This window comes from Microbacterium resistens, from assembly GCF_021172025.1.
Lineage (GTDB): Bacteria > Actinomycetota > Actinomycetes > Actinomycetales > Microbacteriaceae > Microbacterium > Microbacterium resistens.
In genome coordinates, this window is sequence record NZ_CP082781.1 from 2,146,831 (window position 1) to 2,260,056 (window position 113,226).

A 113,226-nucleotide genomic window follows, 5' to 3' on the forward strand; every position below is an offset into this window, starting at 1 on the left:
TCCCGTCCCTCCAGGTAGTCGTCGATCTGCTCGTACGTGAGGCCGAGCTCGTCCTCGTCGGAACGGCCCGGGTTGCCGTCCAGCAGGTCCGCGGTCGGCACCTTGAACGCCAGTCGGTCCGGTGCGCCGAGCTCCTGCAGCAGCGCCCTGCCCTGTCTCTTCGTCAGTCCCGCCAGCGGGGTGAGGTCGGCGGCGCCGTCGCCGAACTTGGTGAAGAAGCCGGTGACGGCCTCCGCGGCGTGGTCGGTCCCGATCACGAGCATGCCGCGGTGCCCGGCGATCGCGTACTGCGTCACCATCCGCAGCCGCGCCTTGATGTTCCCGCGCTGGAAATCGCTGATCTCGCCGACGCCTGCGGCCTCCAGGTCCGTCTCCAGCCCGTCCACGCCGTGTTCGATGTTCACCTCGACGCGCTCGTCGGGGGCGATGAAGTCCAGGGCCGCCGCGGCGTCGTCGGCGTCGTGCTGCACCCGGTAGGGGAGCCGCACGGCGATGAACGCCGCCTCCCCGCCCTGCCCCCGGACGCGCTCGACGGCGAGCTGCGCGAGACGCCCGGCGAGCGTCGAGTCCTGACCGCCGGAGATGCCCAGGACGTAGCCGCGGGCGCCGGTGCGCGCGAGGTAGTCGGCGAGGAACGCCACGCGGCGTTCGATCTCGGCGTGCGGATCGATGTCGGCGCGCACGCCGAGGGCGTCGATGATGTCCTGCTGCAGGGTCACGGCAACTCCGTTCGTCCGGTCCAGTATCCGCCTCGTCACGTTACGACGGTATGAACGACGCCGGGGTGGGATGCCCGGGAGTGGCAGGATGATCCGGTGAGACTTCTCGTCGCCGCCCTCGCCTCCGAACTGTCCGCGTTCCCGGCCGAAGAGGGCTTCAGCGATGCGCTTCCCGGTTTCGAGCGCCTCGTCACCGGCCCCGGCAAGCTCCAGGCCACGTACGCGCTGACCATGGCGCTGTCCCGGCGCACGTACGAGGAGGTCGTCGTCGTGGGGACCGCGGGGGCGATCGATCCGGATCTCGACGCGGACGTGCACGAGGTCGGCACGGCGATCCAGCACGACGTCACCGACATCGACGGCATCGTCGGGCAGCACGTGTCCCTGCCCGCGCGCGTCTCCACCGGACGGGACGGCGTGGTCATCGCCACCGGCGACCACTTCGTCGACGACGCCGAGGCGACGGCGACCATCCGGCCCCTCGGCGCCGTGCTCGTCGACATGGAGACCTACGCGTACATCTGGGTGGCGCAGCGCTTCGGGGTGCCGATCCGCGTGCTGCGCGCCGTCTCGGACCGTGCGGAGGACGGTGCGCTCACCGACTGGAAGGCGGCGCTGGACCGCTGCAGCCGTCAGCTGCGCGAGCGCATCCGCACCGACTACGGCGTCTGACCCGCGCCTTCCCCGGCGCCCGGCCCGACCGACCGGGGAGCGTCGATCACGCTCGGCCCGTCCGGCGTGGCTCGCACCGTCAGCTGCGCGGGGATCTGCTCCTGCATGGCCTCGACGTGGCTGATGACGCCGACGGTCCGGCCTCCCTGGCGCAGCTCGTCCAGGGTGCGCATGGCCACCTCCAGGGTGTCGGCGTCGAGCGATCCGAAGCCCTCGTCGATGAAGAGCGTGTCCAGCCGGATCCCCCCGGCCCGCGCCGTCACGACCTCGGCGAGCCCCAGGGCGAGGGCGAGAGAGCCGAGGAACGTCTCGCCGCCGGAGAGGGATCGGGCCGGCCTCGTCTGACCGGTGAAGGCGTCGAACACGACGATCCCGAGCCCGGAGGCGGCGCCGCGCGCGGCCAGCGCGTCGGAGTGGCGCAACTGGTAGCGCCCGGAGGACATGTCCTGCAGCCGGAGCGTGGCCGCGGCCACGATCTCCTCCAGCTCCGCGGCGAGCACGAACGTCTCGAGGTTCATCTTCCGGGTGTTCTCGCCGCGTCCGGCCAGGGTGTCCGCGAGCCCGCGCAGCACGTCGAACTCCGCCTGCTCCTCGGCTGAGACGGCGTGCTCCGCCTCGGCATCGTCGACGAGTCCCCGCAGCCGCGCCGCGGTCTCCTCCGCCCGCGCCGCGTCCCCCACGGCGAGCTTCCACGCCTCGCGGGCGTCCGCGGCGGCGCGCGTCACCGGATCCAGGTCGATGGGCTCCTCCGGGAGCATCCGCAGCTCGAGGTGCAGAAGGGTGTCGCGCTCCTTCTCGCGCTGCACCGCGTGGGCGGTGAGACGGCTCTCCAGCGCGGCGAGCTCCGTCGGCGCGAGCAGGGCCGCCTCGGCCGCCTCCGCATCGGCGAACGGCGAGTCCTCCAGGGCGCGCCTCTGCGCGGAGAACGCCTCCTCGGCCGCCGCGGTGCGTGACGCCCGCTCCTCGCTCGCCGCGGCCGCGTCGACCGCCGCAGCGATGGCGCGGCGCAGGTCATCGAGGCGCTCCGCGACGCTTTCGTGCTCCCCGCGCGCCCGGGCGATCTCCGCGTCGGCCTCGGCAGCGCGCTGCTCGCATCGAGCGAGCCTTTCCCGAGCCTCCGCCAGTGTCCGGACCGCCTCATCGTGACGCGCCCCGTTCTCTTCCCGGCGACGGTGGGCCGCGGTCAGCGCGCGCTCGTGCTCCTCGGCGCGCGCGGCCGCGGCCTGCGCGGCCTCCCACGCCTCCCGGGCACGGTCGCGCTCGTCCTCCGCCTGGGCGACCGTACGGCCCCCCGCCCGTTCGGTCACCGCCGCCAGCTCCGCCCGGACGGAGGCCTCGCGCTGGACCGCCTCGCGCTCCGCCGACGCCGCCGCGTCCCGGACCGCCTCGGCCTGCGCGACATCCTCGGCCGAGACGGGGTCCGCGTGCTCCGCCGGGGCGGGATGCTCGGTCGAACCGCAGACGGCGCAGGGCTCTCCGGGGACGAGAGCCGACGCCAGCTCCCCCGCGAAGCCGTCCAGACGACGCTGCCGGAGAGCGGCGACGACGCCCTGCGCCCGGGCGCTCTCGCCCGCCGCGGCGGCGCTGCGGCGCTCGGCCTCGGTGCGCTGCTCGTCCAGCCGCTGCACCTCGGACGCGGCGCGGAGGCGCGCGGCCGACTCCTCCTCGGCGCGACGGAGGTCGTCGACCCGGTCGCCCTCACGGCGAGCGGCGTCACGGAGGACCGTCAGCTCGAGGATCTGCGCCGGCAGCTCCTCGCTCTCACGCTCCACAGCGGCCAGCTCCTCCGCGGCCTCCGTCGCCTCCCGCCGTGCCTCGGCGAGCTCACGTTCGCGTTCCGGGTGGCGCTGTTCGAGGTCCGCGGCCCTCTGCCAGGCGCCGCTCTCCCTCGTCCGCTCGGAGGCCCAGGCACGAAGGGCGGCGGCCTCCGCGTCGGGACCGACGGTCTCGTCCGCATACCGCTCCCATGCCGCTCGGGCCGCGTCCTCCGCCTGGACCGCCGCCTTCTCGGCCGCCTGCGCGCGCGAGGCCGCCATGAGCACGGCCCGCAGCGCCTCGGCCGACCGCGCTCGGTCCCGCCGCTCGCGGTCCTCGGCGACGCGCTCCGCCTCGGCGTCCAGCGCGGCGAGCGCCGCGCGCGCACGGTCCCGTTCGGTCTGCGCCTGACGTTCCTCCTTCGCGGTCGCAAGACGCTCATCCGCGGCGGCGAGCGCCGACTCGGCGGCGTCTCGCTCCGCGCGCAGCCTCTCGACGCGGTAGTCGGCGCGCGCGAGCGCCCGCCGCAGCGCGGCGATCCGTTCGGGCGTGCTCCGTGCGCCGACACCGGTCGGGGCAGCCTCGCCTGTCCCCTCGTCCGAATCGGATCGCCGCGGCTCTCCGGCGGGCGTCGGATCTCCGACATCGGCGCCGTCCTCGTCCCCTGCGGCGGTACGACCGTGCAGACCGGCGCCGTCCACGATCCGCTCGGCCTCCGCCAGCCGCGCCTCGACCGTCGCCCGGCGACCGCCCAGCGCCGCCTCCGCGGCACGGCGTCGGTCCTCGAACCGGGTCTGGTAGTCCTCGAACCGCTCGGTGCCGAACAGGCGGCGAAGCAGGGCGAGCCGATCGCGGCTGTCGGAGAGCAGGAAGTCGGCGAACCGGTTCTGCGCGAGAAGGATGACCTGCAGGAACTGCTCCTGGGTGAGTTGAAGGATGTCGGCGAGCTCGTTCGCCACGTCGACCGCCCGAGCGGCGCGGCCGACCCACCCGGCATCGGTGTGCTCCTCCAGGGCGACCGCGGCCGCCTGCTTGGTCAGACCGCCGCCGCGTTTGGCCGGTCGGAGGTACTCCGGCGAGCGCGTGACCCGGAAGCGCCCCGCGACCGTGCTGAACTCGACGACGACCTCCGTCGGGTCCTCCGGCTCGCAATGATCGCTGCGCAGCCGCTTCTCGCCGCCGTCGTACCGCGGGACCCCGCCGTACAGACCGAAGCAGACGGCATCGAGAATGCTCGATTTCCCGGCCCCGGTGCGTCCGGCGATGAGGAAGATGCCGTCGTCCGAGAAGGCGTCGAAGTCGATGACCTGACGGCGCAGGAACGGCCCGAAGCCTTCGATCTCCAGACGATGCAGTCGCACTAGACGAGTGCCTCTGCCCGGACCCGGTCGTCCACGACCTCCTGGATCAGGAGCCGTTCCGCCTCGCTGGGCCCGACGCCCGCGCGCACGTGGGAGAGGAACGCGTCGATCCGGTCCGTGTCGGTGAGGGCGGCCCGCAGCCGCTGCGCGTACGAGCGCTCGTCGCGGGCGTCCGCGCCGGCCGGCTGGTGCTGGACCAGTGCGCAGAAGGGGAAGCGCTCGCGCAGGCGCCGCATCGGCTCGTGCTGAGGCACGGCGTCCGTGTAGACCGCGCAGACCCAGTCGTCCGCGTGCGCCGCCGCGTTCTCCTCGGAGAGGATCTCGTCCAGCGGTCCGGTCAGGGTCACGAGCCGCCGCGGCACCGGCAGGGCGAGCCACGTGACGTCCGCGAGCCCGTCGGCGTCGAGCTCGACCAGCCAGGAACCGCGCTCCTTGTGCTGCTCGCCGAAGCTGTAGTGCAGCGGCGCGCCCGCGTAACGGACGCCTTCGCTCAGCGTCTGCCGCCCGTGGATGTGCCCCAGCGCCACGTAGTCCGCGCCGTCGAACACGGACAGCGGCACCATGTCGATCCCGCCCTGTCGGATCTCCCGCTCCAGCCCGACGGTCGCGTCCACTCCGGCGGCGAAGCAGTGCGCGACGACGACCGATCGCCCGGGGTGCGCGTCCTGCCCCGTCCGCACGAGCGACATCGCGTGCGCCAGGGTCTGCGCCTGCGTGCGCAGCGGGGGCGCCTCGGCGTCCTCGGCCCAGTGCTGACGGACGATCGCCGGCTCGAGGTAGGGCAGCCCGAAGAACCGCACGGGGCCGTGCTCGTCCTCGATCGTGATCGGCGTGGCGATCCCCCGCGGGTCCGTGACGACGTGGATGCCCTCGCGCAGCAGCCGGGACTGGAAGCCGAGCCGGGCGGCGGAGTCGTGGTTGCCGCTGGTCACGATGATCTGCGCTCCGGCGTCGTGCACTGCGGCGAGGGTGTCCGTGAGCAGCGTGTAGGCCGGCGCGGCCGGGGTCGCCGAGTCGAAGACGTCCCCCGCGAGGAGGACGACGTCCACATCGTGCTCCCGCACCTGCGCGACCAGCGCGCCCAGCACCTCGGCCAGCGCCGCGAGCGTCGAGTGCCCGTGGAACGTGCGGCCGATGTGCCAGTCGGAGGTGTGCAGGATCCTCATGCCACCCACGGTACGGAGAGGGTCCGACATCGCCGCTGAGGCGTGCCGCGAACCCGTCCGCCGCCCCGCGGGTCGGGGACGCGGCGCCGCGCCCGCTCCGGGGAACCGGACGGAAGATCCCCTGACCCGCCCTCGTCCGAGGACCGGCACACGGTGGTGCGACCTGCGCGGTGCGCGATCACCTGTGCGGGGTGCGGGGCTGCGCTGTGCGAGACAGGGGCTGCCCTCCGCCCGACAGGGCCGGATTGACCCTCCGGCAGGGTTCGTGCCCGCTTCCTCGGACTACCGACTTCCGTCCGCTCGACCTCACTCCCTCAGATCGTTGGTCCAGTTGGCCTGCTGGATCCGCGTGTCGAGCTCGCGCAGCTCGCGCGCGACATCGTCGGCCCGGGCGCGCAGCTCGGCGACGGGCAGCGCGGGGAACTGGCGCAGCTCGGAGCGCATCTGCCGCATCAGCCCGTTGGAGCCGGACGCGGCGGCGGCCGCCTCCGTGAGAAGGGCGTGCCGCAGGCGCAGCACGTCGCGCGCCGCGAGCGCGTCGGTCATGGTGCCGTCGGCGCCGAGATCGAGGCCTGCATTGGTGGCGTTGATCCGTCGGATGAGGTCGCGGAGGCGTTCCAGCGCCTCCTCCGCCTCCGCCAGCAGCGCGCCGGCGTCCTCCGCGGGCTCCTCCCCCTCCTGGAACCGCGCGTTCGTCGCGATCCGGGATCGGAGCTGCTCGATGCGGCGCTGCAGGTCCGCGCGCGCCGCCAGGGCCTCGGCGAGTCTCATGCCGTCATCCTCGCATCCCGTGGCGCCGCCTGTCTCGGCCGTGCCCCGGCCGGGCGCGCGGCGATCATGACGCTGTGTTACGCACCCCGCCTCGGCCGTGTCCCCGCCGCGCGGCCGTCAGCGGACACGCAGGAGGGAGGCGTGCTCGGGGTGCGCGGCGAACCAGTCCGCGACGTACCAGCACACGGCGTCGACCTTCCGGTCCCCGCGCGCGGCGATGTCCGCCACCGCGCCCGCCACGACCCGTGCCGCATGCCCGGAGCCGCGGAACGTCGGGATGGTGAAGGCGCGGGTGAGCGCGATGGTGCGCCCGTCGTCGCGGAAGTCCAGGACGCTCAGCAGCTCCCCGCCGCGGGTGAGGGTGTACCGCGACGCGTCGTCCTCCTTGGTCACCAGGTACTCGGTGTCATCCGTCTTCGTCACGCCGCCACGCTACGCCCCGCCGCCGGGGTCGGGGGCCGGTTCGCCTCGTATGTGCTCATCTCCGCGGAGAGCCCGTTTTGACACATGCGGACACCGTCGGTAATAATCGGCCCCATGACCACCAACGCACGCCCCATGTCCGCCCAGGAGGCGAACGGGACGACCGGCATGATGATGGCCGGCCGCGTTGGCATGTGTTGCCGAATGTGCTGCTGAACGATTCAGCCACCCGCCCGACTCGCTCTGTCGTGATCTTCGCGAGCTGAGTCACCGAGCACCCACCCGCGTGCTCGCCCCGGCCCTACCGGTCACTTCCGCAACACATCAGACCCGTCAGCGACGCGTCGTCCTCACTCGAACCATCGACGACCGACGTCGCCGGGTCCGTTCCCAAGGACTCATCATCATGTCGAACACCGCCCTCCTCGAGCGTCCCGCCACCGCCCCGACCCGTCTCCACGTCGTGCCGAACACTCAGATCGACGCCCCCGCCGAATCCTCGGCCGCCCAGCTTCCCACCACCCGTGCCCCGCGCGGTTTCGCCCTCTACGTCGGCATCGACGAGCTGAAGGCGGCGACCGCGGGGGTCAGCCTGCCCCTCCTCGTCGACGCCCTGCGCCGCACCCTCGCAGAGCTCGCGCCCGAGGCCGAGACGCACGCCACCGTCGCCCTCGCCCCGCAGACCGCCGGCGGCCGGGATCTCGACGTCGTCCGTCTCGCCCTGCACGAGCCCGGCGCCATCGCGCGCTCCAAGGCCGCCGCCGAGGAGCGCGACGAGGACGAGGGCGGCGTCGTGGTCGACATCTCCCGCAAGCGCGTCCTCATCGACGGAGGGTCCGCCTCTTTCACCTACAAGGAGTTCGAGCTGCTGCAGTACCTGGTTCTCCGCGAGGGCAGCACGATCGAGCGCAGCGAGCTCGTGTCCGCCCTGTGGCAGGCCCCCGAGGACGAGACCCCGGGCGAGCGCACCATCGACGTCCACGTGCGCCGTCTGCGGGCCAAGCTCGGCCGGTACGAGGACATCGTGCGCACGGTGCGCGGGGTCGGATACCGTTTCGACCGTCACGCCGACGTCGTCATCCGCTACGGCCACGGCACCCCTTCGCCCGACCGCTTCTGACCCGCCGGGCCGCTTCTGATCCGCCGGGCCGCGGCGTCCGCGCCGGGTTCCGTGCGATCGCAGTGGTCCCGGCACCGCGCATGGGAGTCGTGCCGGATCGACGGCATGTCGGCTCCCGGACGGCCGACCGCGCCTCGTCCGTGATGCCGGCGAGCCGGCCGAGCGGACGATGTCGCCGCGCCGACGTAGGGTGATCGCATGACGATCGTCCGCACCGCGCGCACCGGGCCCCTCCCGACGCCGCGGCACACGGAGCGTCCGAGCGAGACGGTGTATCGCTCGCGCCACCCGCTCGATCTGCATGCGACGGTGGCGGTGCTCCGTCGCGGCGGGACGGACCCGACGATGGCGGTCGACGGACCGGTGATCTGGCGGGCGTCCCGCACCCCCGCCGGTGTGGCGACCCTGGCGCTGCGCGCCGTCTCGGGCGAGGTGAGGGCGACCGCGTGGGGGCCGGGCGCCGGGCACGCACTCGACCAGGTGCCACGGCTGTGCGGCGCCGCGGACGACGCCGCGGGCTTCGACGCCTCCGCGCACCCGCTCGTCGCTGAGGCGGCCCGACGGAACCCGGGCCTCCGCCTCGCTCGCACGGACCAGGTATTCGACGCCCTGGCGAGCTCCATCCTGGAGCAGAAGGTGACGGCCATGCAGGCCTTCGGCGCCTGGCGCGCCCTGGTGTCCCGCTTCGGCGAGCGCGCCCCTGGCCCCACGCCGCGCCCCCTGTCCGCGCCGCCCGATCCGGCCGGATGGCGGCGCATCCCCTCGTGGGCCTGGCACCGCGCAGGCGTCCAGCCGCCGCAGTCGCGGACCATCGTGCGTGCGGCGGAACGCGGCGAGCGCATCGCCTCCGCCGTGCTGCAGGCGGCGGGCGGCGCCGCGCGGGACGCGGTCCTCACGAGCCTTCCCGGGATCGGCGCCTGGACCTCGGCCGAGACGCGGATCCGCGCGCTCGGCGATCCGGACGCCGTCAGCGTCGGCGACTACCACCTCGCGCACGAGATCGGCTACGCCCTCACCGGCAGCAGGACGGACGACGAGGGGATGATCGCCCTCCTCGCCCCGTGGGCGGGTCAGCGCCAGCGCGCGATCCGGATGATCCTCGCCAGCGGCGTCGTCGAGCCCCGGCGGGGTCCGCGCCTGGCCCCCGAGGACCACCGCGATCGCTGACCGCCGCTTCACCCGAAACCCCCTCTCCTCGCCGACACCCCCGCGTAGATACGCGTTTCAGCGGGGGTCTCGGCGGGCAGAGGGCGTTTCGGCGCCGGACGAGGGTTCGGGCTGGCCGAGGGGGCAGCGGGCAGAGGGGGTTTCGGCGCCGGACGAGGGTTCGGGCTGGCCGAGGGGGCAGCGGGCAGAGGGGGTTTCGGCGCCGGACGAGGCCGTGACGGCGACGCCTAGACTGGCGGGATGCAGACTCCGCGGCGCACCGGCCTCCGGATCCTCGTGACGCTCGGCTTCCTCGTGCTGGGGATCGTCGTGGGACTCATCCTGCAGAACGTCGTCCTCGCGCTCGTCCTCGCCGCCTTCATCTGGACGATCTGGTTCCTCGGATTCGAGACCCGCCGCGGGCGCAACACCGGTGTGAACGACGAGGACAACGGCATCCAGCTCTAGCCGCCCCCTCCCCCGTCGCCGCCCTCCCCGCCGAGTGGTCAGTTTCTGCGGGTTCGCGGGCCGGGAACCCACAGAAACTGACCACTCGACCACCGCGTCGATGCGGACGTCCCGGGTCAGCCGTCGCGGGTCAGTAGTAGACCGCGAGGGGGCCGTGCGGGCCGTCGACGACCCGGACGGGAGTGTCGAAGACCCGCGTCAGCACCTCGTCGGTCATGATCTGCGCGGGCGGGCCGAACTCCACCACGCGCCCGTCCTTCATCGCGCAGATGTGATCGGCGTAGTGCCCGGCGAAGTTGATGTCGTGCAGCACCACCACGATCGTGCGGTCGAGCTCCTCCGCCGCTCGGCGCAGGTGCTTCATCATCTGCACGGCGTGGCGGAGGTCCAGGTTGTTCAGCGGCTCGTCGAGCAGCACCGCCTCGGTCTCCTGGGCGAACACCATCGCCACGTACGCGCGCTGACGCTGGCCCCCGGAGAGCTCGTCGAGGTAGCGCGACTCGAGCGGGCCGAGCTCCAGGAAGTCGATCGCGCGGCTGATGATCTCCTCGTCGACGCGCGTCAGCCGCCCCTTCGAGTACGGGAACCGGCCGAAGCCCACGAGCTGGCGCACGGTCAGCCGGGTGACGAAGTGGTTCTCCTGCCGGAGGATCGAGACGATCTTCGCCAGATCCTTGGACGGCGTGCGCGCCACGTCCATCCCGGCGATCTCGATCGCCCCCGCGTCCATCCCCATCAGCCGGCCGGCCATGGTCAGCAGCGTCGACTTGCCCGCGCCGTTGGGACCGATGAGCGCCGTGACCCCGCCCCGCGGGATCCGCAGGTCGACGGGTCCGATCCCGACCTCGGTGCTGTACTGGCGGCGAACGCCCTCGAGCGTGATCACAGACGCCCCTTTCTGAGGATGACGATGAGGAAGACGAGACCGCCGACGAACTCGATGATGATCGACACCACGCCCTGCGCGGAGAAGACGTTGCGCATCACGAAGTAGGCCCCGGTGAGGATCGTGAACGCGGTCAGCACCGCGATAGGGAAGACCAGGCGGTGGTCATAGGTGTCGGCCAGCTGATAGGCGAGCGTGGCGACGAGGAACCCGAGGAAGGTCATCGGCCCGACCAGCGCCGTCGACGTCGCCATCAGCACCGCGACGAGGAACAGCACCACCATGAGCTCCCGCCGGTGGTTCAGCCCCAGGGACGTCGCGGTGTCCGCCCCCAGCGCCATGACGTTCAGCCGGCGAGCGCGTGCCCACAGCAGCGCCGCCGCCCCCACGCACAGCGGGATGGCGAGGGGCAGGTACGCGGGATCCGCGTTGGAGACGTTCCCGAAGAGCCGCGCCGCCAGCACGTCGAACTCGCTGGGCGTGAGCAGGCGCTGCATGAACGTGGCGACAGCCCCGAGACCGCCGCCGATGACGATCCCGACGAGCAGCATGATCTGCAGGTTCGCGTAGCGACCCGTGAGGAGCCACCCGTAGAGCAGCATCGCCAGCCCGACCATGATCGCGATCTGGAGGGTGAACTGCCACAGCCCCTGGATCGCGACGAGCCCCGCGATCCCGAACAGGTAGACCGAGGTCGTCTGCACCGCGCGGTAGAGCGACTCGAACCCCATGATCGACGGGGTGATGATGCGGTTCGTGGTGACGGTCTGGAACGCGACGGTCGCGACCGCCTGGCAGACGGCGACGATCGCGATGACGATCACGTTGTTCCATCGCCGGTTCGCGATCCGCCAGAACCCCTCCGAGCCGACGGGCATCGGGTTCCCCCACGCCAGCATCCCGAAGGCGAAGCCGAGCGCGAGCACCGCGAGGACCGACACCACGATCACGAAGCGCCGCCGGGTGTGCCGCGCCGGCAGCGCACCGGACGACCGCGCGGGCGCCGGGAGCGCGCGGGTCCGCATCGCCTCAGCCACGGCGACGCTGCCTCAGCAGGAGCAGGACGAAGACGACCGCGCCCACGATCCCGAGCACGAGGGACACCGGGACCTCGAACGGCATGATGATCGTCCGTCCGATCAGATCGCACAGGGTCACCACGCCGATCCCGAGCAGGCAGACCCACGGCAGGTTGCTGCGCAGGTCGTCGCCGCGGATCATCGAGACGAGGTTCGGCACGATGAGGCCCAGGAACGGGAGGTTTCCGACCACGACGGTCACCACGCCGGTGACCACCGCGATCAGGACGGTGCCGAGCAGGATCATCCGGTCGTAGTTCACGCCGACGTTCGTGGCGATCTCCTCGCCGAGCCCGGCCACGGTGAGCCGGTCGGCGACGACGAACACGATGACGCCCACGATCGCGACGATCCACAGCATCTCGTACTGTCCGCGCAGGACGGAGGTGAAGCTGCCGGCGAACCAGACCCCGAGGCTCTGCAGCGTGTCGGTCGAGAGCGCGACGTAGGTGGAGACGGAGCCGATGACGGCGCCCAGCATGATCCCGACGATCGGGACGATGAGGGAGGAGCGGAGCGTCACCCGACGCAGGAACAGGAAGAAGACCATGGTCCCGACGAACGCGGCGAGGATCGCCCCCGCCATCCGCAGCGGGAGCGGGGCGTTGGGCACGAGGATCATCACGGCGAGGAGCCCGAGCCCTGCCCACTCGGTCGTGCCGGTCGTCGTGGGCTCGACGAAGCGGTTCTGGGTGAGCATCTGCATCACGAGCCCGGCCATCGCCATGGAGGCGCCGGCGAGGACGAGCGCGATCGTGCGCGGGATGCGGGTGATCTGGAACATCTCGGCGCCGTCCGAGGAGCCGGCGATGTCGTAGACGCCGACGGCGAGGGAGGCGGCGAGCAGGACGGCGACGACGAGGACGCCGATGAGCAGCCGGACGTCGAAGAGCCGGCCGCGGGAGCGCGTGGGGGAAGCGGTGGCGGAGGTCATGGGGGCGAGTCGGCGGCGGCGTCCGGAGCGGTCCGGACGCCGCCGCCTCAGGCGTTCTTTCGTCCTTACTTCTTCGCGGCCTTCTCGAGCGCGTCCGCGAAGTCGTTGAGGAAGGTCGTGTAGGTCTGGATGCCCTCGTTCAGGTAGGTGTCGGTGGGCATGTAGATGATGTGCCCCTCCTTGACCGCGGTGACGTTCTTCAGCGCCTCCGAGCTCTCCAGGATCTGCGCGGCCTGCTTGTAGTCCGGCTGGTCGGCGGCGAACACGGCGTCGCGGTCCATCACCAGGATCCAGCTCGGGTTCGACTCGGCGATCGCCTCGACCGAGATGTCGTCGCCCTGGTGGTCGGTCGACGAGTCGGCGACCTCGAGGGCCGGGGTCAGGTCGAGGAAGTCGAACACGGGGCCGAGCGTGCGGCCGACGGTCGGGGCGACGTAGCCGATCTCGCCGCCGGAGGTGATGACTCCCATGACGCTCTGGGACGAGTCGTACGCCTTCTTGGCCCGCTCGACGGCCTTGTCGAAGTCCTTGACGAGCGCGTCGGCCTCCTTCTGCTTGCCGAAGACCTCGCCGAGCACGGTGACCTGGCGCTTGAGCTCCTCGTCGAAGGGCTCGCCCTCGCGCGGGTCGAGCTCGAGCACGGTCGCGTCCGGCACGAGCTGGGCGAAGTCGTCGTGGTACTGGCTGAAGCGCTGACCGTTGATGATCAGGTCCGGCTCGACGGCCACGACCGCCTCCAGGTCGGGCTCGTTGTGCGTTCCCAGGTCGATGATCTTGTCGTCCTTGGTGTACGGGTTACCGTCCGACATCAACGAGACCGCGGCGGCGGAGAGCTCGATGCCCCAGTCGTTGAGCGTCTGGAACGTGCGGTTGTCCGTGGCGACGACCGACGAGGGCGGGGTGGCGATGGTGTGCTCGCCGTTGTTGTCCTCGACGGTGACGGTGCTCGACGCGCTGCTCGGGACGGTCGTCGGCTCCGCGGCGGGTGCGGCCGAGCATCCGGCGATCGCGAGGAGGGAGACGAGGCCGACACCGGCGGCGGTGAGCGTTCTGGGCACGGACATGGAAGGACTCCTGTTCTGCTGCTGTGCGAGGGTCGTCGGCAGGCGGCACCGATATGTAGGTAAGCCAACCCTAACCTGACGGATTCAGGCTAACCTACGGATATGACTTCGTCGAACCCGACCCCCTCGTTCACGATCGAGCGGCGCCCGCTCGACCTCCGCTTCCGCACCGTCGCGCTCGCCGAGCGCGAGTGGGTGACCCCGGAGTACGTGCGGGTGCGCCTCCAGGGCGCGGACCTGGCCGGCTTCGACTCCCCCGGTGCCGACGACCACATGCGACTCTTCTTCCCGGACACGATCCCCGACACCGTGGAGGAGCTGCGGGCGTCGCCGAGCCGGGAGTACACGCCGCTCGCCTGGGGCGAGGACTGGCTGGACGTCGAGTTCGCCGTGCACGGCGACGAGGGCGTGGCCGCGCCCTGGGCCGCGACCGCGCCCCTCGGCGCGCGGATCGGCGTGGGCGGACCCCGGGGTTCGGCGGTCCTGACCGGCTCGCCCGAGGGGTGGTTCCTCGCCGGGGACGAGACGGCGATCCCGGCGATCCGCCGCTTCGCCGCGCTCATCCCGGCCTCCGCCCCGGCCCGCATCGTGATCGAGACCCGATCCGCCGAGACCGAACTGGCCGTCGACGCCCCCGTGGCGGTCGAGTGGCTGCACCGCGGCGATGCCCCCGCGGGAACCGCCCTGATCCGGTACCTCGACGGGTTGGCCGAGGACGACGCGGTCGCGGCGGACCCGTTCTGCTTCATCGCCGCCGAGCAGGCCGTCGTCAAGCCCGGCCGTGCGCTGCTGGAGCGCTGGGGCGTCGACACCTCGCGCGCGGTCGTGAAGGGGTACTGGAAGCGCGGCGAGGCCGAGTACCACGCCCCGCACTGAGTCGCCGGCCGCGATCGGCACCCCTGGTCCCGTTCCGCACACGGATTCCGCGGATCGCTGTGGTGATCGGGACGCAGTGTGCAGATCGGGCACGGATCCGCCAGACTGGCGCCCATGCCCGTCTTCGACCACCTCGGCGTCAGCGTCGAGGATCTCGCCCGAGGGATCGCGCAGTTCGATCCCGTTATGACCGCACTGGGGTTCGAGCGCAGCGACATCGAAGGGTCGTCCGCCTGGTGGAAGGAAGGCGAGACGGAGTTCATCGTCTTCGCCGCCCGCGAGCCCGGAAGCGGCCCGCACCGCCACGGCCGCGTCGGCTGGCAGCATCTCGCCTTCGCCGTCGACTCCCGCGAGGAGGTGGACCGTCTGCACGCGATCGCCGTGGAGGCGGGGTGGAACGTCGTCCGCGAACCGAAGCTCTATCCGCGCTTCTCGGACCGGTACTACGCCTCCTTCCTGGAGGACGACAACGGGATCCGGATCGAGTTCATGCACAACCCTCCGCGCGAGACGGTCGACACGGCCGTGCCATGACCGGGCGGTACGTGCAGGACGAGGATCGCGTCGACGCGCGCCCGGCGAGGCCCAACGGCACGGCGGTCCTGATCGTCGCCGGCTCCAGCGGTCGGATGGAGACCGCGCGGGCCGAGCTCCTCGCGAGCCAGGGGGTGCACGCCAGGACCATCCGCTGGTTCGGCGGCGCGGCGCAGCGCCCCGCCCCGCACGAGGTGCCGTTGGAGATCTTCGCGGCAGAGGCCGAGTCCCTGCGCCACCATCACGACCGCGTCGTCCTGATGGGGACGTCGTTCGGCTCCGAGGCGGTGCTCCTGACCGCGTCCGCCGAGCCCGTGGACGCCGTGATCGCCATCGCGCCCAGCTCCGTCGTCTGGCCCGGTCTCCTCGACGGCGGCTGGTCCTCGCACTGGACCCGCGGCGGGCGGGCCCTCGCAGCCGTGCCGTTCGACGGCGACTGGACCCCGGAGACCGACCCTCCCGCCTTCCGCTCGCTGTACGAGCGGAGCCTCGCCGCCCACGAACGGGCCGCCGCCGGTGCGGAGAGCCCGGAGATCCCGGTGGAGAGGATCGACGGCGAGGTGCTCCTCGTCCACGGAGGGGACGACCGGGTGTGGCCGAGCGATGCCTTCGCCCAGCGTATCGTCCGCCGCCGTCGTGCCGCGGGGCTCGACACCGCCGTGATCGCCCACCCGGATGCCGGGCATCGGCTCGTCCTCCCCGGAGAGCGACCGCCCGCCGGCGGGACCCGGATGCAGCGGGGAGGGAACGAGGCCGCGGACCGGGCGCTCGGGCTGCTCGCGTGGCCCCGGATCCGCGACCTGCTGCGCATCCGCGCGCTCTGACGCCCTCCACGACGGCCGTCCGCGGTCGATGCCCGCGGACGCGGCGCACGACGACGGGCGCCGGGACCAGACGTCGTCCGCGCCGCCTGTGCCCGCGCGGTCGCGGCCCGGCGCAGGCATCGCGTACACTCGACGCCATGGGAACTCTGTGCAGCGCTCACGTCGGTGTGCGCTTCTACGGCTACCGCGACCGCCGCGCCTGACGGCGCGTTGACGCTTCGCTAGCCCAGCCTCTCGCGCCGACGCCGGTCGACCTGCACCCGCACGGTCTCACCGGTCCGCGTGCCTCCGCGCGTCCTCTCTGAGACGCCGCACGCCGTCGTCCCGGTGACCCTTCCGGGTGCTCCCCTCAACCCTGGAGAGCGCCATGCGTCGTCATCCCCCGTCCTCTCGTCCCCCTCGCCCGACCCCTTCCCGTCACCGCAGCGGATCGACCCGCGTCCGACCTCCGGCGCCGCCCGAGGTGCCGTCGTCCGACGAGCCGCGCTCCCGTCACGGCGGACGCCACGAGCTCGGGCAGAACTTCCTCGCGCACCCGCCCACGGCCCGGTCGATCGCCGACCTGGTCGCCGCGACCCGTGGCCCGATCCTCGAGATCGGTCCGGGAGACGGCGCGCTCACCGCCCACCTGCTGCGTCTGGGACGCCCCGTCACCGCCGTGGAGATCGACGAGCACCGCGTCCGTCGACTCCGGGAGCGGTTCGCCGGCGCGCCCCTGGCGGTGCATCACGGCGACGCCCTGCGGGCGCGCCTGGACGCGCCGGTGCTCGTGGGCAACATCCCGTTCCACCTGACCACGCCGCTGCTGCGTCGCATCCTCACCTCCGGGCAGTGGCGGCACGCCGTCCTCCTCACCCAGTGGGAGGTCGCCCGCAAGCGCGCGGGCGTGGGAGGGGCGACGATGCTCACGGCGCAGGCGGCACCGTGGTTCACCTTCGCCCTCCACGGACGCGTGCCGCGCGGGCGGTTCCGTCCGGTGCCCTCGGTCGACGGAGGGATCCTCGGGATCGCCCGCCGGCCCGACCCTCTCCTGCCACGCCGGGAGCAGCACGGGTACGAGCGCTTCGTGCGTGCCGCGTTCACCGCACCCGGCCGGGGCCTCGACCGCATCGTCGCGCACGCCGCGGGGCGCCCGCTCGCCGACGCCCGGGGCGCGCTGGGCCGCGCGGGGGTGGGATCGCGCGCTCTGCCGCGCGACCTCGCCGCGGAGGACTGGGCCGTGCTCTGGCAGGCGCTGAGGGCGGGACGGTGAGGCGGAGTCCGCGATGCCGTCCGAGCCTCAGGACTCGTCGACGACGGCGGCCACCGCCTCGATCTCCACGAGCTGGTCGTCGTACCCCAGCACGGTGACGCCCATCAGCGTGCTGGGGACGTCGTGAGCGCCGAACGCGTCGCGCACGACCTCCCAGGCCGCGACGAGGTCGGCCTGGGAGGACGAGGCGACGAGGACGCGTGTGCTGATGACGTCGGTCATCGATGCGCCGGCGTCGGCGAGCGCGCGCCGCAGGGTCTCGACGCATCGCGCCGCCTGCCCCGCATAGTCGCCGACGGCGGCGGTGGAGCCGTCGTCCTCGAGCGGGCAGGCGCCGGCGAGGAAGATCAGCCGCGCGTCCTTCGGCGCGGTGGCGGCGTAGGCGTACTCGGCGACGTCGGAGAGGGTGGCGGAACGGATGAGGGTCACGGCGGTCATGTCCCCACTCTGCCAGGCGCATCGGCCCCGGCGGACCGGCGCTGGCCATGTGCGGACAGCCCATTGCGGTTACCCGGGCCCGGGCGGAGACTGAGCGTGCGCGACGACCGTCGCGTCTGTCGAAGGAGCATCATGGCGAACCTCAACCCGTATCTCTCGTTCCGCGACAACGCCCGCGAGGCGATGGAGTTCTATCAGGGCGCGCTCGGCGGCGAGCTCGACATCTCGACCTTCGAGTCCTTCCCCGACATGGTCCAGGGCCCCGACGAGGCGTCGCTGGTCATGCACGCGCAGCTCACCACGCCGGACGGACTGGTCCTCATGGCCTCCGACACTCCGAGCGCCATGCCGTACGCCGCGCCGCAGGGGGTCGCCGTCTCGTTGAGCGGCCCCGATGCGGACGAGCTGCGCGCCGCGTGGGACCGGCTCACCGACGGCGCCTCGATCACCATGCCGTTCGCCCCGGCGCCCTGGGGCGGCCTGTTCGGGATGTTCACGGACCGGTTCGGGATCGACTGGATGGTCGCGACCACCGAGGACTGACGCGCCGACCGCACGGCCGCGTCCGCGGTCCGTGGGAGACTGCCCCGTATGGCCCGCATCGACCACCTCGGGATCACCGTCGACCACGTCCCTTCCGCGTCCGCACAGTTCGACCCCGTCCTCGCCGCGCTCGGCTACCGCCGCACCCACGACGCGGAGGACCTCGCGTTCTGGACCGGCGTCGTCCCCGAGATCCTGCTCTATCCCGCGCGCGAGGAGGGGACCGCGCCGCACCGGCACGGCCGCGTCGGATGGCAGCACCTCGCCTACCGCGTCGAGTCGCGCGCCGAGGTCGACCGGATCCACGGCGTCGCGCTGTCGGCCGGCTGGTCCGCCGTCCGCGAGCCCAAGGAGTATCCGCGCTTCACTCCGGAGTACTACGCGTCGTTCGTCGAGGACGACAACGGCATCCGCCTCGAGGTCTTCCACGACCCGCAGGGCTGGGAGCATCCGTCGCCCGATGCGGAGGACGCAGACGGCGGCGCTCGATGACACCGCCGGTCACGGTGCGCCGCGTGCCCGCCGACCGATCCGAACAGCTGCGCGCCGTCTGGCGCATCCTGGATGCGGCGTACCGCGAAGGCCGTTCCGACGCGGTGCCCGAACCGGAGCACGCCCTGCTCGCCCGGGCACAGTCCCCGTCGCCGTACGCCGAGCGCCGGTGGTTCCTGGCGGAGATGGGGGGGGTGAGCCGGTGGGGGCGGCCGAGCTCGCCTTCTCCCTCGCCGACAATCCGCACCTGGCGACGCTCGCGCTGGGCGTTCTCCCGCCGGTCTGGCGACGCGGCATCGGCCGCGCGCTCCACGAGCGTCTCGTCGCGGAGTGCCGGGAGGCGGGGCGCCGCACGATCCTGACCGAGGTCTCCCGACCGATGGATGCGAGCGGCACCCGCGCCGTGTTCGCCGAGGCCCTCGGCTACCGGGTGGTCCACACGGAGCACGTGCTGCGTCTCGACGTCCCCGGGGCGGACGGTCCCGCGGCATCGACCGCCCCGTCCCGCCCCGATGGGGCCTACGAGATCCTCGGCTGGACCGACCGCTGCCCCGAGGAGTTCCTCCCGGCGTACCTGGCGATGCGCAACCAGATGAACGCCGACGTCCCCCTGGGCGAGATCAACATCGATCCGATCGTCCTCGACGAGGAGCGCCTGCGGGTCTCCGAGGAGCGCACATCCGCGAGCTGGCGCTCGTTCGTGGCGGCGGCCCGCTCCCGCTCGACCGGCGAGTTCGCGGGGTACTCCGTCCTCATGACCCCGAGGGATGACGCGCGCGTGGCACGTCAGGACGACACGCTCGTGATGCCCGCCCACCGCGGACACGGACTCGGCGGGGCGCTCAAGCGGGACACGCTCGCGCGGCTGCGGAAAGAGGCGCCCGAGTGCCGTGTCGTCTACACCTGGACCGACCCTGCCAACACCGCGATGTACCGCACGAACGAGGCGTTCGGCTACCGTCCCGTCGAGGTCATGCACGAGGTCGAGCTCACGGGGTTCTGATCCCTCCGTCAGGCGCGACGGGGAGGGAACCGACGGGTTCCGCGAGATCGTGGCGGTCCTCGCGCGGGACCAGGGGCAGCGCGACCGCGGGCGCCGCCGCCAGCAGGGCGAAGGCCACCGGCGCCCCCACCAGTCCGATCAGCGCGCCGACCGCCGGACCCACCGCGGATGCGACGAGGAACTGACCGGTGTTCTGCACGCCGAGCGCCCGCCCCGCCCACGACGTGCCCGCCGCCTCGGCCACCGAGGTGAACGCCAAACCGTTGTCGGCCACGCTGACCACCGTCGCCAGGACGAAGACGACGGCGGCCGCCGCGTCGATGCGCAGCGCGCCGGCGGCGCCGACCGCCAGCATCACCGCGACCCCCGCGATCGCCACCCACCGCAACACCCGGACCCGGCTGCCCACGCGGTCGCTGACGCCCCCGATGAGGATCCGGCCCAGTGCGCCGACGAACTGCGCGACGGAGATGAGCAGCCCGGCCATCGTGGCGTCCCACCGCAGATCGGTCACGAGCCAGACGACGCCGAAGATCGACAGGGCGAACTGGGGCACGACGAGCAGCGCCGACACGAGGTGGATGCGCCACAGGAACGACCCGGCGCGGTACGGGTTGGCCGGACGGGCGAGCACGGCCTCCGTCCGCGGGGCCCTGGGCGGGTTGCGGATGCCGATGGCGCACAGCACCGCGAGCGCACCGGTGAGCACGGCGGACAGGAGGAGGGCGGCGCCCACGCCGGCGCCTCCCACGAACGCGGGCACGAGCACGGCGGCGACCGACACGCCTAACGGCTGCGAGATCTGGCGGACCCCCATCGCCAGCCCTCGGCGCTCGCGCGGGAACCACCCGATCACCACGCGTCCGCTCGCCGCGTTCACGCTCGCCGAGGCCGCGCCACCGACGAGCAGCAGCAGCCCCAACAGCGCGCGATCCTCGGCCAGGGCCGCCGCGCCGAGGGCCGCCACCGCGGTGAGCGCGGATCCGCCGGCGATCACGATCCGTTCCCCGTGCCGGTCCGCCAGGGCACCCCAGAGCACCATCGTCAGGACGAGCCCCACCGTCGGCGCGGCGGCGAGGAGCCCTCCCTCGGCGAGCGACATGCCCTGCTCGGCATGCAGATGCGGAATCAGGAAGGCCGGGGTGCTCACGAACACAGTCCCCGCCGCTTGGGCGGCGACGCCGAGGGAGAGCATCATCCACGCTCGACGCGGCGTCGCAGAAGCCATCGCGATCTCCTTCAGGTCGTCCAAGAGGGGTATCGTTACGGTACACCCGATTGGTATCCCACATATTCCGCGCTGAGGAAGAAGGTCGTCGATGAGGAGCACGATGAGCACTGCGCACCGATCCGGGCTCCCGCGGGACACCTCGGTCTACGGCCGCCTGCGACACGGGATCCTCACCCTGGACCACCTGCCGGGTGAGAAGCTCACCGAACGCGGGCTCGAGGATCGCCTCGGCTCGTCGCGCACCCCGATCCGCGCCGCCCTCCTGCGCCTCGAGGCCGATGGCCTCGTCCGCCGCGACGGCCGGGGCTGGACCGTCGCCCCGATCGACCTGGCCGAGATCCGAGCCCTGGCCGAGTACCGCGAGGCGATCGAGGTCGCCGCCGTCCGGATGGCCGCCGACCGCGCCTCGGACGACGACCTCGCCGCGCTCGCCGACGCGATCGCGACGGACGACGACGACCTGCTCCGCCCCGGCGCGGGCTTCCACGAGATCATCGGCCGGCTCTCCGGTAACGTCTTCCTGGCCGAAGGGCTGGCGGGCACGATGACGCGGCTCCTGCGGCCGCGGTGGCTCGAGGTGCGCACGGACGAGGCCAGAGACCGCGCCAGGGACGAGCACCGGGAGATCGCGGACGCCCTCATGGCCCGGGACGCGGAACGAGCCGCGGGGCTCGTCCGCGCGCACGTCCGCAGCGGAGCGCAACGGACGGTCGAGACGCTCGCGCATGAGCGGCGCCGACTCCGCGGGCACGGGCTCGCCGTCGTGGACGAGGGCTGATTAGGCTGGCGTCATGACGACGAGGGACGAGGCCGGGCACGCGGTCATCAGCGGCGGCGGCACGGGGATCGGTCGGGCCACGGCCCTCCGGCTCGCCCGCGACGGTTTCGACGTGACGATCATCGGCCGCCGCCCCGCCGTCCTGGACGAGGCCGCCGAGCAGATCCGCCGGGCCGCCCCCGAGCGCCGGGTGCACATCGTGACGGCGGACCTCGAGGACCCCGCGCAGGTGGAGCGCGCGGCCGCCGAGATCGCGGCGGCCGGGGCGGTCGACGTGCTCGTGAACAATGCGGGCGGGAACCTCCTCGACCGCGGCGAGGGCCTGAGCGGACTGGCGGACTATTACGAGGCCAACTTCCGCCGCAACGTCCTCACGGCCGTGCTCCTCACCGAGGCGCTGCTTCCCCATGTGCGACGACCGGGACGCATCGTGTCGATCAGCTCCATCGCCGGGCTCCGTGGCGCGGACGCCTACGGTGCGGCCAAGGCCGCGATCCACGGATGGAGCATGGGCCTGGCCCTCCAGCTCGCCGACGAGGGTGTGACGGTGAACGCCGTGGCCCCCGGATACGTGCCCGACACCGAGTTCTGGGACGGCCGGCGCACCCCCGAGATCGCCGCCTCGCGCCTCGCCGGGGTCCCGATGAACCGCCCGGGCACGCCCGACGAGGTGGCCGGTGCGGTGTCGTATCTGGCCGGGCCGTCCGCCGCCTGGACAACCGGTCAGATCATCCAGGTCAACGGCGGGGCCCTCCTCGGCCGAGGCTGACGCGTCGATCGACCGCCGACTGTCACACTTCCGGCGTCCGCTCCGACACCATCCATGAGGCCGGTGCACGCCTCCGGCGAGATCCGCCGGAGCGAGCCGGCGGAACGGATGCATCCGCGATGCGAATCGACATGTCCCGGACCAACAAGCTCGGCTACGCCGCCGTGATCGGATTGGAGGCGTACTCCCGGAAGTCCGTCGACACCACCCTGTACGAGCTCCTGAAGCTTCGCGCGTCGATCCTCAACGGCTGCGGGTTCTGCGTCGACATGCACGCCACCGACGGCGCGAAGCACGGCATCCCGCAACGCAAGCTCCACGCCGTGGCGGCCTGGCAGCACTCCCGGAGCCTGTTCGACGAGCGGGAGCTCGCGGTCCTCGCGCTGACCGACGCCGTGACGGAGCTTGGGCCCACGACCGTCACGGACGAGATCTGGAACGCCGCCGCGCAGCACTTCGACGAGGGAGAGCTCGGGGCCCTCGTGCTCGCGATCGCGACGATCAACGTGTGGAACCGGATCGCCATCGCGACCGAGATGGAGCCGCCGGTGGACGACAAGCATCCGGTCGAGTGAACGGATCCCCGGCCCACCCGCCGCACGGGCTAGCGTGGAGGCCATGACCGCCTCCTCCCCCGCCGCGCAGGCGTGGGAGCGGGAACGCGGCCGGCTGCTCGGGATCGCCTATCGCATGCTGGGCGATCTCGGGCACGCCGAGGACGTGGTGTCGGAGGTCGCGATCGACGCCCTGCGCGAGGAGCGGGCCGGGACGCGCGAGGTGCGGTCCTGGCCGGCCCTGCTCACGACCATGTGCGTGCGACGCTCCATCGACCGGCTGCGGGCCGAGATCGCGGTCCGGGAGGACTACGTCGGGCACTGGCTTCCGGAACCGGTGGCGACCGGGCGTCTGCCCGAGGACGCGATCGCGGACCGCGAGCTGCTCTCCCACGCGCTGCTGCACCTCGCCGAGCAGCTCGCCCCCGAGGCCCGCGCCGCGGTGGTGCTGCATCGCGCGTTCGGCATGCCGACGCGGGAGATCGCGGAGATCCTGGAGAAGAGCCCGGCGGCGGTGCGCCAGCTCCTCTCGCGGGCCGAGCGGCGGCTGCGGATCGACGCGACGTCGACGCCGCCGCGCTCCGCGGACCGGGAGGCCCTCGCCCGTCTGGTCGCCGCGATCGAGGAAGGCGAGATCGACGCCGTGGTGACCCTCCTGGAAGACGACGCGATCCTGTGGGCGGACGGCGGGGGCCGGGTCCGCAGCGCGCTCAACCCGGTGTTCGGCGCGGAGAAGGTCGCGCGCTTCCTGCGGGGGATCGTGGAACGCGCCCGCGCGCACGACGCCGTCCATCCGCTCCGGGGCGGTCTGGTGGAGGTCAACGGCGAGACGGCCCTCCTGCTGCACTACTCGGGGCACGACGCGGTCGTGACGATCGAGCTCGGCGATTCGGGTCGGATCCGTGCACTGCGGCAGGTCGCGAACCCGGAGAAGCTCCGCCACGCACGCGCGGCGTGACACCACGCGCCCGGCTCGCCGCGTCGGGCGCGCGCTCCGGGCCGAACTACGATCGATGCATGCGCACCTCCTCCCGTCCCCTGGCCCCCCGTTCCCTGGCCCGCCGTTCCCTGCTCGCGGTGTCGGCCGCGGCCATGCTCGCCCTCGCCGGATGCTCCACGACTCCCGCGGCGCCGACGGACGCCGGATCCGGTGCGCCCAGCGACGCCAGCGCCAGCGCGGAACCGACCACGCCCGCGGGCACCTGCGTCTACGGTGCGGCGGGACCGGCGGCCAAGGACGTGACCACGCCGCCCGCGGAGCCGACCGCGTCGGGCACGGTCCCGGCGACGATCCGCACCAGTGCGGGCGATCTGGCCGTGTCCCTCGACGCGGACGCCGCGCCGTGCACCGTCAACAGCTTCCTGTCGCTCGCGCAACAGGGCTACTTCGACGAGACCCCCTGCCACCGTCTCACCACGTCCGGCATCTTCGTGCTGCAGTGCGGCGACCCCACCGGCACGGGCACCGGCGGGCCGGGGTACGAGTTCCCCGACGAGCTGACCGGTTCGGAGACCTACCCGGCCGGGACCCTCGCGATGGCCAACGCCGGCCCCGACACGAACGGCTCGCAGTTCTTCGTGGTCTACGCCGACACCCAGCTCGCCCCGAGCTACACGGTCTTCGGATCCCTGGACGCGGCGAGCGTCGAGGTCGTCAAGGCCATCGCGGCAAAGGGCACCGACACCGGGGCGGGCGACGGCAAGCCCAAAGAGCCCGTGACGATCGCCGGCGTCACCGCCGGCTGAGCCCCGCGCCCGCCGGCGACGTCCTCACTCCGGCAGGGAGGGGTGCCGTTCGCGTGCGGGCTTCGTCGGGATGATCAGGGCGAGCACGAACGCGACGGCCGCGGCGCCGATGCCGAGCAGGAACGCCAGCTGGAATCCGTCCTCGGTGGGCTGCCCCATCGGGCTCTGGGCGCTGGACGCCGCGAGGACGGCGCCCATCACGGCCGCCGCGGCGCTCGTGCCGAGAGACCGGCACAGCGCGTTGAGCCCATTGGACGCGCCGGTCTCGCTCTGCGGCACGGAGCGCATGATGAGCATCGGCATCGAGGCGTAGCCGAAGCCGATCCCTACGCCGATCAGGAGGTTCGCGACGAGGACGTGCCAGACCTCGCTGTGCAGGAGGATGGTGATCGCGTACGCGGCGATCAGGGCGGCGGCGCCGCCCAGCAGCAGCACCTTGGGGCCGATCGCGTGAGCCACGCGCCCGGCGACCGGGGACAGCAGCATCATCAGGACGCCCGACGGCATCACGACCAGGCTGGCGGCGATCAGGGGCAGACCGAAGCCCACACCGGACTCGGGCGGCAGCTCCAGCAGCTGCGGGTACACCACGTTCGAGGCGAAGAGGGCGAAGCCCATCGCGACCGAGGCCAGGTTCGTGAGGAGCACGGGCCGGCGGGCCGCGACCCGCAGATCCAGGAGCGGCTCCTTCGCCCGCAGCTGATACCAGCCCCACAGCACGAGGAGTGCGAGTCCCCCGAACCCGCTCAGCAGCGTCGCCGGTGACGACCAGCCCCATTGATCGCCGCGCGACACGGCGAGCAGCACGCCGATCAGCGCGATGCTGAGACCCGCGGCGCCGAGGTAGTCGAATCGCCCTTCGGTGCGCAGGACGCTGACCGGCACCACCCAGAGCACGAGCACGAACGCGGCCGCGCACAGCACGGTGGTCACCCAGAACAGCAGATGCCAGTCGGCGTACTCCGTGATGAGAGCGCTGATGGGAAGGCCCAGCGCACCGCCCACGCCGAGCGTCGAGCTCATCATGGCCACGGCGCCGTCCACGCGCTCGGTCGGGAGCACGTCGCGCATGACCGCGATGCCCAGCGGGATCACTCCCGCCATCGCGCCCTGCAGCGTCCTGCCGATGACGACGCCCTGGATCTGCGACGACAGGGCGACGACCACGGACCCGATGAGGGTGATCACCAGCAGCGACAGGATGATGCGGCGCTTGCCGTACATGTCGCCGAGACGTCCCGCGATCGGGGTGACCACCGCCGACGCCAGCAAGGTGGCCGTGACCACCCAGGCGGTGTCCTCGCGGGCGGCGCCGAGCAGATCCGGCAGCTTCGACTGGATCGGGACGACGAGCGTGAACAGGAACGACGCGCAGAGCCCCGTGGCCAGCAGCACCGCGACGATCGCGCGATGCGGTGCCGGCCGCGACAGTCGACGGCGCTCCTCTTCGACTCCCATCAGACGACCCACCCGTTTCGCGACATCGCCTCCGAGTCTAGGGGGAGAACCGAGGGTCGGTCTCCGGATCGCCGCCGCGGCTGGCCCCGGCCGCCCACGGCACGTCAGTCGAGCAGGTGGCGGAGGTAGCGGGACGGATCCCCCAGGAACGAGCGCCAGTGGGCGACGAGCTCCAGCTCATCCCACCCGACGCGACGCAGCCCGTGGTCGCCGACCTCGAGGATCGTCGCTCCCGGGAGGGCGGCGAGCACCGGCGAGTGCGTGGCGCAGAGCACCTGCCCGCCCTCGTCGGCGATGCGGCGCAGCACGGCGATGAGCGAGAGCGTCGAGCCGAAGGACAGCGCTGCCTCCGGCTCGTCGAGACAGTAGAAGCCGGGGTCGTCGAAGCGCGCGTCGAGCAGCGCGAGGAAGGACTCGCCGTGGCTCATCTCGTGGAAGGCCGGCTCCGGACCGGTCCCCGGGTTCTCCTCGAGGTAGGTGTAGAAGGAGTGCATCGTCTCGGCGCGCAGGAAGAACCCCCACCGGTCGGCCCCGACTCCGCGTCGGATCCGCAGCCAGTCCGACAGCGGCGACTCCGTGGCCCGGGTGCGGTGGTTCGCCTGGCGGGATCCCCCCTCCGGGGAGAGTCCGTACGCGATGGCGATCCCCTCCACGAGCGTGGACTTCCCGCTGCCGTTCTCGCCGACGAGGAAGGTCACCCCAGGATCGAGATCCAGCCCGTCCCGCAGCACCTGAGCGACCGCCGGGATGCTCACCGGCCATCGCGGGGAGGCCGGGTCCGGCGCGTCGTCGTTGGCGCTCACCGCGACGACCGGCTGCTGGCGGGTGCGGCGACTGCGCGGATCCCAGAACGACTCCATGCTCCCCCTCCGCTGGTCCGACCGTGCGCCCCATTGTGCCGGGAGCTGCCGACAGTGCGTCCATCCGACCCACAGAGGACGGACATCCGGCGGACAGGATCATCAGATACGTTCCTGGAGTCCGGCGCTCCTGCCGCACCCGACCGGAGGACCCATGACCCAGACGCTTCCTGCGGCCGTGCACGCCCCGCCGCCCCCGCCTCGCGCGCGACCGGTGCGCCGAGGGCGCGCCCTGGCGGCGGCGAGCGTGCTGCTCGCCGTGTGGGTGCTCCTCGGGATGCTCCCGGGGCAGGTCGGCGCGCTGGTCGCCGCGACGCTGCCGTGGGTGGGCGCCGCGATCGCGGTGGCCGTCGTGCTGACGGCGCTCCTCGCGCGGCGGGCCGTCCTCGTCCCGCTCGCCGCGGGCGTCGTCTGGTCTCTCGCGATGATCCCGGCGCTGCCCGCACTCCCCGGGTCCGGCACCGGCGCCCTCACCGTCGCCAGCCAGAACGTGCAGGCGAACTCGGGAGGGGTCGCCGCCTCCGCTCGCACGCTGATGGACACCGGCGCGCAGATCGTGACGCTCACCGAGCTCGACGGCGAGAGCGGCGCGGTGGCGGACGAGCTCCTCGGGCAGCGGTTCGCGTACTCGTACCGGATCGGGACCGTCGGCGTCTGGAGCGCCTACCCGCTGGTCGACACGGAGCCGCTCGATCTCGGGCTCGGCTGGAACCGCGCCCTGCGCGTCGTCGCGGACACGCCGGCAGGCCCCCTGAGCGTCTACCTGATCCATGCCGCCTCCCTGCGGCCGGGCGAGCAGCACGCACGGGACACGATGCTCTCCGCGCTGTCGGACGAGATCGCCGCGGACGACGCCGACCGGGTCCTCGCGGTCGGCGACTTCAACGCGACGCCCACCGACCCGGCCCTGGGACCGCTGCGAGCGAGCGCCGACTGGGTGCGCCCGACGGAGGCGGGCCTCGGCCTGACGTGGCCCGCGGCCTTCCCGCTCGCGCGGATCGACCAGGTCTTCGAGCGCGGCCTGTCCGTCGTCTCCTCGACCGTCGTCCGCGCCGGAGCCAGCGATCACCTCGCCACGCTCACGACCGTGGACTTCTGACGAACGGCGCCCGTGCCCCGGGATGCCGGGAGGATGGGATGACCGGATCTCACAAGGAGGACGCATGCCCGACGAGGCCATCGACTGGGTGGAGATCCCCGCAGGGACGCTCCTGCGCGGCACGCCCGCGGACGACCTCCCCGACATCGCCGAGCGGTTCTCGGACACCGGCGTCCCCATGGCCTGGTACGTGAAGGAGGTCCCGCGCACGCGGATCCGCGTGCCGGCGTTCCGGATCGCGCGGACTCCCGTCACGGTCGGGCAGTGGGAGCCCTTCGCCGCCGAGACCGGTCGCTCGCTGCCGGACGGCCCGGCGGACCACCCGGTGTTCGGCGTCTCCTGGGATGCGGCGGTCGCCTTCTGCGCGTGGACGGCGCGCCGCACCGGCATGGATGTGCGCCTGCCGACCGAGGACGAGTGGGAGCGGGCCGCCCGAGGCGACGACGCGCGCGAGTTCCCCTGGGGCGACGAGTACCGTCGCGGGCTGGCGAACCTCGTGGATCTGGGACTCGGCACGACCACTCCGGTGGGCTCGTTCCCGGGCGGCGCGAGCCCGTTCGGCGTCCTCGACATGGCCGGGAACGTGGATGAGTGGACGTCCACGCTCTACGCTCCCTATCCGGGCGCGCCGCCTGAGCTCGCCGCGACGGAGTCCTGGGCGTTCGACCCGCACATCACGCGCGGCGGCGCGTTCCGCCACGACCGCGATCTCGCCCGGTGCGCACGTCGGCACGGCGCGTACGAGGAGGATCTGCGCGCGATCGGCGTCGGCTTCCGGCTGGCGGCCTCGGCGGCGTGACGCAACCCCGGTCAGGCCGCGTCGCGTCCTGATCCGGCCCGCGAAGCCGCCGGCACGCCGGGCCGAGTCGTCTCGCCGGGTGCGACGGCGACGGCACCGACCGCCTCGAGCACGGTGTCGAGTGTCACGTCCGCCTCGAGGATCCGGGTGTGCCCGAGTCCGGTGCTCTCGGTCACATTCACCCGGCCCGGATGCCGCTCGGCGAGGCGCCGGCTCTCTCCCACCTCGGACCGCCCGTCCCCGGCATCGTGGACGATCTGGATCCGGAGGTCCGCGGGGAGCTCCCGGGCGAGCAGGTCGTAGGACGCCGCGTCGACGCCGTCGCGCCGCAGCCGCCGTGTGAACCATCCCTCCTGCCGGATCCTCGCCTTCTCGCCGAGTCCGGCTCCCCGCGCGAACGCCTCGCTGAGGGCCGAGTACCGGACCACCGGTGCGATCGCGACCATGCGCCGCGAGATCCCCCCGTCGGCGACGGCGGTGAGCGCGGCCAGCGCTCCGGCCGAGTGCGCCACGACCGCGTGGAAGCTCCCGCCGTCCTCCTCCTGCGCCAGGGCGTCGATGATCCGGCGGTACTCGCCGACGTGGGTGCGTCGCCCCGGCGAGTCCCCGGAGGCGGGCGCGTCGAAGGCGACGACGCGGTAGCCCGCGAAGAGCAGCTCACGGATGATCGCTCCGAACTGCGAGGCCCGCCCGCGCCAGCCGTGCACGATGAGCACGGCGCGGGGTCCGGTCCCCCACTCGTACACGATGACGCGGTGCCCGCCGAGGTCGCGGAGCCGACGCCGGGCGTCGTCGTGGGTCGCCCGGTCGCGCGGGCGCACCGGCAGCCGACGGCCGGCGCTGATGTACCCGGGATAGGTCGCTGCGGCGGCCAGGACGGGCGAGAGACGGTCGAGCGAGCGGACGAGGGACCGGACATCCATGGCGACTCCAAACAATACGGACGATCGTTCATATATCTATACGCACGATCGTACTGATACCTTGGGGCGATGACAACAGCGATCGACGGACGCCGGGCGCGGGGAGACCGCTCCCGCCGAGCCGTCTTGTCGGTCGCGACCCAGCTCGCGTCGACGGACGGCCTCACCGGGGTCTCGATCGCCCGGCTCGCGGCCGAGACCGATGCCAGCAAGAGCGGTGTCGCGGCCCTGTTCGGATCCAAGGAGCAGCTCCAGCTCGCCGTCGTCGCCGAGGCTCGCCGCGTGTTCATCGAGGTGGTGGTCGAGCCCGCGCGCGCATACCCGCGGGGCCTTCCGCGCCTGTGCGCCCTGGTGCGCGCCTGGATCGACTACTCGTCCGGGCGCACGTTCACCGGCGGCTGCTTCTTCCTCGCCGTCGCCGCGGAGTACGCGGCGCGCCCGGGCGCCGTGCGCGACGCCGTCTCCGAGGCGATGGAGCTCTGGCGCTCGTACCTGGAGATCTCGATCTCCCGAGCGATGGCAGACGGGGATCTCCCCGGGCTCGACGACGCACGGCAGCTCGTCTTCGAGCTCGAGGCCCTGCTCGCGCATGCGAACGCCGAGTCGGTGCTCCGCGGCGGCGACGCCCCGTACCGCCGTGCCGAGCGCGCTCTCGTCGAGCGCCTGCACGCGCTCGGTGCCGCGGACGCGACGCTCGACGCTCCGCGCGTCTCCCCGCGAGGCCCTCAGAGCGCCGACCTGTGACCGACTCGTCGGCGTCGCGGATCGGCTCCGACCCCTCTCCGGGACCGTACGGGGAACCACATAAGCGACGGCGGCACCGAATGCGCGCTCTTGCAAACTGCTCGTGAGAAGTGCTCAGTCCCTTACGGGTCTGACCCGAGCATCCGCAAAGCCAGGAAGGAAGGAGAGAGCCGTGTCTACGATGACGCCCCCTGTGAAGAGAGCCACCACCTGGATCTGCGTGGTGATGGCGGTGATCTCGGCAGCCGGGGCCGCCATATACCTCCTTGAGATTGTCCTCAAGCCGACTCAGGCCCTGGTCGGGTGGGCCGGCGGGGTCGGCATCGCCGCCGTTCTGGTCCTCATCGGGATCGCCCTGTTCCCGAAGAATCGTGTGCCGTGGCGGTTCCGGTGGCTCTCGATCGGGTTCGGAGCGTTCTTCGCGACGACCGTTGCGGGCCTGAATCCGTGGCAGTCATCCGTGACCGCCCCGTTCGGGGAAGAACTGACGAAACTCGCGATCACCGCGACCCTGCTGTGGATGATCCGGGGCGAGCTGCGGGGCCCGCTCGACGGACTGATCGTCGGGTACTTCACGGGTCTCGGGTTCGAGGCCTTCGAAGACACCACCTACGTCATCAACCTCGACGATGCCAGTCAAGCGTGGACGGTGCTCGCCGAACGCGCTCTGATCGGGTTCGGGCTGCACAACGTGTTCGCCGGCCTCGCGGGGATGGGGATGGCACTCCTGCTGGTCCGTGGGCGCAAGGCCTGGGGAACCCTGCTCGGGTTTCTCGCCGCCGCGATCGCCCTCCATTTCGTATGGGACAACGTTCAACCCGACCTCGGCGTCATTCCGACGCCCCTCGGCTTCGACCTGCCTATCGGGGTTCTGTTGGTCTATCTGCTGTTCCTCGGTGTCTTCGCCGTCGCGCTGATCTGGGCGCGCCGTCATGACGACCCCGCCCAGCGAGGCACGCCCGCCAACGAATCCGGTCCGGCCGTCTCGTCGTCCGCAACCTCGCAGTCCCTGACGCGCCGCGACGACCGGGATTCGGAGGCGTAGGCTGCCAAGGTCCGGCGCTGCGTCTCGGTCAGCGCTTGCGCCGAGCGCGGCACGGTCACCCTCGTTCCGCGCGACGCCGCGTACGGGCGCGAGCGGCGTCATGCGCCTCCTTCAGGAGAGCCAGGACCGTGCCCGTCGTCGCCGCCCCAGGGTTCACGACCGACACCCACCCGGCGTCTCCGTACACGGGGTGCCGGGCGATGACGTCAACGCCCGCCGCGTCCGCGACCGGGTCGGCCACCTCCGCGAGCCGCGTCCGCCCGACGTGGATGTTCACGCGGAAGCGCCCCGCCGAGAGCCTGGAGGTCTCATCCTCGGGATAGTCCTTGGTGATGATCGTCCCGTAGGGCTGGGTCCGTTCCGGCATGACGCCGTCGGGTGCGTAGTAGAAGAAGGCGTCGCCCCACGCGAGTTCCGGGAACGGCGCCGAGTGGGGTTCCATGACAAGGACGCCGTCGAACCCGCGGACGGCGTCGAGGATCTGCTGCATCGTCATGCTTCCATAGTCCGCTTCATGTGCTTATGTGGACTTTGCGACGACAGCGAGCGGATCTCCATGGAAAAGTCTCAAGAGCGGATCTTCACCACCGCGCAGATCGGCCGGATGGTCTCCTACTCGACCCAGCAGGTGCGTGATCTGGAGAGGCTGGGCGTGATCCCGCCCGCGGCACGCGGACCCAACGGGTATCGCCGCTACCGGCAGGAGCATCTCCTCGCGCTCCGCGCCTACCGCGCCCTCGCCGCGGCGGTCGGTCCCGTCCCGGCCCGTCGGCTCCTGCCCGCCCTCCGCACCGCGCCCCTCGATGCGGCGGCCGAGATGCTCGACGACCTCCATGCCGGGATCGCCGAGGAGCGCCGTCGCGTGCGGGAGGCGCTCCGGTCCCTCGACGCGATCCTCCGGGACGACGACGCGCCGTTCGACGACAGGGACGCGATGGGCATCGGCGAGCTCGCCGATGCCCTCGGCGTCCGCACCTCGGCCCTGCGCCACTGGGAGGATCAGGGGCTCGTCCGCCCCGCGCGTGCGGAGCGGACCCGGGTCCGTCGCTTCGCCGCGGACGCGATCCACTCCGCGCGCATCGTCGCGGCGCTCCGTGCCGGAGGCTACCCGATCCCCCCGATCGGGCAGGTGCTCGAGGACCTGCGATCCCACGGGCGTGGACTCCCCGCCCGTGCCCTCCTCGAGCAGCGCCTGGCCGACCTCTCCCGCCGCAGCGTCGCGCTCCTCGCGGCGGCGGGCGACCTCCACCGCCTCCTCGACCGCTGATGCGCGGGCGGCGGGACAGCCGTCGTCCTCCGTCGCGCCAGCCGCCCGGCGGTCAGATCCAGCCGCGCTCCTCGGCGAGGAGCACCGCCTGCTGGCGGGTGGCGGCCCCGAGCTTGGCGAGCACGGCGGAGATGTGGTTGCGCACCGTCCCCGGCGCCAGCGAGAGCGTCCGCGCGATCTGCCCGGTGGTCTCGCCGCGGCGCCCCGCACGCAGCACGTCGAGCTCGCGGTCGGTCAGCGGCGAGCGCTCGTCGCTCAGCGCGTCGGCGGCGACCTCGGGATCGACGTATCGCGAGCCTGCGGCGACCCGGCGGATGACCGCAGCCACTTCGTCGGCTCCTCGGGACTTCGGCAGGAAACCGGCGACGCCGGACGAGAGGGCGCGGCGCAGCACGCCCGGGCGCGCGTGCCTGGTCACCACCACGCAGCGGGTCGCGATCGACCGGCCCAGCTGCGCCGCGACCTCGACGCCGTCTCGGCCCGGCATCTCCAGGTCGAGCAGGCACACGTCTGGCTTCAGACGCAGCGCCTCCGCCAGCGCCTCGTCGCCGTCCGCGCACTCGGCGACGACGTCGATGTCGTCCTCCAGCCGGAGCAGGGCCGCGAGCGCGGAGCGGATCATCCCCTCGTCGTCGGCGAGCAGGACCCGGATCATCGGACGCCCCCGTCCGGCACGAGCACCGAGAGCGCGAACTCGTCCGCCCCGCGGCGCACCCGGATCGTGCCTCCGGCCTCGGTGATCCGCCGCTCGATGCCCTCCAGACCGGATCCGTCCGCGTCTGCGGGGCGGTCCGACGGCGCGTCGTTGACGATCTCGTAGCGCCAGCCGCTCGGCTCGCGACGCAGGGTGAGACGTGCGCGCCGCCCGCCCCCGTGCCGCAGCACGTTGGTCGTCGTCTCTCGGATGACCGGCCCGAGGGCCGCCGTCGGGGCCTCGTCCGCGTCGGCGGCGATGTCGGCCTCCACGGTCAGCCCCGCGGCGGCGAGCAGGTCCCGGGCGTTGGCGAGCTCGTCGCCGAGGGGCACGGACCGGAACCGCAGCGCGAGGTCCCGCGTGCCCTGACGCGCCTCGTCCACGCTGGCGCGGGCCGCGCGGAGCTGTTCCAGCGCCGCGTCCTGGTCCCTCCCCATCAGGCGTTCGGCGAGCTCGAGCTGAAGCGCGATCACCTGCAGGTGGTGCCCCTGCAGGTCGTGGACGTCCGTGGCCACGCGCAGCCGCTCCTGAGTCGCCGCCAGCCGCGCCTCCGACAGTCGCGCCCTGTCCAGGGCGACGAGCACGTCCCACCACCACAGCGACGTCACGCTCATCGACGGCAGCGTCACCGCGAAGAACACCGGAACCCAGCCGACCGGCATCAACCACGCCATGCCCCGCGCCCCGTCGATCACGGCGAGCATGAGGAGGAGGCCGGTGAGCCCGACGACCACCCGGAGCCGGACGCCCTTCGGCCAGTTCCACAGCGTCGCGCACTGCGCCACGGGGGTCGCGAGGACCACCCAGCTCCCCGTGAGGTACCCGGCGAGGACGCCGAACACCACGGCGATCAGGACCGGCACGAGAAGGCGCCACCATGACCGCGGGCGGTCGGCGTCGCCGCGGTGGCGGTAATCCCACAGGAGCAACAGCGTCGATGCCACCCAGAGCGATCCGCCCAAGCCCATCGTCAGAGGGACGGCGGGGCCGGTGCCGTCGGCGGCGACCACGACGGCCCAGAGGAAGAGCACGGCGACCTCGAACCCGATCACGGCGGACACCGTGTACCACCAGGTCGCCGTGATCCCCCTCGCCAGCTGGCGCGCTCCCGGGGACGGATCGGCGGCCGGCACAGGACGGACGGACGCGGTGCTCACCCGCCCCACGATAGGGCCATGACACTTGTCAGGGTCTGCCGACGCGAACCGCACGACCATCGATGACGCGCCGGCACTGCCGCCGCACGACCGGCTCCGGTGGACTGGTCTCTGCCGGCGCACCCGCCCCGGCGGACCGACAGGAGCATCGACATGAACCTCATCGACACCTTCCAGGACCTCGTCGCGAAGGTGCCCGAGATCGTCCAGCCCCTCATCGTCGCGCTGGCCGGTGCCGTGCCCTTCATCGAGGGCGAGGGCGCGGCGGCGATCGGCATCGTCGGCGGCATCGCTCCCGTCGTCGCCGCGATCGCGGGGATCGTCGGCAACTTCCTCTGCGTGACGATCCTGGTGATGCTGAGCTCCGGTGCGCGCAGCGCGATCACCAACCGGCGGCGGTCACGCACGGCGGTCGCTGCGGGCAGCGCGGCGTCGTCTCTGGAGGACGCCCCCGCGGAGCCCGGCAGCGAGCGTCGCGGTGCGCGATGGGAGAAGTTCCAGCGGGCGTTCGAGCGCTACGGGGTCCCCGGCGTGAGCCTGCTGGGCCCGCTGCTGCTCCCGACCCACTTCACCGCGACGATGCTCGCGGCGTCGGGCATCGGCAAGGCGCGCATCCTGTTCTGGCAGGGCGTCGCGATCGTGGGGTGGACGACGGTCGTCACGCTGCTGATCACCGGCGCGATCACCGCGCTGCGCTGAGCCGGCGGCAGCGGCCCGTATCGGGCACCGTCGGACAGGCCTCGTCGGATCGGGCGCCCTCCGCCTCAGACGAATTCGACGAGGCCGACGCGTGCGGCCGTCACGAGGACCTGCACGCGGTCGCGCACCTGCCACTTCGCCATGATGCTGCCGAGGTGCGCCTTCACCGTCCCCTCCGACACGTGGATCGCCACGGCGATCTCGGAGTTCGACATCCCCTCCGCGAGGCGCTGGAGCACCTCCTTCTCCCGATCGGTGAGCGGTTCCAGGCCGTAGGCGCCCGAGGCCTGCTTCGTGTCGCGGACGTGCTGGACGAGCATCGCGGCGATCCTCGGCGAGAGCGAGCTCTCCCCCTGGTACGCCTGCTTGAGCGCACTGACGATCTCGTCGGCGCTCGAGTCCTTGAGCATGTACCCCGAGGCCCCGGCGCTCAGCATCGGGAGCACGGTCTCCCGGGTGTCCAGCGTCGTGACGGCGACCACGCACGCCTCCGGCCAGCGCGACACGATCTCCTCGGTCGCCTCGATCCCGCCCATCCCGGGCATCTGGATGTCCATCATCACGACATCCGGATGGAGCCGCTCGAAGGCCTCGATCGCCTCTGCGCCGTCGGTCGCCTCTCCCACGACGGTGATCTCCGGCGCCCGCGAGACGAAATGCGTCAACGCCACGCGCACCAACGGATCGTCGTCCGTGATGAGTACTCGGATCTCCCCCGTACCGCCCTCTTCCATGGGCCGATCCTACGTCCGTCCGGTCGTTCCGGATACAAACACCCCCTGTCGGGTCTGCCCCGATCTACGACTTTCGGCTATCGAAACCCTGCCTAACAGTCAGATGTGCGCGCCTCTGCTGACCGGAAAGATCAGAGAGGAATCGACTATTAGCCAGTGAGGAGGTGCGAAGATCATGACTTTCTGGGACTACGTTGCTCGACTCATCACGGGCCGATGACACCGAATGGAGCAGACTGTTGACATGTCTGACGATCAGCTCGAGAAGGAAGGTGCGCCGGCCGGCGAGCTTCCTCGCGGAGAGAGCCCTCGTCGCGCTCTGAATCGGTTCCGATTGGAGCATGCCGAGGGCCTCCATCGCGCGGAGCGGGTCGCGCTGATCGCACTGGTATCGGGCAGTGCACTCATCGATCTGGCTCTCTACTTTGCTGCGCCATCCCCCGATCTATTGCGCACAGCGCTCAGCATCGCCACGACTCTGACGTTCTTGCTCCACCTTTGGTCGCCGACCGCCGCCACCATCGCGCTCGGGGCGACGGTCACTGCCTCGATGCTGCTCGTCCGCGGTGACGGCGAGCTCTTCGCCGCCGCCATCGGGGCGCTCCTGGTGACACGCTTGGCGACACCGATCGTGCTCTTCGCCTATATCGCCGGATTCCTCGTTCTCATTGCCCTGTCGTTCTTCGCACAGGGCCGCGACACCGACTCCGTCATCGTGGCCGTCGCCCTCATCATCGCGGTCGCGGCCGGAGCGCTCGGTCTCGGGATCCGCGCCGCGTACGCGCGTCGGCAGCGCCTCGAGCATGAACTGGCCGCGAGCGCGGAGAAGGAGCGTGAGGCCGTGCTCGCCGAGCGGTCCTGGATCGCCGGCGAACTCCACGACAGCATCGCCCACCATCTGACGATCGTCGCCATGCACGCGCAGCTCCTGGACGACGAGGCCACCCGGCCGACTTCGCAAGACGCCATCCGCTCCGCGGCCCGCAAGGCACTCAGCGATCTGCACTTCGTCATCGAGCTCGCCAAGGACGCTCCGCGCGGCACCGAGGTGGGATCCGGCGATCTGTCCGCCGCCGTCGCCGAGGCCCGCGAGGAGTTCGAGGCGGCCGGGCACCCCGTCACGATCGTCGGCGACCCGGCCGACGAGCGCATCCCTCGCGGAGCCGAGATCATCCTCGCGCGCGTGGTGCGGGAGTCCGCCACCAATGTGCTCAAGTACGCGGCGCCGGGCGACGTCCGGCTCGCTATCGTCGTCGGCCAAGACGACGTGCGGATGAGCATCCGCAGCCCGCGTCCGGCCACCCCCCGCCGAGACCTCCCGTCCACCGGGACCGGCCTGAACCGGATGGCCGAGCGCGTTCTCGGCGTGAGCGGCGAGTTCCACGCGGGAGAGGACGGCGAGGACTGGCTGGTCTCCATCCGCCTCCCGCTGGCGGGGACCGCCGTGGCCGCGCCCGCCGAGTGAACGGATGATGGTCGACCAAAGCCTGGCCAAAGGTCCACTAGCCTTTCGACCTTCGTCCCTCTGACGGACGGCGAATCTGCCCTAATCTCGACAGTGGGTCCCCAGCCCACACGTGGAACCCCAGTCCACGACCAGTCAGAGCCTCCCCAGTCTCTGACGCCGCGGGTCTTGCCTGAGGCACATCTTCTGCCGTTCTCAGGCAAGACCGGCGGCCCTCTTCATTGGCCGTACGGCACGTGCCGTCTGAGGCGCCGGGGCGGCTGTCCCGCACGGCGGCCCTCGTCAACCCCGTTCCGCAGAGAGCGGGTCCGCGCCATCCTGGGCGGGCCGACGACGCATCCCGTCGGGTCGAGGAGAGACCGATGCGAGGAGAACCCGCCATGAGCACACCAGCCGACGACACCACCGACACGACCGGCTCCGCCGAGCCGACCGATTCGGATACGGCCAACTCGCCCGACGCGGACGCGACCAACTCCGCCGATGCGGACGCCCAGCGCAACCAGGACGAGATGCCCTCGGACGAGGACCTGCAGGAGCCGAGCGTCGCCAAGGAGCCCGGGGAGGAGCCCAAGGCCGACAAGCCCCTCGACCCCGAACCTGACCACGAGGCCGTCGGCATCGGCGTGATCCCCACGCCGGACGACGAGCAGTAGTCAGGGCCGGGAGCTTCGGTCCGAGGGATCCGCTGAGTTCGTGACCAAACCGTTGCTTTCGTTACCTCGCCGTTATACAGTGTCTGCACGGTGAATGTTTGCTGTGGCATCCACCGCATGTGATTGCAGGAACTCTTGGTGCAAGGGACAAGGGCCGGTCGGGAGCCTCTCCGACCGGCCCTTACTCATGTCCCGCGGACGGGGCCGACGCCGCCCTGATCCCCGGCCCGGCGCGCGTCGGCGGGCGAGGGCAGGCCCCGGAGGGCGCGGCGTCCGAGCTTCGCTATACCCTGAGGGGATGAGCGATCGGAAGCTGGCCGTCGAGGCATGGGAAAGCCTCTTCCGTGCCCAGCACGAGCTCTTCGTCGAGATGTCCGCGGACTTCGAGGGTGCGGGTCTCAGCGCCGCCGAGTACGACGTGCTCCTGACGGTCACGCGCTGCCCCGGCAAGACCGTCCGGCTGCGCGAGCTGACCGCGCGGATGCTCATCAGCCAGCCCAGCGTCTCTCGCCTCGTGGACCGGATGGTCGGGCGCGGACTGGTCACCAAGGAGATCGACCCGCAGGACGGGCGCGGCGCCCTCATCCGCGCGACGGAGGAGGGCAGCCGCGCGTTCCACCGCATCGCCCTCGTGCATGCGCGCACCATCGCGTCGAAGATGTCCGCGCTCACCCCCGAGGAGCAGCGCACGCTGCGCGACCTGACGGCCAAGCTCCGCGGCGACCGCTGACCCGGGCCACGGCCCGCCTGCGCTCCGCCCGGCCCGCCGTCCACGGACCCGAGCCCTGGCATCTGGCAGAGTGAGGGGACGCGCCCGCGCATCCGGCGCCGGTGCCATCGGCTCTCCGACCGGAGAGCCCCGGAGGGGAGGAACACCATGGACCCCGCGTCTCTGATCGGGATCTTGGTCATCGCCGGCATCGCCGTCGTCGGCATCGTCATCGTCCTGCTGATCGCGCTGCTGTTCGCGCGCAGCTGGATCAAGGTCGCTCGCGCCGACGAGGCGCTCGTCATCTCGGGCCGGCGACAGAAGGTGCAGCGGGCCGTGATCGCGGCGGACGGGTCCAGCCAGACCCAGATGGGCGAATCGCCCGTCACCGTGATCGTCAACGGCAAGTCGCTGGTCAACCCGATCACCCAGCGTCACGAGATCATCTCGCTGCGTTCCCGTCAGGTGTCGCTCAACGCCGAGGCCCAGTCCCTGGACAGCGTGACGCTCAACGTCGACGGCGTGGCGATCGTGAAGATCGGATCCGACCCGCTGTACGTGCGTCGGGCCGCCGAGCGCTTCGCCTCGCAGGACAAGGCGATCGAGCAGTTCACCACCGAGCAGCTCGAGGGCGCGCTGCGCGGCATCGTGGCCACGCTGTCGGTCGTCGAGCTCATGCGCGAGCGCAAGAAGTTCTCCGACCAGATCGCCGCGGACGTGTCGCAGGAGCTGGCCGAACAGGGACTCATCCTCGACTCCTTCCAGATCAAGGGCATCACCGACAAGGTCGGGTACATCCAGTCCCTCGGAGCCCCGGAGATCCAGGCCAAACGCCAGGCCGCGGAGATCGCACAGACCAACGCGGACCGTGCGATCAACCAGAAGAACATCGCCAACCAGGAAGCCAACCTGATCGAGCAGACCGCGCTCGACACGAACACCGCCAACGCCGACGCCGGCATCGGCCGGGCGCGTGCCGAGGCCGAGCAGGCCGAGCAGCTCGCCCGCGCGCAGGCGGAGCAGGCCGTTCTCCAGCAGCAGGCGGAGAACAAGCAGGCGCAGCTGGATGCGGACGTCAAGCGCGTCGCCGATGCCCAGCGCTACGAGGCGGAGACGCGGGCGCAGGCGGAGCTCTACACGCGCGAGCGCGCCGCCGAGGCGGCGGCCATCGAACAGGTCAAGCAGGCCGAGGCCCGCACCCGGATCGCCGAGCAGCAGGCACAGGCGGACAAGGCCCGCGCGGACGGTGAAGCCGCCGCCGCCGAAGCCAAGGCCGCCGGTGAGGCGAGCGCGCTCCGTGCCCTCGCCGAGGCCGAGGCGGAGGCGCGCCGCCTCCGGGCGAACGCCGAGGCGGACGCGATCCGCGCCGAGGGTGAGGCGCGCGCCGCCGCGGTGGAGGCGGAGGCCAAGGCCATCGCGTCGAACCAGGAGGCCTTCCTGTCCCAGCGTGTGCTGGAAGTGCTCCCCGCGATCATGGCGGAGTTCGCCAAGGGCTACGCCGCGATCGGGAACGTCTCGATCATCGGCGGATCGGGCGAGGACGGCGCCTCGGACGTCGTCGGCGGCGACAGCGCGAAGGCGATGCGTTCGGTGTTCGACAGCGTCAGCGCCGCGACCGGCCTCGACCTCGCCGCGATCATCCAGGGCCAGGCCATCGGTCGCGGATTCGGCGCCGGTGTGGCCGAGGCGCAGGACACGCCTCGTGCCGCGGCGCCGGCCACGGCGGCCTCGGGATCCGCATCGTCCGTGCGGGAGGCCGCCCCGGAGACGACCGAGTAACACCGTTCCAGGCGCCGACCGAAGGGCCGGAGGGGCATCCGCCGACGATCGTCGCGGACGACGCCGCTCCGGCCCTTCGCCATCCCCGGCGATGTCGGCCGGCTACGGAGTCCGACGACGCAGCGTGAGCGGCGCGAGCACGAGGAACCCGAGGGCGAACGCGGCGACGATCAGCACGGGTCGCCACAGATCCGATCCCTCATCTCCGGCGGCGACGGCCTGGATCGCGTCGATCGCGTGGCTGAGCGGCAGCCAGTCGGAGATCGCGGACAGCACATCCGGCATCTGATCGCGCGGCATGAACAGCCCGCCCAGGATGATCTGCGGGAACACCAGCACGGGCATGAACTGCACCGCCTGGAACTCGGTCTGTGCGAAGGCGCTCGCCAGCAGGCCGAGTGAGGTCCCTAGCAGCGCGTCCACGACCGCCACGACACCGAGCTGCCACAGGGGTCCGTCCACCTCCAGGCCGCACACCCCGACGGCGAACGCGACGGTGATGACCGCCTGGAGGACCGCCATCAGGCCGAACGCGAGCGCGTACCCGAGGATGAAGTCCGCTTTGCCGAGCGGGGTGGTCATGAGCCTCTCGAGCGTGCCGGACCGGCGCTCGCGAAGCGTCGTGATCGAGGTCAGCAGGAACATCAGGATGAAGGGGAACAGAGCGAGGATCGCGCCGCCGAACCGGTCGAACACCCCCTCCTGATCCGCGAACAGCCACGCGAACAGCCCGACGAGCAGGCTCGGAGCCACGAGCATGAGGGCGATGGACCGCGGATCGTGGCGGAGCTGATGCAGCACCCGCCCGGCGGTCGCGAACAGACGTCGGCCGTTCATCTCCCGCCCTCCGTTCCGTTCGGCGCACCCGGAGACGGAGCCTGCTCCGGATCCCCGCCGTGCGGCCCTGCGCCGGGCGGTCGCGAACGGTCCGAGCCGGGTCCCTTCCGCGACGCCCGCTCGCGACCGGGCCGGTGCTCCCGTCGCAGATTCGCGTGGGAGGCCTCGTCCCGAGCGATGAGGGCGAGGAACGCCGCCTCCGCGTCCGTCTCGCCGGTGTCGGCGAGCAGAGCGTCGGGCGTGGTGTCGGCGACGATGCGTCCGGTGCGCATGAGGAGCAGGCGGTCGCAGCGTAGCGCCTCGTCCATGACGTGGCTCGACACGATCACCGTCGTGCCGGAATCGGCGATCCGGCGGAACAGCGTCCACAGTTCGGCGCGCAGGACGGGATCCAGTCCCACCGTGGGCTCGTCCAGCACGATCAGCTCGGGTCCGCCCAGCAGCGCCATGCCGAGGGACACGCGCCCGAGCTGTCCGCCGCTGAGGGATCCGGCGACCTGCCGCGCCTGGTCGGCGAGCCCGACGTCCGCGATCACGCGATCCACCTCGGCGCGGTCGACCCCGAGGAGGGACGCGATGTACTGCAGGTTCTGCCGCACGGTGAGATCCGTGTACACGGCCGCGCCCTGCGTACCGTACGACACGCGACGCCGCAGCCGCGCGGACCCGGCGAGCTCCCCGAGCACCGTCACCGTGCCGCTGCGGATCCGCTGCACTCCGACGATGGATCGCATGAGGGTCGTCTTGCCGCATCCCGACGGTCCGAGCAGCCCCGTGACCTCCCCACGGGGGATGCGGACCGAGAGGCCGTCGAAGACCTCGGTCCGGCCCCGCCGGACCCGCAGGTCGTCGACGTCCACCGCGACGTTATTCATCATGCGATGAATTATCCGCCCGGCGTTCTCGCCCCGTCAAGAACCCCCGCTCCCCTGCCCTGCCCCCGCGGCTGCTCTCCCCGGCACACGGAGACGGCACATAGCGGCGGAGGTTTCACGGTGGAGGATCCGCCGGAGCGCGCGAACTCCGCCGGAGCGCGCGAACTCCGCGGGCGCGGGGAATCCGTGGCGGCTATGCGAAGAGGTAGCGCTGGACCGTCGGGCCGACCCATGCCACGAGGTCGTCGACCGACGCCTCGGCCAGCGGCGCGAGGCGGAGCACGTACCGGCCCATCAGCATCCCCGCCATCTGGGAGGCGACGAGCCCGGCACGAAGCTCGGCGTCGGGCACGTCGAGCTCCGTCGCGACCCGGCCGATCAGCTCGCGGGAGAGGAAGCCCGCCACGAGCGGGGTCATCGCCTTGCTGCCGATCGCCGTCCGCAGCAGCATCACCCCGCGCTTGCGCACCTCCGGACGCTCGAAGGCCTCCAGCACATACCGGACGAGACGCTCGCCGACCCCGTCCCGCGGACCGCGAAGGATCCCCGGGACGTCGTGGTCGGGCCGGACCGGCATCCCGACCGCCTCCGCGAACAGATCGGCCTTGGTGCCGAAGTAGTGGTGCACGAGAGCGGAGTCGACCTCCGCACGTCCGGCGATCGCGCGGATCGTCGCCGCCTCGTATCCGTGCTCGCCGAACTCCTCCACGGCGGCGGACAGGATGCGCTCCCGCGACCCGGATTCCCCGCGCGGCCGTCCGCGGCGGCGAGCACTGACCATGCCCCCACCCTATTCCGCGCAGCCCTGCCGACGCGGGGGACTCCTCCCGCCCGCGCCCACGCCCGCCGCACGCACCCACCCCCACACCCACGTCGCCCTGCGCCCGCTCCTGCGCCTCACCCGTGGTGGGCGGTCTCCTCCGCGGCGAGCGCGCGGGCGGTCGGGGTGTCGCGGATCCCCGGCACCAGGCCTTCGTACAGCACTCGGCCGCCATGGCGCCCCGCGCCGGGTCCGAGGTCGATGAGCCAGTCCGCCCGGCGGATGACGGCGAGGTTGTGCTCGATCACCACCACCGTGTGGCCCCGGTCGCGCAGCGCCGACAGCAGCTCGACGAGGGTCCCGACGTCCGAGGCGTGCAGGCCGGTGGTGGGCTCGTCGAGCACGTACACGGCGGGCTCCTCGGCGTCGCGCAGCTCCGCCGCGATCTTCACACGCTGGCTCTCCCCACCGGACAGCGTGCTCAGAGGCTGGCCGAGCCGGAGGTAGCCGAGCCCGATGCGGGCGAGGTGCGACAGCGCGTCCCGGATCCGCTTCGACGGCAGGCGGGTGACGGCCTCGGCGATCGTCAGCTCGTCCACGTCGGCGATGCTGAGCCCGTCCACCGTGAGCGCGAGCACCTCCGGCCGGAACCGGCGGCCGCCGCACGTCTCGCACGGCGTCTCCTTCCCCTCCATGAAGGCGAGGTCCGTGTAGCGCACGCCCAGGCCGCCGCACGCGGGGCACCCGCCTTCGGAGTTCGCGCTGAACAGCCCCTGCGAGACCCCGTGCGCATCGGCGAAGACCCGACGGATCTGGGTCGCGATGCCCGTGTAGGTGACGGGCGTCGATCGCCGGTTCGCGGCGATCGGTCGCTGGTCGATTACGATCGCCCCGTGCTGTGCGACGAGCTCGGCCGCGAGACTGGACTTGCCGGAGCCCGCCACACCGGTGAGGACGGTGAGCACCCCGCGCGGGATCCCCACCGACACGTCCTGGAGGTTGTTGCGCGTCGCGTGCCGGATCTCCACGACACCGTCCCCCGTCCGCGGCGGACCGGGTTCGGGGAGGGGAGCACGCAGCGCACGCCCGGTCGCGGTGTCCGCGCGCCGCAGGTCCTCGAACGATCCCTGGAACACGAGGCGACCACCGCCCTCTCCCGCGGCCGGCCCGATCTCCACGATCTGGTCGGCGGCGGCCATCACCGCCGGATCGTGCTCGACGACCAGCACGGTGTTGCCCTTGTCGCGCAGATCCCGCAGCAGCGCGATCATCGCGTCGACGTCCTCCGGGTGGAGGCCGACGGTCGGCTCGTCGAAGACGTACAGCATCTCCGTGAGGCTCGATCCCAGATGCCGGACCGTCTTGATGCGCTGGGACTCCCCGCCCGAGAGGGTCGGCGTCGCGCGCCCCAGGCTCAGGTACCCGAGCCCGATGCCGTCGAGCGCCTCCAGCCGCTGCACAAGCGCGGCCAGGACCGGGGCGGTGTCGGCGTCCCGGATCCCCCGCACGAACGGCAGGAGCTCGGCCACCTCCATCCGGGCGAGCTCGACGATCGTCCGCCCGTGCACCGTCGCCGTGCGGGCCGCCTCGTTCAGCCGGTCTCCGCCGCAGTCCGGGCACGTCTCGGACCTCGTGAAGTCGCGGATGACCGCGGCCTTGCGCTCCGAGACGTGGTCGGACGTGTGCAGGTGGATGCGCTCGAAGCGCGGGACGATCCCCTCGTAGTCCTTCGGCGGGCGGCGTCCGAGGCGCGCAGCGGCCTCTCCGCCGTAGAGCAGCGCCTGTCGCTCGTCGGCGGTCCAGTCCTTCAACGGGGTGTCGACGGCGAAGCTGCCGATGTCGGCGTACTGGCGATAGAAGTAGCCGCCGTGCCCGAACCCGGGAACGCGGATCGCACCGTCCTCGAGCGATCTGTCGAGGTCGAGGAACCGCTCGACGGCGCTGGTGACGACCTCGCCGAGCCCCGCGCAGGTCGGGCACATCCCGGACGGGTCGTTGAACGAGAAGGCCGTGGACTCACCGACGTGCGGCTCGCTCAGCCGCGAGTACAGGAGGCGGAGATATGTCCACGTGTCGGTGATGGTCCCGACCGTGGAGCGCGCGTTGCCGCCCAGCCGCCGCTGGTCGATGACGACGACCGGCGAGACGCCGGAGATGGCGTCGACCTCCGGGCGGGTCCACTTCGGCATGCGGTTGCGGGCGAACGGCGGGAACGTCTCGGTGAGCTGATACCCCGCCTCCGCGGCGATCGTGTCGAAGACGAGCGAGGACTTCCCCGCACCGGACAGGCCCGCGAACACGACGAGTCGGCCGCGCGGGATGTCGATGTCGAGGGACCGGAGGTTGTGAGCGCGGGCGCCGCGGATGCGGATCACGGGGGTGGACATGGCGCCCACCGTACGCGCAGATCCGGCCGAATCCTGGCCGGGATTTCCTTTATCCTCGGAGCATGGCCGATGTCACCCGGCGGATGCTGGAACTGCTGTCGGCGCTGCAGACGGGACGGGAGTACGCCGGAGCCGAGCTCGCCGCGCAGGTCGGCGTGAGCGAGCGGACGCTGCGGCGGGACGTCGAGCGTCTGCGCGGGTACGGCTATCCCGTCCGGACCCGCCCCGGCCCCGGCGGTGGATACCGGCTCGTCTCGGGGCGGTCCCTGCCACCGTTGCTGCTCGAGGACGACGAGGCCGTGGCCACCCAGGTCGCCCTGTCCGTGCTCGGCGCCATGGCCGGCGACTCTCCGGGATCGCTCACGGACGCGTCGGCGCGGGTCCAGGGAAAGCTCGACCAGTTCCTGCCGGATCACCTGCGGCCCCGCGCCGCGGCTCTCCGCGAGGGCCTGGACGTGTCCTGGCCGGACTCCCCCGCCGTCGATCCGCGCCTGCTCGCCGACCTCGGCGACGCGATCCGGCGCCGCCTCATCGTCCGGTTCGCCTATCCCGGCGACCGGGAGGAGAGGCGCGCGGAGCCGCACCGCCTGCTGCACCGGCATCTGCGGTGGTACCTCTTGGCCTGGGATCGGGACCGGGAGGACTGGCGGACGTTCCGCCTCGACCGGATGACCGCCGCCGCGGTCTCGACGTTCGGGTTCGCGGCGCGCCCGCTTCCGGAGGACGCCGCCGACGCTCACCTCGCCGCGGGCCTGCGCCGGGATCGGACGCGCGTCGTGCTCGACGTCGACGCCGACGGCGATGCGGTGCGGGACGCGCTGCCCTGGGAGGAGTTGGAGATCGAGGCGCTGCCGGAGGGACGCACCCGCGTGGCGCTGCACCTGGCGGGCTGGCCGTGGCTCGCCCACGCCCTGGCGGTGCTTCCCCCGGCCGTGGTGGTGGAACCGCGGGAGTACGCGCAGGAGCTGCGGGGGTTCGCCGCGCGCCTGCTCAGAGACCGGTGACGACCGCCACGCTCAGCACTCGATGACGTTGACGGCGAGGCCGCCCTCGCTCGTCTCCTTGTACTTCGTCGACATGTCGAGGCCGGTCTGCCGCATGGTCTCCACGACGGCGTCCAGCGAGACGTAGTGCGTGCCGTCGCCGCGCAGCGCGAGCCGGGCCGCGGTGACCGCGGTGGACGCGGCGATCGCGTTTCGCTCGATGCAGGGGATCTGGACGAGCCCGCCGATCGGGTCGCAGGTGAGGCCGAGATGGTGCTCCATCGCGATCTCGGCGGCGTTCTCGATCTGCCGGTTCGTCCCGCCCATCACCGCTGTCAGTCCGCCGGCGGCCATGGCGCACGCGGACCCGACCTCGGCCTGGCAGCCGCCCTCGGCACCGGAGATCGACGCGTTCGCCTTGAACAGCGAGCCCAGTGCGGTCGCGGTGAGGAGGAAGCGCCGGATACCCCGGCGACGGTTCGCCTCGGCGAGCTCATCGGGGTCGTCGATCGCACCGACGGCGACGAGCGAGCGTTCCGGACCGAAACCGAGCAGGGCGCTGCCGACGAGCTCGCCGTAGGGGGTGACCGCGTTGCCCGCGCCGAGCCCAGAGTCCGCGAGGAACCGCCACCAGTACATGGCGACCGCGGGGAGGATTCCCGCGGCCCCGTTGGTCGGGGCGGTCACGACCCGGCCGCCCGCGGCGTTCTCCTCGTTCACCGCCAAGGCGAACGCCCCCAGCCACTCGCCGGGCACCTCGCGATGACCCTCCGCCTCGGTCGCCTCGAGCTGTGCGCGGATCGTCGACGCGCGCCGCTTGACCTTGAGGATCCCGGGCAGCGTGCCCTCGGCGTGCAGCCCTGCCTCGACGCAGCTCGCCATGGCGTCCCAGATCGCGTCGAGGCCCGCGGCGACCTCCTCCTCGCTGCGCACCGCGGTCTCGTTGCGCCGCGCCAGTTCGGCGATCGTCAGCCCGTGCTCGTCGCACAGCTCCAGCAGGGTCGCGGCATCCCCGTAGGAGAAGGGCGTCTCCGGCGTGGAGCCGGATGCGTCCGCGAGCGCCGCGTCCTCTCCATCCCGGCGGATGAACCCGCCACCGATCGAGTAGTACGTCTCCTCCGAGAGGAGCGCGCCGTCCGCGTCGAGCGCGCGGAGGGTCATGGCGTTGGGGTGTCCGGGCAGACGCGTGCGCGGTTCGAACGTCACGTCGTCGCGGTCGAAACGGATCCCGTGCGTGCCGTCCAGGCGCAGCTCTGCGCCGTCCTGCCAGTCCGACCAGGCGCGTCGCACGTCGTCAGGGTCACAGGACTCGGGGGCGAGTCCTTGCAGCCCCGCGACCACGGCATCCGGGGTGCCGTGTCCGAGGCCGGTCGCCCCCAGGGAGCCGTAGAGCGCGCAGGTCACCCGCGCCGTGTCCTCCAGCCGGCCGCTCGCGGTCAGGCGCCGGGCGAAGTCGTACCCCGCACGCATCGGCCCGACGGTGTGCGAGCTCGAGGGTCCCACACCGATGGAGAACAGGTCGAAAGCCGAGACGTACGCAGTCACCCCTCCAGGCTACGCCGCCGCGGACCGCTTGGATGCGAGGGGGAAAGCGACACCCGTGAGCGTCTCGGACACCCGCCAGACCCTCTCCGCGTCCTCGGCCCGACGAAGAGGCCGGTAGAGCCTCTGCCCCGCCGGTCGGCCACCGAGGCGCCCGAGTCCGCGCGGCCCGAACAGGTTCCCCGGGGCCGCCGGATCGGTCGCCGCGAGAAGCGCGGGCTCCGCCGCGCTCTCGGGCGTCCCGAACAGGATCCCTCGACGCGACAGGGCCCCGATGATCCGTCGCCCCGCCGTCTGCTCGGACCGCCCCAGGTCCGGACGGGCCGCCAGCAGGTTGGTCGGGGCAACCCCCGGATGCGACAACGTGCTCGTGATACCCCACTCACCGGCACGACTGCGCCGATCCAGTTCCAGGCCGAACAGTCCGAGGGCGATCTTCGACTGTCGGTACGCCGCCATCGGGTCGTACCGGTGCTCGCTCTGCAGATCCTCCCATGCGATGGAGCCCCGCGCCGCGGCGACGCTGACCTGCGAGACCACCCGTCCTCGTCCGCTCCGCAGGAGAGGAAGGAGGTGGGCCACCAGCGCGACGTGGCCGAGATGATTGGCGCCGAGCTGAAGCTCGAACCCGTCCGCGGTCGTCTGCCGCGCGGGGGGCGTCATGACGCCGGCGTTGTTCACGAGGAGGTGTATCGGATGCCCTTCTGCTCGGAGGACCCGGCCCAGCTCCGCGACGGCGTCGAGCGAGGACAGGTCCAGATCCCGCAGCGTGATCCGGGCCGCCGGGGCGGTGCGACGGATGCGCTCGAGCGCCGCCTCCCCCTTGGACCGGTTGCGCACGGGCAGCACGACCTCGGCTCCCGCCGCAGCGAGGCGGGTCGCGATGCGAAGGCCCACCCCATCGCTGCCGCCGGTGATGACCGCTCGGCGTCCGGAGAGGTCGGAAAGGGAAGGGAGTTGTACGCGCAAGGGGACCTCCTCGGTGATCGGCACCGGAATCGGTGCTCGTTCCCACCGTGACCCGCCGGCCGGAGCGCATCCAGGGACCACTGATCCGTGGATGCGCGCGGTGGTCCGTGATTGTCTCGACGTACACCGTTCGCGACAGGACCGGAGGAACGCATGGACATCGATCGGACGGGCTTGGCGGACTTCCTCCGTCGACGACGGACCGCCCTGCAACCCGAGGATGTCGGCCTCCCCCGGGGAGCGCGCCGGCGCATCGACGGCCTCCGCCGCGAGGAGGTCGCCGCGCTCTGTCACCTCTCGACCGACTACTACACGAGGATCGAGCAGGAACGAGGACCCCGCCCGTCTGCGCAGATGATCGCGTCGATCGCGCAGGGCCTGCATCTGTCGGCGGACGAGCGCGACCATCTGTTCCGTCTCGCCGGTCATCCACCGCCGGCGCGAGGTCAGACGGATCACATCGCGCCGGGCATGCTGCGCATCTTCGACCGACTCCAGGACACGCCCGCCGAGATCGTCACCGAGCTCGGCGAGACGTTGCGGCAGACGCCGTCGAGCGTCGCGCTCGCCGGGAACCTGACAGGGTTCGCCGGACCGGCCCGCAGTATCGGCTATCGGTGGTTTACGGATCCGGAGACACGTGCGCGATACGACCCGGACGAGCATCCCTTCCTCACCCGAATGTTCGCGTCGGGTCTGCGGGATGTGAAGACGCGGCGTGGGCCGCGCTCCCGCGCCGCCGATCTCGCCCGGTTGCTCCTCGAGGAGAGCGAAGAGTTCCGTCGAGTGTGGGACCGGCACGAGATCGGCCTGCGCCCTCGAGACGTCAAGCGGTTCCGGCATCCGGAGGTCGGGGCGCTCGAGCTGACCTGCCAGACCCTGGTGGACCCTTCGACGTCCCACTCATTGCTCGTCTATACGGCGGCCCCCGGCTCGGAGAGCCACGAGCGGCTGCGGCTGCTGTCCGCCCTGGCGGACCACGGAGCGATCTGGGCGGGGAGCGCGGAGGCGGCTGCCCCCTGACGCCGATCCCGGCTTGTTTTCGGTGCACCGAAAACATAGGGTTTCGGTATGCCTAAACCTTGCCTCCGACTGCTCGCCGCGACCGTGCTCGCGTCGCCCCTGGTCCTCTCCGCCTGCGCGGGCCCGAACGCCGCGCCCGCCGACGACCGCCCGCGGGTCCTGACGACGTTCACCGTGCTGGCGGACATCGCCCGCAACGTCGCGGGCGACCATCTCGCCGTGGAGTCGATCACCAAGGCGGGAGCCGAGATCCACGGCTACGAGCCCACCCCCGGCGACATCCGCAGGGCCGCCGACGCCGACCTGATCCTCGACAACGGGCTGAACCTCGAGCTGTGGTTCGCCCAGTTCGTGGAGGAGCTCGACGTGCCGCACGTCGTCGTCTCCGACGGCGTCGAGGTGATGGACATCACCGCCGATGCGTATGCGGGCACACCCAACCCGCACGCGTGGATGAGCCCGCTGAACGTCCAGCTCTACGTGGACAACATGGTGGACGCCTTCCGCGAGCTGGACCCGTCACACGGCGACGACTACGCGGCGAACGGCGAGGCCTACAAGGCGGAGCTCCAGACCGTGCAGGATGAGCTCGTCGCCGAGCTGAGCACCCTGCCGGAGAGCCAGCGCGCGCTCGTCACGTGCGAGGGGGCGTTCTCGTACCTCGCCCGCGACGCCGGTCTGGCCGAGCGCTACATCTGGCCGGTGAACGCCGAACAGCAGGCGACCCCGCAGCAGATCGCGGCGACGATCGAGTTCGTCCAGGCCCACGACGTGCCCGCGGTGTTCTGCGAGTCCACCGTCTCGGATCGACCGATGAAACAGGTGGTGGAGGCGACCGGCGCCGTCTTCGGCGGGACCCTGTACGTCGACTCCCTCTCCGAGGCGGACGGTCCCGTGCCGACCTATCTCGACCTCATCCGCCACGATGCCGACACCATCGCCCGCGCACTGACGGGGCGCGCCCGATGACCGCCGCGATCGACGTCCAGGGCGTCACGGTCCACTACGGCGAGGTGCTCGCGCTCGACGCCGTGACCGCCCGCATCGGTTCCGGCCGCGTGTGCGGTCTGATCGGCATGAACGGATCCGGCAAGTCCACGCTCTTCAAGACGATCATGGGCATGGTCCGCCCCGACCGGGGACGGGTCCTCATCGACGGCGTCGAACCCTCCGCAGCCCGCAAGCGCGGACTCATCGGATACGTGCCGCAGAGCGAGGACGTGGACTGGGCCTTCCCCGTCTCCGTGCGCGACGTCGTGATGATGGGCCGGTACGGACGGCAGGGACTCACCCGGCGAGCGCGGCCCGCCGACCGCGCCGCCGTGGCCGAGGCCCTGGAGCGGGTGGAGCTCACCGAGTACGCCGACCGGCAGATCGGCCAGCTCTCCGGCGGGCAGAAGAAGCGCACGTTCGTCGCCCGCGGGATCGCCCAGGGGGCGCAGATCCTGCTCCTGGACGAGCCGTTCGCCGGCGTCGACAAGCGCTCCGAGGCGACCATCGTGCGCCTGCTGCGCGAGCTGTCCGCCGACGGGAAGACGGTGCTCGTCTCCACGCACGATCTCCAGGCGCTCCCGGAGCTCGCCGACGAGGCGATCCTGCTGATGCGCCGGGTGCTCCTGCACGCGGGGGTCGAGGAGGTGCTCCGCCCGGAACACCTCGCGATGGCCTTCGGGCTCGACGTCCTCGGCCGGGACCGGGGGGACGCGGCATGACCCCGTGGGATCTGATCCTCGAGCCGCTCGCGTACGACTTCATGGTGCGCGCGCTGGTCACGACCGCCATCGCGGCGATCGTCTGCGCTCTCCTGTCGTGCTGGCTGGTGCTGGTCGGCTGGTCGCTCATGGGCGACGCCGTGTCGCACGCGGTGCTCCCCGGCGTCGTCATCGCCTACGTGCTCGGCGCCCCGTTCGCCCTCGGGGCACTGGTCTTCGGGTTCCTCGCCGTCATCCTGATCGGGCTCGTCCGCGGCACCAGTCGTGTGAAGGAGGACGCCGCCATCGGGATCGTGTTCACGACGCTGTTCGCACTCGGGCTGGTCCTGATCTCGGTGACGCCGAGTCAGACCGACCTCAACCACATCATCTTCGGGAACATCCTCGGCGTCTCGACCGGCGACCTGATCCAGATCGGCGTGCTCGGCGCGATCGCTTTCCTCGCCCTCGTCCTGAAACGGCGCGACCTGACGCTCTACGCCTTCGACCCCACACACGCCCACGCGATCGGCTTGAGCCCCCGCCTCCTCGGCGCCCTTCTGCTGGGCCTGCTCGCGCTCACCGCGGTGGTGGCGTTGCAGGTCGTCGGCGTGATCCTCGTCGTCGCGATGCTGATCATCCCGGGTGCCACCGCGTACCTGCTCACCGACCGCTTCGGCCGGATGCTGGTGATCGCGCCGGTGCTGTCCGTGACCTGCTCGGTCCTCGGCATCTACCTGAGCTACTGGCTCGACACGGCCTCCGGCGGCATGGTGGTGCTCGCCCAGGGGGCGGTGTTCGCGGTCGTGTACCTGTTCAGCCCGCGCCATGGACTGCTGCGCCGTCAGCTCGGCCGCGCTCGTCGGCGACGCCTCCTGGCACGCACGGAGGGCTGACCCGGAGGAGGATCCGAGGAACAGCGGTCGGAGACGAGGAAGGCCCCGCCGAAGCGGGGCCTTCCTCTTACTGTCTCAACACAGTGCGCGCCTCGAGGGACTCGAACCCCCAACCTTCTGATCCGTAGTCAGATGCTCTATCCATTGAGCTAGAGGCGCATTCCGGCTTGTTCCGCTCTCGCGGGCCTCGTCAACAATACCTCACGGCGTCGCGCAACGCGAATCGAGCCGGAGCGCCCGTCCGCCGGCCCCGAAAGGTCCCGGATGAGCGCCCCCTCACCCGTTGTGGCGAGCCTTGCGCTCTTCCCGCGCGGCCTCCTTGGCTGCGGCCTTCTCGGCCTTCTCGCGCCGTCTGCGGCGCGCGCGCTGCTCCGACGACAGCGCCTGCAGATCGACGAGGCGCAGCGCCTGCATGCGCGCCTCGCGCATCACCGCGTAGTCGGGGTCCTGGTCCGGCCGCATGGCCTCGACCTGGAACCGGCGCTGCAGGTTGCTGGCCACGTCGCCCCACGCCGCGCGCCGGGCCTGCTCCACCAGCTCACGCAGCGCCTCGTGGTCCTCCGCCATGGCCTCCAGACGCTGGGCCACGCCCGCCGCCTGCTTGGCGCGGCGCTTCAGATTGCGCACGTCGCGGTCGCGGTAGTCGTGGGTGCCGACGGGGTCGGAGTGGCGCCCGTGCGCGCGCTTGCGCAGCCGTGTGGCGAGATCAGCCGCCTCGGCGGACTCGGCGGCGAGACCCCGCAGCGCATCCCGGGCGTCCTGGACGTAGCGCTCCACGTCGAAGGATCCGCCCTGCCCGATCGTCCCGACCAGGATGTGGTTCTTCACGACGAGGCGCGCGGCCGACGTCGCGATGGCGACGCCTTCGGCGATGGCATCCGCAGTCCGTCCCACCGCTACCTCCTCAGGCTTCGAGCGTACCCGCTCCCGGCGACACGGACGGGGCGGATCCGCCCGTCGAGGCGAGGGCGCCCGACGGCGCGGTCATCGCTCGACGGGGAGGGCCTGGAGGCGACGCATCGCCTGCACGCGCCCGCGGCGCAGATGATCGGTGATCCGCTCGCGGACGAGTGCCTCGTCCCTCGCGGCGATCGCCTCGTACAGCGCCTCATGCTCGTCGACCATGCCGCCGAGGTCGTCGTGCTGACCGAAGACCCACCGCAGACGGGTCAGGGTGCCGGAGACGATCTCGTCGAACGCGGAGTTGTTCGCGAGACGGGTGACTGCGAGGTGGAACTCCGCCGCCGCGTCCTGCGCGCCGGCGTGGTCGCCGCGCAGGGCCGCAGCGCGCTCGGCCTCGATGACCGCGCGCAGACGCGCGAGTCCGGGCTCGTCGTGGCGGCGGGCCGCGAGCACGAACAGGAAGCCCTCGAGGGCGTCACGCACCTCTCCGAGCTCCTCGATGTCCCGCTCGGTGAAGATCCGGACCGTCGCCCACGAGCGCGGACGCGAGACGACGATCCCCTCGGCGCCGAGCTTGCGGATCGCTTCGCGCACGGGAAGACGGCTCACCCCCAGCGCCGCGGCGATGTCCCGCTCGATCAGGCGGGACCCCGGCGCCCGGTCGCCGTGCAGGATCTCCTCGCGCAGCACGCGCGCCACGCGTGCCGACTCGAGCTCCTCACCGCCCCCGCCCGCCATGCGCCCATTGTGGCACCGGGGCGTGCGGACGGGGAGTCGGGCGAAGCGCCCCGGCGACGCCGCTGCGCGGCCCCGGCACGCTCGCACCGGGCCCCCGGGGGTCACTCCCCCTGCTGACGCGGGAGCACGGTGAGCACGCGTTCGATGTGCTCGCGGAACTCGGCCATGTAGGCCCTCAGGAACTCCTCCGTGTCGGGCTTCGTGATCGTCCCGTCCTCGAGGAACACTTCGGGGCTGAAGTGGATGTACGCCTCCGGCGCCGTCATCTGCCGGGCGTTGCAGAACGACAGGACGCTGCGCAGCGACTGCTGCGCCAAGGCCGTGCCGATGGCGCCGATCGAGGCGCCGATCACCGCCGCCGGGATGTGATCGAACGAGTTCTGGCCCCAGGGACGGGAGGCCCAGTCGATCGCGTTCTTCAGGGCGCCCGGGATCGAGCGGTTGTACTCCGGCGTCACGAACAGCACGGCATCGCTGGACTCGATCGCCGCCTTGAGCTCGCGACCCTCCGCCGGGTAGTCGGCATCGAAGTCCGAGCTGTACAGCGGCAGGCCGCCGATCCCGATCTCGTGGAACTCCAGGTCGTCCGGCGCCAGCCGGATCAGCGCCCGGGACAGCACGCGGTTGATGGATGTGGAGGACAGGCTCCCCACGAAGTATCCGACTCGGTACGTCATCACAGCTCCTTCGGCTCGGCCGGATCCCCCCGGCATCACCGACAGTGTGCTCCTGCCGCCGCATGCACGCCAGATCAGCGAGCCGACATTTCGGCGGTGTCCTTCCAGGGAAAGCTCAGCGTCCCTCGCGCTGCGGATGAGAGCATCGGAGCTTCCCCCGCGGAGCGGTGGCGCGGGCCTGTCGAGGATCCGCGCCCCGTGCGACGATCACCGACGAACGGCCTGCCGATGAGACGCCCCTCCCTGCCCCAGCCCGCTGCCCCCTCCCCCTCGCCCGAACCCGAGCGGCCGCGGGCATCGCACCGCGATGAGCGTCGTGTGCGTCGGCGTCGTCGTCGGGTGTTGTTGGTCGCGGTGCCGTTGGTGGTGGCGCTGGTCGCGGTGGGTGGTTTTGCGGTGGCGACGGTGCTGCGAGTGTCGGGCAACATCGCGGCGAACGTGGTGGCGCGTCCGGGGGGTGAGGGTGTGGTGGTCCCGGATTGGGAGGGGCCGATCGATCTGCTCATCATCGGGTCGGACGGGCGGGACGGGTTGACGAGCGGGTCGTATGGGGATGACGACATCGCGGGGGATCGGTCGGACACGCTGATGCTGTTGCACGTGAACGCGGCGCATACGGATGCGACGTTGGTGAGTCTGCCGCGGGACACGATGGTGCCGTTTCCGGAGTGCACTACGGCGGATGGGGACGTGGAGCCGGCGGTGGAGGTCGCGCAGATCAATAGTGCGTTCGATACCGGCCCGTATTGCACGTTGGAGGTGGTGCGGGAGTTGACGGGGATCGATGTGGATCATTTCGTGGTGGTGAACTTCGACGGGTTCATCGATATCACCAACGCGGTCGGCGGGGTGGAGGTGTGTCTGGCGGAGGATGTGGATGATCCGGACTCGCAGTTGCATTTGGCGGCGGGGTCGCACACGATCCAGGGGGAGCAGGCGTTGGCGTTCGTGCGGACCCGGTACGGGATCGGTGACGGCAGCGATCTGGGTCGTATCCATACGCAGCAGACGTATTTGTCGGCGTTGGCGCGGAAGGTGAAGAGTGCGCAGACGTTGACGAATCCGGTGGCGTTGTTCTCTCTTGCTGATGCGGCGAGCCGGTCGTTGCGGGTCGATGAGGCGCTCGCGGATCCGGGGGTCCTCGCCGGGCTCGCCGGGGCCCTGTCCGGGGTGGATCTGTCCCGGATGGTGCTCGTGCAGCTTCCCGTGCAGGAATACCCCGATGACCCGAACCGGGTCGAGCCCGTGCCCGACCAGACCGAGGCCCTCTTCGCAGCCCTCCGCGACGACCTGCCCATCACCCTCGCCGGAACCGACGAGATCGCCGCGGTCGACACCGACACCGACACCGAAACCGGCGAGGACACACCCGCCGACGCCGAGCACACCACCGCGGTACCCGTCGACGCCCACGGCCAGACCGCCGCCGACACCACCTGCGCCGGACGATGAGCGCCCTGCCCGTCTAGGGCGCCCGCCGGTGCATCGACAGCACCTGCCGGCTGCGACGGACGTCGTCGACCGCCTGGGCGACGAGCTGGTCCGCGCCCTCGAACTGGAGCGTCGGGCGGAGGAACGCGACGAGGTCCACGACGAGGCGCCGACCGTACAGATCCAGGTCCGCGTCGTGCAGATGGACCTCCAGCCGGCGTCGGCGAGCCCCCGCGAAGGTGGGGTTCGTCCCGACGCTGGCGGTCGCCTCCCACCGCAGGCCCCGCTCGGGCTCGGTGACCCACGCCGCGTAGATCCCGTCCGCCGGGATGACCGCGTCCTCGCAGCAGAGGTTCGCCGTGGGGAACCCCAGGAGTCGACCCCGCCCGTCACCCGGGACGACGACGCCGACGATGGCGGGCGCGGCCTCGGTCACGGGCGGGGCGCGTCGCCGACGATGCTGCGGTAGCGGCTCTGGTGGAAGACGAGCGGCTCGACGTCGTCGAACACCGTCACGTCGACGATCTCGTAGAGCGCGATCTCATGGTCGCCGCCGTCGAATCGGGAGTGCGGACGGCAGGTGAGCCACAGAGCGGCCTCCTCGATGAGCACGGCGCCGCCCTCGGTCTCGCGCAGGGCCTGATCCCCGAACCGGTCGCCCTCACGCGCGGACAGCCGCCGGCTGAACGCCTCCTGATGGGCGGCGAGGACGCTCATGCCGAGCGCGGCGGCGTCCCGCAGCAGCGGCCAGGTCTTGGACGTGCGGGCCGCGCTGATCGCCACGAGCGCCGGGTCGAGCGAGACCGACGTGAACGAGTTCACCGCCATGCCGGTGAGCCGCCCCTCGATGCGGGCTCCCAGGGCGACGACGCCCGTGGGGTAGAGGGAGAAGGCCCGGCGCAGGGCGCGGTCCTGCGAGAGGGTTTCGTGCGCGACGGTCGTCATCTCGACATCCTTTCTTCGTCAAGTTTGACTATACAAGAAGGCGATGTTCTTGACCATACAAAGCTGAACGGATTCGCACCGCCCCGGATAGCATGAGTCCATGTCCACCACGCGCCTCGTCGTCCTCGGAGCGGTCAAGCAGTTCCAGCCGGTGCACGGCTACTTCCTGCGCCGCGAGCTGATGACGTGGCACATCGACGAGTGGGCGCACATCCAGCCCGGATCGATCTACAACGCCCTGCGCGCGCTGGAGGTGGATGGTTACATCGCCGAGAACGACACCGTCGCCGACGGCAAGCGCCCGGCCCGGACCACATATCGGATCACGCCGACCGGTGAGGTGGAGCTCCAGCGGATGCTCCGCGAGAACCTCTGGAACGTCGCCCCGTTCGACACGGAGGCGATCATGACGGTCGCCTCCTTCATGTTCGTGCTCAGCCGGCAGGAGGTGATCGCGGGGCTCGAGAACCGTCTCAGCAAGAGCGACGCGCTCATCACCGCCAACGGCTTCCACGTCCAGGACACGCTGCGGTCGGAGACCACGCCGAAGTACGTCCGCGAGATCTTCGACCTGTCGACCGCGCGCCTCACGGCCGAGAAGGAGTGGGCGCTGGCCCTGCTCGACCGCCTGCGCGCGGGCGAGTACGTCTTCGCCGGCGAGACGCCGGCCGAGGCCTCCCCCGCCCGCTGACCCCGGGTCAGCGCGTTTCGACTCGTCGCTCCGCTCCTCGCTCAACGACCGGAAGGAGAGGCCCCGGTCGTTGAGCGAGCGCAGCGAGACGAAACGCCCCACCCCCGGCCCACCACGTTTCGACTCGTCGCTCCGCTCCTCGCTCAACGACCGGAAGGAGAGGCCCCGGCCGTTGAGCGAGCGCAGCGAGACGAAACGCCCCCTGCCCCGCCTCAGCGCGTTTCGACTCGTCGCTGCGCTCCTCGCTCAACGCCCGGAAGGAGAGGTGCCGGTCGTTGAGCGACACTTCGACTCGCTGCGCTCGCTCAGTGCAGGTCTCCGCGAGACGAAACGCGTGTCAGGCCTCGGACAGGGCGGGGCTCCGGCGATACGAGGAGCCGACGTGCGAGTCCGCCAGCGCGGGCGTGGGCGTGCCGATCAGCCGCTCGCGCAGCGTCTGCCGCTCGTCTCCCGGCTCGGCGATCGCGCCCCGTTCCTTGAGGATCGGCAGGACGTGCTCGATGAAGTCCGCGGTGGAGGACGGCGGGATGACCGGCGAGAAGAGGTACCCGTCGAGGTCCGCCCCCTCGGCCAGCTCGATCATCCGGTCCGCAATCTGCTCCGGGGTGCCGACGATCGGGCGTGCGCCCACGCCGTGCGCGTGCCAGTCCGCGAGAACGTCGCCCACCGTCTTCCCGGCGAACCGCGCGACCTGGGTCTGCGAGAGCTCCGTGCGGAGGTCCGTCATGGGCGTCTCCGGCGCGTAGGCGGAGAGGTCCAGACCCGTGAACCATGCGTAGGAGGCGACGGTCACGTCCGGGTTCTGCGCGTCCGCGACCTCCGCGTACCGGCGTCGCGCCTCCTCTTCGGTGCTGCCGACGACGGCGGAGAACGCGGACATGATCTTCACGTCGTCCGCGGCCCGGCCGTTCTTCACCGCCTCCTCCCGAATCGCGGTCGAGTGCGCCCGGAGCTGCTCCACGGAGCCGCTGCCGACGAAGATGGCCTCGCCGTGCTTGCCGCCGAAGGCGCGCCCCGCCGGAGAGGCCCCCGCCTGGAAGAGCACGGGCGTCCCCTGCGGCGAGCGCGACGTGTTGCCGTATCCGTGCGAGCGGAAGTACGGGCCGTCGTGGGAGATGCGGTGCACCTTGGACGGATCGGCGAAGCGCCCGGACTTGTCGCGCTCCAGTGCACCCTCCTCCCACGCCTGCTCCCAGAGCTTGTAGACGACCTGCATGAAGTCGTCGGCCATGGCGTACCGCTCGTCGTGACCGACCATCGGCACGCCGAAGCCCTGCACGGCGGTGTCCGCGGTGCCGGTGGTCACGATGTTCCAGCCGATGCGTCCGCCGGAGAGGATGTCGAGGGTCGCCATCCGGCGGGCGAAGGCGTAGGGCGGCTCGAGCAGCGTCGAGCCGGTGGCGACCAGGCCCAGGCGCGTGGTCTCCGGGATGAGCGCACCGAGCACGATCGCCGGGTCCAGCCGGGGGAGGTCGAGCCCCTCCACGGAGCAGATGTCGGGGCGTTCGCCGGCGACGTCCGCCCACCCCCAGGCGTCGGCGAGGAACAGGAAGTCGAATCCGGCGTCCTCGACCATGCGGGCGGTGTCCCGCCAGTAGTCGAGTCGGTCGAAGAGGTAGCGGCCGTTGTCGGGGTGGCGCCAGGTGGCGGTCCCGGAGTCGTTCGCCTGCGCGTTCTCGAAGAGTCCGAGCTTGAGCTGCGTGGCCATGGTCGTGCCTTTCTGTGTTGTTCGGCCCCGTCGGGGGCATGTGCGGGGCACGCCGGACGGACCCGGGGACGGGCGTCCCCGGATCGGCATCCGGACGGCGAGGTCAGCCCTTGGCGGTGACCTCTCCTTCGCTCCACCACAGGACGCGCTTGCGCACCAGGGCGAGGAGGACGATGAGGAGGACGCCCAGCACGCACAGCAGGGCGATGCTGGCCCAGGTGACGGGCAGGTTGGCCTGCGCCGCCGAGGTGGTCACGAGCGATCCGAGCCCGGCCTGCTGGCCGGCCGCGACGAACTCCGCGACGGCGGCGCCGACCACCGCGAGCGGCAGGGCGATGCGCAGCCCCGCGAACACGTAGGGCATGCTGCCGGGGAAGCGGAGCTCGCGGAAGATCTCCCAGCGGCTGGCGTGCAGCGTCTTGAAGACGTCCAGGGCGCGCTGGTCGACGTCACGGAGGCCGGCGAGCGAGTTCACGAGCATGGGGAAGAACACGACGAGCCCCGTCACGATGAACTTCGGCACCATGCCGAAACCGAACGCGACCACGAGCGCAGGCGCGATGGCGACGATCGGCGTCACCATGACGATGATGACCAGCGGCATCACGGCGCGCTCGATGATCTGGAACTCGGCCATCACCACGGCGAGGAGGAAGCCAGCGATGATCCCGGCCGACGCCCCGACGACGACCTCCAGGAGCGTCACGAGGAAGTTCGACCCGTACATCGGGGCGTCCTCGACGAGCGTGGCCCCGATGTCGCCGAGGCTCGGGAGCACGTAGGGGTTCGTCGCCGCGACGATCTGCCACAGCAGCGCCGCGATCGCGAACGTGATGAGGGTGGGCACCCACGCGCCCCAGCGCAGCCACGGCGGGACGCCCCGGCGCGGTCCCCTCCCGCGGGCCTCGGCCGTGGCGAGCGTCGCCGTCGTGTCTCGGATGGTCATCTCAGACATGCGCCTTCTCCGTCTGCGCGCGCAGCGCACCGCGCACGGTCTTCTCCAGGTCGCGGAACGCATCCGTCGCGTATGCGTCCTCGGTGCGCGGCCGTGGCAGGTCCACGTCGATGATCTCGGCGATCCGGCCCGGGTGGGCCGCCATGACGACGATGCGATCGGACAGCATGATCGCCTCGGGCACCGAGTGGGTGACGAACATCACGGCCTTGCGGTTGGACTGCCAGAACTCCAGCAGGGCGATCCGCTGCAGGTCACGGTTCATCTCGTCGAGGGCCGAGAACGGCTCGTCCATCAGCATGATCGCGGGATCGAAGACGAAGGCCCGTGCGATCGCCGCCCGCTGCTGCATGCCTCCGGAGAGCTGTCCCGGGTACTTCTTCATCGCGTGGCCGAGGCCGAACGTGGACAACAGGGTCTCGGCGTTGCCGAGCGTCCGCGACCCGCCGCCGCCCGCCCCGTTCCCCCGGCGGTTCACGGTCAGCGGAAGCTGGACGTTCTCCAGCACCGTCTTCCAGGGAAGCAGCGCCGGGGACTGCGGCACCAGCCCGATCTTCTTGTCCCTCGAGGCCGCCGTGACGCTCTCTCCGTCGATCGTGACGCTGCCGGAGTCGGCGTCGAGGAGGCCCGCGACCACTTTCAGGAGGGTCGACTTGCCGCAGCCGCTCGGTCCGATGACGGAGACGAACTCCCCCATCCCGATCGTGAGGCTGACGTCGTCGAGCACCGTGACCCGGCGCCCGTCGACCCCGAAGGACTTGGTGACGCCGCGGACCTCGACGCCCGCGCCCTGCCCGGTCACTTGCCGGCCTCCGGCCAGATCAGCGCGTCGCCGTCGTAGAGGTCGGCGACGAGGTCGGCGTCCATCATCTCGGCGATCTCGGGGACCGACTTCACGTTCCCGTACTTCTCGACCAGCGCGTACTCCGGCTCCCACATGGCCTCGGTCTGCACGCCGGGGTTCCCGCCCTTGCTGTTGCGCACCCATTCCGACTCCACGGCCCACGTGCGGGCGAGCTGGTCGCGCGGGAAGGCGGCGCCCTGGTTGTTGTCCTCGGCGAGCTTCGCGAGGGTGTCGATGCAGGCGTCGGACTCGTCGAGGCAGTACTGCAGGGCCTTGAGGGATGCGCGCATGAAGTCGGCGGCGACCTCGCGGTGCTCGGCGAGGAACCGGGAGTTGACCTCCATGACGTTGTAGGTGCCCTCCACGCCCTCGTCCTCGGGGAGGAACTCGCTGAACGGGAGCCCCTGTGCCTTGAGGGACTGCGGCTGGTTCGAGGCGTAGCCGACGATGGCGTCGACCTGCTCGCGCACCACGACGGTCGGATCGTAGTTGGTCATCTTGATCATCTCGACCTTCGACGCGTCGACGCCGGCGTTGTCCAGCATGGCCGAGGCGATCGGGGTGAGGTTGATGAAGTAGCCGAGCGATCCGCCCTCGAGGTCCTTCAGGCTCGTGAGCTTCTCGTTGCCGAAGATCGAGAACGGCGGGGTCGTCCCGTAGGTCGCGACGGCCGTGAGGTTCTTGCTGTTCGCCGCCGCGAGCATGACGTCGGAGGCGGAGCCGAGGGCGGTGAACTGCGCCTGCCCGGAGGCGACGAGCTGCTGACCGTTGGCGCCCGAGGCGTTGATCTCCACGTCCAGGCACAGCTCGTCGAAGTAGCCGAGCTCCTGCGCGAGGAAGACGTCGAGCTGCCCGGCGCTGGCGGAGTAGCCGTATCCGGAGATGTAGGTGATCGTGCCCGCATCCTGATTCCTCGTGCAGGCGTCGGCGTCGACGGCTGCGTTCGGAGGCTGGGTTCCGCCGGTGCTGGGCTGGGCCGACGAGCAGGCGCCCAGCGTCAGGGTGGCAGCGAGAACACACGTCAGGGTGGCGGCAGTGCGGAATCGGGTCCTGTCCGCAGGGGAGAGTGCCATGGTGGTCCCTTCTCGGCCGTTCATCGTTGATGGCTAGATCAAGCTAACATAGTCAAGGTTGACTAGACAAGATTGAACGTCGATGTGAGCGCCCCACCTTCGCACGAGCTCAGGGCGTGCGACGAGTTCCCTCCCCAGTGGAACGATCTTTGTCTTATTGCACACCAGTTGCTTGGTGCCGAGCCCGGTGTCTTCATACAATCGGTTCAGGCGTTCGCCGTCGGCACTTGTCGGACGTCGTCTTTGCATTCCAAGGCCGGATCGCGACGCACCTCTCTGCTGCGGTCCGGCCACGCAGAGAGGATTCCCGGCGGCGGACGCCTCCCGCGCCCGTCGACCGCCTGTGGAGCCGGGGACCGCCCGCGCGAGGAGCCGCCTCCGAGTCAGAGGGTGACGGCGAGCAGGCGCGACGCCATGGCGCGCAGGATCTCCCGGTGCTCCTCGACACGGTCCTGGAACCCGATCAGGGCCCACAGATCGAAGCCGTCCTCGAGAGCCACGAGCGTCGACGCGATCCGGCGATGCGCCAGCCCCGGACGGAACACGCCCGTGGCGACGCCGAGGTCGATCGTCGCCTCGTACAGATCGATCTGCCGCTCCACCACGGCGCGGTGCAGGGACGCGCGTTCCGGATGGGTGCGCGCGTGGTCGATGTGCTCATAGATGAACCGCAGGGCTCCGTCGACCTTCTCGGGCACACCGGTGTCAATGAGCAGCCGCAACCGCTCCACCGGATCCGTGACCGTCATGATCGCCTGGCGCCGGAGGTCCACGTACTGCTCGATCACGCTCACGAGCGCTGCGCTGACGAGCGAGTCCATGTCCCCGTAGTGATAGATGACGGAGCCCGGGCTCACCCCGGCCTCCTCCGCGACCGCGCGGGCGCTCAGCGAGGACGCGTCACCGCGGGACACCACCCGGATGGCGGCTTCCAGCAGCTCCCGCCGTCGTCGCTCACTCGACACGGTCAACAACGATAGTCGTCGTCCCGATGTCCTGAGCCAGCCCGTCGAAGCGCGCAGGGTCGGTGCGACGCCAGCGGTTCGCCAGCAGGATGCCGGCGACGAAGAGGATCGGGGTCGGCAGGATCAGGGCGATGTTCTGCCAGGCCCCCTCCAGCCCGCTGATGATGGAGAAGTTCGCCACGATCGCGATCCAGGCGACCGTGAGGCCGAACGCGCCGATCGCCGGGGCGATCAGCACCCGCCACGGACTGTGTCCGCGGCGGTCCTTCGCGAAGTAGGCGACGACGGCGAGCGCCGCGACGGCCTGGGCGAAGATGATCGCCGCCACCCCGATCGCGTAGGCGATGAGACCGAAGACGAGGAACACGTCGGCGCCGGTGACCGCGACGACGATCAACGGCACCGCGGCGATGCAGGAGACCGTCAAGCTGGCCTTCGACGGCGATCCGTGGCGAGGGTGGACCTCGCCGAGGTACGCGGGAAGGACGCGATCGCGCCCGAGCGAGAAGATGTACCGCGCCGAGGAGTTGTGGAACGCGAGCACGCAGGCCAGGAAGCTCGTGACGACGAGGACCGCGATCACCTTCGCCGCCCAGTCGCCGAGATACGTGGTGGAGGCGATGAAGATCATGTCCTGGAAGTCGTCCTCCTGCGCCGCGAGGAGCACGCCGTCGACGCCGAACGCGACCGTGTAGATCCAGAACACGAACGAGTAGAAGGCGCCGAGGAACCCCACCGCGATGTAGGTCGCCAGCGGGACGGTCCGCTTCGGGCGCTTGGCCTCCTCGGCGTAGATCGCGGTCCCCTCGAACCCGACGAACGCCCCGAACCCGAGGACGAAGAGCGCCGCGGCGCCGGGGACGAACAGGAGCCCCGGCTGGTAGGAGCCGAGGGACATCGGCTCGGGGCCCCCGTTGACGAGCGCGGCGACGGACAGGATGACGAGGATCCCGACCTCGCCCGTGAGGATGACCGCGAGGACCCGCGCCCCCGCTTCGGCGCTGCGATGCCCGAGGAACGTGACCACGCCCCAGGCGAGCGCCGAGCCCACGAACCAGTGCACCTCGATCCCGAAGATCGTGCGCATGCCGATGGCCGTGAAGAAGCCGATGAAGCCGTAGAAGCTGCAGGTGAGGACGACGTAGGCGAAAGTCGTCACCGCGGCGACGCCGAGCCCGGCGGGCCGCCCGAACCCCTTGCCGACGTACGCGTAGAACGCCGCGGAGTTGGTGACGTGGCCGCTCATCGCCGTGAAGCCGAACGAGAAGCAGATCAGCACGACGGCGCACACGAGCATCGCCAGGGGGCCGCCGAGCCCGCCGAGGCGGTAGGACGTGGCGCCCGCGCTGGCGGCGACGGTGAGGGGAGCGGCGGCGGAGACCACCAGGCAGACGACGGCGAAGACGCCGAGCCTTCCACCGGGAAGCCTCTGCACCCCAGGGCGTGCGGTCTCAGGCTGGAGCTCGGTCATCGGAGGCCCTCTCGTTCCACGTCGGACGAATTTGAACACTCATTTAAATGAGTCGGAGAGCCGGTGTCAATGGTTTCCTGCGGGCGTCTGGCACATGCTGCACTTGCGTTCAATATCCATGCACGCCAAGAATGGACGCATGCAGCCAGCCCCTCCCTCCCCCCGCGCCCGCGACCTCGGTCTCCCGTTCGACGGACGCCCCGGCCCCGTCAACGCGATCACCGACGTGTCCGGCGTCGAGGTCGGCCACGTCACGCTCATCTCGGGGGACGGTCCCCTGCGCCGCGGCGAGGGACCGGTGCGCACGGGTGTCACGGCGGTGCTTCCCCGCGGGAAGGCGGCGCTGGACGCACCGTGCGCCGCAGGGACGGCGGTGCTCAACGGCAACGGCGAGCTCACCGGGCGCGCCTGGATCGACGAGTCGGGCCTGCTGGAGACGCCGATCATCACCACGTCCTCCCACGCGGTCGGCGCCTGCCACAGCGGCATGGACTCCTGGCTGGCCGATCATGCGCCGCGGCTCGCCAACCGGTGGATGCTGCCGGTCGTCGGAGAGACCTGGGACGGGTACCTGCACGACATCAACGGCGGGCACGTCCGCCCGGAGCACGCCCGGCGAGCGCTCGACGTCGCCGTCGGCGGGCGGGTCGGCGAGGGGAACGTCGGCGGCGGGACCGGGATGAACTGCTACGGGTTCAAGGGCGGGATCGGCACGGCCTCGCGCGTCGTGGACGTGCTCGGCGCGCCGCGCACCGTGGGGGTGCTGCTCCAGGCGAACTTCGGCGCCCGTCACGAGCTGCGGCTGCGCGGCATGGACCTCGGGCGAGGTTCGGCCGCGCCGTGCCCGATGGCGGCGGAGCCCTGGCTGGACGCCGATGACGCCCGCGTCGCCGCGGCGCCCGGTGCGGGCAGCGTCATCGCCGTGGTGGCCACGGATGCCCCGCTCCTCCCGTCGCAGTGCGCGGCGTTGGCCCGACGCGTTCCGCTGGGCCTGGCCAGGACCGGGACGACGGGCGGGCACTTCTCCGGCGACATCTTCCTGGCCTTCTCGACCGCGGACGCCGACGGGCTCCGCTCGTCGATGGGCGAGACACGCCCGGTGACGACCATCGCCGCGACGCCGTGGGGGGCGATCGACCCGCTGTACGCGGCCGTGGTCGAGGCGACGGAGGAGGCCGTGATGAATGCGCTGGTGGCGGCACGGGACATGGTCGGCCGTGACGGCCACGCGAGCTTCGCGCTCCCGCACGACGAGATCCGTGCCGCCGTGGCGGCCGCGCGGCCGGCCGACTGAAGCCGCACGCGCCGAACCGCGCGCGGCGGCTCAGAAGGAGGCGGCGACGGAGTTGCGGTGATAGTCGAAGATGATGCTCGTCCGGGTCGAGGCGACGCTGCTCTGCGCCGAGAGGTGATCGACGACGAACGCGCGCATCTGCTCGGAATCGGCGACCGCGATGTGGAGCAGGAAGTCGTCGTGACCCCCGAGGAAGAACATCTGGATCACTTGCGGCAGCGCACGGACGCGATCCTCGAAGGTGACGATGCTCTCGCGGCGGGCGCCGGGACGCAGCGTCACCCCGATGATCGCCTGAAGTCCGGCTCCCAGCAGCTTCTCGTCCACGCTGGCGTGGAAGCCGGTGATCACGCCCCGCTCCGTGAGCGACCGGAGTCGCGCGTGCGCGGTCGACGGCGCGATGCCCAGCCGCGCGGCGAGCTCGGCGTTCGTGATCCTCCCGTTCGTCGACACGAGGTCCACGATCCGCGCATCGACGGCATCCAGCGCGGGCGCCCGAAGAGGGTTCGGCGTCATTTCCCCAGAAGAGTCATCCATGCGAATGATTCTTCCGGATACGCTGCGTATGTCGAAGGTTCTGCGGAGAATGTGTACTCGTGCGCGTTTTCTTGCGATGCTATGCGACGACAAAATCGCCGTCAGGAGGATCGATGAGGATCGCTGTCCCCACCGAGGTCAAGAACAACGAGAACCGGGTCGCGCTCACGCCGGCCGGAGCCGACCGGCTCGTCCACGAGGGGCACCGGGTGCTGGTGCAGTCCGGGGCGGGACGGGGGTCGGGCATCGCCGACGACGCGTACCGTGCCGCCGGAGCCGAGATCGTCGACACCGCCGAGGAGGCGTGGGGCGCGGCCGACCTGCTGCTCAAGGTGAAGGAGCCGATCGCGCAGGAGTACGGCTTCCTGCGCTCCGACCTCACCCTGTTCACCTACCTCCACCTGGCCGCCGACCGCGCGCTCACCACTGCCCTCGTCGAGGCGGGCACGACGGCCGTCGCGTACGAGACCGTGCAGCTGCCCGATCGCAGCCTGCCCCTGCTCGTGCCGATGAGCGAGATCGCCGGCCGCCTGTCGGTGACGATGGGCTCCTATTCGCTGCTGCGCTCGAACGGCGGCCGCGGCATGCTGCTCGGCGGCATCGCCGGCACCCCGCGCGCCAAGACGGTCGTGATCGGGGGCGGCGTCGCCGGCGAGCACGCCGCGGCGAACGCGCTCGGCCTGGGCTCGCAGGTGACCGTGATCGACATCTCGCTCCCTCGCCTGCGCGAGCTCGAGCACCGTTACGGCGGGGCGCTGCAGACGCGCGCCTCGAGCCGCTACGCCATCGCCGAGGAGCTCGCCACCGCCGATCTCGTGATCGGCTCGGTGCTGATCCCCGGCGCCGCGGCGCCCAAGCTCGTCACCGACGAGATGGTCGCGGGCATGAAGCCCGGCTCGGTGCTCGTGGACATCGCGATCGACCAGGGCGGTTGCTTCGAGGGGTCGCGCCCCACCACCCACGACGACCCCACCTTCGCCGTGCACGACTCGATCTACTACTGCGTCGCGAACATGCCGGGGGCGGTGCCGGAGACGGCGACGCGCGCACTCACCAACGCCACGCTCCCCTACGTCTCGGCGATCGCGGGCAAGGGCTGGGACCGTGCCGCCGAGGACGACGCCGCGCTCGCGAAGGGTCTCAACGTCCGCGACGGTCGCATCACGGTGCCCGCCGTCGCCGAGGCGCACGGCCTGACAGCCTGAACCGGGCCGAGGACGTTTTCGTCTCGCTGCGCTCGCTCAGCGCCCGGTGGATCAGGTCAAGGGCGAACAGCAGGAGCACCGTCCCCGCGGCGAGCAGGCCGTCCGAACGAACACGAATCCCTTCCGGCGGCGACGCACGTCACCGACCGACAGGAGTGCATACCGATCCCGTCGAACCAGCGCGTACGCCCGGAGGAGTGCGCTCACGCCCCTGTGCTCCGCGGACGATTCCACGGAGCACAGGGGCGCGCTCAGCGGCGAAGATGCCGGTACGACGACACGGCGAGCGGCAGGAAGACCGCGATGATCAGCAGCGGCCAGACGATCGCGAGCAGCGGAGCGTTGTCGACGAGCCACCCCTCCCCTCCGACCACAGGGGCACCGAGGAGCCCGCGGACCGTCGTGGCGGTGGCCGAAAGCGGGTTCGCCTCCGCGATCAGGCCGAGCCACCGCGGCATCGTGGAGGTGTCGACGAACACGCTGGAGAAGAACAGGATCGGCCAGACCAGGAGATTCACCGGCATGAGCGCCTCCGGGGTCGACGCCTTGAGTCCCACGAAGATCCCGACCCAGAGCATCGCGACGCGCAGCAGGAGGAGAAGCCCGCCGACGGCGAGCGCCTGCGGCACGGTGGTGTCGGGCCGCCAGCCGAACAGCAGGCCTCCGGCGACCACGACCCCCAGGGTGATCAATGAGTCCAGGAGATCCGCGACGCATCTGCCGCCGACCACTGCGATCCCGCTCATCGGCAAGGACCGGAAACGGTCCGTGATCCCGCGTGAGGCGTCTTGACTGACGGCGGCCATCGTGCCCTCCAGACCGAGGAAGACGGTCATCGCCAGGACACCGGGCATGACGAAGTCGATGTAGCGTCCGCCGACCTCGCCGCTCAGGGCTCCGCCGATCAGCCCGAGGAACAGAGCCATGAGGATGATCGGCCACAGCCATCCGAACACGCGCGCGCCGAGAAGATGGCGCCAGTGCTGGAGGTCCCGGCGCGTGATGGTCCAGGTGTCGGCGACGGCTCGGGCGAAGGACGACTCCGAGGCGTCCGGCAGAACGGGGGCGGGGGCGGGGGCGGGGGCGCTCATCGGGCTCCCTCCTGGGCGAGCGGCGCGGTTTCCTCGTCGTCGACGACGGCCTCCAAGACGGGTTCGCCCCCGGGCCTCCGATCGGAGCGACCGGTGACCTGAAGGAAGACCTCGTCCAGGGTCGGCGTGCGCACGGCGATGTCCCGGATGCCGAGACCGGCGTCGCGCAGCGCGGCCGACGCGCCGATCAGCGACGTCGCCCGGTCGACGAGCGGCACGCGGACGATGCCGTCCTCCTCGGTGATCTCGCCGGAAGACCACGCGTCCAGGACGACCCGCAACGCACCGATGTCGGCGGGGGAGGCGGGGGCGACCTCCAGCCAGTCGTCGCCGACGCGCGCCTTGAGCTGCGCAGGACTGCCCTCCGCGACCACACGCCCACCTCCGAGCATCGAGATCCGGGTCGCGAGCTGATCCGCCTCCTCCAGGTACTGGGTGGTCAGCAGAACAGTGGTGCCGCCCCGGACGAGGTCCCTGATCGCGCTCCACACCTCCTGGCGGACACCCGGGTCGAGCCCCGTCGTCGGCTCGTCCACGAACAGCACTTCCGGAGCCGTGAGGAGGCCGGCGGCGAGATCCACCCGTCGCCGCATGCCGCCGGAATACGTCTTCACCTGACGGCCGGCGGCCTCCTCAAGCCCGAATCGCTCCAGCAGCTCGTCGGCGCGCCGCGCGGCGGTCCTCGGCCGGTAGCGGTTGAGCCGAGCGAACATCACGAGGTTCTGCCTCCCGGTCAGCGCCTCGTCGACCGCCGCGTGCTGTCCTACCAGACCGATTCGCGCGCGGACCCGGGCGGCCTGGCGCACGGCGTCCGCCCCGACGACGCGCACACTCCCGGCATCCGGGCTCAGCAGCGTCGTCATGATGCGGACCGCCGTCGTCTTACCCGCCCCGTTGGGACCGAGGAGCCCGTGCACATCCCCGCGTGCGACCTGAAGGTCAAGTCCGTCCAGCACAGGACCCGCCTTCGATCCCCGGAAGGTCTTGCGGACCCCCTCCAGCAGGATCGCCGTGTCGTTCGACATCCTCACCCCTTTCCGTGCACCGTTATGTACGGCGCACAGAAGAGGGTAGCACGAAAACGTACGGTGTACGTTATCCCGTGGGATAGCGTGATCCTGTCGACGTGACAGAGGGATCGCGAAGCAGGAAGGAGCAGCGTGACGACGGAGCGGAAGTCCGAGCCCGACCTCGTGCGCAGCCTCTATCTGCTGTGGGGGCACCATCCTCGTCCGGGACGATCCGGGATCACGGTGGAGCGCATCGTGCGAGCAGGGATCGAACTGGCCGACCAGGAGGGCATCGGGGCGACGTCGATGCGCAACGTCGCCGAGCGCCTCGGCGTGAGCACGATGGCGCTCTACAACCATGTGCCGGGCAAGGACGACCTGACCGCCCTCATGATCGACGCCGTCTACGCCGAGCTGTACGCGGAGGACGACCCGCGCGCGGCCGGGGACTGGCGCGCCGGACTCCGCGTCATCGCGGAACACACGTGGGGCCTCTACGCCCGACACCCCTGGCTGCTCGACGTCCAGGACACGCGGATCGGGCTCGGACCCCACGCGGCACGCAAGTACGAGGCCGAGATCCGCGTCCTCGACGGCATCGGACTGTCCGACCTCGACATGGAGGCGTCGCTGACGACGCTGCTCAACATTGTCGCCGGCGCCGCCCGGGCGAGTCGGAGCGACGTGGAGGTGCAGCGCCGTTCCGGCATGGCCGACGCCGAGTGGTGGGCGATCGTCGCCCCGGTGCTGGATCGCCTGATGACCGACGCGGACTACCCCGTCTCGGGGCGCGTGGGCACCACGGTGGGCCAGACCTTCGACGCCGCGCACAGCCCCCGGTACACGCTCGACACCGGCGTCGCGATCCTGATCGCCGGTATCGACCGCCTCGTCGAGGACGCGTCACCCGCCGACGGATGAGACGGCCGCGGGGCCCGGGGCCTCAACGGCGACGGGCGCGCACGACCAGGTCCCGTAACCGGAGCGTCTGCGCCCCGCGGGCCACCTCCCGGTCGTGCTCCTCGCTCAAGTCGACGACCCATTCGTCGGACGGAAGGACCCCCGCGACGCCCTCGGCGCTCGCCAGCGCCTCCACCGGGTGATGCCCGTGCCCGCCGCCGGCCGCGTGCGCGATGACGAGCAGGCTGCCGCCGGGCGCCACCCACGACGCGAGACGCCGGTAGAACGCGAGCTGCCCAGAGTCCGGATGCGCATAGTTCGTGACGACGAGGTCCCACGTGCGTTCGGGCTCCCACCGTGTCAGATCCGCGTCGACCCACTCGATCCGCGCCGCCGCGTCCTCTGTCCTCGCGCGTGCCGTCGAGAGGGCTGCCGGGGAGATGTCCGCCCCGGTCACCTTCCAGCCGCGTTCGGCCAGCGCGATGGCCTCAGCCCCGACGCCGCAGCCGGCGTCCAGCGCCGAGCCCGGCGGGAGATCCGCCGTCGCCGAGACGACGTAGGGGTTGGCCGGGGCGGGCGCGCGTCGTCCCGCACGGGCCCAGTGATCCTCCCAGTAGCGCTTTCCGAACGGGGGCGGCTCGGGATCGGCATGACCGTGCCTCGTGGGCACGCCATGCACGGAGGAGGCGTCGCCAGAGTGCTCGTTCATGCCACCCCCTCGGCGTCCGTCCGCTCCAGCAGGTCGGCGCCGAGAACGCTCACGACCGTGCGCATCCCGCCGGACAGGGACGCCGAATCCATCCCTGCCTGGGTCAGCACCCGGTGCGCGATGTGCGAGCGGACCCCGGAGCCGCACAGCACGCGGACCGGCCGTCCGTCCGCGGCCTCGCGCACCTCGTCGAGCCGTCCGCGGAGCTCGGTGTGCGGGATCAGGAGAGCTCCGGGGAGGTGCCCCGCACGGTACTCCTCCGGGGAGCGCACGTCGAGGATCAACGCCGTCTCCCGCAGCGTCCCCCACTCCTGCGCGTACCAGAGGGCGAGCGTGCCGTCGAGCACGTTCGCGCCCACCATCCCGACCAGGTTGACCGGGTCCTTCGCGCTGCCGTGGACCGGGGAGTACGCGAGGTCCAGGTCGATGAGATCGCCGACCGCGAGCCCGGCACGAATCGCCGTGGCGACGACGTCGATGCGCTTGTCGACGCCGTCGCCACCCACGATCTGGGCGCCCAGGATCCGACCGTCCCCCTCGCGGATCCGCACCGCCATGGACAGCGGCGACGCACCGGGGAAGTACCCGGCGTGCTGCGTCGGATGCAGGTGCAGGGTGTGCGCGGCGATCCCCGCGCGGGCCAGGTCGGCAGCGCCGGCGCCGGTCGTGGCCGCCGTGAGGCGTCCGACCCGCACGATCGCCGTGCCGACCGGGGCAGGCAGGGGCCGTGCGGCATCCGGACGCATGATGTGGTCGGCGATCTGCCGTCCCGCCCTGTTGGCCGGGCCCGCAAGTGCGACGGGACGACGGACGCCGGTCACGGCGTCGATGACCGCCGTGGCGTCGCCTGCCGCGTACACTCCGGGCAGGTTCGTGCGCCCGTGCTCGTCCACGACGATCGCGCCGCGCTCGCACGCCACTCCTGCCGCCTCGAACACCGCGGTGTCCGGACGCACTCCCGCCGAGAGGACGACGAGGTCCGCGGTGACGCGGCTGCCGTCCGAGAGGACGACGACGTCGTACTCCTCGCCCTGCTCGATCCTATTCGCCTCGACGCCGGCGTGCACCGTGATCCCGAGCCGCTCCAGTTCGACGGCAACAGGATGCGCGATCTCGGCGTCGAGCATCGGCAGCACGTGCGGCGCCCGCTCCACGACATCGACGGCCAGGCCCCGAGCGCGGAGGTTCTCGGCCGCCTCGATGCCGATGAAGCCGCCGCCGAGCACGACGGCGCGTCGCGCGCCCGCCTCGACGGCGTCCCGAAGCGCGACGGCGTCCCCCACGGTGCGCAGCGTCGACACGCGGGGTGATCCCAGCCCGGGAATCGGCGGGCGGATCGCCAGCGCGCCGGGCGCCAGGATCAGGGCGTCATAGGCGATCTCCTCCGTGCGCCCGTCGGCCGCTCCCGGCGTCCGCACCGCGACGGTGCGTGCCGCGGCGTCCAGTCCGACGACCTCCTGCCGCACGCGCACGTCCAGGTCCAGCGCCGCGCGCAGGGAGGCGGGCGTGTGCAGCAGCAGGTCGTCCTCCTCGGAGATCTCACCGCCGACGTAGTAGGGCAGGCCGCAGTTGGCGAAGGAGACGTGGTCGCCGCGCTCGAGCACCACGATCTCGGCTTCCTCGTCCAGACGGCGTGCCCGCGCGGCCGCGCTCATCCCGGCGGCGACTCCCCCGACGATGACGATCCTCATGTCCACTGTCCTCTCTCGCGTGCGGCCCTGGCCGCCGCCGACCGACTCATCGACCGAAGATCCGGGCGAGGAGGCCGGCGGGGCGTTCCGGGTCGCGGATCTCCGCCGGCGCGTGCTTCCCGTTGCACCACTGTGCGGCCGGAACGGATGCCTTCACGCTCGCGACGTGCTGACCGCATCCGGTCCAGGTCGTCTTCCCGCAGGTCCGGCAGCGGACGGCTCGACACATGGGACTTCCTTTCTTCTGGATACCCCCCCGGGTATGTAGGGAGACCACGCCCACTATACCCCCAGGGGTATAGTGGGCGTGATCGGATGCCGAAAGGACCTCGCATGAGCACCGAGACACAGCGCGAACCCCAGGTCTTCGCCCACGATCCCGAGGCGAAGCGGCGGGTCGTCAACCGGCTGAAGCGCGCGCAAGGGCAGCTCACCGCCGTGCTGCAAGCGGTCGAGGACGATGCTCCCTGTCGAGACGTGGTGCAGCAGCTCGCCGCTGTGTCGAAGGCGCTGGACCGCGCCGGCTTCCTCGTCATCTCATCCGCCCTCAAGGAGTGCCTGACCGCGCCGGAAGACGAGGCGGCCTTGCGGCAGGAGGAACTGGAGAAGCTCTTCCTCTCGCTCGCCTGAGGACGCTGGATTACTCCCTCGGCCACTGCGCTTGCCTGCGCTGTCGCGCCGAGCGCTCTGGCCGACGGAACGCGCAAGAACGAGAAGCGGTGACCCCGAAGGGCCACCGCTTCCGTTCCGGCCCCGCCGGACGATCGCTGCAAGGCGGCTACAGCGTCTGGCGACGGCGGATCAGGTAGGCGCCTCCCCCCAGCGCCAGCAGGGCGAGCCCCGCCAGTCCCGCGATCCCGACCTCCGCACCGAGGCCGGTGACCGGGAGCGAGCCCCCGGGCCGATCCACGAAGCAGATCGAGATCGTCGCGCCGGTCTGGTTCCCGTTGACGTCGGTCACGCGGTACGCGACCGGCGTCGGGCATTGGGGGGCGCCCGGGGCGGGGATGAACCTGACGGTGCCGTCCGGGTTCACGATCCACACGCCCTCGCCGGGAACGGTCAGTTCCTTGGTGCCCGTGCCGTCGGGACCGACGAGCTCCAGGCTCGGGACGTCGAACTCGCCCTCGTCGTTCTCCAGCGGGCTGACGATGACCGGACCCCACGGGTTGTCCCGCGACACGTCGTCGTGGGCCCGCGGAGGCTCCGGCGCCTCCGGGTCGTGGACGTAGGTGATGACCACCTCGGCGCCGACCTCGTTGCCGAACGGGTCCTTCACGGTGTACCGGATCGGGGTCGGGTTGCCGGAGAAGCCCTCTTCCGGCGTGAAGGTGATCGACCCGTCGGGGTTGACCGCCCACGTGCCCTCGCCGGGGACGACGAGCTCCTTCACCGGATTCCCGTCCGGGTCGGTGATGTTCACCGTCGACGGGTCCACGTTGTCGGAGTCGTTGCCGAGCACGTCCACCGTCACCGGGCCGCAGGTCGTCGCTCCCGCCGCCTGCGCGACCAGCGTACCGTCCGCCGCGGTCGTCGCAGCCCGGCAGGGATTGTTCAGCGACGCGTCGTCGTACGCCTCCGGCAGGTAGGTCACGGTGACCTTCCCCCCGGTCTCCCGACCGTCCTGGTCCTCCACCGTGTACTGGATCGGGGTCGGGTTGCCGGTGTATCCGGGCTCCGGGGTGAACGTGATCGAGCCGTTGTCGTTCACGGTCCACGTTCCCTCACCGGGGACGACCAGCTCCTTCACCGGCTTCCCGTCCGGGTCGGTGATGTTCAGCGTCGAGGGGTCGAGCGCCCCGTCGTCGTTGCCCAGCACCGGCACGGTGACCGGCTGCCCGATACGGTTGCCGTCGGACCGGTCGTCGCGCCCGCGCGGGTCGGCGTCGGGATCCAGGTAGGTGACGATGACCTCGGCACCGACCTGGTTGCCGTCCGCGTCCTCGACCGTGTAGGCGATCGGGGTCGGATCGCCCTCGAACCCGGGCTCCGGGGTGAAGGTGATCGATCCGTCCTCGTTCACCGTCCAGGTGCCCTCACCCGGGACCACCAGTTCCTTCACCGGGTTCCCGTCCGGGTCGGTGATGTTCACCGTCGACGGGTCCACGTTGTCGGAGTCGTTGTCCAGGACCGGCACCGTGACCGCTTCACCGCGGGGGTTGTTCCGCGACTCGTCGTCCGCCGCCTCGGGAAGGTAGGTGACCACGAGCGTCGCCCCGGTGGGGTTGCCCTCGGTGTCCTCGACCGTGTAGCCGATCGGGGTCGGGTTGCCGCTGAACCCGGGCTCCGGGGTGAAGGTGATCGAGCCGTCCTCGTTCACCGTCCAGGTACCCTCGCCCGGCACCACCAGCTCCTTCACGGGGTTCCCGTCCGGGTCGGTGATGTTCAGCGTGGACGGATCCAGCGCGCCGCCGTCGTTGTCCAGGACGGGGACCGTCACCGGCTGACCCGGCGTGTTCCCCTTGGACTCGTCGTTCTGCGCCACGGGGTCCACGTAGGTGACGATGACCTGCGCGTCGACCGTGTTGCCGTCCCGGTCCTGCACCGAGTATCGGATCGGCGTCGGGTCGCCCGCGAAGCCCTCCTCCGGCGTGAAGGTGATCGACCCGTCCTCGTTCACGGTCCAGACGCCCTCGCCGGGGACCGCCAACTCCTTCACCGGCTCGCCGGTGCTCGGATCGGTGATGTTCACCGTCGACGGGTCGAGGTTGTCGGAGTCGTTGTCCAGCACCGGCACCGTGACCGTGGCGCCGCGGGCGTTGTCCCGCGACTCGTCGTCCGCGGCCTCGGGGACATAGGTGACGATCACCTCGGCGCCGACCTCGTTGCCCTCCTCGTCCTCGACCGTATACGCGATCGGGGTCGGATTGCCCGTGAAGCCGTCCTCCGGCGCGAAGGTGATCGTGCCGTCGTCGTTGACCGTCCACACGCCCTCGCCCGGAACGACGAGCTCCTTCACCGGCTTCCCGTCGGGGTCGGTGATGTTCACCGTCGACGGGTCCACGTTGTCGGAGTCGTTGTCCAGCACGGGCACCGTCACGGTCGAACCCTGCGGGTTGTTCCGCGACGCGTCGTCGACGGCCTCCGGAAGGTACGTGACGATCACGTTCGCGCCCGTCTCGTTGCCCTCGGTGTCCTCGACCGTGTAGGCGATCGGCGTCGGGTCACCGGAGAAGCCCTCCTCCGGCGTGAATGTGACCGTCCCGTCGTCGTTGACCGTCCACACGCCCTCGCCCGGGACCTCGAGCCGCGTGGTCGGCTCACCCGTGGTCGGGTCGGTGATGTTCAGCGTCGACGGATCCAGGTCGCCCTCGTCGTTCTCCAGGATGGGGATCGTCACCGGCTGGCCGGGCTCGTTGCCCTTCGACTCGTCGTCCTTGGCCTCCGGGTCCACGTAGGTGACGATCACCTGTGCGTCGACCTGGTTGCCCGAGGCGTCCTCCGCCGTGTAGGTGATCGGCGTCGGGTCACCCGCGAAGCCGTCCTCCGGGGTGAAGGTGATCGAGCCGTCGTCGTTCACCGTCCAGACGCCTTCCCCGGGGACCTCCAGGGCCTTGACCGGGTTGCCGTCGGGGTCGGTGATGTTCACCGTCGACGGGTCGAGGTTGTCGGAGTCGTTGTCCAGCACCGGCACGGTCACCGTGGCGCCGCGCGGGTTGTTCAACGACTCGTCGTCGGCCGCCTCCGGCAGGTAGGTCACCACGACGTTCGCGCCGACCTCGTTGCCGTCGTTGTCCTCGACCGTGTAGGCGATCGGGGTCGGATTGCCCGTGAAGCCGTCCTCCGGGGTGAAGGTGATCGTGCCGTCCGCGTTCACGACCCACACACCCTCACCCGGGACCACCAGGCGCTTCGTCGGCTCACCCGTCGCCGGGTTGGTGATGTTCACGGTCGACGGATCCAGGTTGTCCGAGTCGTTCGCGAGCACATCCACCGTCACCGGCGTCCCCGGTTCGTTGTCCAGGTCCTCATCGTCCTGCGCCGCGGGCAGGTACGTGACCACGACGTCCGCCCCGGTCTCGTTGCCGTCCGCGTCCTCGACCGTGTATCCGATGGGGGTCGGGTCGCCGACGAAGCCGTCCTCCGGAGTGAACGTGATCGTGCCGTCGTCGTTCACCGTCCAGACGCCCTCGCCGGGGACCGCGAGCCGCTTGGTCGGCTGACCGGTCGCCGGGTCCGTGATGTTCAGCGTCGACGGATCCAGGTCCTCCGAGTCGTTCTCCAGGACGTTCACCGTCACCGGGGTGCCCGGCTCGTTGCCGCGCGACTCGTCGTCGTTCGCCACCGGCAGGTACGTGACCACGACGTTCGCCCCGGTCTCGTTGCCGTCCGTGTCGCTCACCGTGTACGCGATCCGCGTCGGGTCTCCGGGGAACCCCTCCTCCGGCGTGAAGGTGATCGAGCCGTCGTCGTTCACGACCCACACCCCCTCACCCGGAACCACCAGACGCTTCGTCGGCTCACCCGTGTTCGGGTCGGTGATGTTCACGGTCGACGGATCCAGGTCGTCCGTGTCGTTGCCCAGCACCGCCAGGGTGACCGGAGTGCCCGGCTCGTTGTCCAGGTCCTCGTCGTCCTCCGCGGCGGGCAGGTATCCGACGCGGACGTTCGCCCCGGTCTCGTTGCCGTCCGCGTCCCCCACCGTGTACGCGATCGGCGTCGGCTCACCGTCGAAGCCCTCTTCGGGCGTGAACGTGATCGTGCCGTCGTCGTTGACCGTCCAGACGCCCTCGCCGGGGACCGCGAGCCGCTTGGTCGGCTGACCGGTCGCCGGGTCCGTGATGTTCAGCGTCGAGGGGTCGAGATCGGGCGAGTCGTTCTCCAGCACGTCCAGGGTGACCGGCGTGCCCGGCTCGTTGTCCAGCGACTCGTCGTCGTTCGCCACCGGCAGGTAGGTCACCACGACGTTCGCGCCGACCTCGTTGCCGTCCGTGTCGCTCACCGTGTAGTCGATCGGCGTCGGGTTGCCGGGGAAGCCCTCCTCCGGCGTGAACGTGATCGAGCCGTCGTCGTTCACGACCCACACCCCCTCACCCGGAACCACCAGCTCCTTGGTCGGCTCGCCCGTGTTCGGGTCGGTGATGTTCACCGTGGACGGATCCAGATTGTCCGAGTCGTTCGCCAGCACGTCCACCGTCACGGGCATCCCCGGCGGGTTGTCCAGGTCCTCGTCGTCCTGCGCCTCGGGCACGTACGTCACGATGATGTTCGCGCCGGTCTGCTCCCCGTACTCGTCCTCCACCGTGTACGCGATCGACGTCGGGTTGCCCGTGAAGCCGTCCTCCGGCGTGAAGGTGATCGTGCCGTCGTCGTTCACGACCCACACGCCCTCACCCGGGACCTCCAGGCGCTTCGTCGGCTCACCCGTCGCCGGGTCCGTGATGTTCACCGTCGACGGATCCAGCGCCCCGGCATCGTTCGCCCGGGGGTTCACCGTGACCGGCTCACCCTGCGGGTTGCCCCGCGACTCGTCGTCCGTCGCCGCCGGCGCCTCGTCCTCGACCGTCAACGTGCTGTCACCCGGAGGGTTCAGACCGTTCTGGGTCACATTCCCCGGACCGTTCGAGTACGTCTTGGACCTCTCAGCCTGATCCTGTGCGATCACGTCGACCGTGATCGTGCACGACTCCGCCATGAAGTCGAGGACCCCGTCGGCGATGACGATCTCGCTGCTGCCCGGCGCCGCATTCACGTCGGCCTGACAGGTCCCGCCGATGTTCGGCTCGTCCGCGACCACCAGCCCCTCGTCGAGGGCGTCCGTGAAGCTCCACCCGTTCTTCTCCGCCAAGTCGCTGGAGTTCGTCACGGTGAACGTGAGCGTCGCCGGCTCACCCGGCTTCACCGTCTCCGGCGAGAAGGACTTGTCCAGCTGCGGCGTCGCGTCGAGCAGGATCAGGTTGTCGATCGCGAAGTCGTTGCCGCTGGCCGCACCGATGCGGTTCTTCACCTGCACCTGCACGTTCTGGAAGTCCTCCGGCGAGAGCAGCACCGCAGAGTCGGAGTAGAACCGGCCCGCAGCGACATAGGCACCACCGGAATCCCATCCGCCCGGAAGATCGGGCGAGGTGTAGTACGCGACATCGGGGTCGGTGCACGCCCGGATCGGCTCCTTGTTCATAGCGATCACCGAGCCGTCGCCATAGTGCAGGAACGCGTCCAGGCGCGAGTTGTTCTGACCCCCCTGATAGTCGCAGGAGACCTCGGCGACGTCGATCGAGATGGAGTAGTAGCGCTGACCCTGCGCGACCGGCAGGGTGAACGGGTCGGAAAGCAGGACCGTCTCATTCGGGTTGCCGTTCTCCCAGAAGGTCCACTCCGCGACCGCGCTGTTCTGACGAGTCTCCGCGGTGGAGCCGTTCACCGGTGTGTTCCGGTCCTGGCTCCCCTGCACACCCGCACCCACCTGACCCAGCACATCCGCCAGGCGACGCACGTTCACCTGGGTGACCCGGTCGCGGTTGCGGTCGCTGAACCCCTGGCAGAACCCGGACGGGAACTGTGTGTTCTCGTACTGCAGGATCACCCCGTTGCACTGACTCTGGCGGCCCCAGAACTCGTCCGTCGAATAGCCCGCGCCGCCCGCGTTCACATAGTCCGCGATCCGCGTCGCCGTCGCGCCCGTTCCGTTCTCGAAGTCCTCATGCCCGATCACGTAGGGGTCGGACGGGACTCCGGGGCTTCCCGGAGCGGCGAGAGCGAGCTGGGGGGTGAGCGCCAGGCCGCCGACGGCGAGCAGGACGGTCCCTGCGATGGCGATCGGCCGACGCACCGCCTGCTTCCTCCGGGCGGCCGCCGCCCGCCGGAGTTCTCTGCGGGTGGTCGCGCGCTGCGGGACTGGCGAGCTCCTCGCAAGGTCCGGCCGCGGCGATGATCGGTCGGGTTCTTCGTGCCGGGCGGAGGACGAGAATCCCCTGGCCGCACGAATGCGATTCCACAGGCCAGCGACACTCCACTCACCCGATGACGACAAACCGAACATGAATCAACCCCCTCGGCCGACTACACGACGGGCACGCCGAAGAGCGCGTCACCGCGTCGTGTCTGATGCTCCGGAACCTTCCGGTCCCCCCTGTTCGGGTCAACATACTCAGGGTTTTTTCAGGCGTCCAGGAAACGGGAACCGAAATACCTGTGTTTCTGTTTTTCGCTGGTCACCGAGACAATCGACGGTCGCGAATGACCCTCGGAACCGCGGGCAGCCGAAGGCGCCGGAACGCGACAGGTCTCGCGACCGGCCTGACCTCGCTCAGCTCACCGCCGGATCGAGCCCCACCTTCGGCCGGGCCCAGGAGCGTCCTCGGGTGTCCTTCAGGATCGTGTACTCCACGTCCACGTGCGGCTCGATCGCACTGTACTTGTCGTTCGGCGCGCCGATCACCAGCTGGAAGCCGAGCCCGCGCCACGCGCCGATCGCGCGCTTGGTGAAGTGCGCGTCCGCCTTGATCAGCGCCTCGTCCATGAACACCGGCGCGTAGCGCGGACGCGGGGCTCCCGCGTCGCCGAGCTGGTAGCGCAGCGCGGACCCGACGATGAACGCCACGAGCTCCTGCGACTCCCCGCCCGACTTCTCCCCGATGTGGTCGTAGAGGGCGACGTGCTCCCCGGTGGCGGCGTGGATCCGCTCCGCGCTCACCCGCACATGGTTGCGCACGTCGATGAGCTCGGCGAAGTCCGGAGCGGTCCGCCGCATCTTGCCGATCAGGCGGCTCATCCGGTTGTACGCGTGCTGACGCTGCTCGTCCGTCGACGCCGCTTCGATGAGGCCGCGCACCTCGCGCAGCTCCCTGCGGAAGCGTCGTCGCGCCTCGGACTGGTTCTCCCGCGGGACGATCTGGAGCCGGTGATCGTCGTCGTAGAAGGGCAGCTCCTGCATGATCCGGTTGATCGGGTCGATCCGGTCCTTGATCTCCCGCAGCGAGCGGCTGAGCGTGGAGTCGAGACTCGTCAGGTCGTTGCCGGACAGGCGCAGCAGGCTGTCGCGCCACTCGGCCTCCAGCTCGTGCAATCCGCTCGTGCGGAGGGATTCGAGGATCCCCTCGAACTCCGCGACCGACGTGTCGGGATCCGGCAGCACGTTGAGATCCGGCCACCGCTCCAGGAACCCCGTCATCAGCCGCCGGAGGGCCTCGCGCTGCTCCTGATGCGCATCCGCCGCCGCGCGTCGGTCCTCCGCGAGGCGCTGGGCGGCCGAGCGCAGGGCGAGGTCAAGACGTGCCAGCCGCTCCGACGGGGCCGCCTTGTCCGCCTCCTCGGCGAGCAGGAAACGCGCGTCGAGGAACGCCGACTGCGCGGGATCGAGGGCGCGCTCCTCCGCCTCGGCGGCGTCGACGATGACCTGGCAGGCGTCGACGTCGTCGGTGACCTCTCCCCACTCCGCGTGCGTCCGGTCGAGGTCCGCGCGCAACCGCGCCATCTCGGCCCGCAGGCCGGCCTCACGGGCCTTGAGCTCCTCGGCCCTGGCCTTCAGACGCGCGATCTCCGGGTTGCCGTCGGTCACCTCGGACTCCACGGCGAGCCAGCGGTCGCGCTCGGCGACGACGGCGTCGACGTCGATCTGCTCCCAGGTCACGTCCTGGACCTTCGCGTAGGACTGGAGGCGCCCGACGGCGTCGTCCAGGGCGGACTCGGCCTCGCGCGCCGCGGTCTCGGCGCTCCGGTATCGGGTGTCCAGCTCGGCGAGACGCTCGTCGAGATCACGAAGCCGGCGCTCGTTCGAGAAGCCCAGCACGTTGTCCCGGCCATGACCCCCGTGGGCGCCCCGCTGCCCGCGGGAGACCTGCCCGGTGATCGTCAGCGCCTTCGGGTGCTCCGCGAGCTGCGCCGACGAGTCCACGCACACGAAGTCGAAGCGCTCCCGAAGATGCTGCTGCACCCAGCCGGTGAAGGGCGTGTCGCGGTAGTCGAGGCGCCCGGGCAGCGTCGTCGGGTCGGCGGAGACCTGCGTGCCGATCCCGACGTGCACGCCCTCGTAGTTCAACCGATCCGGGATCCGCACGGACTCGATCGCCGCGCGGAACCGCGGCAGGTTCTCGACGTCGATGAGCAGCGTGCGCGCGAATCCGCCGAGGGCGAGGTTGAAGGCGTCCCGCCACGGCTCGTACTCGGTGCGCACCTCGACGAGCTCGCCCACGAAGGGCAGGTCGTCCGGAGTGAGTCCCGCCGCCTCGGCGAGCGCGGCGCGCGCCTCGTCCAGCCGCATGGGGATGCTGCCCGCGCTGCGTGCGCTCCGGTCCCGCTCGTCCCGCAGGCGCGCACGTTCCCGGTCGATCGCGCGTCGCTCCGCCTCGGCCTCCGCGAAGGCGGCGCGGGCGGACCGGCCCGTGTCGCCGCCCGTCGACGCGGTCCGTGCGCGGGCGAGCAGCGCGTCGAACGCGTCGGCCGTGGTCACCTCCTCGCCGAGCTCGCGCAGGACCGCGCCCACGCGGTCGCGCTCGCGCCGGACTTCCTCCAGCCGCCGTTGGACGCCGCGCAGCTCACGCTGGGCGGTCTCCAGCCGGTCGCCGCCGGACTGGCGCAGGACCTCCAGAAGCCCCTCGCGCTCCGCCTCCGCGGCGTCGGCGAGGGCCTGCTTCTCCCGCAGCGCGAGCTCCAGCGCGTGGGTGCGGTCGCGCAGCTCGGTCTCCACTTCGCGCAGCAGGTCCAGGCGACGCTCGGCCCGCCACAGCGCGGCGCTCGACGCCGCCTCGGTGAACGAGCCGAGCTCGTCGATGAGGCGGACGCGTTCGCTCGACGCCGTCATCCGGTCGCGGATGCCGCGGATCGGCTCGAGAGCGCTCACCTGCTGGCGAGCGGTCAGCATGCTGATCCGCGTGCTCTCCAGCTCGTCGAAGTGGGCGACCACGGCGTCCGCCGTCGCCATCGTCTCCGGCTCCTCCAGGACGAGCCTCTTGTACAGGTCGTCGACGGTCGTGATCTGCTGTCCGGCCTGGATGCGTGCGAGCAGGCTGACGGCCTTCGCGCCCGCCCCCGCCGTCCCGATGCCCAGCACGGCGTGCAGGCGTGCGGAGAACTCCCGGTCGGTCCCGAGCGTCTCCAGTCCCGTCGCGCGCACCGCCGCGTCGGAGAGCCGCTGTGCCGCCGCGGCCTCGAGGCGCCCGAGGTCGAAAGCGGCGTCGACCGTCGCCCGGACCCGCACGGTGTCCTCCAGCACCCGCGCGCCCGCCGGGATGTACCAGGCGCGCACGGCCGTGAACCGGGATCCGTCGTGGTCGAGCCAGGTCATCGCGACCGCGCTCCAGGTGTCCTCGCCGTCGCCGCGCAGGACCCGGAGCTTGGTGCCCTCGTCGGTGCGGGATTCGTCGATCTTGCCGCGGCCGTAGGAGAGGATGTTCCGCTGCTCGTCGCCGCGCGGGCGCCCGGTGACGCCGCCGTTCGACGCGCCGTTGAACGGCGTCGTGTGGGGCATCATGAGCGCGATGTACGCGTCCATGAGCGTCGACTTCCCCGAACCGGACCCGCCGCACAGCAGGGTCGCGTCCGGCGAGAACCGCACCACGTGCGGTCCGGCGTCGTAGCCTCCCCAGTTGATCAGCTGCAGGTCCTCGGCCACCCACTGCTGGCCGCGGGACCCGGCCGGGATGAGCCCGAAGAGCGTCTCCACCATCGTCACGGTACGGGCACCTCCGCCGCGTCGTCCTCTCGGACCGCGGCCTCCTCGCGGACTGCGGCCCCCTGTTCGGGCCGGTCCTCCTCGTCATCCGATCCGGCGTCGCCGTCGGCGCGGTCGTGCGGCGCCTGCTGCGCGCGCAGCCAGTCCCGCAGCTCCCTCAGGGTCTCGGCGCTGAGGACGACCTCGACGAGGGAGCTGATCCGGTAGCGTCCGTCCGTCTCCTCGTCGATGATCCCCTCGCGGTCGAGGCGGTCCATGGCGCTGCGGATCGCCTTCTGCTGGCGCGCGGTGCTGCCGTCCACGTCGGCGAAGTAGCTGAGCACCGTCTGCTCGACGTCCTCGATGTCGATGCGGGGCGCGGCCTCCCCGAGCGCCGATTCGCGCTGGTAGACGGTGCGCAGATGCACGAGCACCAGGGTCTCGGCACGGGAGTAGGGGGCGTCCTTCAGCAGGACCGGCATGTCGATCTCGTCGGAGCGCAGCTGCTGCTTGTACGCGTACCCGCGGCCGTGGTCGATCACGAGCCGGAGGTAGAGGTCGTTCAGGCGGGACTCGATGACCTGCTGGTGATCGAGCAGCAACGTCCAGTCGCGGCGGTTGCGATCCGCGGCCACGAACCGCCGCTGCAGGAGATGGACGAGCACTCGCCGGACCTCCGGATCCAGGGTTCCCCGATCGCCGGGGAACAGCTCGTCCGCGTCGTCCTCCATCGCGACGGGGGCGATGAACGGATCGTCCTGAGGCGCAGCGGTCTCGGGCACGTCGTCAGTCAATCGCGTCTTCCTTCTCTTGTGCTCTGGTCGTCCTCGCCGTGATGGCGCCGAACGCGAACCGCCGCGTGGTGCCGTCGGGCCGCCGCGCCTCGACCGTGGAGATCCGATCCGCCTCGGTCATGCCGTTGCGGTGGGCGATCTCGAGCAGGCCGACGAGGTCGACCGGGCGCCGGGTCTCGTCCGCGGCTCCCGCGAACGCCTCGCCGAGGTCGAACTCCGGACCGAGACCGGCCAGATACGCCTCCAGCTCGTCGTAGCGCGGTCCGCCCCAGGCGCGGGTGTCGTTGTCGACGAACTCGACGTCGTCCGCGCCCACCAGCGGGGCCGGCGTGCCGGCCGGGCGGATGTCGCTGACCGTCTGACGCAGATGGCCGAGGTCGACGAGCGGCATGCTGCGCACCGGGTCCACGCTGGCGTTGACCGCGGCGGTGCCGCCCGTCTCGTCGGTCCAGGCGTGCAGGCCGGAGAGCACGTCCCGGAGCAGGTCGTCGATCTGCCGGTCGCGCAGCGGATCGTGGGTCTTCACCTGACCGGTGATGACGTGAGACGCCCGCCGCTGGGCGGCGAGCACCTCCTCCACGCCGACCTCGACCCGCCGGCCGATGGCGTCGAGCTCGGCGCGCTGCGTGCCGTCCAGCATCCGCGCGAAGGGCTGGCGGAGCACGGAGTGCAGCTGCTCGGTGAGCGCATCGATCCGGTCCGGATCCCCGATCAGGCGCAGGGCGCCGGCGAAGGCGCGTCCCTCCGGGGTCGACTGCATCACGTCCTGCGCACGCTGAAGGTACTCGCGCAGGACCTCGCCGGTCGGCCGCTCGTCCCGGCGGAGATGCGCGACCACGTCGCGCTGCATGGCCTTGAGTGACTCCGCCACCCGTGTGAAGTCGGCCGGCAGCTCCCGTGCCAGGTGCAGCACGTTCTCCGCCTCTTCCAGCAGCTCCTCGTCGTCGAACGGGTCGATCTCGCCGTCGCGGGCGCGCGCGATCTCCGCGTCGAGCAGGTCCCGCTCCTCGAGCAGCCGGGCGAGGCGTCGGGCCGGATCGGCCTCCGCGTTGTCGGCGAGGTGCTCGACGGCCTCCAACAGGGTGCGGACGCGGGAGTTCGAGACGCGCGTGCGTCCCCCGCCGGTGCGTCCGGCGATCTCCAGCGCCTCCACCGCGTGCGCGGAGAGGCGATAGACCTCGACGTCGTCGTCGATCTGGCGGACGAGCCAACCCACGCGCGTCCAGGTGCGGCAGACCTCGCGTCCGCTGCCGCCGGGGAGCCGCCGGTCGTCGTCGTCATAGCCGGCCGCGCGCAGCTCGTCCAGGATCTCGGCGACCTCGGCGTGGGCGTCGGCGACGGCCACCGCGGGTCGATCGGCGGTGAAGAGCACCGACAGCGCCGCCACGACGAACGGGGCGAACCGGCCGTGCAGCAGATCCAGCGTGGGGGTGCGGAACGCGGCGAGAGAGCGGAGGTAGGCCGCTTCGGCACGCGTGTTCGTCACACGTTCGAGCCTACCGAGGACGCGCACCCCTTCCCGACGCGCGCGGGGCGGGGCCGCGCCTCGCGGGTGGGGGCGACGCAGCCTGGTGCGCGCGGTCCCGCGGGGAGTAGGGTGACGCCGTGCCGTCGATCGAAGCCCTCCTCGCCTTCGCGGTCGCGTCGCTGATCCTCATCGCGATCCCGGGTCCGAGCGTCCTGTTCGTGATCGGGCGCTCCCTCTCGCTCGGTCGCCGTGGCGGTCTGTGGAGCGTGGTGGGAAACGAGCTCGGCGGCCTGATCCCCATCGCCGCCGTCGCCTTCGGCGTGGGCTCGATCGTCGCCCAGTCGGTGGCCCTGTTCACGGTCGTGAAGATCGCCGGCGCGGCGTACCTCGCATACCTCGGAGTGCAGGCGATCCGGCACCGGAAGGACGGGATGGCGGCGACCGCCGCGGAGGCTCCGCGGCGCGCATCGACGACCACCGTGCTCCGTCAGGGATTCATCGTCGGCGCGTCCAACCCGAAGACGATCGTGTTCTTCGTCGCCGCTCTCCCCCAGTTCGTCGATTTCTCCGCAGGCGCGGTGCCCGTCCAGATGCTGGTCCTCGGCCTGGTCTTCACCGTCATCGCGTTCGTGTGCGACGGGGCCTGGGCCCTCGCCGCCGGGACCGCGCGGGCGTGGTTCGCCCGGTCGCCGCGCCGCCTCGCAGCCGTGCGTGCGACCGGGGGCGGCATGATGATCGGCCTCGGCGGCACGTTGCTCCTCGCGGACAACAAGGCCTGAGCGCAACCGCGATCGGCGCGGATCACGCCGTCCGACGGCACGGCCACGGGTCGGCGGAGGGGTCGCGCTCTGACGGCGGGTTGCCCACAGACCCTTGGCGGGTTTCGAACATATGTACTAGGCTGGGGTCATGTCGGGAGTCCAGGACGCATACCTCCTCCGGAGCCGGGAGATCGTGGAGCGGTGCCGTGCGCTGGATGCGGAGATCGCGGTCCGGGAGGCGGAGAAGGCGGTACTGCTGGGCGAGCGCGTCGAGTTGCTGCTGCGCGAGGTGCCGGCGGGGAGTGCCGGGTTCGAGCAGGCGGAACGGTCGATGTTCGCGGAGATCTCCGCCGCGCTGCACCTGTCCCGGACGGCGGCGGCGAAGGCACTCGGCACCGGGTGGGCGCTTCGGGACCGGTTTCCCGCGACGATGTCCGCTCTCGCCCAGGGCCGGATCAGCGCCCGGCACGCGTCCGCGATCGTGCAGGCCGCACAGGCCCTGGACCTCCACGACCACGCCGCGCACGCCGCTTACGAGGAACAGGTCATCCCGTACGCCGCCGCGGAGACACCGGCACGCACCGAGGCGTTCGCCCGCTCCGTCGCCGCATCCGTGTCGCCCCGGACGATCACCGAACGCCTCACCCGCGCCCGCGCCGGGCGACGCGTCACCGTCACGGACGCCGACGACGGCATGAGCTGGCTCTCCCTACTCCTCCCCTCCCCGATCGCGCACGCCGTGCACGACCGCCTCACCGGCATCGGGCGACAGATCCGCATGCTCCGCGCCGCCGAAGACTGCGGAGCCTTCGACAGTCTCCCAGGCCCCGACAGCCCCCAGGGTACTGACGGCGCCCAGGGCCCCGACGGGACCACGCCGCCGACGCCCGCGGAATGGGAAGAGCTCACCGGATTCGAACACCTCGTCGCCGACCTCGACGAACCCCTCACCGACGACCGCACGCTCGACCAGATCCGCGCCGACATCGCCGCCGACCTCCTCCTCGCCGCCACCACCGACACCCTCACCGAGACCGGCACCCAGGCGATCCGCGGAACCGTCCAGGTCACCATCGCCGCGACCACCCTCCACGGCGACGACGACCGGCCCGCCGAACACGACGGTCACGGCCCCGCCGACCCCGCCCTCGTCCGCACGCTGGCCGCCGACGCCGAGCGATGGGACCGCCTCTTCCTCGACCCGACCGGGATGCTCACCCGCACCGACTCCTACACCCCCACCGAACGCATGCGACGCCACCTCCGCGCCCGCGACCAACACTGCCGATTTCCCGGATGCCGCATGCCCGCCCGCCGCACACAGACCGACCACACCCACGACCACGCCCGCGGCGGGCCCACAGACATCACCAACCTCGCCTGCCTCTGCGCCGGGCACCACGCCCTCAAACACCCCCACCACGACGACCGGTGGAGATGGTCCGCGACACAGAGCCCCGACGGCACCCTCATCTGGACCGACCCCACCGGACGAACCCACACCGACCACCCCACACCCCGCGTCCAGTTCGTCTGACCGCCGCGGATGACGGGGCCTTCACTCCGCGCTGCGCAACGCGTCGAGCGTCGGCCAGGGCGCCCCCGACCGAAGCACGTCCATGAGTTCCTGCCTGACCTGCGGACCGTTCGGGAACCGGTCACCCCTCTCCCAGCGCCACGCCGCCACCATCGCCAGGACGAGCTCCCGGCAATCATCACGCAGGCTGCGGTCGAGGCCGGGGTAGAGCTCGGCGACCTCCGCCGGGACGTGCGCGACATCGAACTCGACCGGACCCCGGCAGACGGTCTCGAGATCGATGAACCGGGCTCCCGCGGCGGTGGCGATCACGTTCCCCGGGTGCGGCTCGCCGTGAAGCAGCTGCTCGGTGCCGCGATCGTGGATCGCTCGTCCGAGGTGGATCAGGCGACCGCGCAGGAACTCCCGATCCCCGTCGCCGAGCTCCGGCGACAGGGCCGGGCTCCCGACGACGTCGAGGGCGGCGGCGACCCGCGCGGTGAACCGCGGGACCGATGTCGCGACGGTCCGCATGCCCGCGTGGAGCCGCACGAGGGCGTCCGCGTACTCGCGTGCCGTCGCCGCCGATGCCACCCGGTCCAGAGGCTCCCACAACGTCACGGCGAACCCGTCCTGCACGTAGACGCGCGGGTCCGCGCGGGGGTCCACGCGCCCCACCGGGCACCCGGCGTCGGCCAGCGCCTGCGCGAGCTCGACTTCGAGACGGGCGGCAGCATGCTCGCCCCGTCCGACCCGGGCGACGATGTCGGCCGGGCGCAGCCGCAGCGTGAGCCGGTTCGCCTCCTGCAGGATCAACACCTGCGCGACCGGCAGACCCAGGCCCGCGCAGACGGCCTTGGCGGCGTCGAGCGCACGGATCGACTCGGACACGACGACGGGCCTCCCTCCTGAGCGCGGCCCTTGCCACGCAGCCCGAGGTTACCAAGAGTAAGCTACGAATGGTAAGTTACGTGCGACCGTCACGTCTCGCCCCGAACGGAGGAGCAGTGTCCCCACACGAGACGCCGCCTCTCCCGCGGCGGCTGCCGAAGGCGCAGCGTCGCGCCCAGCTGCTCGCCGCGGCGCGCGATCTGATCCGCGAGGAGGGGACGGACCGGCTCACGCTCGGCCGTCTCGCCGAGCGGGCGGGGGTCGCCAAGCCCCTCGTCTACGACCACTTCGGGGACCGCTCGGGGGTGCTGGCCGAGCTGTACCGGGAGTTCGACGCCCGTCAGCATGCCGCCCTCGATGCGGCACTCGCCCAGGTCGAGCCGGACCTGGACGCCGTCGCGGATCTCATGGCCGGCGCGTACCTCGACTGCGCAAGAGCCGAGGGGCGTGAACTGGCCGACGTCCTCTCCGCCCTCACCGGCTCGCCCACCCTTGAGCGGCTCCGCCGGGACGCCACCGACGCGTATCTCGCCAAGTGCCGCTCAGCGCTGGCGCCGGTCGCCCGGACGCCCGTCGACAGCGCGGGGCTTCACGCCGTGGCCGGGGCCGCGGACGCACTCTCCCGCGCCTCGCTCGCCGGCGAGCTGGATGAGGGTCGCGCTCGGCGAGCCCTGGCGCGGATCATCGTCACCGTCGCCGGCGGCTGAACGCAGGGCGCGGACCCGGCCCGCAACAGACCACTCGCGGCCCACAGAACCCGACAGACAGAACCCCACAGACGGAACACCGATCGAGAGGACTCCCATGACGATCCACCACCCTCCGCGCCCGGGACACGCGCTCTGGGTTCTCGCGCACCCTCGGGGCACGTCGTTCAATCGCCGACTGTTCGACGCCGGCACCGAGGCCCTCTCCCACCGCTACGAGGTCGCGACCTCCGACCTGTACGCGCAGGGATTCGACCCCGTCCTCTCCGATCGCGACCTCGCCGTCGAGGACGGGCGCCCGGGCAACGTCGTCGAGCTGCAGGGCCTGGCGTACGCGAAGGGTCTGCTCCCGGCGGACGTGCAGGCCGAGCAGGCCAAGCTCGCCGCCGCCGAGCTGCTCGTGCTGCAGTTCCCGCTCTGGTGGTACGGCGTTCCGGCGATCATGAAGGGCTGGCTCGACCGCGTCCTCGCCAACGGCTTCGCGTACGGCGACGCCGATCCGGAGCTCGGCATCCCCCGCCGCTACGGTGACGGCGGCCTGGCCGGGCGACGCGCCCTCATCATCGTGACCGCGGGCGAGGACGAGCGCTCGATCGGACCGCGCGGCATCAGCGGCGACCTGGACTCTCTGCTGTTCCCGCTGACGCACGGCGCGCTCTGGTACGTGGGGGTCGAGTCGCTCGCACTGCACGTCGTGCACGACGCCGACAGACTCGGCACCGACGGACTCGAGCGGGAGATCCGCCGTCTCACCGACCGGTTGCAGCACCTCGACGACGAGCCCGGACGCCCCTTCCGGCGGCTCCGCGACGGCGAGTACCGGGGGACGCGAGCGCTGCGAGACGACATCCACCCCGGCCGGACCGACCTCGGCATCCACCTCGCCGATCCCGAGGGCCGGTCCGCGTGAGTCACGACCCGGCCTGGACCGGAGCGCGGCAGACGGGGCTGCTCCGGCCCTCATCCGTGAGCGGGCGCTCCATCCCCCTCACCAGGCGGGCAACCGCACGAGACGCGGCGGACGAGGGAGGGCACGAAGAGCCGGCGCCGGGGCTCTTCGCCGCTCAGGAGCGCGTCCACAGCGGCGCTCCCCATCGCGGCGAGAGGTTGCGCGATGGTTGCCAGCGGCGGCCAGCTGTACGCGGAGTCGGGCACGTTGTCGAAGGACACAATCGCGATGTCCTCCGGCACGCGAATCCCGTGCTCGTGGAATGCGCGCAGCATCCCTAGCGCCATCTGGTCGGAGGCGACGAAGAAGGCAGAGGGAAGGGCGCCGTCCTCGATGAGACGTTGCGCAGCCAGGTAACCCCCTGCCGCGCTGAACCTTTCGCGAGCCACAGGACCGCGCTGCAGACCGTGCTCCGAGACCGCCTCGACCCATCCGGTCTCTCGCGCGTCGGGATCCCCCTCGGAGGTCTCGCCGGCGAGGAGGCCGATTCGGCGGTGCCCATGGTCGGCGAGGTGCTCGACGGCGAGCTTGGCCCCGAGGAGGAGATCGACGCCGACCGTATGGACCCCGTGGACCCGCTCATACTGATTGAGGAGGAGGAGCGGCCTCGACCCGAACGCCTTGACATCCGGGAAGGCCACCGAGCTGCACAGGATCAGCCCGTCCACCCCGCGCGCCGCCAACCGGTCCAGCCGCGCCGCTTCTCCCGCCCTGGTCCCATCGGAGTTGACCACCAGGAGACCATGACCGCGATCCGCAGCCGCGAGCTCGACTGCCTGGCTGAGCATCATGAAGAACGCGTTCGAGGTGTCGGGCAGCACGATGCCCAACGTCTCCGAGGATCCCAGCCGGAGGGATCGCGCCGCCCTGTTCGGCCGGTAGCCGAGTTTGGCGATCGCATCGTTGACCCTCGCCGTGGTCTCCGGCGTCAAACGCTTGGTCCCGTTCACCACGTAGCTGACGACCGCGGGGCTGACCCCGGCAAGCCGAGCCACGTCATCCCGTGTCACCGTGGACGCGACGGGCTTCGCCCTCTCTCCCATCCGCTCATCCTACGCTCCTCGCCCACCGACAGCAGTGGTGACACCAGTTACCGACATACCGGATGGTGATGGCACAGCAAGGAAATCTCTTGCTATTTAATCGGTGACACGAGTAACTTGCTCTCCAAGCACCGAGAAAGGGAGCGAGATGACCACCACGACGCTCGTCGTCGGAGAGGCAGCCGCGAGGTCGGACGGCGGCCCTCCTCGCCATCGGGGACGCAGTGATCTCCGGGTCGCTCTGGTCTTCCTCCTGCCGGCAGCGATCGGCATGGCTCTGTTCTTCCTCCTCCCCACCGCCCGAGGGCTCTATCTGAGCTTCACCGAGTACAGCGTCCTCGGCGATGCGACCTGGGTGGGAACGCGGAACTACGAGGTGCTCGCGCGCGACCCGCTCTTCTGGAACGCCGTCGTTGTGACGATCCAGTACGTCGCCATCAACATCGTCGTGCAGACTGCCATCGCCCTCGGCCTCGCCGTCCTCATGCACAAGGTCGCCACGTCGACATTCGTCCGGGGGCTGCTCCTGATGCCCTACCTCATGGCGAACGTCATCGCGGCGCTGCTGTGGTTCTGGCTCCTCGACTACAACATCGGATTCGTCAATCAGATCATCGACGGACTGGGCCTACCCCGTGTGGCGTTCTTCGGCAGCCAAGAGTGGGCGATCCCGACGCAGGCGCTCATCAACACCTGGCGGCACGTGGGGTACGTCTCCCTGTTGATCTTCGCCGGTCTGCAGGCGATACCCGACGATGTGTACGAAGCCGCTCGCATCGACGGGGCCGGACCGGTCCGGATCTTCTTCAGGATCATGCTCCCGCTGCTTCGCCCGGTCCTCGCACTCGTCCTCGTGCTGACCGTCACCGGATCGTTCCAGGTCTTCGACACGGTGGCCGTCACCACGGCAGGCGGCCCGATCAACGCGACGCGGGTCTTGCAGTACTACATCTACGAACACGCTTTCGCCCAGCAGGAATTCGGTTTCGCCTCCGCGGCCGCCGTCGTCCTGTTCGCTCTCCTCGCCCTCTCCGCCTTCATCCAGATGAAGCTCCTGAGGGCGAACGAATCGGACCTGGCCTGAGGAGCGGGAATGACCAACACGGCGACCATCACCTCGACCCGTAAAGGGCGACGTTTCCGCTGGAGCCTCGTGCCTCCGTGGATCCTGCTCGTCCTCGCCATCGGAGTCAGCATCCTTCCCTTCTTCTGGGTGCTGCGAACCGCTCTGTCCACCAATGGCGCGCTCGCGTCACACGCCGCCGATCCGCTGCCCGCCGGCTTCTCGCTCGGAGCGTTCGCGCGGGTCTTCGGGCTTCAGTCTCCGGAGCAGGCGCTCGCAGAAGGAGGCTCCGGGGCGTCGATCAGCTTCTGGAACTACCTCGTCAACTCGGCAGTCTTCGCGACGGTGACCACCGCATCCACTGTTTTCTTCAGCGCGATGGCCGCGTACGCCTTCGCTCGGCTGCGATGGAAGCTGCGCGACGCGGTCTTCGCTGTCTTCCTCGGCAGCGTCCTCGTCCCGCCGATCTTCACCGCACTGCCCAACTTCCTACTGGTGCGCAACCTCGGACTGCTGAACACCATGCTCGGACTCGTCCTGCCCTACCTTTTCATGACGCCGTTCGCCCTCTTCTTCCTCCGGCAGTTCTTCTTGAGCATGCCGCGAGAGGTCGAGGAAGCGGCGATGATCGACGGTGCAGGACACGTTCGCGTCTTCTTCCAGATCATCCTCCCGAACGCTGCCGCCCCGCTCGCCACGCTTGCCTTGCTCACCTTCATGAGTCAGTGGAACGAGTACTTCTGGCCGTTGCTGGTCTCCGGTGAGGAGACCCGTGTACTCACCGTCGGGCTGGGCGTGTTCAAGTCCCAGACCCCGCAGGGCGCTCCGGACTGGTCCGGCCTGATGGCAGCCACGCTGGTATCCGCGCTACCCGTCATCGTTCTGTTCGCCGTCTTCGGCAGACGCATCGTGAACTCCATCCGGTTCACCGGTACCAAGTAGCCCTATACGAAAGGAACCACAATGAAAGCCACAGCACTCGGCGCCATGGTCGTCGCCGCCGGCGCAGCTCTCGTGCTCTCCGGATGCGGAGCGGACGCTTCCGGTTCGGGAGGAGATCGCACGAACGGGAAGGTGGAGATCAACTACTGGCTCTGGGACGCCAACCAACTCCCCGCTTATCAGCAATGTGCAGACGAGTTCCAATCCGAGAACCCGGACATCACCGTGACCATCACGCAGTCAGGGTGGGATGACTACTGGACGACCCTGACCAATGGCATGGCTGCGGGAAACGCACCGGACGTGTTCACGGACCACCTCGCGAAGTACCCGGACTTCATCAAGACCAAGCAGCTCCTCCCCCTCGACGATCTGGATGCCGATCTGTCCATCTATAACAAGGGCCTGGCTGACCTCTGGGTTGGCCAGGACGACAAGCGCTACGGTCTGCCAAAGGACTGGGACACCGTCGCCCTCTTCTACAACAAGGATTTGACCGCGAAGGCAGGGATCTCCGACGAACAGATGTCGGCGCTGACTTGGAACCCCGATGACGGCGGGACCTACGAGGACGTCATCGCCCACCTCACGGTGGACGAGAACGGCGTCCGAGGCGACGAAGCCGGATTCGACAAAGGAAACGTCGCCGTCTACGGACTGGGTCTCGCCGGATCTGGTGGCGGGATGGGCCAGACCGAATGGTCCTATCTGACCGGGACGACCGGCTGGACGCACACCGATACGAACCCGTGGGGCACCAGTTACAACTATGACGACCCGAAGTTCCAGGACACGATCGCATGGTGGGCCGGGCTGGTGGACAAGGGCTACATGCCGGCTCTCGAGACCACGGTCGGAACCGCCGTCGCAGACACCTTCGCCGCGGGCAAGGCGGCGATCAACTCGCACGGGTCGTGGATGATCGGTCAATACAGCGGGTATGACGGCCTCGACCTCGGCATCGCACCCACCCCAGTCGGTCCCGACGGCGAGCGCGCGTCCATGTTCAACGGTCTCGCGGACTCGATCTGGTCGGGGACGAAGCATCCGGACGAGGCGAAGGCGTGGGTCTCGTACCTCGCGTCGTCAGCCTGTCAGGATGTCGTGGCAGACGCCGCAGTCGTTTTCCCGGCGATCACGACGTCGACGCAGAAGGCCGAGGCGTCGTTCGCCGAAAAGGGAATCGACATCTCGGCCTTCACGACGCACGTGACCGACGGGACCACCTTCCTCTTCCCGATCACGGAGAACGCCGCGAAGATCGACGCGATCATGCTCCCCGCGATGGATGCCGTACTCGCCGGAGAAGCGGACGTCGACAGTCTCACCGCGGCGAACGATCACGTCAACGCGATCTTCCCGTAGCTCGGTCCGACCTGAGCGCTCGACGGGCGGGAACGACGCTCCGTTCCCGCCCCTCCTCACCGACAAGGAACACCATGCACCCTCCCGTCCATCTGCGATCGCGTGGCGTCAGCCTGCTCCTCGGCTTCGAGTCCGGGGAGGCGGAGATCATCCACTGGGGCGCGGATCTCGGTGATGAGCTCCCCGCACTCGACGCGCTGAGGCCGCCCGTCCCCGGGTCGGCCCAGGACACCCCCGTCGTCGTCGGGCTGATCCCGCAGGCCTCCTCCGGTTGGCTGGGACGGGGCGGACTACGCGGAAGCCGTCGCGGGCTCGCCTTCTCTCCGGCCCTCCGGGCCCAGGACGTGACCCCCGGAGCCGACCGCGTCCGAGTGACGCAGACCGATCCGCGCGCGGGGATCGAGGTGCACACCGACATCCTCCTCGACGAGCACGGCATGCTGCGCGTGACCCACGAGCTGTGCAATACCGGCACGGACGAGTACACCCTCGACCAGCTCGGCCTCGCGCTGCCGCTTCCGCCCGAGGCGACGGAGATCCTCGACTTGTCCGGCCGCTGGTGCCGGGAGACCCAGCCACGACGCCACGCTCTGCGGGACGGAGCCTGGGTCCGGTCCGGCCGTCACGGACGCACCGGGCACGACGCGCCACTCCTTTTCGCCGTCGGCACGTCTGCCTTCACGAACCGCGCGGGACGGGTGTGGGCCGCGCACCTCGCTTGGTCCGGCAATCGGGAGCATGTCGTGGAAGCGGTGAGCAACACGCGGACGATCGGCGCCGCGGAGCTCCTCGGCGCGTCGGAGCTCGTCCTCCGGCCCGGAGAGTCCTACCGGACGCCGCCCCTCTACGCCGCCTTCTCGGAGACAGGGGTGGACGGGATCACGTCGGTCTTCCACCGCTGGTTTCGCGGACGCCCTGAGCACCCCCGTCGTATCCGCCCGGTGACACTGAACACCTGGGAGGCGGTGTACTTCGACCATCGTCTCGGCCCACTTCGGGATCTCGCCCGGCTCGCCGCCGATATCGGCGTGGAACGCTTCGTGCTCGACGACGGATGGTTCCGCGGACGCCGCGACGACCGCGGCGGGCTCGGCGACTGGGAGGTGGACCCTGACGTCTGGCCGGACGGTCTCACCCCGCTCATCGACGCCGTCCACCAGCACGGCATGGAGTTCGGACTCTGGGTCGAACCCGAGATGATCAGCCTCGATTCCGACCTGGCCCGCGCCCACCCGGAGTGGATAGCGCGACCGACACCGGAGACGCTCGGAGCCGGCGGACGGCTCCCCGCGCCGTGGCGGCATCAGCAGGTTCTGGACCTGGTCCAGCCCGCCGCCTGGCAACATGTCTTCGACCGTCTCGACGGGCTGCTTTCCCAATACGACATCGCCTACCTGAAGTGGGATCAGAACCGTGATGCGGGCGAGCTCGGCTCTGCGGGCAGGCCATCCTCCCACGAGCAGACTCTTGCGGCGTATCGGCTGATCGACGCTCTCCGGGAGGCCCACCCGGGGGTCGAGATCGAGTCCTGTTCCTCCGGCGGCGGGCGCATCGACCTCGGCATCCTCGCCCGGACCGATCGCGTGTGGCCGTCCGACACGAACGATGCCCTGGAACGGCAGACGATCCAACGGTGGGTCCAGTCGATCGTGCCGCCCGAGCTCGTCGGCACTCACGTGGGCCCGACCCGCTCCCATTCCACGGGCAGGCACCACGACATCACCTTCCGAGCCATCACCGCCCTCTTCGGGCACTTCGGCGTCGAATGGGACCTTCGGGGAGCGACGACGCGGGACCTCGCCGTCCTCCGCCGAGCGATCGCGCTGTACCGGCAGCACCGGGACCTGCTGCACACGGGTCAGATCGTGAACGCCGACACGCACGATGAGAACCTGGCCGTCCACGGCGTGGTTGCGACGGATGGTTCCGCGGCGCTGTTCTCGGCAGCAGCCCTCGGCTCACTGGTCGCCGAGTCCCCCGGAAGAATCCCCTTCCCCGGCCTGGACCCGGAACGCCGGTACCGGGTCGACGCGGTCATGCCATCGACCGAGGACCTTCCCGAGGACGTGGACGAGCCCTTCGCGCAAGCGGTCCCGCCGGCGTGGTGGCCACGGACCGCCATGACCGGCCGGTTCCTGGCCGAGATCGGCCTTCCCCTCCCGGTGCTCCGTCCTGAGCAAGCGCTGCTGCTCCGCGCCACTGCGGAGAATTGAACACCCAATCCTGCCCTCAGACTCCACGAAAGCGACGACCCATGCACCGCCCGATGCGACACCTCCGTCATGACGACGCCACCCTGACCTGGGTCGGCGCGAACTTCTGGTCCCGCTCCGGCGGCCCGCGGATGTGGGTGCGCTACGACGCCGCCCTCGTCCGGGACGAACTGCGCGTCCTCGCCGACCACGGCGTCCGCATGACGCGCTCGTTCTTCTATTGGCCCGACTTCCACCCGACCCCGTACGCCCTCGACGAGGAGTGCCTCGCACGCTTCGCGGACTTCCTCGATGCGCATGTCGAACTCGACATGAACACCGTGCCGACGTTCATCGTCGGGCACATGTCCGGCGAGAACTGGGACCCCGCGTGGCGTGAAGGACGGGACCTCTACCGAGACAGCTGGTTCCTGGGCCGCCAGGCGTGGTACGTTCGCGAACTGGCCTCACGGTTTCACACCCACTCGGCGGTCTCGGGATGGCTCCTCAGCAACGAGGTCCCGATCTACGGCGGGGAAGCCCCGCGAGAGATCGTGCATGCCTGGGCCGACATCCTCATCGACGCACTCCGAGCGGCGGGCGCCACACAACCGGTCTCCGTCGGCGATGGCGCATGGGGGATCCAGACCACGGGACACGACAACGGCTTCGCACTCGCCGACCTCGCCGACCGCAGCGATTTCGTCGGGCCCCACGTCTACCGGATGGAGGACGACCAGATCCGGCAGAACCTCAAGGCCGCCTACGCGACCGAGCTCTGCCACGTCGGCGCCCGCCCGGTCGTCCTCGAGGAGTTCGGCGTCACCACCGACTACGTCTCGCCGGACGGCGCCGGCCACTACTACCGCCAACAGCTCTACAACACGCTCCTCGCCGGAGCAACCGGCTGGATCGCGTGGAACAACACCGACTACGACGATCTCGTGGCCCAGCGACCCTATTCCCATCATCCGTTCGAGATGCACTTCGGGATCACCGACTCACGCGGGAAGCCCAAGCCGCCGCTGCGAGAGCTGCAGCGCTTCGCCGCCGATCTCGCGGCGATGGACGTCGCCGGACTCCGCCGCGACGACGTCGACGCCGCGATCGTGCTCCCGTCCCACCTGGCCGCCGACTACCCCTTCACCTATGTCGGGGAACGGGAGACCATCGTGTTGGTCGGCGAGCAGGCGTACGTTGCCGCTCATGCCGCACACGTCCCGGTCGCCGTGATCCGCGAAGCCGAGGACGGCGGGATCGCACACGGCGCCCTGCTGTACCTGATCCCCTCCGTGAAGCAGCTCTGCGGTCCGACATGGCGACAGCTCGGCGACCTCGCAGACCGAGGCGCGACCGTCTACGCGTCCTACTGCGTCGGCGAGGTCGGTGAACAGCGCGGCCCCTGGTGGGCGTACACCGAGGAGCTGTTCGGCGTGCAACGGCAGAGCGCATACGGTCTGGTGGAGCCCATCGACGACGACATCGTGGTGATCCGATTCATCGAGGCGTTCGGCCCGATCGCTGCCGGCTCCGAGTTGCGCTTCCGGCCCCGGCGGCAACGCGCACGCACGCTCGTACCTCCCCGTCACGACGACCACCGGCACGGTCATCGCGGTCGACGCCCATGGGCGTCCGGCACTCGTCGTCCAGGAGCGCGGGGAAGGACGCCTGGTGCTCGGCACCTATCCACTCGAATACCTCGCGGCAGTGAACGCCCGGGTGAACCCCGAAGACACGGCCCGGCTCTACGACGCCTTGGCCGTCGTCGCCGGGGTACGAAGGCCGATCGCCGTCAACGATCCGAAGGTCTTCGTGGATACGCTCACACACACGGACGGCTCTCGGTACGCCGTGTTCGTCAGCCAACATGCCGAGCACGCGCGCGTCGTCCCCAGACTGAACGGAACCCTCAGGTCGCTGGACGGCGACGTGATCACCACCGTCGCACTCGCACCGTACGGAACCGCAGTCCTGCGCGTGACGTGACCGCGACGCAGACTGTCAACGAGATTCGTTCCCGTTTCAACGAGGCCGCTTGCGAGCCCTACTCCCGACTGGCGGAGACGGAGGGATTTGAACCCTCGGTCCCCGTGAGGGGACTCCACCTTAGCAGGGTGGTGCACTAGGCCTGACTATGCGACGTCTCCGTGCGCCCGCTCCGAGGAACGGACACGCCTGACCATCCTAACGGCTCCGAGGCGAGGTCGCGAACCGTCCGCGGACGCGCACGGCCCGACCGACGCGCGAGAGGGTCCGCGACGCTCGGCGTCACGGACCCTCTCCTCACCCGTGCGATCCTCACCCGTGCGATCGGATGACCCGCCCGTGCGATCGGATGACCCGCCCGTCCGGACGGGGGACCGCCCGGGCGGTCAGGCGACGTAGTCGCCGATCAGCGCGCGGTCGTGGGTGTACGGGGCGTCGAGCGCGTGCGCGTCGATCCCCAGCCCCTCCGCCGCCTCGCGGATGCGGTCGCCGAGCTCGGCGGCGATGCGCACCGCCTCCGCGTTCTCCCGCAGCCGCTCGGGACGCGTCGCGCCGAACAGCAGCGACGCCACCTGCGGGTTCGTCAGGCACCAGGCGAGCGAGAACTGCGCGGGCGTGATCCCGAGGCCCTCCGCCGCCTCGACGATGGCCGGCACGGTCGCCTTGATCTGGGCCCGGATGTCGCCCACGTCGATCCCGATGTGGCGCTCCGGCTCCAGGATCCCCGCGAGGATGCCGCCCTCCATGGTGTCGGACGCGTGGATGCTCATCCCCGTGCGCGCGACCACCTCGCGGTACTGGTCCTCCACCACGTTGCGACGGACGATCGAGTACTTCAGCTGGGCGAGCTGCGGCCCGGGCTTGCCGATCGAGGCGGCGTGCTCGTGCGCGGCGAGCAGGTCCTCCGGCACCCAGTTCAGCGCGCCCCAGCACCGGGCGCGTCCGCTGTCGACGACCTCGGTGACCTCGTCGACGAGCTTCTCCACGCTCATCCCGGGACGGGGGTGCTCGATGATGAGGACGTCCGCATACTCCTCGTCCACCCGGCGCAGCATGCGGTCGGTCTGGTCGCTGAGGGACTCCGACGGATAGTTGAAGTACCAAAGCTTCTCGGCGAGCTGGTAGTCCTCACGGCGCGCGCCCGCCTCGCGGATCAGCCGGCTGAAGATCATCTCGGTGTGCGGGGAGTTGCGGTAGTACGCCACGTCGAAGAACGTGATCCCGAGATCCAGGGCGCTGCGGACCAGGTCCACCCCGGCCTCGAAGCTCAGCCGCGAGTAGGTGTACCAGGAGCCCAGCGAGAGCCGGGAGACCTCGATGTCCGTCGTGCCGATGGTTGCCGTGTTCATGCGTTCTCCTTGTCGGTTGCCTGCTGTGCGGCGATGAGCTTCGCGACGAACCGCCGGGTGCGGTCCGAGCGCGGTGCGGCGAAGACCTGGTCGGGTGGACCGGTCTCCACGATCTGTCCGGCGTCCATCACCACAACGACGTCGGAGATCTCGCGGGCGAGCTCCATCTCGTGCGTGACGACCACCATGGTCATGCCCTCCGCGGCGAGGCCTCGGATGACGTCGAGGACCTCGCCGACGAGCTCGGGGTCGAGGGCGCTGGTCGGCTCGTCGAAGAGCATGATCTCCGGGCGCATCGCCAGCGCCCGGGCGATCGCGACCCGCTGCTGCTGGCCGCCGGAGAGCTCCGTCGGGTAATGCCCGGCGTGCCCCGACAGCCCCACTCGGGCGAGCTCCTCCCTCGCGGCGGACTCGGCCTGGGCACGGGGCACCTTGAGCACCTGCACCGGTCCCTCCGAGACGTTCGCGAGAGCGGTCATGTGCGGGAAGAGGTTGAAGTGCTGGAACACCATCCCGAACGGGCGGCGCTGGCGCACCACGTCCCGCTCCCGGACCCGCATGAGGCGCCCCCGGACGGTCTCGATGCCGAGCCGCTCGCCGCGCAGACGGATCTCTCCGCCGTCCGTCTCCTCCAACTGGTTGAGGCACCGCAGCAGGGTGGACTTCCCGGACCCCGAAGGCCCGATGATGCTGACCACCTGTCCCCGCGCGAGGTCCAGGTCCACGCCGCGGAGCACCGCCGTGCCGTGGAACTCCTTGACGAGGCCGCGCACGGTGAGGATCGTCTCGGTCATGCCGGCACCTCCGGGGCCTTGAGCTTGGATCGACGGACGAATCCCCGCGAGTAGTGGCGTTCGAGCGCGCTCTGGCCGACCATCGCGATGCTCGTGAGCACGAGATACCAGAGGCAGGCGACGAGCAGCATGGGGATCGTCTGGTAGGTCCGCCCGTAGACGAGCTGGACCGAGGTCAGCAGCTCGGTGAAGCCGATCACCGACACCAGCGACGTGCTCTTGAACAGCGTGATCAGCTCGTTGCTCAGCGGCGGGATGATGACCCGGATCGCCTGCGGCATGATGATCCGCCGCATGGCGCGCGCCTTCGTCATCCCGATCACCCCGGCCGCCTCGTACTGCGCCTTCGGCACGGAGAGGATCCCGGCCCGGTAGATCTCCCCCACGTAGGCGGCCTGGATCAGGGTCAGCCCGATCAGCGCGGCGGTGAACTTGTTGATCACGTCGTTCGTCTTGACCGAGAAGAACACGATGTCCGTGAAGGGGATGCCGATGGTCAGCTGCGGGACGAGCGCGCCCAGGAAGAAGATGAACAGCAGGACGACGAGCGCCGGGATCGCCCGCATCAGCCAGATGAACACGGTCCCTGCGGCCTTCAGCGCCGGGTTCTCCGACATCCGCAGGTAGGCGACGACGCCTCCGGCGAGAAGTCCGGTCACCGCGGACAGCAGGGTCAGCCAGATCGTGTTCATGACCCCGCGGAGGATCTCCTCCTTGAAGAGGTACTCCCCGACGAGGTTCCACTGCCACCCGGGCGTGGTCACCATGAAGTGCACGACACCGACCAGGACGAACGCTCCGACCAGGCCCCAGATCCACCAGGACAGACGCCGGCGGCCGATGTGCGGCGTGGCCAGCACCGGCTCCGGAGGGCCCGTCCGCGTCTTCTCCGCGACGGTGGTCATCAGAACTCGGATCCGTTGATCTCGATCTCGTCCATCGCCAGGCTCTCGCTGCCCCAGCGCTCGAGGATCTCGGCGTAGGTGCCGTCCTCGAGCATGCTCTGCAGGGCGGCGCGGACGGCCTCCGCCATGTCGGCGCGGTCGGCGGCGATCGCGACCCCGTACGGGGCGTACCACATCAGGTCGCCCACGAGCTCGAACTGCCCGGGCGTCTCGGCGAGGATCACGTTGATCGGCGAGATGTCGGACCACGCCACCTCCGCCTGCTGCGACTGCACGGCGAGGACCGCGGCCTGCACGGAGTCGTACGCCTGGATGTCGATCGGGTCCTTGCCGGCGTCCGTGCAGGCCTTGTTCTCCTCGTCGGCACGCGTCTGCTGGATCGAGCTGATGGTGACGGCGAGCGAGTGGCCGCAGAGGTCCTCGACGCCGCTGATGTCGGCCGGCGCGAGCGCGCTGCCGAGCAGCGCGGTGCCGCCCTTGAGGATGTCGACGAAGCTGACGGTCGTCCGCCGCTCCGCGAAGTCGCCCGCGGCGAGCGCGGCGTCGTACCGCCCGGACTCGACGCCCGGCATCGTGCCGCCGCCGGAGACCTGCTCGATCTTCAGCTCCAGGCCGAGGCGGTGCGCGTACTCGGCGGTGAGGTCGGCGACGATGCCGATGATCGAGTCCCCGCCCTCGGGGACGTACTGCAGCGGTGCGACCTGCCCGGAGCCGGCGGCGATCCAGACGCCGTCCTCGTCGGCGGGGACGAGATCGGCGAACTGTCCCTTCTCGCCGGTCGGGGTCCGGATGTCCGTCGGCAGCGCGAACGCGGGCGCCGTCTCGTCGCCGGCGTCGTCGGCGTCGGCTCCGCCCGCGCCGCCCGCGGCACAGCCGGTGAGCGCCAGCGCGACCAGGGACAGGACGGCCAGGGTTCTCGTCGTACGGGGGAATTGCATGGGTTCTCCTCCTTCGCAGCCCATGAGTGGCTTCGCCCTCAGTATCGACACGGGTCCGCAATTTAGTCAAGACTTTGTTTTGTTTAGTTATGCTCGATACCGAGGCTGTGTCAGCATGGGCACCGAGACAGGGAGGTCCGTTGGAAGACGGCGAAGCCACGAGCGGCGTCCATTGGACAGATGAGAACGGCGAGCCGCGACACGATCCGGTCCTCGCGGACTGGTGGTTCACCCACTACGCCTACCGCGTCCTCGGCGAGCACTTCCCCGGCGTCGACGCCGACGCGTCCCGCCTCGTGATGCGGCTGCGGCGGGCCACAGGCACCCTCAGCGAGCTCGCGAGATCCGGCCTCGCCGACCATCGCGCCCCCTCCACGGCGGGTCAGCGCATCCTGCTGACGCTGATGCTCGCCGGCCCTCTCACACAGGCGCAGATCGCCGACTACTCGGGGATGAGCAGGGCCGCGGTCTCCTCGGCGGTGCGCACCCTGATCGTGGACGGGATGATCTCGCGCACGCCCTCCCCGAAGGACGGCCGGGCGGTGCTCCACGCCGTCACGCCGCACGGCGAGGAGGTCTATCGGGAGGCGTTCCTCGCGCGCAACGCCAAGGAGTCGGAGCTGCTCCACGCCCTCACGGCGAAGGAGTACGCGCAGCTCATGCAGATCCTCGAGAAGCTGATGTCCTACGCGGCGTCGCATGCCCCGGACGCACGGCTCCTCGAGGCCGAGGAACCGTCGGACGACGCGCGCTGAGCGACATCCGCGCCCGGATCGCCGGGCTCAGCGCCCGGTGGTGGATGCGCGGACGACCAGCTCCGGCCGGTACCGGACCGGCTCCGCCAGCCCCTCCCCCTCGCCGAGCAGGAGGTCGACGGCCGTCGCGCCGATGAGCGACGCGGGCTGGCGCACCGAGGAGAGCGGGATCACGGCGGCCGCCGCGAAGTCGATGTCGTCGTAGCCGATGAGGGCGAGGTCCTCCGGAACGCGAGCGCCCCCGGTCATCACCATGCTCTGCAGGATCCCCAGCGCGACGAGGTCGTTCGCCGCGAAGACGCCGTCCGGCCGCTCCGCGGGCGCGCGCTGCAGCAGGAGCTCCCCCGCACGACGCCCCTCCTCCACGGTCAGCGCACGGGTGGCGAGGAACTCGATCGCCGCCCCCGCCTCGGCCGCGGCGGACTGCGCACCGCTGAGACGGTCCGAGACCTGCGGCAGCGTCAGCGGTCCGCCCACGAAGGCCAGTCGTCGGCGACCGAGGGACAGCAGGTGCGCGGCCGCGATGCGCCCGCCCTCTCCGTCGTCCACCGACACCGAGGCGAAGCGCGGGTCGCTCGAGCGCCGGTCCACCAGGACCGACGGAATGCCGCGCTGATGCATCCGGCCGAGCAGCGGCGTCGCGTCTCCCACCGGCGTGATGAGCACGCCCGACACCCGCTGCTCCTCGAACAGCGCGAGGTGGGTCGCCTCGCGCTCCGCCTTCTCGTCGCTGTTGGCGACCAGCACGCTGCGCCCGTGCTCCTCGGCGCGCCCCTCCGCGCCGCGGACGACCTCGGCGAAGAACGGGTTGCGGATGTCGAGCACGACGAGTCCGATCGTGCGGCTGCGGCCGGCGCGCAGCTGCCGCGCGGCGTCGTTGCGGACGTAGCCGAGCCGCTCGATCGCCGCGTGGACACGCGCGACCGTGTCCGCCGAGACCCGCTCGGGGCGGTTGAGCACGTTCGACACCGTCCCGACCGACACCCCGGCGTCCTCGGCGACCTCACGCACGCTCACCGCCATCGCGCCCCCTTCTCGCACAGCGAGCCTAGGGCATGGGCGCCGGACCGTACGGTCCGCCCAGCGCCCGCCGGACTCGCGGCGCGACGCAGGTCAGGCCGTGAAACGGTGTTCCCCGCCGACCACCTCATGCGTCGTGCCGTCGGGCAGCACGATGTCCGCGGGGACGCCGTCCGGGATCACGGCGTCGAGCACGAACCGATCCCCGTCCGTCCGCCAGGACACCTCGATGTCGCCGACCCGCGAGGCGTACCGCGTCCGCGCCCAGGTCAGCCCCGGACCCGGCACCGGCTCGATCCGGATCCGGGCGTATCCCGGCTCGGCCGGACGGATGCCTCCCACGACCTGGAAGATCCAGTCGGCGACGGCCCCGAGCGCGTAGTGGTTGAAGCTCGTCATCTCCCCCGGGTTGATCGACCCGTCCGGGAGCATCGAGTCCCACCGCTCCCAGATCGTCGTCGCCCCCATCGTCACCGGGTACAGCCACGACGGGCACTCCCGCTCCAGCAGCAGCCGATAGGCGTCTGCGATGTGCCCGGTCTCGGACAGCGCCCAAGTCACGAACGGCGTGCCCGCGAACCCGGTGGTCACCCGATAGCCGCCCTGTCGGACCAGCTCCGCGAGCCGGTCCCCGGCCCGCACCCGGTCCTCCTCCTCCAGGAGCCCGAAGCAGATGGCGAGCGCGTAGACGGTGGTGCAGTCCGAGCGGATCCGCCCGCCGTCGACGTAGTTCTCGCGGAAGGCGGTCCGCGTCCGCTCGGCGAGGTCCGCCCATCGCTCGGCGTCCTCCGCCCGCCCGAGGACCGCCGCCGCCTCCGCCGCGAACGACGCCGAGCGGTACAGGCACGCGGTCGCCACGACGTGCGGATCGGCCTTCGCCGCCGCGGGGTTCTCCGGCGGCGCATCGGGGTCGAGCCAGTCGCCGAACTGGAACCCCCGGTCCCAGAGCCCGTCGGGCGACAGCATCCGCTGCACCGACTCGAGATGCAGGACCATCGCCGGATAGTGCGCGGCGAGCCGGTCCCGATCCCCGTACGCGTGCCACAGCGCCTGCGGCACCCACACCGCCGCGTCGCCCCAGACGGCCGTCGGCCCCATCTCGGGGAACGCGAAGTCCTCGCCGAAGTGCGCGTACTTCAACGCGTCGGGGACGACGATCGGGACGAACCGATCGGGAGCGTTCTCGGTCTCCGCCCGCAGATCGCGCAACCAGTCGTCCAGGAAGTCCGCGACGTCGTAGACGAAGGCCGCCGACGCCGCGAACGCCGCGATGTCGCCCGTCCACCCCAGGCGCTCGTCGCGCTGAGGGCAGTCCGTCGGCACGCTCAGGAAGTTGCCCCGCTGCCCCTGCACGACGTTCTCGACCAGGCGGTCGACGAGCGGGTCGGAGCAGGAGAAGGAGCCGGTGCGGCGCATCTCCGAGTGCACCACGACGGCCTCGAGATCGTCCGCCGTCAGCTCGCCCGGCCAGCCCTCGACCTCGGCATAGCGGAAGCCGTGGAACGTGAAGGTCGGCTCGAAGACGTCGTCCCCGCCCGACAGCACGAACACGTCCGTGGCCTCGGCGGCGCGGAGCGGTCGCGTGCCGAGCTCGCCGTGCTCGAGGACCTCCGCGTGCCGGATCGTGACCTCCGTGCCCCGCGGGCCGCGCACGCGCGCCCGGATCCATCCGACGAGGTTCTGCCCGAAGTCGACGAGAAGGCGTCCCGACGGCGACCGGTCGATGCTCACCGGGCGGATCGCCTCGTGCCGGACCACGGGCGGACCGCTCTGCGGGACCAGTCGCGCGCGGTCCACCGCCAGCGCCTCCACGGGCAGCGCCTCCCCAGGCAGGGTCTCTCCGGGCAGGGTCTCCCCGGCCTCGCCGCCTCCGCCGCCCCGGAGCCGGGCGTCGATGGTCTGCCCGTTGTAGAGGGAGTTGCGGGTCGTCTCGGACCCCTGGGCCGCCCAGCCGCCCTCCGAGGTCTCGACGCTCTGCACGGAGCCGTCCGCGAACGTGAGGCGGAGGGCCGCGCAGACGGCGATCCGGTCGCCGTAGTCGATGTCCGCGCCCTCGAAGCCCAGCTTCCCGCGGTACCAGCCGTTGCCGAGGTGCAGGCCGAGCCGGATCGGCCCGCTGCCGTCGCGCACGAGGTCGGTGACGTCCCAGGTCTGGTACGGCAGCCGCCACTCGTACGCGCTCCACCCCGGATCGAGGACCGACGACGAGACGGCACGGCCATCGATGCTCGCCTCGTACACGCCCAGTGCGGTGGCGACGAGCTCGGCCTTGCGGACCTCGGCCCGAGGGCGAGCCGGTTCGACGTCCCGCGTGAACCGGATGGCCCGGTCGCGCGGGGCGGGCGCGGTGAGGAAGGCGGCGGCGTCGAGGGGGGTCGTCATGCGGGGATCTCCTTGTTCGGGGCGACGGGCGGGCGCGGTCAGGGCTGAGGGGTCGGCACGGCGGCGGTCGCCGCTTCCGGATCGCGCCGTGCCTCCTCCTCGAACTGGTTGCGGCGCTGGCCGCGGAAGGCCAGCAGGGCGACGACGAGCCCGATCGCGACCACCGCGCTCAGGACGCCGTAGAGCCCCTGCGGGCTGACCGCGACCAGCGAGGGCGTCACGAACGCGAGCAGGGCGGCGACCACGCGCGCCACGGCGATGATGCTCCCCTGCGCGGTGGTGCGCAGCAGCGTCGGGAACGACTCCTGCGTCCACACCTTCATCATCCCCTCGAAGGCGAACGCCCCGCCGATTCCCATGAAGACGTTCATCGCGACGATCGTGGGCAGCGAGAACCCGAGGAGGGCCGGGGTGAGGTAGCCCAGCAGGAGGATCACGGCTCCGATCGTGAAGTAGGTCATGCGGTGTGCGCCGTCGACGATGCGCATGAACCAGAGGCCGCAGAGCAGGCCGATCGGGAACGTCAGGAGGCCCAGCGCGGAGTTGGTCTCGACGGAGATCCCGGCGACGTTCACCGCGAGGTAGGTGCCGAACTGGCCGCCCGTGTTCGCGCCGACGTTGGTGAGCGTGTAGAAGACCAGCAGGGCGACGAACGGGGCCAGGTACGGCGGGCGCAGCAGATCCCGCACCGAGGCGCGGTCCGCGCGGATCGTCGCGACGCCCCGGCGGCGCTCGTCCCGCGCCGCGAGCCACGACGGGGACTCGGGGATGGTCAGGCGCGCGAGGAAGATGAGGACGGCGATGACGCCGACCTGCGCGAACAGCAGCTGACCGCCCAGACGCCCCCATCCGCCGGCGATCGTCGAGATGATCACGGTTCCGAGGATGCCGACGACCCACAGGATGTTGGAGAGCCCGATGATGGCGCCGCGGTTCTTCTCCGTCGCCGCCTCGGCGATGGTGGACAGGGACACCGGGAGGTCCGCCCCGGTCCCGACCCCGGCGAGGATGACGCCGGCCAGCAGCAGCGGGAAGCTGTCGCCGAAGACGAGCAGGGCGATGCCGATGATGACGAGGACCATCGTGGCGAGGAACACCCGGCGCCGGCCCAGCAGGTCGCCGAGGCGGCCGCCGAACACCGCTCCGGCGGCGATGCCGAGGGTCAGGACTCCGGACAGGATGCCGATCTGCTCGGGCGTGATCCCGATCGTGTGCTGGTAGATGACGAGGGCGATGCCGGTCGCGACGATCGTCGCCGCGTCGATATACGACGCCATGCCGCAGACGATGCCGACCCACCACGGGTTGGGGCGGCGGACGGCGGGAGCTTCGACGGCCATGGTTCTCCTTTGAACGTGAGCGTGTGAATAAACGTGAGCGTGTGAACGCGAGCGGCCCGGTCGGTGACGCCGGATGGGGTTCCGGCGCCGGGCGAATCGGGAGGGTGACTGCACGCTAGCAGGGAATGAATCGATTCACAACCAGTCTCGAGGAAGAGGTTTGACGCCTCGCGCTCACGCCACTCTGACCGACTTGACCCCCTTCGACCTTCCGCATTACATTCATCTCAGGCTTGAATCGATTCAGAGCAAAGGAGCCGTCGATGCCTCTCCTCCTCACCGACCTGCGGGCCGATCACCTCGTGCGCCCGCTGGCCCTGCGCCGTACGAGCCCGCGGCTCACCTGGCGCCTCTCGGCCGAGGGGACCCGGATCCTGCCGCGCGCGCATCGGATCCGCGTCACCCGCGCCCGGGACGGAGAGACCGTCCACGACACCGACTGGCTCGACTCCGCCGAGTCCGCCGCGGAGCTGGCCGGGTTCAGCGGTGAGCCCGGCGCCGAGTACCGCTGGGACCTCTCCGTGCGCGGCGACGACGGCACGGTCGCCACCGCCTCGAGCACCTTCGGGATCGGTCTCGCCGACTGGGACGCCGCCTGGGTCGAGCCCCCGCAGCAGCCGGTCCTCGTCGAAGGCCCGTTGGAGCTGGGGCCGGAGGTCTTCGCCGCCGCCGACACGGCCACGCCGCCCGGGGACCGCCTGCACCCGCCCCGGTACCTCCGGCAGAGCTTCGACCTGCCGTCCGCGCCGGTGTCCGCTCGACTGCGCATCACGAGCCAGGGCGTGCACCATCCGTCCGTGAACGGCCGCCCCGCCGGCGACGGTCTGCTGGCCCCCGGCTACGAGAGCTACCAGCACGAGATCTCCGTGATGACCCACGACGTCACCGCGCTCCTGCGTCCCGGCCGAAACGTGCTCGGGGTGATCCTGGGCGACGGATGGTACGCCGGGCGGATCTCGATCCTCGGGCGCAGCGCGCAGTACGGCGACGTCCTGCGCGCGACCTGGCGGCTGGAGATCGACCTCGCCGACGGATCGCAGCATGTGATCCGCCCGGACGAGGGCGTGCGCAGTGTCCGCGGCCCCATCGACTGGTCCGACATCTTCATCGGCGAACGCCACGACGCCCGCGCGGAGATCGACGGGTGGGACACGCCGGACGGCGACGACGCGTTCGCCGACGGGGCGCCGTGCGCGCTCGTTCCCGTCGAGGTGCCCCTCGTCCCGTTCGTCGGAGAGCCGATCCGCCGCGTCCGCGAGCTTCCCGCACAGGCCGTGCTCACGACCCCCTCCGGCGAGACCGTCGTCGACTTCGGCCAGGTGCTGGCCGGGCGCGTACGCATGAGGGTCCGCGGCGAGCGCGGCACCGTCGTCCGTCTGGAGCACGCGGAGGTCGTGGACGCGGAGGGGAACTTCCTGGACAACATCCTCGGCGTCAACAAGGACCAGGCGGACGAGTACGTGCTGGCCGGGCGCTCGGAGGGCGAGGAGTGGGAGCCGCTGTTCACCTTCCACGGCTTCCGATACGTCAAGCTCATCGGCTACCCGGGGACCCCGGATCCCGCGAACTTCACGGCGGTCGTCATCGCCAACGACCTGGAGGCCACCGCGTCCTTCACGTCCTCCCATCCGCGGCTCGACCGCCTCGTGGAGAACACGGTGTGGTCGCAGCGGTCCAACTTCCTCGCCGTCCCGACCGACTGCCCGCAGCGCGAGCGCGCCGGCTGGACGGGCGACCTGCAGATCTTCGTGCCGACGGCCGCCACGCTGATGGGCGTCGCGGCGTTCCTGGAGCGCTGGCTGCGCAACGTCCGGGTGGACCAGGCCGCCCACGACGGCGTGGTGCCGATCATCGTCCCGATGCCGCCGGCGATGGACGACCCGACGCGCCCGAACGCGGGGCTCGGCGGCATCCATGCCGCCGCCGGGTGGGCGGACGCGATCACCATCGCACCCTGGGAGCTGTACCGCCACTACGGCGACCCGCGGTTCCTGCGCGACAACCTGGACGCGATGCGGGCGTGGGTCGAGTACCAGACCGCGGACGCGGCGGCGACCCATCCCTCCCGGATCGATCCCGACACCGCGTCAGAGGAGGTGCTCGCCCGCCACCGCCTGCTGTGGAACGGCCAGCCGAACTTCGGGGACTGGCTCGCGCCGTCGACGCTGGACGGCTCGCGCCCCGAGGCGGCGGGGCTCGACGAGTTCTCTGCCATCATGCTCGCTCCGCAGCTCACCGCGGAGCTGACCGGCCCGCTGTTCCAGATCCGCTCGCTCGACCTGTACGCGGCCAGCGCCGCCGCGCTGGGCGAGCACGACACCGCCGCGCGGGCCCGGGAGCAGGCGGCCGCGGTCCGCGCCGCCTTCGCCGCCGAGTACGTGGGCGAGGACGGGCGCATCGGACCGGACATGCAGGGGATCGCGGTCCTCGCGCTGGCCTTCGACGCCGTCCCGGCCGAGATCCGCCCGCGCGTCGTGGAGCGCCTGGTCGAGCTCGTCCACGCCGCCGGCGACCACCTCGACACGGGGTTCGTCTCCGTGCCCTTCCTGCTGGACGTGCTGTGGGACAACGGCCACCGCGACCTCGCCCGGACGCTCCTCACGCAGGACACCGCGCCGTCCTGGCTGTACGAGGTCGACCACGGCGCGACCACCATCTGGGAGTCCTGGCACGCCGTGCACGAGGACGGCACCGTCGAGCGCATGTCGATGAACCACTACGCCTTCGGCTGCGTCGTCGACTGGATCATGCGGAGACAGGCCGGGATCGAGGCGATCGAGCCCGGCTACCGGGTCACGCGGATCTCGCCCGACCTCGACGGCCCCCTCGACCACTGCCGCGCCCACGTGGACGCGCCGGCCGGGCGCATCGCGGTGGACTGGCGCCGCCGCGACGCCGACGCGGATCTGACCGTCGAGATCCCGATCGGCGTGCGCGCCCGCCTGGACGCCGGCCCGGGCTGGCGGGTCGACGTCGACGACGACCTCGGCCCCGGAACCCACACCGTCCGCCTCCTCCGCAGCGAAGAAAGCACCGCATCATGACCGCACTCCCTTCCGACGTCCTCAGCGCCCTGGAGAAGCAGGCGATCGAGCTCCCCTCGTGGGCGTTCGGGAACTCCGGGACCCGTTTCAAGGTCTTCGGCAGCCCCGGCACGCCGCGGGACCCGTACGAGAAGATCGCCGACGCCGCCCAGGTGCACGCGTACACCGGCCTCGCCCCGACCGTCGCGCTGCACATCCCGTGGGACACGGTGGACTCGTTCGCCGACCTCCGCCGGCACGCGGAGGATCACGGCGTCGCCCTCGGGACGGTCAACTCCAACACGTTCCAGGACGACGACTACCGGCTCGGCGCCCTCACCCACGAGGACGAGCGGGTCCGCCGGAAGGCGATCGACCACCACCTGGCTTGCATCGACGTGATGGACCAGACCGGCGGCCGGGACCTCAAGATCTGGCTCGCGGAGGGATCCAACTACCCCGGGCAGGCCGACATGCGCAGCCGGCAGGACCGCCTGCACGACTCTCTTCAGGAGATCTACGACCGCCTCGGGAACGACCAGCGACTCGTGCTCGAGTACAAGTTCTTCGAGCCGGCGTTCTATCACACGGATGTGCCGGACTGGGGGACGAGCTACGCCCAGGTCGTCGCGCTCGGCGAGAAGGCGATGGTGTGCCTGGACACCGGCCACCACGCCCCCGGGACGAACATCGAGTTCATCGTCATGCAGCTGCTGCGCCTCGGCCGCCTCGGATCGTTCGACTTCAACAGCCGCTTCTACGCGGACGACGATCTGATCGTCGGCGCGGCGGATCCGTTCCAGCTGTTCCGCATCCTGGTCGAGGTGATCCGCGGCGGCGCGCTCAACAACGCCGACGTGGCCTTCATGCTCGACCAGTGCCACAACATCGAGGACAAGATCCCCGGGCAGATCCGCTCGGTGCTCAACGTCCAGGAGATGACGGCGCGCGCGCTGCTGCTG

General features: G+C 71.1%; 103 protein-coding genes, 2 tRNA genes and 1 pseudogene (2 of these 106 cut by a window edge). 50 read left to right on the plus strand and 56 right to left on the minus strand.

From position 1 onward, the window contains the following. Window positions 1-719, minus strand: the 5' portion of a protein-coding gene (gene nadE / locus K8F61_RS10235) for an ammonia-dependent NAD(+) synthetase (RefSeq protein WP_231818921.1). Its footprint begins 100 nt before the window's first position; the window shows 719 of its 819 coding nt (coding positions 1-719); it begins with the start codon at window positions 717-719; the stop codon falls past the left edge of the window. A gap of 96 nt (window positions 720-815) precedes the next feature. On the opposite strand from nadE, the gene K8F61_RS10240 reads away from it, so the two are divergent. Continuing rightward, window positions 816-1,391: a phosphorylase family protein gene (locus K8F61_RS10240; protein WP_219085322.1), complete on the plus strand. Its 576-nt coding sequence runs from the start codon at window positions 816-818 to the stop codon at window positions 1,389-1,391. On the opposite strand, the gene K8F61_RS10245 is transcribed toward K8F61_RS10240, so the two are convergent. The 4 genes from K8F61_RS10245 to K8F61_RS10260 all read right to left on the minus strand — a co-directional run bounded on the left by K8F61_RS10245 (window position 1,379) and on the right by K8F61_RS10260 (window position 6,867). Next, window positions 1,379-4,507 carry an AAA family ATPase gene (locus K8F61_RS10245; protein ID WP_231818922.1) on the minus strand — a complete coding sequence of 1,043 codons (3,129 nt, stop codon included), beginning with the start codon at window positions 4,505-4,507 and terminating at the stop codon, window positions 1,379-1,381. The genes K8F61_RS10240 and K8F61_RS10245 overlap by 13 nt on opposite strands. Continuing rightward, a complete protein-coding gene (locus K8F61_RS10250; RefSeq protein ID WP_231818923.1) occupies window positions 4,507-5,673 on the minus strand; it encodes an exonuclease SbcCD subunit D in 1,167 nt (388 codons plus the stop codon). The genes K8F61_RS10245 and K8F61_RS10250 overlap by 1 nt, the downstream gene beginning before the upstream one ends. Window positions 5,674-5,979: 306 nt before the next feature. Beyond that, complete coding sequence (locus K8F61_RS10255; protein ID WP_067249262.1) at window positions 5,980-6,444, minus strand: DIP1984 family protein; 465 nt, start codon at window positions 6,442-6,444, stop codon at window positions 5,980-5,982. Between the two features lie 117 nt (window positions 6,445-6,561). After that, on the minus strand, window positions 6,562-6,867 hold the full coding sequence (locus K8F61_RS10260; RefSeq protein ID WP_231818924.1) for a GNAT family N-acetyltransferase: 306 nt from the start codon (window positions 6,865-6,867) through the stop codon (window positions 6,562-6,564). A 406-nt stretch (window positions 6,868-7,273) separates the two neighbouring features. Here K8F61_RS10260 and K8F61_RS10265 point away from each other — a divergent pair, with 406 nt between their 5' ends. The 3 genes from K8F61_RS10265 to K8F61_RS10275 all read left to right on the plus strand — a co-directional run bounded on the left by K8F61_RS10265 (window position 7,274) and on the right by K8F61_RS10275 (window position 9,601). Continuing rightward, window positions 7,274-7,987: a winged helix-turn-helix domain-containing protein gene (locus tag K8F61_RS10265; protein ID WP_231818925.1), complete on the plus strand. Its 714-nt coding sequence runs from the start codon at window positions 7,274-7,276 to the stop codon at window positions 7,985-7,987. A 198-nt stretch (window positions 7,988-8,185) separates the two neighbouring features. Beyond that, window positions 8,186-9,154, plus strand: coding sequence for a DNA-3-methyladenine glycosylase family protein (locus tag K8F61_RS10270; protein ID WP_231818926.1), 969 nt, complete (start codon window positions 8,186-8,188; stop codon window positions 9,152-9,154). 240 nt (window positions 9,155-9,394) lie between these two features. Beyond that, window positions 9,395-9,601 (plus strand): hypothetical protein, encoded by a 207-nt coding sequence (locus tag K8F61_RS10275; RefSeq protein WP_067249248.1) that lies wholly within the window; start codon window positions 9,395-9,397, stop codon window positions 9,599-9,601. Between the two features lie 130 nt (window positions 9,602-9,731). Here K8F61_RS10275 and K8F61_RS10280 read toward each other — a convergent pair whose 3' ends face one another. The 4 genes from K8F61_RS10280 to K8F61_RS10295 form a co-directional block, all read right to left on the minus strand. Then, window positions 9,732-10,487, minus strand: a complete 756-nt coding sequence (locus K8F61_RS10280) for an iron ABC transporter ATP-binding protein (RefSeq protein ID WP_231818927.1) — start codon at window positions 10,485-10,487, stop codon at window positions 9,732-9,734. Continuing rightward, the gene (locus K8F61_RS10285; protein WP_378819760.1) at window positions 10,484-11,512 is read right to left on the minus strand and encodes an iron chelate uptake ABC transporter family permease subunit; all 1,029 of its coding nucleotides are present in this window, start codon (window positions 11,510-11,512) and stop codon (window positions 10,484-10,486) included. Before K8F61_RS10285 ends, K8F61_RS10280 begins: the two co-directional genes overlap by 4 nt. Before the next feature lie 4 nt (window positions 11,513-11,516). Then, a complete protein-coding gene (locus tag K8F61_RS10290) occupies window positions 11,517-12,500 on the minus strand; it encodes an ABC transporter permease (RefSeq protein ID WP_067249239.1) in 984 nt (327 codons plus the stop codon). Window positions 12,501-12,565: 65 nt separating this feature from the next. After that, window positions 12,566-13,564: a siderophore ABC transporter substrate-binding protein gene (locus tag K8F61_RS10295; protein ID WP_231818929.1), complete on the minus strand. Its 999-nt coding sequence runs from the start codon at window positions 13,562-13,564 to the stop codon at window positions 12,566-12,568. Between the two features lie 102 nt (window positions 13,565-13,666). Here K8F61_RS10295 and K8F61_RS10300 point away from each other — a divergent pair, with 102 nt between their 5' ends. From K8F61_RS10300 to erm, 4 genes are all read left to right on the plus strand, one after another. Continuing rightward, complete coding sequence (locus K8F61_RS10300; protein WP_231818930.1) at window positions 13,667-14,440, plus strand: siderophore-interacting protein; 774 nt, start codon at window positions 13,667-13,669, stop codon at window positions 14,438-14,440. Between the two features lie 114 nt (window positions 14,441-14,554). Continuing rightward, window positions 14,555-14,974 (plus strand): VOC family protein, encoded by a 420-nt coding sequence (locus K8F61_RS10305; RefSeq protein WP_219085312.1) that lies wholly within the window; start codon window positions 14,555-14,557, stop codon window positions 14,972-14,974. After that, on the plus strand, window positions 14,971-15,798 hold the full coding sequence (locus tag K8F61_RS10310) for an acyl-CoA thioester hydrolase/BAAT C-terminal domain-containing protein (RefSeq protein ID WP_231818931.1): 828 nt from the start codon (window positions 14,971-14,973) through the stop codon (window positions 15,796-15,798). Before K8F61_RS10305 ends, K8F61_RS10310 begins: the two co-directional genes overlap by 4 nt. A gap of 463 nt (window positions 15,799-16,261) precedes the next feature. Continuing rightward, window positions 16,262-17,050, plus strand: coding sequence for a 23S ribosomal RNA methyltransferase Erm (erm, locus tag K8F61_RS10315; protein WP_231818932.1), 789 nt, complete (start codon window positions 16,262-16,264; stop codon window positions 17,048-17,050). A 27-nt stretch (window positions 17,051-17,077) separates the two neighbouring features. Here the strand turns inward: erm and K8F61_RS10320 are convergent, their stop codons facing one another. Beyond that, the gene (locus tag K8F61_RS10320; RefSeq protein WP_067249930.1) at window positions 17,078-17,488 is read right to left on the minus strand and encodes a RidA family protein; all 411 of its coding nucleotides are present in this window, start codon (window positions 17,486-17,488) and stop codon (window positions 17,078-17,080) included. A gap of 132 nt (window positions 17,489-17,620) precedes the next feature. On the opposite strand from K8F61_RS10320, the gene K8F61_RS10325 reads away from it, so the two are divergent. From K8F61_RS10325 to K8F61_RS10335, 3 genes are all read left to right on the plus strand, one after another. After that, complete coding sequence (locus tag K8F61_RS10325) at window positions 17,621-18,031, plus strand: VOC family protein (RefSeq protein WP_219085309.1); 411 nt, start codon at window positions 17,621-17,623, stop codon at window positions 18,029-18,031. 48 nt (window positions 18,032-18,079) lie between these two features. Beyond that, on the plus strand, window positions 18,080-18,523 hold the full coding sequence (locus tag K8F61_RS10330; RefSeq protein ID WP_067249924.1) for a VOC family protein: 444 nt from the start codon (window positions 18,080-18,082) through the stop codon (window positions 18,521-18,523). Window positions 18,524-18,725: 202 nt separating this feature from the next. Beyond that, window positions 18,726-19,526 carry a GNAT family N-acetyltransferase gene (locus tag K8F61_RS10335; protein ID WP_231818933.1) on the plus strand — a complete coding sequence of 267 codons (801 nt, stop codon included), beginning with the start codon at window positions 18,726-18,728 and terminating at the stop codon, window positions 19,524-19,526. Here K8F61_RS10335 and K8F61_RS10340 read toward each other — a convergent pair. Further along, a complete protein-coding gene (locus K8F61_RS10340; RefSeq protein ID WP_231818934.1) occupies window positions 19,513-20,754 on the minus strand; it encodes an MFS transporter in 1,242 nt (413 codons plus the stop codon). The two genes, K8F61_RS10335 and K8F61_RS10340, sit on opposite strands and share 14 nt — an antisense overlap. A gap of 103 nt (window positions 20,755-20,857) precedes the next feature. On the opposite strand from K8F61_RS10340, the gene K8F61_RS10345 reads away from it, so the two are divergent. The 5 genes from K8F61_RS10345 to K8F61_RS10365 all read left to right on the plus strand — a co-directional run bounded on the left by K8F61_RS10345 (window position 20,858) and on the right by K8F61_RS10365 (window position 24,604). Next, on the plus strand, window positions 20,858-21,535 hold the full coding sequence (locus K8F61_RS10345) for a GntR family transcriptional regulator (protein ID WP_231818935.1): 678 nt from the start codon (window positions 20,858-20,860) through the stop codon (window positions 21,533-21,535). A 13-nt stretch (window positions 21,536-21,548) separates the two neighbouring features. Next, the gene (locus K8F61_RS10350) at window positions 21,549-22,304 is read left to right on the plus strand and encodes an SDR family NAD(P)-dependent oxidoreductase (RefSeq protein WP_231818936.1); all 756 of its coding nucleotides are present in this window, start codon (window positions 21,549-21,551) and stop codon (window positions 22,302-22,304) included. Window positions 22,305-22,435: 131 nt separating this feature from the next. Further along, window positions 22,436-22,879, plus strand: a complete 444-nt coding sequence (locus K8F61_RS10355; protein ID WP_231818937.1) for a carboxymuconolactone decarboxylase family protein — start codon at window positions 22,436-22,438, stop codon at window positions 22,877-22,879. Between the two features lie 43 nt (window positions 22,880-22,922). After that, on the plus strand, window positions 22,923-23,816 hold the full coding sequence (locus K8F61_RS10360; RefSeq protein WP_231818938.1) for a sigma-70 family RNA polymerase sigma factor: 894 nt from the start codon (window positions 22,923-22,925) through the stop codon (window positions 23,814-23,816). A gap of 59 nt (window positions 23,817-23,875) precedes the next feature. Next, window positions 23,876-24,604, plus strand: a complete 729-nt coding sequence (locus tag K8F61_RS10365) for a peptidylprolyl isomerase (protein ID WP_231818939.1) — start codon at window positions 23,876-23,878, stop codon at window positions 24,602-24,604. A 24-nt stretch (window positions 24,605-24,628) separates the two neighbouring features. Here K8F61_RS10365 and K8F61_RS10370 read toward each other — a convergent pair whose 3' ends face one another. Further along, entirely contained in the window at window positions 24,629-26,062 is a 1,434-nt protein-coding gene (locus K8F61_RS10370) for an MFS transporter (protein WP_231818940.1), read from the minus strand. A 104-nt stretch (window positions 26,063-26,166) separates the two neighbouring features. After that, window positions 26,167-26,922 carry an AAA family ATPase gene (locus tag K8F61_RS10375; protein WP_067249902.1) on the minus strand — a complete coding sequence of 252 codons (756 nt, stop codon included), beginning with the start codon at window positions 26,920-26,922 and terminating at the stop codon, window positions 26,167-26,169. Between the two features lie 154 nt (window positions 26,923-27,076). Here K8F61_RS10375 and K8F61_RS10380 point away from each other — a divergent pair, with 154 nt between their 5' ends. Continuing rightward, on the plus strand, window positions 27,077-28,021 hold the full coding sequence (locus K8F61_RS10380; protein WP_231818941.1) for an endonuclease/exonuclease/phosphatase family protein: 945 nt from the start codon (window positions 27,077-27,079) through the stop codon (window positions 28,019-28,021). Between the two features lie 64 nt (window positions 28,022-28,085). Next, the gene (locus K8F61_RS10385; protein ID WP_067244270.1) at window positions 28,086-28,820 is read left to right on the plus strand and encodes a formylglycine-generating enzyme family protein; all 735 of its coding nucleotides are present in this window, start codon (window positions 28,086-28,088) and stop codon (window positions 28,818-28,820) included. An 11-nt stretch (window positions 28,821-28,831) separates the two neighbouring features. Here K8F61_RS10385 and K8F61_RS10390 read toward each other — a convergent pair whose 3' ends face one another. Further along, window positions 28,832-29,743, minus strand: a complete 912-nt coding sequence (locus K8F61_RS10390) for an alpha/beta hydrolase (protein WP_231818942.1) — start codon at window positions 29,741-29,743, stop codon at window positions 28,832-28,834. Window positions 29,744-29,812: 69 nt separating this feature from the next. On the opposite strand from K8F61_RS10390, the gene K8F61_RS10395 reads away from it, so the two are divergent. Both K8F61_RS10395 and K8F61_RS10400 read left to right on the plus strand, forming a co-directional pair. Next, the gene (locus tag K8F61_RS10395) at window positions 29,813-30,487 is read left to right on the plus strand and encodes a TetR/AcrR family transcriptional regulator (protein ID WP_067244275.1); all 675 of its coding nucleotides are present in this window, start codon (window positions 29,813-29,815) and stop codon (window positions 30,485-30,487) included. 193 nt (window positions 30,488-30,680) lie between these two features. Beyond that, window positions 30,681-31,532: a PrsW family intramembrane metalloprotease gene (locus K8F61_RS10400; RefSeq protein WP_231818943.1), complete on the plus strand. Its 852-nt coding sequence runs from the start codon at window positions 30,681-30,683 to the stop codon at window positions 31,530-31,532. Between the two features lie 55 nt (window positions 31,533-31,587). Here the strand turns inward: K8F61_RS10400 and K8F61_RS10405 are convergent, their stop codons facing one another. Then, entirely contained in the window at window positions 31,588-32,028 is a 441-nt protein-coding gene (locus K8F61_RS10405) for a DUF6194 family protein (RefSeq protein ID WP_231818944.1), read from the minus strand. Between the two features lie 60 nt (window positions 32,029-32,088). Between K8F61_RS10405 and K8F61_RS10410 the strand changes: the two genes are divergently transcribed. After that, the gene (locus K8F61_RS10410; protein ID WP_231818945.1) at window positions 32,089-32,799 is read left to right on the plus strand and encodes a MerR family transcriptional regulator; all 711 of its coding nucleotides are present in this window, start codon (window positions 32,089-32,091) and stop codon (window positions 32,797-32,799) included. Window positions 32,800-32,851: 52 nt separating this feature from the next. On the opposite strand, the gene K8F61_RS10415 is transcribed toward K8F61_RS10410, so the two are convergent. Both K8F61_RS10415 and K8F61_RS10420 read right to left on the minus strand, forming a co-directional pair. Beyond that, window positions 32,852-33,454, minus strand: coding sequence for a response regulator transcription factor (locus tag K8F61_RS10415; RefSeq protein WP_231818946.1), 603 nt, complete (start codon window positions 33,452-33,454; stop codon window positions 32,852-32,854). Then, on the minus strand, window positions 33,451-34,650 hold the full coding sequence (locus K8F61_RS10420) for a sensor histidine kinase (protein WP_231818947.1): 1,200 nt from the start codon (window positions 34,648-34,650) through the stop codon (window positions 33,451-33,453). The genes K8F61_RS10415 and K8F61_RS10420 overlap by 4 nt, the downstream gene beginning before the upstream one ends. 153 nt (window positions 34,651-34,803) lie before the next feature. On the opposite strand from K8F61_RS10420, the gene K8F61_RS10425 reads away from it, so the two are divergent. Beyond that, a complete protein-coding gene (locus K8F61_RS10425; protein ID WP_231818948.1) occupies window positions 34,804-35,349 on the plus strand; it encodes a small multidrug efflux protein in 546 nt (181 codons plus the stop codon). 65 nt (window positions 35,350-35,414) lie between these two features. Here K8F61_RS10425 and K8F61_RS10430 read toward each other — a convergent pair whose 3' ends face one another. After that, a complete protein-coding gene (locus tag K8F61_RS10430) occupies window positions 35,415-36,083 on the minus strand; it encodes a response regulator (RefSeq protein ID WP_067244292.1) in 669 nt (222 codons plus the stop codon). Window positions 36,084-36,327: 244 nt separating this feature from the next. Here K8F61_RS10430 and K8F61_RS10435 point away from each other — a divergent pair, with 244 nt between their 5' ends. The 4 genes from K8F61_RS10435 to K8F61_RS10450 all read left to right on the plus strand — a co-directional run bounded on the left by K8F61_RS10435 (window position 36,328) and on the right by K8F61_RS10450 (window position 40,692). Then, window positions 36,328-37,548, plus strand: coding sequence for a sensor histidine kinase (locus K8F61_RS10435; RefSeq protein ID WP_231818949.1), 1,221 nt, complete (start codon window positions 36,328-36,330; stop codon window positions 37,546-37,548). A gap of 380 nt (window positions 37,549-37,928) precedes the next feature. After that, entirely contained in the window at window positions 37,929-38,204 is a 276-nt protein-coding gene (locus K8F61_RS10440; protein WP_231818950.1) for a hypothetical protein, read from the plus strand. A gap of 298 nt (window positions 38,205-38,502) precedes the next feature. Then, complete coding sequence (locus K8F61_RS10445) at window positions 38,503-38,934, plus strand: MarR family winged helix-turn-helix transcriptional regulator (RefSeq protein ID WP_067244330.1); 432 nt, start codon at window positions 38,503-38,505, stop codon at window positions 38,932-38,934. 147 nt (window positions 38,935-39,081) lie between these two features. Beyond that, window positions 39,082-40,692 carry an SPFH domain-containing protein gene (locus K8F61_RS10450; protein ID WP_231818951.1) on the plus strand — a complete coding sequence of 537 codons (1,611 nt, stop codon included), beginning with the start codon at window positions 39,082-39,084 and terminating at the stop codon, window positions 40,690-40,692. 102 nt (window positions 40,693-40,794) lie between these two features. On the opposite strand, the gene K8F61_RS10455 is transcribed toward K8F61_RS10450, so the two are convergent. The 4 genes from K8F61_RS10455 to K8F61_RS10470 form a co-directional block, all read right to left on the minus strand. Then, entirely contained in the window at window positions 40,795-41,529 is a 735-nt protein-coding gene (locus tag K8F61_RS10455; protein ID WP_231818952.1) for an ABC transporter permease, read from the minus strand. Next, window positions 41,526-42,407: an ABC transporter ATP-binding protein gene (locus tag K8F61_RS10460; protein WP_231818953.1), complete on the minus strand. Its 882-nt coding sequence runs from the start codon at window positions 42,405-42,407 to the stop codon at window positions 41,526-41,528. The genes K8F61_RS10455 and K8F61_RS10460 overlap by 4 nt, the downstream gene beginning before the upstream one ends. A gap of 190 nt (window positions 42,408-42,597) precedes the next feature. Continuing rightward, window positions 42,598-43,185: a TetR/AcrR family transcriptional regulator gene (locus tag K8F61_RS10465; RefSeq protein WP_231818954.1), complete on the minus strand. Its 588-nt coding sequence runs from the start codon at window positions 43,183-43,185 to the stop codon at window positions 42,598-42,600. A 116-nt stretch (window positions 43,186-43,301) separates the two neighbouring features. Beyond that, window positions 43,302-45,551 carry an ATP-binding cassette domain-containing protein gene (locus tag K8F61_RS10470; RefSeq protein WP_231818955.1) on the minus strand — a complete coding sequence of 750 codons (2,250 nt, stop codon included), beginning with the start codon at window positions 45,549-45,551 and terminating at the stop codon, window positions 43,302-43,304. 62 nt (window positions 45,552-45,613) lie between these two features. Here K8F61_RS10470 and K8F61_RS10475 point away from each other — a divergent pair, with 62 nt between their 5' ends. After that, a complete protein-coding gene (locus tag K8F61_RS10475) occupies window positions 45,614-46,555 on the plus strand; it encodes a helix-turn-helix transcriptional regulator (RefSeq protein WP_231818956.1) in 942 nt (313 codons plus the stop codon). 12 nt (window positions 46,556-46,567) lie between these two features. Here K8F61_RS10475 and K8F61_RS10480 read toward each other — a convergent pair whose 3' ends face one another. Together K8F61_RS10480 and K8F61_RS10485 are read right to left on the minus strand one after the other, a co-directional pair. Continuing rightward, window positions 46,568-48,079: an L-serine ammonia-lyase, iron-sulfur-dependent, subunit alpha gene (locus K8F61_RS10480; protein ID WP_231818957.1), complete on the minus strand. Its 1,512-nt coding sequence runs from the start codon at window positions 48,077-48,079 to the stop codon at window positions 46,568-46,570. A gap of 9 nt (window positions 48,080-48,088) precedes the next feature. Beyond that, complete coding sequence (locus K8F61_RS10485; protein WP_231818958.1) at window positions 48,089-49,045, minus strand: SDR family oxidoreductase; 957 nt, start codon at window positions 49,043-49,045, stop codon at window positions 48,089-48,091. A gap of 153 nt (window positions 49,046-49,198) precedes the next feature. On the opposite strand from K8F61_RS10485, the gene K8F61_RS10490 reads away from it, so the two are divergent. Genes K8F61_RS10490 through K8F61_RS10505 form a run of 4 tightly spaced genes read left to right on the plus strand, consistent with a single transcriptional unit; the run spans window position 49,199 to window position 52,655 of the window. After that, entirely contained in the window at window positions 49,199-50,068 is an 870-nt protein-coding gene (locus K8F61_RS10490; protein ID WP_231818959.1) for a helix-turn-helix transcriptional regulator, read from the plus strand. 48 nt (window positions 50,069-50,116) lie between these two features. Next, window positions 50,117-51,037 carry a metal ABC transporter substrate-binding protein gene (locus K8F61_RS10495; protein ID WP_231818960.1) on the plus strand — a complete coding sequence of 307 codons (921 nt, stop codon included), beginning with the start codon at window positions 50,117-50,119 and terminating at the stop codon, window positions 51,035-51,037. Then, a complete protein-coding gene (locus K8F61_RS10500; protein WP_231818961.1) occupies window positions 51,034-51,780 on the plus strand; it encodes a metal ABC transporter ATP-binding protein in 747 nt (248 codons plus the stop codon). Before K8F61_RS10495 ends, K8F61_RS10500 begins: the two co-directional genes overlap by 4 nt. Further along, complete coding sequence (locus K8F61_RS10505; RefSeq protein ID WP_231818962.1) at window positions 51,777-52,655, plus strand: metal ABC transporter permease; 879 nt, start codon at window positions 51,777-51,779, stop codon at window positions 52,653-52,655. The genes K8F61_RS10500 and K8F61_RS10505 overlap by 4 nt, the downstream gene beginning before the upstream one ends. 86 nt (window positions 52,656-52,741) lie before the next feature. On the opposite strand, the gene K8F61_RS10510 is transcribed toward K8F61_RS10505, so the two are convergent. The 4 genes from K8F61_RS10510 to K8F61_RS10525 form a co-directional block, all read right to left on the minus strand. Beyond that, window positions 52,742-52,814 (minus strand) — tRNA-Arg (locus K8F61_RS10510). A 117-nt stretch (window positions 52,815-52,931) separates the two neighbouring features. Next, window positions 52,932-53,549, minus strand: a complete 618-nt coding sequence (locus K8F61_RS10515; protein WP_067244360.1) for an asparagine synthase — start codon at window positions 53,547-53,549, stop codon at window positions 52,932-52,934. A gap of 90 nt (window positions 53,550-53,639) precedes the next feature. Further along, a complete protein-coding gene (locus K8F61_RS10520; protein WP_231818963.1) occupies window positions 53,640-54,296 on the minus strand; it encodes a GntR family transcriptional regulator in 657 nt (218 codons plus the stop codon). A gap of 101 nt (window positions 54,297-54,397) precedes the next feature. Continuing rightward, window positions 54,398-54,976 (minus strand): NADPH-dependent FMN reductase, encoded by a 579-nt coding sequence (locus K8F61_RS10525; protein WP_217996195.1) that lies wholly within the window; start codon window positions 54,974-54,976, stop codon window positions 54,398-54,400. A 336-nt stretch (window positions 54,977-55,312) separates the two neighbouring features. Here K8F61_RS10525 and K8F61_RS10530 point away from each other — a divergent pair, with 336 nt between their 5' ends. Next, window positions 55,313-56,425, plus strand: coding sequence for an LCP family protein (locus tag K8F61_RS10530; RefSeq protein ID WP_231818964.1), 1,113 nt, complete (start codon window positions 55,313-55,315; stop codon window positions 56,423-56,425). A 13-nt stretch (window positions 56,426-56,438) separates the two neighbouring features. Here K8F61_RS10530 and K8F61_RS10535 read toward each other — a convergent pair whose 3' ends face one another. After that, window positions 56,439-56,840 carry a riboflavin kinase gene (locus tag K8F61_RS10535; RefSeq protein WP_231818965.1) on the minus strand — a complete coding sequence of 134 codons (402 nt, stop codon included), beginning with the start codon at window positions 56,838-56,840 and terminating at the stop codon, window positions 56,439-56,441. Next, window positions 56,837-57,349, minus strand: a complete 513-nt coding sequence (locus tag K8F61_RS10540; protein ID WP_067242948.1) for a flavin reductase family protein — start codon at window positions 57,347-57,349, stop codon at window positions 56,837-56,839. Before K8F61_RS10540 ends, K8F61_RS10535 begins: the two co-directional genes overlap by 4 nt. A gap of 100 nt (window positions 57,350-57,449) precedes the next feature. On the opposite strand from K8F61_RS10540, the gene K8F61_RS10545 reads away from it, so the two are divergent. Beyond that, complete coding sequence (locus K8F61_RS10545; protein ID WP_067242947.1) at window positions 57,450-58,040, plus strand: PadR family transcriptional regulator; 591 nt, start codon at window positions 57,450-57,452, stop codon at window positions 58,038-58,040. Window positions 58,041-58,377: 337 nt separating this feature from the next. Here K8F61_RS10545 and K8F61_RS10550 read toward each other — a convergent pair whose 3' ends face one another. The 6 genes from K8F61_RS10550 to K8F61_RS10575 form a co-directional block, all read right to left on the minus strand. Beyond that, window positions 58,378-59,748: an NtaA/DmoA family FMN-dependent monooxygenase gene (locus K8F61_RS10550; RefSeq protein WP_067242946.1), complete on the minus strand. Its 1,371-nt coding sequence runs from the start codon at window positions 59,746-59,748 to the stop codon at window positions 58,378-58,380. Window positions 59,749-59,851: 103 nt separating this feature from the next. After that, window positions 59,852-60,703, minus strand: a complete 852-nt coding sequence (locus tag K8F61_RS10555) for an ABC transporter permease (RefSeq protein ID WP_067242944.1) — start codon at window positions 60,701-60,703, stop codon at window positions 59,852-59,854. Continuing rightward, complete coding sequence (locus K8F61_RS10560) at window positions 60,696-61,505, minus strand: ABC transporter ATP-binding protein (RefSeq protein WP_231818966.1); 810 nt, start codon at window positions 61,503-61,505, stop codon at window positions 60,696-60,698. Before K8F61_RS10560 ends, K8F61_RS10555 begins: the two co-directional genes overlap by 8 nt. Continuing rightward, complete coding sequence (locus tag K8F61_RS10565; protein WP_067242941.1) at window positions 61,502-62,620, minus strand: ABC transporter substrate-binding protein; 1,119 nt, start codon at window positions 62,618-62,620, stop codon at window positions 61,502-61,504. Before K8F61_RS10565 ends, K8F61_RS10560 begins: the two co-directional genes overlap by 4 nt. A 383-nt stretch (window positions 62,621-63,003) precedes the next feature. After that, window positions 63,004-63,585, minus strand: a complete 582-nt coding sequence (locus tag K8F61_RS10570) for a TetR/AcrR family transcriptional regulator (RefSeq protein ID WP_231818967.1) — start codon at window positions 63,583-63,585, stop codon at window positions 63,004-63,006. Then, on the minus strand, window positions 63,575-65,056 hold the full coding sequence (locus K8F61_RS10575; protein ID WP_231818968.1) for an APC family permease: 1,482 nt from the start codon (window positions 65,054-65,056) through the stop codon (window positions 63,575-63,577). The genes K8F61_RS10570 and K8F61_RS10575 overlap by 11 nt, the downstream gene beginning before the upstream one ends. A 139-nt stretch (window positions 65,057-65,195) precedes the next feature. Between K8F61_RS10575 and K8F61_RS10580 the strand changes: the two genes are divergently transcribed. Further along, window positions 65,196-66,350, plus strand: coding sequence for a DmpA family aminopeptidase (locus tag K8F61_RS10580; protein WP_231818969.1), 1,155 nt, complete (start codon window positions 65,196-65,198; stop codon window positions 66,348-66,350). A 30-nt stretch (window positions 66,351-66,380) separates the two neighbouring features. On the opposite strand, the gene K8F61_RS10585 is transcribed toward K8F61_RS10580, so the two are convergent. Next, the gene (locus K8F61_RS10585; RefSeq protein ID WP_231818970.1) at window positions 66,381-66,866 is read right to left on the minus strand and encodes an Lrp/AsnC family transcriptional regulator; all 486 of its coding nucleotides are present in this window, start codon (window positions 66,864-66,866) and stop codon (window positions 66,381-66,383) included. Window positions 66,867-67,000: 134 nt separating this feature from the next. On the opposite strand from K8F61_RS10585, the gene ald reads away from it, so the two are divergent. Beyond that, window positions 67,001-68,092 (plus strand): alanine dehydrogenase, encoded by a 1,092-nt coding sequence (ald, locus tag K8F61_RS10590; protein ID WP_231818971.1) that lies wholly within the window; start codon window positions 67,001-67,003, stop codon window positions 68,090-68,092. Window positions 68,093-68,343: 251 nt separating this feature from the next. On the opposite strand, the gene K8F61_RS10595 is transcribed toward ald, so the two are convergent. Together K8F61_RS10595 and K8F61_RS10600 are read right to left on the minus strand one after the other, a co-directional pair. Continuing rightward, window positions 68,344-69,183, minus strand: a complete 840-nt coding sequence (locus K8F61_RS10595; RefSeq protein ID WP_231818972.1) for an ABC transporter permease — start codon at window positions 69,181-69,183, stop codon at window positions 68,344-68,346. Continuing rightward, the gene (locus K8F61_RS10600; RefSeq protein ID WP_231818973.1) at window positions 69,180-70,208 is read right to left on the minus strand and encodes an ATP-binding cassette domain-containing protein; all 1,029 of its coding nucleotides are present in this window, start codon (window positions 70,206-70,208) and stop codon (window positions 69,180-69,182) included. The genes K8F61_RS10595 and K8F61_RS10600 overlap by 4 nt, the downstream gene beginning before the upstream one ends. 135 nt (window positions 70,209-70,343) lie before the next feature. Here K8F61_RS10600 and K8F61_RS10605 point away from each other — a divergent pair, with 135 nt between their 5' ends. Next, window positions 70,344-71,114, plus strand: coding sequence for a TetR/AcrR family transcriptional regulator (locus K8F61_RS10605; RefSeq protein ID WP_231818974.1), 771 nt, complete (start codon window positions 70,344-70,346; stop codon window positions 71,112-71,114). Window positions 71,115-71,136: 22 nt separating this feature from the next. On the opposite strand, the gene K8F61_RS10610 is transcribed toward K8F61_RS10605, so the two are convergent. Continuing rightward, the gene (locus K8F61_RS10610; RefSeq protein ID WP_231818975.1) at window positions 71,137-71,802 is read right to left on the minus strand and encodes a class I SAM-dependent methyltransferase; all 666 of its coding nucleotides are present in this window, start codon (window positions 71,800-71,802) and stop codon (window positions 71,137-71,139) included. Then, a complete protein-coding gene (locus K8F61_RS10615; RefSeq protein ID WP_231818976.1) occupies window positions 71,799-73,493 on the minus strand; it encodes an FAD-dependent oxidoreductase in 1,695 nt (564 codons plus the stop codon). The genes K8F61_RS10610 and K8F61_RS10615 overlap by 4 nt, the downstream gene beginning before the upstream one ends. Before the next feature lie 333 nt (window positions 73,494-73,826). Between K8F61_RS10615 and K8F61_RS10625 the strand changes: the two genes are divergently transcribed. Next, entirely contained in the window at window positions 73,827-74,123 is a 297-nt protein-coding gene (locus K8F61_RS10625) for a metal-sensitive transcriptional regulator (protein WP_231818978.1), read from the plus strand. Window positions 74,124-74,271: 148 nt separating this feature from the next. Here K8F61_RS10625 and K8F61_RS10630 read toward each other — a convergent pair whose 3' ends face one another. The 4 genes from K8F61_RS10630 to K8F61_RS10645 form a co-directional block, all read right to left on the minus strand. After that, complete coding sequence (locus K8F61_RS10630; RefSeq protein ID WP_231818979.1) at window positions 74,272-80,262, minus strand: Ig-like domain-containing protein; 5,991 nt, start codon at window positions 80,260-80,262, stop codon at window positions 74,272-74,274. Window positions 80,263-80,739: 477 nt separating this feature from the next. Next, window positions 80,740-84,102: an ATP-binding protein gene (locus K8F61_RS10635; RefSeq protein WP_231818980.1), complete on the minus strand. Its 3,363-nt coding sequence runs from the start codon at window positions 84,100-84,102 to the stop codon at window positions 80,740-80,742. Continuing rightward, the gene (locus K8F61_RS10640) at window positions 84,099-84,863 is read right to left on the minus strand and encodes a DUF4194 domain-containing protein (protein WP_418888046.1); all 765 of its coding nucleotides are present in this window, start codon (window positions 84,861-84,863) and stop codon (window positions 84,099-84,101) included. Before K8F61_RS10640 ends, K8F61_RS10635 begins: the two co-directional genes overlap by 4 nt. Window positions 84,864-84,867: 4 nt before the next feature. Further along, window positions 84,868-86,361 (minus strand): DUF3375 domain-containing protein, encoded by a 1,494-nt coding sequence (locus tag K8F61_RS10645; protein WP_231818981.1) that lies wholly within the window; start codon window positions 86,359-86,361, stop codon window positions 84,868-84,870. 119 nt (window positions 86,362-86,480) lie between these two features. On the opposite strand from K8F61_RS10645, the gene K8F61_RS10650 reads away from it, so the two are divergent. Both K8F61_RS10650 and K8F61_RS10655 read left to right on the plus strand, forming a co-directional pair. Further along, window positions 86,481-87,122, plus strand: coding sequence for a LysE family translocator (locus K8F61_RS10650; RefSeq protein ID WP_231818982.1), 642 nt, complete (start codon window positions 86,481-86,483; stop codon window positions 87,120-87,122). 130 nt (window positions 87,123-87,252) lie between these two features. Further along, window positions 87,253-88,641 carry an HNH endonuclease signature motif containing protein gene (locus tag K8F61_RS10655; RefSeq protein WP_231818984.1) on the plus strand — a complete coding sequence of 463 codons (1,389 nt, stop codon included), beginning with the start codon at window positions 87,253-87,255 and terminating at the stop codon, window positions 88,639-88,641. Window positions 88,642-88,662: 21 nt separating this feature from the next. On the opposite strand, the gene K8F61_RS10660 is transcribed toward K8F61_RS10655, so the two are convergent. Next, a complete protein-coding gene (locus K8F61_RS10660) occupies window positions 88,663-89,511 on the minus strand; it encodes a phosphotransferase (RefSeq protein ID WP_231818986.1) in 849 nt (282 codons plus the stop codon). Window positions 89,512-89,627: 116 nt separating this feature from the next. Between K8F61_RS10660 and K8F61_RS10665 the strand changes: the two genes are divergently transcribed. Together K8F61_RS10665 and K8F61_RS10670 are read left to right on the plus strand one after the other, a co-directional pair. Beyond that, on the plus strand, window positions 89,628-90,218 hold the full coding sequence (locus K8F61_RS10665; RefSeq protein WP_231818987.1) for a TetR/AcrR family transcriptional regulator: 591 nt from the start codon (window positions 89,628-89,630) through the stop codon (window positions 90,216-90,218). A 97-nt stretch (window positions 90,219-90,315) separates the two neighbouring features. Next, window positions 90,316-91,128, plus strand: a complete 813-nt coding sequence (locus K8F61_RS10670; RefSeq protein WP_231818990.1) for an NAD(P)H-dependent oxidoreductase — start codon at window positions 90,316-90,318, stop codon at window positions 91,126-91,128. A 50-nt stretch (window positions 91,129-91,178) separates the two neighbouring features. Here the strand turns inward: K8F61_RS10670 and K8F61_RS10675 are convergent, their stop codons facing one another. Then, window positions 91,179-92,210 carry a LacI family DNA-binding transcriptional regulator gene (locus tag K8F61_RS10675; RefSeq protein ID WP_231818994.1) on the minus strand — a complete coding sequence of 344 codons (1,032 nt, stop codon included), beginning with the start codon at window positions 92,208-92,210 and terminating at the stop codon, window positions 91,179-91,181. Between the two features lie 148 nt (window positions 92,211-92,358). Here K8F61_RS10675 and K8F61_RS10680 point away from each other — a divergent pair, with 148 nt between their 5' ends. The 5 genes and pseudogenes from K8F61_RS10680 to K8F61_RS10700 form a co-directional block, all read left to right on the plus strand. After that, on the plus strand, window positions 92,359-93,294 hold the full coding sequence (locus K8F61_RS10680) for a carbohydrate ABC transporter permease (RefSeq protein WP_231818995.1): 936 nt from the start codon (window positions 92,359-92,361) through the stop codon (window positions 93,292-93,294). Window positions 93,295-93,303: 9 nt separating this feature from the next. Beyond that, the gene (locus tag K8F61_RS10685) at window positions 93,304-94,215 is read left to right on the plus strand and encodes a carbohydrate ABC transporter permease (protein WP_231819000.1); all 912 of its coding nucleotides are present in this window, start codon (window positions 93,304-93,306) and stop codon (window positions 94,213-94,215) included. 21 nt (window positions 94,216-94,236) lie between these two features. Next, window positions 94,237-95,580, plus strand: a complete 1,344-nt coding sequence (locus K8F61_RS10690; protein ID WP_231819001.1) for an ABC transporter substrate-binding protein — start codon at window positions 94,237-94,239, stop codon at window positions 95,578-95,580. A gap of 74 nt (window positions 95,581-95,654) precedes the next feature. Then, on the plus strand, window positions 95,655-97,793 hold the full coding sequence (locus tag K8F61_RS10695; RefSeq protein WP_231819003.1) for an alpha-galactosidase: 2,139 nt from the start codon (window positions 95,655-95,657) through the stop codon (window positions 97,791-97,793). A gap of 200 nt (window positions 97,794-97,993) precedes the next feature. Beyond that, window positions 97,994-98,647 (plus strand): annotated as a pseudogene (locus tag K8F61_RS10700) (glycoside hydrolase 5 family protein); the annotation flags it as partial. A gap of 126 nt (window positions 98,648-98,773) precedes the next feature. On the opposite strand, the gene K8F61_RS10705 reads toward K8F61_RS10700, so the two are convergent. Then, window positions 98,774-99,382 carry a hypothetical protein gene (locus K8F61_RS10705; RefSeq protein ID WP_231819004.1) on the minus strand — a complete coding sequence of 203 codons (609 nt, stop codon included), beginning with the start codon at window positions 99,380-99,382 and terminating at the stop codon, window positions 98,774-98,776. Between the two features lie 61 nt (window positions 99,383-99,443). On the opposite strand from K8F61_RS10705, the gene K8F61_RS10710 reads away from it, so the two are divergent. Next, entirely contained in the window at window positions 99,444-99,758 is a 315-nt protein-coding gene (locus K8F61_RS10710) for a hypothetical protein (protein WP_231819006.1), read from the plus strand. Between the two features lie 69 nt (window positions 99,759-99,827). Here K8F61_RS10710 and K8F61_RS10715 read toward each other — a convergent pair. The 5 genes from K8F61_RS10715 to K8F61_RS10735 form a co-directional block, all read right to left on the minus strand. Further along, a tRNA-Ser gene (locus tag K8F61_RS10715) sits at window positions 99,828-99,919 on the minus strand. Between the two features lie 225 nt (window positions 99,920-100,144). Then, window positions 100,145-101,107 (minus strand): aldo/keto reductase, encoded by a 963-nt coding sequence (locus tag K8F61_RS10720; RefSeq protein WP_067242901.1) that lies wholly within the window; start codon window positions 101,105-101,107, stop codon window positions 100,145-100,147. After that, the gene (locus tag K8F61_RS10725; protein ID WP_067242899.1) at window positions 101,104-101,901 is read right to left on the minus strand and encodes an amino acid ABC transporter ATP-binding protein; all 798 of its coding nucleotides are present in this window, start codon (window positions 101,899-101,901) and stop codon (window positions 101,104-101,106) included. Before K8F61_RS10725 ends, K8F61_RS10720 begins: the two co-directional genes overlap by 4 nt. After that, window positions 101,898-102,806 carry an amino acid ABC transporter permease gene (locus tag K8F61_RS10730; protein WP_231819009.1) on the minus strand — a complete coding sequence of 303 codons (909 nt, stop codon included), beginning with the start codon at window positions 102,804-102,806 and terminating at the stop codon, window positions 101,898-101,900. Before K8F61_RS10730 ends, K8F61_RS10725 begins: the two co-directional genes overlap by 4 nt. Beyond that, on the minus strand, window positions 102,806-103,744 hold the full coding sequence (locus K8F61_RS10735; RefSeq protein WP_231819010.1) for a transporter substrate-binding domain-containing protein: 939 nt from the start codon (window positions 103,742-103,744) through the stop codon (window positions 102,806-102,808). The genes K8F61_RS10730 and K8F61_RS10735 overlap by 1 nt, the downstream gene beginning before the upstream one ends. Window positions 103,745-103,884: 140 nt before the next feature. On the opposite strand from K8F61_RS10735, the gene K8F61_RS10740 reads away from it, so the two are divergent. After that, window positions 103,885-104,499: a MarR family winged helix-turn-helix transcriptional regulator gene (locus K8F61_RS10740; protein ID WP_067242893.1), complete on the plus strand. Its 615-nt coding sequence runs from the start codon at window positions 103,885-103,887 to the stop codon at window positions 104,497-104,499. 27 nt (window positions 104,500-104,526) lie between these two features. Here K8F61_RS10740 and K8F61_RS10745 read toward each other — a convergent pair whose 3' ends face one another. From K8F61_RS10745 to K8F61_RS10755, 3 genes are all read right to left on the minus strand, one after another. Beyond that, window positions 104,527-105,522: a LacI family DNA-binding transcriptional regulator gene (locus K8F61_RS10745; RefSeq protein ID WP_219086343.1), complete on the minus strand. Its 996-nt coding sequence runs from the start codon at window positions 105,520-105,522 to the stop codon at window positions 104,527-104,529. A gap of 90 nt (window positions 105,523-105,612) precedes the next feature. Continuing rightward, a complete protein-coding gene (locus K8F61_RS10750) occupies window positions 105,613-107,901 on the minus strand; it encodes an alpha-L-rhamnosidase (protein ID WP_231819013.1) in 2,289 nt (762 codons plus the stop codon). Window positions 107,902-107,939: 38 nt separating this feature from the next. Further along, entirely contained in the window at window positions 107,940-109,241 is a 1,302-nt protein-coding gene (locus K8F61_RS10755; protein WP_217996164.1) for an MFS transporter, read from the minus strand. A 263-nt stretch (window positions 109,242-109,504) separates the two neighbouring features. Between K8F61_RS10755 and K8F61_RS10760 the strand changes: the two genes are divergently transcribed. After that, complete coding sequence (locus tag K8F61_RS10760) at window positions 109,505-112,285, plus strand: alpha-L-rhamnosidase (protein ID WP_231819014.1); 2,781 nt, start codon at window positions 109,505-109,507, stop codon at window positions 112,283-112,285. Beyond that, a protein-coding gene (gene rhaI / locus K8F61_RS10765; protein WP_231819016.1) for an L-rhamnose isomerase crosses the window boundary here: on the plus strand, window positions 112,282-113,226 show its 5' portion. Its footprint extends 222 nt past the window's final position; the window shows 945 of its 1,167 coding nt (coding positions 1-945); the start codon lies at window positions 112,282-112,284; its stop codon lies off the right edge, out of view. Before K8F61_RS10760 ends, rhaI begins: the two co-directional genes overlap by 4 nt.

Coding starts and splice junctions, on each gene's coding strand:
- K8F61_RS10475 (WP_231818956.1), top strand. CDS start 45,614: ATGGCCGATGTCACCCGGCGGATGCTGGAACTGCTGTCGGCGCTGCAG.
- K8F61_RS10585 (WP_231818970.1), bottom strand. CDS start 66,866: ATGACGCCGAACCCTCTTCGGGCGCCCGCGCTGGATGCCGTCGATGCG.
- K8F61_RS10555 (WP_067242944.1), bottom strand. CDS start 60,703: ATGTCTGAGATGACCATCCGAGACACGACGGCGACGCTCGCCACGGCC.
- K8F61_RS10330 (WP_067249924.1), top strand. CDS start 18,080: ATGGCCCGCATCGACCACCTCGGGATCACCGTCGACCACGTCCCTTCC.
- K8F61_RS10505 (WP_231818962.1), top strand. CDS start 51,777: ATGACCCCGTGGGATCTGATCCTCGAGCCGCTCGCGTACGACTTCATG.
- K8F61_RS10370 (WP_231818940.1), bottom strand. CDS start 26,062: ATGGGAGTCGAAGAGGAGCGCCGTCGACTGTCGCGGCCGGCACCGCAT.
- K8F61_RS10295 (WP_231818929.1), bottom strand. CDS start 13,564: ATGTCCGTGCCCAGAACGCTCACCGCCGCCGGTGTCGGCCTCGTCTCC.
- K8F61_RS10565 (WP_067242941.1), bottom strand. CDS start 62,620: ATGGCACTCTCCCCTGCGGACAGGACCCGATTCCGCACTGCCGCCACC.
- K8F61_RS10610 (WP_231818975.1), bottom strand. CDS start 71,802: ATGAACGAGCACTCTGGCGACGCCTCCTCCGTGCATGGCGTGCCCACG.
- K8F61_RS10655 (WP_231818984.1), top strand. CDS start 87,253: ATGTCGGGAGTCCAGGACGCATACCTCCTCCGGAGCCGGGAGATCGTG.
- K8F61_RS10440 (WP_231818950.1), top strand. CDS start 37,929: ATGAGCACACCAGCCGACGACACCACCGACACGACCGGCTCCGCCGAG.
- K8F61_RS10355 (WP_231818937.1), top strand. CDS start 22,436: ATGTCCCGGACCAACAAGCTCGGCTACGCCGCCGTGATCGGATTGGAG.
- K8F61_RS10675 (WP_231818994.1), bottom strand. CDS start 92,210: ATGGGAGAGAGGGCGAAGCCCGTCGCGTCCACGGTGACACGGGATGAC.
- K8F61_RS10360 (WP_231818938.1), top strand. CDS start 22,923: ATGACCGCCTCCTCCCCCGCCGCGCAGGCGTGGGAGCGGGAACGCGGC.
- K8F61_RS10490 (WP_231818959.1), top strand. CDS start 49,199: ATGGACATCGATCGGACGGGCTTGGCGGACTTCCTCCGTCGACGACGG.
- K8F61_RS10290 (WP_067249239.1), bottom strand. CDS start 12,500: ATGACCTCCGCCACCGCTTCCCCCACGCGCTCCCGCGGCCGGCTCTTC.
- K8F61_RS10720 (WP_067242901.1), bottom strand. CDS start 101,107: ATGAACACGGCAACCATCGGCACGACGGACATCGAGGTCTCCCGGCTC.
- K8F61_RS10725 (WP_067242899.1), bottom strand. CDS start 101,901: ATGACCGAGACGATCCTCACCGTGCGCGGCCTCGTCAAGGAGTTCCAC.
- K8F61_RS10670 (WP_231818990.1), top strand. CDS start 90,316: ATGACGATCCACCACCCTCCGCGCCCGGGACACGCGCTCTGGGTTCTC.
- K8F61_RS10460 (WP_231818953.1), bottom strand. CDS start 42,407: ATGATGAATAACGTCGCGGTGGACGTCGACGACCTGCGGGTCCGGCGG.
- K8F61_RS10760 (WP_231819014.1), top strand. CDS start 109,505: ATGCCTCTCCTCCTCACCGACCTGCGGGCCGATCACCTCGTGCGCCCG.
- K8F61_RS10435 (WP_231818949.1), top strand. CDS start 36,328: ATGTCTGACGATCAGCTCGAGAAGGAAGGTGCGCCGGCCGGCGAGCTT.
- K8F61_RS10705 (WP_231819004.1), bottom strand. CDS start 99,382: ATGACCGTGCCGGTGGTCGTCGTGACGGGGAGGTACGAGCGTGCGTGC.
- K8F61_RS10325 (WP_219085309.1), top strand. CDS start 17,621: ATGGCGAACCTCAACCCGTATCTCTCGTTCCGCGACAACGCCCGCGAG.
- K8F61_RS10540 (WP_067242948.1), bottom strand. CDS start 57,349: ATGACGACCGTCGCGCACGAAACCCTCTCGCAGGACCGCGCCCTGCGC.
- K8F61_RS10615 (WP_231818976.1), bottom strand. CDS start 73,493: ATGAGGATCGTCATCGTCGGGGGAGTCGCCGCCGGGATGAGCGCGGCC.
- K8F61_RS10600 (WP_231818973.1), bottom strand. CDS start 70,208: ATGTCGAACGACACGGCGATCCTGCTGGAGGGGGTCCGCAAGACCTTC.
- K8F61_RS10425 (WP_231818948.1), top strand. CDS start 34,804: ATGAACCTCATCGACACCTTCCAGGACCTCGTCGCGAAGGTGCCCGAG.
- K8F61_RS10285 (WP_378819760.1), bottom strand. CDS start 11,512: ATGCGGACCCGCGCGCTCCCGGCGCCCGCGCGGTCGTCCGGTGCGCTG.
- K8F61_RS10320 (WP_067249930.1), bottom strand. CDS start 17,488: ATGACCGCCGTGACCCTCATCCGTTCCGCCACCCTCTCCGACGTCGCC.
- K8F61_RS10520 (WP_231818963.1), bottom strand. CDS start 54,296: ATGGCGGGCGGGGGCGGTGAGGAGCTCGAGTCGGCACGCGTGGCGCGC.
- K8F61_RS10255 (WP_067249262.1), bottom strand. CDS start 6,444: ATGAGACTCGCCGAGGCCCTGGCGGCGCGCGCGGACCTGCAGCGCCGC.
- K8F61_RS10390 (WP_231818942.1), bottom strand. CDS start 29,743: ATGGATGTCCGGTCCCTCGTCCGCTCGCTCGACCGTCTCTCGCCCGTC.
- K8F61_RS10350 (WP_231818936.1), top strand. CDS start 21,549: ATGACGACGAGGGACGAGGCCGGGCACGCGGTCATCAGCGGCGGCGGC.
- K8F61_RS10545 (WP_067242947.1), top strand. CDS start 57,450: ATGTCCACCACGCGCCTCGTCGTCCTCGGAGCGGTCAAGCAGTTCCAG.
- K8F61_RS10745 (WP_219086343.1), bottom strand. CDS start 105,522: ATGGCGGTGAGCGTGCGTGAGGTCGCCGAGGACGCCGGGGTGTCGGTC.
- K8F61_RS10750 (WP_231819013.1), bottom strand. CDS start 107,901: ATGACGACCCCCCTCGACGCCGCCGCCTTCCTCACCGCGCCCGCCCCG.
- K8F61_RS10340 (WP_231818934.1), bottom strand. CDS start 20,754: ATGGCTTCTGCGACGCCGCGTCGAGCGTGGATGATGCTCTCCCTCGGC.
- K8F61_RS10455 (WP_231818952.1), bottom strand. CDS start 41,529: ATGAACGGCCGACGTCTGTTCGCGACCGCCGGGCGGGTGCTGCATCAG.
- K8F61_RS10375 (WP_067249902.1), bottom strand. CDS start 26,922: ATGGAGTCGTTCTGGGATCCGCGCAGTCGCCGCACCCGCCAGCAGCCG.
- K8F61_RS10680 (WP_231818995.1), top strand. CDS start 92,359: ATGACCACCACGACGCTCGTCGTCGGAGAGGCAGCCGCGAGGTCGGAC.
- K8F61_RS10735 (WP_231819010.1), bottom strand. CDS start 103,744: ATGCAATTCCCCCGTACGACGAGAACCCTGGCCGTCCTGTCCCTGGTC.
- K8F61_RS10580 (WP_231818969.1), top strand. CDS start 65,196: ATGCAGCCAGCCCCTCCCTCCCCCCGCGCCCGCGACCTCGGTCTCCCG.
- K8F61_RS10275 (WP_067249248.1), top strand. CDS start 9,395: ATGCAGACTCCGCGGCGCACCGGCCTCCGGATCCTCGTGACGCTCGGC.
- K8F61_RS10730 (WP_231819009.1), bottom strand. CDS start 102,806: ATGACCACCGTCGCGGAGAAGACGCGGACGGGCCCTCCGGAGCCGGTG.
- K8F61_RS10305 (WP_219085312.1), top strand. CDS start 14,555: ATGCCCGTCTTCGACCACCTCGGCGTCAGCGTCGAGGATCTCGCCCGA.
- K8F61_RS10250 (WP_231818923.1), bottom strand. CDS start 5,673: ATGAGGATCCTGCACACCTCCGACTGGCACATCGGCCGCACGTTCCAC.
- K8F61_RS10690 (WP_231819001.1), top strand. CDS start 94,237: ATGAAAGCCACAGCACTCGGCGCCATGGTCGTCGCCGCCGGCGCAGCT.
- K8F61_RS10310 (WP_231818931.1), top strand. CDS start 14,971: ATGACCGGGCGGTACGTGCAGGACGAGGATCGCGTCGACGCGCGCCCG.
- K8F61_RS10300 (WP_231818930.1), top strand. CDS start 13,667: ATGACTTCGTCGAACCCGACCCCCTCGTTCACGATCGAGCGGCGCCCG.
- K8F61_RS10575 (WP_231818968.1), bottom strand. CDS start 65,056: ATGACCGAGCTCCAGCCTGAGACCGCACGCCCTGGGGTGCAGAGGCTT.
- ald (WP_231818971.1), top strand. CDS start 67,001: ATGAGGATCGCTGTCCCCACCGAGGTCAAGAACAACGAGAACCGGGTC.
- K8F61_RS10345 (WP_231818935.1), top strand. CDS start 20,858: ATGAGCACTGCGCACCGATCCGGGCTCCCGCGGGACACCTCGGTCTAC.
- K8F61_RS10405 (WP_231818944.1), bottom strand. CDS start 32,028: ATGACGATGCAGCAGATCCTCGACGCCGTCCGCGGGTTCGACGGCGTC.
- K8F61_RS10755 (WP_217996164.1), bottom strand. CDS start 109,241: ATGGCCGTCGAAGCTCCCGCCGTCCGCCGCCCCAACCCGTGGTGGGTC.
- K8F61_RS10685 (WP_231819000.1), top strand. CDS start 93,304: ATGACCAACACGGCGACCATCACCTCGACCCGTAAAGGGCGACGTTTC.
- K8F61_RS10445 (WP_067244330.1), top strand. CDS start 38,503: ATGAGCGATCGGAAGCTGGCCGTCGAGGCATGGGAAAGCCTCTTCCGT.
- K8F61_RS10695 (WP_231819003.1), top strand. CDS start 95,655: ATGCACCCTCCCGTCCATCTGCGATCGCGTGGCGTCAGCCTGCTCCTC.
- K8F61_RS10395 (WP_067244275.1), top strand. CDS start 29,813: ATGACAACAGCGATCGACGGACGCCGGGCGCGGGGAGACCGCTCCCGC.
- K8F61_RS10385 (WP_067244270.1), top strand. CDS start 28,086: ATGCCCGACGAGGCCATCGACTGGGTGGAGATCCCCGCAGGGACGCTC.
- K8F61_RS10265 (WP_231818925.1), top strand. CDS start 7,274: ATGTCGAACACCGCCCTCCTCGAGCGTCCCGCCACCGCCCCGACCCGT.
- K8F61_RS10365 (WP_231818939.1), top strand. CDS start 23,876: ATGCGCACCTCCTCCCGTCCCCTGGCCCCCCGTTCCCTGGCCCGCCGT.
- K8F61_RS10270 (WP_231818926.1), top strand. CDS start 8,186: ATGACGATCGTCCGCACCGCGCGCACCGGGCCCCTCCCGACGCCGCGG.
- K8F61_RS10550 (WP_067242946.1), bottom strand. CDS start 59,748: ATGGCCACGCAGCTCAAGCTCGGACTCTTCGAGAACGCGCAGGCGAAC.
- K8F61_RS10430 (WP_067244292.1), bottom strand. CDS start 36,083: ATGGAAGAGGGCGGTACGGGGGAGATCCGAGTACTCATCACGGACGAC.
- K8F61_RS10595 (WP_231818972.1), bottom strand. CDS start 69,183: ATGAGCGCCCCCGCCCCCGCCCCCGCCCCCGTTCTGCCGGACGCCTCG.
- K8F61_RS10450 (WP_231818951.1), top strand. CDS start 39,082: ATGGACCCCGCGTCTCTGATCGGGATCTTGGTCATCGCCGGCATCGCC.
- K8F61_RS10380 (WP_231818941.1), top strand. CDS start 27,077: ATGACCCAGACGCTTCCTGCGGCCGTGCACGCCCCGCCGCCCCCGCCT.
- K8F61_RS10470 (WP_231818955.1), bottom strand. CDS start 45,551: ATGTCCACCCCCGTGATCCGCATCCGCGGCGCCCGCGCTCACAACCTC.
- K8F61_RS10625 (WP_231818978.1), top strand. CDS start 73,827: ATGAGCACCGAGACACAGCGCGAACCCCAGGTCTTCGCCCACGATCCC.
- K8F61_RS10500 (WP_231818961.1), top strand. CDS start 51,034: ATGACCGCCGCGATCGACGTCCAGGGCGTCACGGTCCACTACGGCGAG.
- K8F61_RS10410 (WP_231818945.1), top strand. CDS start 32,089: ATGGAAAAGTCTCAAGAGCGGATCTTCACCACCGCGCAGATCGGCCGG.
- K8F61_RS10415 (WP_231818946.1), bottom strand. CDS start 33,454: ATGATCCGGGTCCTGCTCGCCGACGACGAGGGGATGATCCGCTCCGCG.
- K8F61_RS10465 (WP_231818954.1), bottom strand. CDS start 43,185: ATGGTCAGTGCTCGCCGCCGCGGACGGCCGCGCGGGGAATCCGGGTCG.
- K8F61_RS10495 (WP_231818960.1), top strand. CDS start 50,117: ATGCCTAAACCTTGCCTCCGACTGCTCGCCGCGACCGTGCTCGCGTCG.